The following is a 101,738-nucleotide window of genomic DNA, read 5'->3' on the forward strand; positions in this document are numbered from 1 at the left end:
GAATTCGAACAACTTTTAGTCAATGCCTAGTAGTCAAGATTATGGTCAGCTAGTGCCACAGAGGAAATATAAATGAGCGGAACCGCTTCAGCTATCGAAAAACTGCGTAATGTCGCCATTATCGCGCACGTTGACCATGGTAAAACAACTTTGGTAGACAAATTACTGCAACAGTCAGGCACTTTTGATGCCCGCGCCAAATTGCAGGAACGTGTAATGGACTCCAATGCCCAGGAATCCGAGCGCGGTATAACAATTTTGGCAAAAAATACCTCAGTACGCTGGAACGGTTATCACATCAACATTCTGGATACACCAGGTCACGCCGATTTCGGTGGTGAAGTTGAACGTGTATTGTCTATGGCTGACTCTGTATTGTTATTGGTTGACGCTGTTGAAGGCCCAATGCCACAAACGCGTTTCGTAACTCAAAAAGCTTTTGCTCATGGTTTAAAGCCTATTGTTGTTGTGAATAAAATTGACCGTCCGGGCGCACGTCCTGATTGGGTTATCGATCAAGTATTTGATCTGTTTGACAACCTGGGCGCAACTGACGAGCAGTTAGATTTCCCAGTCGTTTATGCATCAGCCATCAATGGCTGGGCGACGCTGGATTACAATGAGCCAAAAACAGATATCAACGATTTGTTCGCTGCTATTGTTGAGCACGTAGCTCCGCCAGCTGTTGAATTGAACGGTGATACTCAAATTCAGGTGTCTCAGCTGGATTATTCAAGTTACTTAGGCATCATCGGTATCGGCCGTATCAAGCGCGGTACTTTAAAGCCTAACCAGCAAGTGACAGTGATTGGTGCCGATGGCACCAAACGTAACGCTAAAGTAGGTCAGGTGTTTGGTTACTTAGGTCTGGAGCGTATTGAAGCCACTGAAGCCAACGCGGGCGATATCGTTGCTTTCACAGGTTTAGGCGAGCTGAAAATCTCTGATACCATTTGTGCTCCAAACAATCTGGATCCATTGCCAGCTCTGCAAGTAGACGAGCCAACAGTGACTATGACCTTCCAGGTCAATACATCTCCGTTTGCAGGTAAAGAAGGTAAATTTGTTACGTCACGTCAGATTTTAGATCGCTTAAATGCTGAACTGAAACACAACGTCGCTTTACGTGTTGAAGAAACTGAAGACGGTGACAAGTTCAAAGTATCAGGCCGTGGTGAATTGCACTTAGGCGTGTTAATCGAAAACATGCGTCGTGAAGGTTTTGAACTGGCAGTATCGCGTCCTGAAGTAATCATGAGAGTGGACGACGGTGTTAAAACTGAGCCAATGGAAAACGTAACCATTGACGTCGAAGAACAACACCAGGGTTCTATCATGGAAAAAATGGGTGAGCGTAAAGCTGACCTGACCAATATGCAACCAGATGGTAAAGGCCGTATCCGTATGGACTTCAACATGCCAAGCCGTGGTTTAATTGGTTTCCGTACAGAATTTATGACTCTGACGTCAGGTACTGGTTTGATGTACCACAGCTTCGACTGCTACGGTCCATACAAAGGCGGCACAATTGGCCAGCGTATGAACGGTGTGTTGATTTCTAACGCTACGGGTAAAGCAGCTGGTTATGCTATTTTCTCTCTGCAGGAACGTGGCCGTATGTTTATCAGCCATGCTGAAGAAGTGTACGAAGGTCAGGTGATCGGTATTCACAGCCGTAGCAATGACTTAACTGTAAACTGCTTAAAAGGCAAACAGTTAACCAACGTACGTGCTTCTGGTACTGACGAAGCCATCAACCTGGTTCCGCCAATCCGTTATGCATTAGAACAAGCTCTTGAGTTTATCGATGACGATGAACTGGTCGAAGTAACACCAGCATCTATTCGTATCCGTAAGCGCCACTTAACTGAAAACGACCGTAAACGCGCTGGTCGTGCTGGTTAATAAATAGTTTTAGTTGAAAAAACCGCCGCCAGGCGGTTTTTTTTCAGTGTTCAGCAAGACAAATAACAGTCGCGGTCATAGCCAGAGCCAAATAAAATCTAATGTCAGGCTTTGTAAGTCATGTATTACATCTGAACACTTCTTGGCACAATTAATCACTTCAGGCAAGGGAACCGACTGAGCTATAGTAGAGTCTGTAGAGTAAGAACTTCTGGATCATTTATTCAGAGTAACCTGCTACTGGCTTTATTGATGCCAGCTGTGGCAGGAGCCAAAACAAGAGGTGTGCTATGAGTTTTATTAAATCTGCAGTAGCTGTGTTATCCATGCTAGCGATCAGTTCCGCAATAGCTGGCGAAGTCAAAGTGGAATACAAAGACTACAAAAAGTTTACGGATATGAAACCAGCTAACGAAGCACGTGGTGCTTTTGAAAAAAGGACTATGGCCAGCTTCGATAAAATATTTGCAGACTTAGCCAAAGAATTGCCTGAGGGGTATAGCTGGCATGTGGTTGTAACAGATATAGATTTAGCTGGTGATGTGAACCATATGTTTACCCAGACTGGCCAGCAAATCAGAGTGATCAAAGATATTTTTATTCCTCGTATTAATTTTAGCTATACCCTGCTTGATCAAAATAAAGTGACAGTAGCGGAGGAGAAAGATCTTAAATTAAAAGATATGGGTTTTATGAGCAGAGGCAGTGTCAACCGTTTTGATGGCCCTTTTGAATATGAAAAGTTAATGTTGCAGCGTTGGTTTAACGACAATATCAAGATTGCAGTGGCGTCAGAGACGAAGAAAACCGCTAAATCAAATTAGCTATTTCCCGATAAATAGCAACGGCCTCTTCCCGGCTCAACTGACCGCTGGAGGCCGCTTTGCCTAGAGTGCTAGTCACACGGATAGAGTCCTGTTTTGTTTCTTCCTTTTGTGGTTGTTCTTGCGGCAGACTGGAGAGCGTCTGTTCGAGTTTGCTCTGCTGCAGTGCTGGTTGCAGCTCTTTTGAAAGTGCAGCTGCCGGTTTAGGGCGAGATTGGCTACCAAGCAAGGCTGATTGCCTTGCTTCAAGCTTGATGCTGTCTAATGACGTCGTTAAAGTGGCCATAGCGTACTCCTTCTTCTTTGTTAGAGTAGTGCAAGGGTCTTTTTTCGTTAGAATAGTTTTTTATAAACAGCTTAAAAAGTAAACTATTTTGCAATAACTTGACGGAATTCAGCCAAGGTTTTGTGTAATAACTGCATTTGTTTGACCACTCGCTGCAAGGTTGCGGTATTAAATTGCTGAGTCTGCCGCATCGCTGCCACCTGTTCAGCTGCTTCGCTTAAATAAGGCATGAACCTGTTGCTGCTGACCTGAAAACTCTTATCGTTCACAAAAATACTCTGATATTTGCCATGACCCTGTTGCTGGATATCATCTAACACTGCGTCTGCATCTAAAGCTTTGCGATACAGATCTTTTAAGTTGTGGTCCAGTTGTTCCAGTAATTGATCCATGATTTTGTCTCCAAAAAATTTTCAGCATTATGCCATAGTCAGCGACAGATGCCGATTGAGCCCTAATGCTTTCCTATCAGATTGGGAAAGATTGAGGAAGGCGGTTTGTTTTTATTTTGATTTGTTATATTATCTCACTCCCTCAAAATCGGAGTGTCGATTCGTGCTAAGTCAGGTTCGCAATACATTGGATAAAGTAGGTATAGCCATTACATCTTTGTGCGCTATCCATTGCATTATGTTACCTATATTATTGCCTTTATTGCCACTGTTAGGGTTAAGCGCCTGGCATAACCACGCCTTTGAGCAGGTCATTTTATTGATTACAATGGCGTTGGGTTTTATTACCTTGTTTGCTGGTTTCCACCGTTATCACAAAAAGATTTATCCTTTCTATTCGTTATTTTTAGGTGGCTTTATCTACTGGCAAAAAGATATTTTTGGCCATGACTACGAACATTACATTTTGATTGTCGGTGCATCTTTTGTGGTGCTGGCGCATGTCTTAAATATACGTTTATGCAATCAGTGCCACAGCTGCGATAGCCATAAACACTGACGCTCTTTTATACGCTGCTACCAGCCTCTTGCTTCCTGCGGATAATTGCAAAAAATTGCGTCTACGCCCAACTGCTGCATTTTTGCGGCAGTGACCGCATCGTTTACTGTGTAAACCCAAACTTTTAAACCGCGTTGATGGGCATCCAGTACCATGTGTTGGTTAATAAAACCTTTATCACAATTCACTGACCAGGCGCCTAGCTCTGATGCAAAGACGGCGTAATCCAGCGGTAATGAGGCTGTTAAAGCACCGAGTTTTAAATTGGGCTTCTGGGTTTTTATCTTTTTGAGCAGATGGTGATTAAAAGAAGAAATAAGCAGTTTGTCAGGGTCTGTGCCCAGTTCAGTTTCAGCTTTTGCGAGCAGTTGTAATAAAGGCTCTATAGTATCTGCGCCTTTTAGCTCAATATTCAGCAGCGTCTGATTGTTGACCAGCTGCAGCACTTGCCATAAAGTCGGAACCTGCTGACCAGAGCCTGCGTCCAGTTGCTGTAATTGCTTGAGTGTAAAATCCTGCAATAACCCTGTTCCATTGGTGGTGCGATTGACATTTTCGTCATGGATCACCACCAGAGTGTTTTCGACACAAAACACGTCAATTTCAATACCATCAGCATTTGCCAATAGAGCTTGTTCTATAGCCAGTAAGGTATTTTCCGGGTACAAACCGCTGGCACCACGGTGGGCAATAATTTGCATTTGTATTCTCCAGAAAGGTCGCAACAAGAGCCCGGCCTTGGCCAGAGGCAAAGGCGTGATATCGGCGAAATGCCAAACTGTTGCCATTTAGAAAGACCGCTATCACCCCGACAGTTACTACGTACCGCACATCCTGTACATAAAAAGCAGAGACTAAACTCTGCTTTTTATTTGATTAAGCTTTGTTGACTATCTCAGCAAAAGGCTCGCCCATACGGGTGACTGCTGTTGGATATTGCTTGTGAGTAAATTCAATCTGACCGGCCTGGAACGCCAGGATCACTGTGGATCCCAATTTAAAGCGGCCCATCTCAGCTCCTTTTTCTAAAGTCACAGCCTGAGGCCCAGCAGCAGGGTAAGTCCAGCGGAATACATCTTTACCAGTGGGTGGCGTCACAGTACCAGCCCATACAGTTTCTATGCTGGCCACTATAGTTGCACCTACTAACACCAAAGCCATAGGACCCAGTTCAGTGTCGAAAATGGTCACTACACGCTCGTTACGGGCGAATAAGTCAGGTACGTTTTCGGCCGTTAACGGGTTTACTGAAAACAGGTCGCCTGGCACGTAAATCATTTCACGTAAGGTGCCTGTGATAGGCATATGGATACGATGATAATCTTTAGGCGCCAGATAAATGGTCGCGAACTTACCGCCGGCGTAGGGAGCAGCTGTAGCTGCATCACCACCTAATAAAGCCTGCAAAGAGTAGTTGTGGTTCTTCGCCTGGATCAGCTGACCATCGACAATATCACCCAGCTGGCTAATAGCGCCGTCTACCGGCTGGCAGACCACATCAGCATCCGCAGTGATAGGGCGTAGGCCGTCTTTTAAAGGCCGGGTGAAAAATTCATTAAAGCTAGCGTAGTCGGACGCTTTTTCAAATTGGGCTTCAGCCATATTAATTTTATAAGCTTTGATAAAGAGGTTAATCAGCGCGTGACTGATAAAACCTAAACGTGCTGCCGCCAGATAGCCAACAAGACGAGACAATAAATGCTTTGGCAAAGCGTATTGCAATGCGATTTTGACTTGATCCATAGTGGATTTAAACCTCAGGGTTGAAAATAATTCGGTTTATCCTGCGCCATACTGAGCAGGATTTTATGATAATTGGCAAAGCGCTCCGGATGGATTTCACCAATGCTGACTGCATGCTGTAAAGCGCAGCCCGGATCGTTTAAGTGTTTACAATCACGGAATTTGCAGCGGCCCAGCCATTCTTTAAACTCCGGGTAACCCAAAGCTATTTGCTCAGGCTCTAAGTGCCATAAAGCAAATTCCCGTATACCTGGCGAGTCAATTAAATCGCCGCCGTCGGGTAAATGATACAAACGCGCTGTGGTGGTGGTGTGTTGGCCTAAACCAGAGTTTTCCGACACCTCACGGGTCTCCGCAGAAATATCAGGCAACAGGTTATTCACTAAAGAGGACTTACCCACACCAGATTGACCAACAAAAATACTGACGCCTTGCTTCAGGTAGGAGTCCAGCTGCGCTGTACCTTCCCCTGTTTTGGCGCTGAGTAATAAAAACTCGTAACCAATTTTTTGATAGATCGCCAGTTGCTGATCGATTTCCGCACGCTGTTCATCTGTCAGTAAATCAATTTTATTGAGTAATAATAAAGGCTTGATATGCATGGCTTCGGCCGCTATTAAATAGCGATCGACAATATTCAGCGAAAACGCAGGTAAAACGGCTGAGACAATAATCATTAAATCTATATTAGCCGCCACAGGTTTTAAACCATCATAAAAGTCGGGGCGCAGTAATACAGATTCGCGTTCAGCTACAGCTTCAACCACGCCTTCAGGGCCACCGCCCGGTACTTTAGTACGGCAGAATACCACTTTGTCCCCTGTGACTAAGGAGTTAATAGTGCGACGGATATTACAGCGGAAAATCTGGCCTGAGCTATCTTCAATATCGGCATGTTGACCAAAACGACTGATCACTAAGCCATGTTCGGCTTCAGCCAATAAGTCAGAATCCAGCTCTTTTTTGTTGGTTTTGTTCTGAGCCCTGGCTAAACGACGATCCTGATTGGCAGCTATGCGTTGATGCTGGCGTTGATTGAGGTGCTTTTTTTTGGTCACTGTGGCCTTGTGTCTTTACTGTCGCCTGACTGCGGCGGTTTTTACTTTGCTTAAGGCATAGTATGATACCGCTATTCGGGCAAGTTACAAAGCGGCAAAACTGGCCGCATATAAGCAAAGGTACTAAGCATGGCGAGCAACGACAATAATCTGGTGTGGATCGATCTGGAAATGACAGGTCTGGATCCGGAAAAAGATGTGATCCTTGAGATGGCCACTATAGTGACTGACAGCCAGTTAAATATTCTGGCTGAAGGTCCAGTATTTGCCATTAAAACACCAAAAGAAGTTTTAGATGCTATGGACGACTGGTGTACTGAAACACATGGCAAAAGTGGTTTAACTAAACGTTGTTTAGAAAGTGAAACTGATTTAGCTGCTGCTATGGCACAGACTATACTTTTCCTGTCGGACTATGTACCAGCAGGCAAATCGCCTATGTGTGGTAACAGCATAGGTCAGGACAGACGTTTTTTAGTCAAGTATGCGCCAGAATTTGAAGCCTTCTTTCATTACCGTAATCTGGATGTCAGCACAGTCAAAGAGTTGGCCAGAAGATGGTATCCTGAAGTCACTAAGCTGGTGAAAAAGTCATCAAGTCACCTGGCTCTTGATGATATTCGGGAATCTATTGCTGAATTAGCAGTTTATAAAACGCATTTTTTCAAAATTCCTGAATAAAATCTCTTGCAAAGGTCATAGAATTTTGTAAAATGCGCGCCGCTTCGAACGAAAATTCATTTGAAGCGGTTTTTTTAGTAATCTTCTTTATAACCAAACTAAAGAAGAGTAATTACAAAAAACAGGATGCGGGCATAGCTCAGTTGGTAGAGCGCGACCTTGCCAAGGTCGAGGTCACGAGTTCGAGCCTCGTTGCCCGCTCCAAATCAAATTGGTCCACCAATAACCAGTTTGAAATAAAAAATCAGTAATACCCCTAAGCGGGCATAGCTCAGTTGGTAGAGCGCGACCTTGCCAAGGTCGAGGTCACGAGTTCGAGCCTCGTTGCCCGCTCCAAATTTAAGTGTTCTTCAGCAGTTGCTTCACTCTAATCCAACAGTACCCACGCGGGCATAGTTGTGTTGGTAGAGCGCGACCTTGCCAAGGTCGAGGTCACGAGTTCGAGCCTCGTTGCCCGCTCCAAATTTCCATTTCATGTGTAAACTTCCTTTTTCACTTCTGTTCTACATTCCTACTTAATTTTTCGCCTTTAACCCAACTTGCTGGCTGATTTTATTACTGCTATCTTTGCCAGACTAAAACCTACAGGTAAGACCAGTATGAAGGCTATCAATAAACTTGGCCGCTATGTCGCCAAAATCAATAATTACTCGCCCTGGCTTCGCTCGCCTTTATTGAGTTTGTTATTTGGCAAAGCAGTGAAATTCGCGGGTACTGCATCAGTCAAAGTCGATGTATTAAATTTTCAGCAGGCGCAGTTGAGTCTGGCGAATAAAACCAAAGTACAAAACCACATAGGTTCTGTGCATGCGGCTGCTATGGCCTTACTGGGTGAGTCGGCCAGTGGCTTTTTAGTAGGTTTGCATGTGGCCGACGATCGTATTCCGCTATTAAAGTCGATGCAGCTGAATTACGTTAAGCGTGCAACGGGTAAGCTGGTGGCAACTGCGTCTTTAACTGAAGACCAAGTCAAGTTTATTCGTGACACTGAAAAAGCTGAAATCACTATGCTGGTAAAAATTACTGATGAAGTGAATGTTGAGCCAGTTATTGCCGAGTTTGTCTGGGCCTGGGTGCCTAAGCAGAGAAAATAGAGACTGTATGGAGTAGTGCAGGCAATGATCAATTCAGTCACGGAGACGGCTATGCCTGCATCGCCTTGTAATCGTATTTGTTGTTTAAACCACTCTGACGTCTGTTTAGGTTGTGGCCGTACTTTGCAGGAAATTAAAGACTGGCATAACGCCGATAGCACGCAAAAACTACAAATTTTACAAAACTCGCAACAACGTTTGGCTGCCAAACCCCAGTTTGACCTCAGGCATCCCGAGGTAACCCCTTCTGAATAGCCCGTATTAATCTGTCCGTCTGGCGACTTAATAAATTTTGCTGCAACAGGCTTTTTTTCTGCTGTTGTAGCAAAGCCCACTGAATATGCTCTGACACCAACTCATCACTCTGTGGTTGTTGTTGCTGTAAGGCTTCAATAATGGCCAAGTCAAAAGGCGCATTACCCAAGGCTACGGCAATATTCCGTTGCCAGCGTTGATAGCCGATTCGGCGAATAGCAGAACCTTCGGTGTATTTAAGAAATTCGGTTTCAGTCCAGCGCCATAAATCCAGTAAGGATTTATTCAGCCACTGTGGTCTGCGCTGGAAGTCCTGCTCTTGTGTGGTGTCTGCTGCTCTGTTGACAGGGCAAACCAACTGGCAATCATCACAACCATAAATACGGTTGCCTAATAAAGATCGGAATTCTTCTGGAATCGCGCCTTGTAATTCAATAGTCAGATAAGAGATACAGCGTCTGGCGTCCACAGTGTAAGGCGCGACTATGGCTTGAGTAGGACAAATAGTAATACAGGCGACACAAGCACCACAGTCACCGGTATGAACAGCATCAACAGGCAGGGGAATATCAACCAACAACTCGCCAAGGAAAAACCAGGAGCCCGCATCCTGGTTGAGTACCAGGCTATGTTTTCCTTGCCAGCCTAAACCAGCCTTAATCGCAAGCGGCCGCTCCAGAATAGGAGCTGAATCAACAAAAGGCCGAAAACCTAAAGCCCCTAACTCTTTTTCAATTCGTTCACCCAGTTGTTTTAAGCGGTTGCGAATGAGCTTATGGTAATCCCGGCCCAAGGCATAACGGCTGATATAGGCCATCGACGGATCGGCCAGATTAGCTGCAAATTGCGCATGTTCTGGCAGGTAATCCATTCGGGCGCTGATGACCCGGATAGTTCCGGGATGTAATTCGGCAGGGCGCGCTCTTTTCATGCCATGAGCGGCCATATATTCCATTTCACCATGAAAACCATCATCCAGCCATTGCTGCAATTTAGCCTCTTCCGATGCTAAATCTGTATCTGTAATACCTATCTGCTGAAAGCCAAGTTGTTGGCCCCAGACTTTTATTTGCTCTGCAAGATGCAGCCAATTGATGGTGCTGGTCATAGTAAGATCCGCTGATTTTCGCCACGCATTTTAGCATAAAAGCCGATCTGATTTTTGCTTTGACCTTTAAGCCGCCCCAAAGTCATTACAGTTGCAGCGAGAACTTGCAGGTCATGTCAGCCGCCATGTGCTTCAAGCTACTGAAGCGAGGGTATGTAGCCAACAACGCAACAGCTTCAAGTAGAAAGGAGAGAGAAAGAAACTGGCTGCTTTGCGCTGTTTTTGTTAGCATAGCGGCCAATTCATCTGCTGTACTTGAACAGCACGTGCGCTTATAAAATAGTTATGACTGAGATGACTCAGCTTAGGTACAGATGACAGCTAAAAGCTACATTTTTCATTTAGCGGATGAAGCCGCTACTTTGGCATTGGCCGCCTTGTTTTCACCTTATTTACGGCAAGGTGCTGTGCTCTATTTGCAAGGTGATTTAGGTGCGGGAAAAACCACCTTCAGCCGTGGTCTGTTGCAGGCTATGGGGCATCAGGGCAATGTAAAAAGCCCAACTTACACTTTGGTTGAGCCTTACAGTATTTGCGACCAGCAGGTGTTTCATTTTGATTTATACCGCTTGCGCGATCCGGAAGAGCTGGAGTTTATGGGCATTCGGGATTATTTCTCCAAAGGCAACTTGTGTTTGATTGAATGGCCAGAACGTGGCTATGGCTTGCTGGCTGAAGCAGATTTAGAACTGCAATTACAGATTGAGCAAAATCAACGTCAACTTCGAGTGACAGCCAATCAGTCACAAGCTGTGGTATGGATGGACGCTATCGATCTTCAATGGAATCAGGCTCAATGAGTCTGATAGTGCGGGTGTTTAGCCTGATGCTCTTGCTGCTCTGCAGCCACAGCTGGGCGGTGAACAGTGTCAAAGGCGTACGGATTTGGCATGCACCTGATAACACCCGACTGGTGCTGGATTTAGCGAATGCACCTTCACATAAAGTAAAACGCTTAAGTAATCCAAGCCGGTTGGAAATCGAACTGGCCGGCGTAAACAGCTTAAATATCGGCGCTGTCACTGGTGACTCTCCCTTAGTTAAACGTGTGTATGCCAGCCGCGCTCCAAGTGCTGCCACAGCCATAGTGATTGAACTGTCTTTCCCTGTCAGCGATAGCATTTTCTCTTTGCCACCTTCACCTCCATATGGCCACCGTTTAGTGGTTGATTTAAAAGCTCAGGGTGCTGCCTCGTCAGGCCATCAGGGCGCGCCAGTGACTTCAGTCACACCATCCACCCCTGCACCTGCTGTGTCTCAATCTGTTCCGTCAGCGTCACCAGGAGCAACAAATAGCAGAGCCACTGGCCGCGATATTATTATTGCTATTGATGCCGGTCATGGTGGTCAGGACCCTGGTGCTGTGGGGCCAAAAGGTACACACGAAAAAATCATTACTCAGTCTGTATCGCGGCAGTTAGCCGCCATGATCAATCAACAGCCAGGTTTAAAAGCTGTATTAACCCGTACCGGTGATTATTACATTCATCCGAACAAAAGACCTGAGATAGCAAGGCAAAAACAAGCCGATTTACTCATCTCCATTCATGCAGATGCAGTGCAAAACCGCAAAGCTCATGGTGCTTCGGTGTGGGTGTTGTCAATGCGTCGGGCTACTACTGAAGTGGGGCGGATGCTGGAGCAAACCGAACAACATTCTGAGTTGTTAGGAGGTGTCGCTGAAATTATCAAAGACTCTGCCAACGAGCGTTATCTGGCCCAAACCGTATTAGATTTATCGATGAATCATTCTATGGTCACAGGTTTTGAAGTGGCCAAAGAAGTACTACGTGAAATGTCGACCGTGGCGCATTTGCATAAAAAAGAGCCCCAGGCGGCCAGTCTTGCAGTTTTAAAAGCGCCTGATATTCCATCTATTCTGGTAGAAACCGGTTTTATCTCTAACTACAATGAAGAGCGTTTACTGAAAGACCCAAATCATCAGCATAAGCTGGCGCTGGCGATTTTCAGGGCTATTAAAGGTTATTTTGAGAAATCACCACCTGCAGATTCATTATTTGCCGCACATAAAAATAATGGTCGTTCTGTGCCTACTGTGATGCCCACTTCACAGAATAGATCAGCGACTGTGGCTAGCAATGGTCACCGCACTCATAAAGTAAAACGTGGTGAGTCTTTGTCCAGAGTGGCAAAACAGTATGGCGTCAGCATGGCCGAACTGCGTCGGCACAATAATCTGAAAAGTGACAATATTCTGATTGGTCAGGTGCTAAGGATCCCCTGATGCCTATCCAGATTTTACCTCCTCAACTGGCAAACCAAATCGCTGCAGGCGAAGTGGTAGAGCGGCCGGCTTCTGTTGTCAAAGAACTGGTCGAAAACAGCCTGGATGCTGGTGCCGATCAGATTCTGATTGAAATAGAGCGGGGTGGCAGTAAAAAAATCCTTATTCGTGACAATGGTTCAGGTATAGCTGAAGCAGAATTAGGCTTGGCTTTGAGCCGGCATGCCACCAGTAAAATTAGTTGTTTGGATGATTTGGAGCAAATTGTCAGCCTTGGATTCAGGGGCGAAGCTCTAGCCTCTATTAGTTCTGTCTCCCGCCTGACTTTAACTTCCAAGCCCGCAACTCAGGATAAAGCCTGGCAAGCCTATGCCGAAGGCCGTGATATGCAGGTGCAAATTAAACCAGCAGCTCATCCGGATGGCAGCAGTATTGAAGTACTGGATCTATTTTTTAATACTCCGGCGCGGCGTAAGTTTTTACGCAGCGATAAAACCGAGTTCGCCCATATTGATGAATTAGTTAAGCGCTTAGCCTTGAGCCGTTTTGACGTCAGCTGGACTTTAATTCATAACGGCCAGACAGTGCGGCAGTTGAAAAAAGCCGACAGTCGTGAAGCTCAGCAAAAACGAGTTGCCGCTTTGTGTGGTAAGAACTTTCTTGAGCAGGCCGCTTTTGTTGAAGTGGCATACGATGACTTAAAGCTTTGGGGCTGGGTATTGCAACCTTCAGCCTGTAAAGAGCAATTGCAATGTCAGTACAGCTATGTAAACGGCCGTATGATGAAGGATAAATTGCTCAATCATGCGATACGTCAGGCCTATGGCTCAATGCTAAGCGCTGAGCAGCAACCGGCTTTTGTGCTCTATCTGGACATCAATCCACGTCAGGTGGATGTCAATGTGCATCCTGCCAAACATGAAGTACGTTTTCATCAGGCCCGTTTAGTACACGACTTTGTTGCATCGGCTTTAACCAATGCTTTGCTGCAGTTAGAACCACAACAATGCAGTGTGCAGCTGACAGCTCCGTTGAAATCTGCGGCCTTTGTTATGCCGGAATTGCCTGCGCAGAGACAAGTGCAGCCATCAGCTCCAACACCTTCTTATGCGGCCCGACCTTCAGCTTATGCAGGTCAACCCTACAGACCAGCTGTGGCGCAACCTGTAGCACCAAGCTGGCCAGTTTTTGCTGAAAAAACTCAGCGAATGGAACAATCAGATCCTGTGGTACAACAGGAAGCTCTGATAAGCCAGAATCGTTATCTGCTGTGCTCTGTTTCAGATCAACTATGGGTCATCGATATAGCTGCCAGCGTTGCCAGATTATGGCTTGAACAAGGTGCAGCTCCTTTGCCTTTGTTAATGCCGGTGCGGTTAACGTTGCAACAGACAGAACAGCAGTTTTTGCTAAGCAAAGCGGATTTATTAAGCCAGCTGGGTTTTGATTTTTTAATCAATAACCAGACACTGATTGTCAGAGCTGTGCCTGCCTGGTTGCGTCAAAGTGCGGTAGCGCAGTGGTTACCTTTGTGGTTGCAAGGCTGGTTGCAACAGCAGGACCATCAACTGCTAAGCTTGTTACTGCAGCAGCTACTGAGTTCCGCTCTGTTGCCTGCTGAAGTTTTAATCAAAAATTTCCCACTGTTAAGCCAACAGGGGCCACATTGGCACGCCGTGCCGCTGGATTTAACAGCTTCTATTCAGGTATTACGGGACTCAGATGGATCCTAAAGTTATTTTCTTAATGGGACCTACTGCCAGCGGTAAAACTGCACTGGCTATTGATCTGTTCAACAGCATTCCGTCTGAGCTGATTAGTGTCGACAGCGCCTTAATCTATAAAGGCATGGATATAGGCACTGCTAAGCCTACAGCTGCAGAATTGCTGGATGCACCCCATCACTTAATTGATATTCTTGACCCTGCTTCCGCGTATTCGGCTGCAGATTTTCGCACTGATGCATTACGACTTATTGCTGATATTCACAGCAGGGGCAAAACTGCTATTCTGGTCGGTGGCACCATGTTGTATTTCCGTACTTTGCTTCAAGGCATATCGCCGCTGCCGGAAGCCGATCCGCAAATCCGACAGCAGATAGAAGCTGAAGCTGCAGAGCATGGCTGGGGATATTTGCATCAGCAACTGGCAGTGTTTGATCCAGTATCGGCGGCTCGTATTCACCCGAATGATCCACAACGAGTGAACAGAGCAGTGGAGGTGTACCGGCTGACAGGCAAAAGTTTAACTGAGCTGACAGAGCAAAAAGGCGAGCCTTTTCCCTATGCTGTGCAACAATTTGCTATCAATCCAACAGATCGATCTGAACTTCACCATCGTATTGCTGTCAGATTCCGGCAAATGTTAGATTCTGGCTTTGCCGATGAAGTGAAAATTTTAATGCAACGACCTGATCTGCATTTAGATTTACCGTCGATGCGTTGCGTAGGCTATCGCCAGATGTGGTTGCACCTGCAAGGGCAATTGTCTGAACAGGAAATGTTCGAACAGGGTATAGCTGCTACCCGTCAGTTGGCGAAACGGCAGCTGACCTGGTTACGTAGCTGGCCCGGGTTAAATTGGTTAAAAACTGAAGACAAACCGAGCGAAAACTTGCAAGCCGTTTTAACTTCGCTAAGCTAGTTGAAGATAATTGAAAAAAAGTTGTTATTTAACGACTTGAAAACAATATAATAATCCATACATAGAGAAACATAATTAGAAATAAGGAAAGCGAAAATGGCAAAGGGCCAATCGTTACAAGACCCGTTTTTAAATACATTAAGACGCGAGCGCATACCAGTGTCCATTTATTTGGTTAATGGTATTAAACTGCAGGGACAAATCGAGTCTTTTGATCAATTTGTGATCCTTCTGAAAAACACAGTCAGCCAAATGGTGTATAAACATGCCATTTCTACTGTAGTCCCAGCTCGAGCTGTCAATACTATGGCTAGCCATGGTACTGGTACAGGCGAGATGGACGAGATGGAATAACCAGGAATACTAAAGCTTGTTTGACAGCGATGTGGTGCCCGAGCAAGCAATCCTTGTGCATATCTATCTTTCACAAGACAGTGCCAGTGAAGATTTGCAGGAACTGGAAATGCTTGTTTCGTCGGCTGGAGTGCAATCACGTGCTGTGATGACTGCCAACCGTAGTACGATTGACGCCAAATTTTTTCTTGGTAGTGGCAAAGCGGCAGAACTAGCGCAAGCTGTCGCTGAGCTCCAAGTCGATCTGATTATTTTCAATCATTCTTTAACCCCAGCTCAAACCCGTAACCTGGAACTACTTTGTCAGTGCCGGGTTATTGATCGTACTACCCTGATACTGGATATTTTTGCCCAAAGAGCCCGCAGCTATGAAGGTAAGCTGCAGGTAGAGTTGGCACAGTTGAAGCATTTATCGTCGCGTTTAGTGCGTGGTTGGGACAATGCTGAGCGGCAAAAGGGTGGCATAGGCATGAGAGGGCCGGGTGAAACCCGGCTAGAAACTGACAGGCGTTTGCTACGTGATAAGATTACGGCACTTTTATTAAAGTTGGAAAAAGTCAGTAAGCAACGTGAGCAAGGCCGCAAAGCCCGGCAACGTGCCGAAATTCCTGTGGTGTCCTTAGTGGGCTACACCAACGCTGGCAAATCTACCTTGTTTAATCGTCTGACCAGTGCCGATGTGTATGCAGCCGATCAGTTGTTTGCAACCTTGGATCCCACCTTAAGGCAAGTAAAATTGCCTGAGTTTGGTTCTATTATTTTTGCAGATACAGTAGGTTTTATCCGGCATTTGCCTCATGACTTAGTCGCAGCCTTTAAATCTACCTTGCAGGAAAGCCGCGATGCCGACTTGCAGTTGCACGTGATTGATGTAGCCGACCAGCGTATGGCTGACAATATTAAGCAAGTGCAACTGGTGTTGCGTGAAATTGACGCTGATCAGGTGCCACAGTTATTGGTGTTTAATAAAATTGACCAGACTGAGCAGCAGGCCCGTATAGAATACAATGAACAGGCCGAACCCATAGCTGTATATATTTCTGCGAAGCAAGGTGTGGGTATCGAATTATTGCTGCAGGTGATCCGCGAGCGTTTGGCGGATGACTATATGCAACTGGAATTAAAATTGCCTGCTGATGCAGCGGCCTGGCGGGCGCGTTTACATGAATTATCAGCGGTTCAGACCGAATCTTTTACCGAGCTGGGTGAAACGCAAGTAAGAATAGCTTTATCAAAAGCAGAGTGGGCTCGGTTACTGAAACAAAGTGACGGACTGTTACAAAACTATATCGTCAGTCTTTAGTTTTTTATCGTCAGTACAGAGCTTTTTTTGATACATTAGTTTCAATATCACAATTAGAGATGGAGTGAAGCATGGCTTGGAACGAGCCGGGCAAGAACGGCAAAGACAACGACCCTTGGAAACAAGGCGGTCGTGATCAGGGCCCGCCCGATTTAGATGAAGTCTTCCGTAACTTAAGCAAAAAGTTCGGTGGTATCTTTGGTGGCAATAAAAACACCAGCAATAGTAGCAACAACAGCGGTGCTTCCGCCGCTTTGATATTAATTCTGGTCGTTGCATTACTGGTTTGGGCTTTTAGTGGTTTTTACACCATTAAAGAATCCGAGCGGGGTCTGATCCTAAGATTTGGTCAGTATCATTCTGAAGTGATGCCCGGTATTCATTGGAAACCGACGTTTATCGATACAGTGACTCCGGTTGATATCACCAGCGTGCGTTCATTACGTACTGATGGTTTTATGCTGACTCAGGATCAAAACCTGGTTCGTGTCACCTTTGAAATCCAGTATCGTGTGTTTGATGCCCGTGCTTACAAGTTCTCTGTAGTCGATGCCGACAGCAGCTTACGTGAAGCAACAGACGCAGCCTTACGTTATGTAGTGGGTCACTCCATTATGGATGACGTACTAACCAAAGGTCGTGAAGTGATCCGCCAGAATACAAGAACTGAGCTGGAGCAAATTATTTCACCTTACGCTATGGGGTTACAGTTGGTTGATGTCAACTTCCGTGATGCCCGTCCACCTGAAGAAGTGAAAGAAGCTTTTGATGATGCCATAGCGGCTCAGGAAGATGAGCAACGTTATATCCGTGAAGCTGAAGCTTATGCTCGTGAAATCGAACCTCGTGCCCGTGGTCAGGTTAACCGCATGATGCAGGAAGCCGAAGCGTATAAGCAGCAGATACTGCTAAAAGCTCAGGGTGAAGTGGCTCGTTTTGAAAAACTGTTACCTGAATACTTGGCTGCTCCACAAGTGACCCGTGACCGTATGTATTTAGAGACGATGGAACAGGTTTATCGCAACAGCTCCAAAGTATTGGTTGATGTGAAAAATGGTAATAACATTATGTATTTACCTCTGGACAAAATGATTAATAACAGCGGCGATGCTAAAGCTCCTGTGATGAATCCATTAGCGCCAAGCAGCAGAACCAACACCAACGACAGCAGAACTCCTGATCTGCGTCCTGAAACAAGCCGTGCTGACAGCACCAGAACTGGCAGAGGTTAAGTGATGAAAAATTTAGTATTAGCCTTAATTGCTATCCTGGGTATTGTTGTAGTGTCTTCTGTCTTTGTTGTCCCGGAAGGCGAACGCGGTATTGTGATCCGTTTTGGTAAAATTCAGCGTGATGATGCAGAAGCTGTCAGAGTGTTTGAACCAGGTCTGCATTTTAAAATGCCGCTGATTGAAAACGTTCGTAAGCTCGATGCTCGGATCCAGACCTTGTCTGATCCATCGTCAGATCGTTTTGTAACGGCTGAGAAAAAAGACTTGTTGGTTGACAGTTATGTGAAGTGGCGTATCTCCGACTTTGGTAAGTATTTCTTATCCACTGGCGGTAATTTGTCACAAGCTGAAGTGCTGTTAAAGCAATACATCAACAACGGTTTACGGACTGAGTTTGGTAGCCGTACCATTCAGGAAATAGTGTCGGGTGAACGTACTCAACTGATGCAACGAGCGATGGAACAGGCTGATGCCGGTGCAAAGGAGTTAGGTATTGATGTGCTTGACGTTCGGGTGAAGAAAATCAATTTACCTGACGAAATCAGTAACTCTATTTTCCAGCGTATGCGTGCTGAGCGCACTGCAGTGGCAAAAGAACACCGCAGCCGTGGTATGGAGCAGTCTGAGATTATCAAAGCAGATGTGGATGCCCGAGTGACTATTATGGTGGCTGACGCTGAGCGTAACTCCCGTACTGTGCGTGGTGAAGGCGATGCTTCTGCAGCTAAAGTTTATGCAGAGGTGTACAGCAAAAATGGTGAGTTTTATAGCTTCGTTCGTAGTTTAGAGGCATACAAAAACAGCTTCCAAAACCAAAACGACGTAATGGTAATCCAACCAGACAATGACTTCTTTAAATACATGAAGTCGGATAAAGTGCAAAACTAAACTGACAACAGTGTTGTTTTGTTTAAATAGAAAAGGCCCTGTTGGGCCTTTTCTATTTAAACTACTTTCGGTTACTCTGCCTGTGTCTTTCGTAAGGATCTTCCTATGTATCAGCAGTTTTATCAGCACTTTTTAAAAGCCAACCCGGGTAAACAACATTTTGCCTGCCACTCCCACCATTATTGGCCTGACGTGACTCGTGACGCTACCTTGGCGTACTGGGATGATAGCGCGAGATTAGTAGATGATAAATGGGAGCTGGTGTTTGGCGAAAAAGTGCCTGCGGTACAACAACATATAGCCCGTATTTTAAAGCTGCCTGACGCAGCACAAATTGTGTTTGCGCCTAATACCCACGAATTTGTTATGCGGTTATTAAGCTGCTTTGACTGGTCAAAACCTCTGACCGTGGTCACTACAGACAGTGAGTTTCATAGCTTTCATCGTCAAATCAACCGTCTATCTGAATTAAATACAGTTAATGTGATTCGGGTGCCCACTGAACCTTTTGCTACTTTGCCAGAGCGATTAGAAGCCGCAGTGGCTGCTCAGCACACAGATTTGGTGTTTTTCAGTCAGGTGTTTTTTAACTCTGGCGTCGGTATTAAAGACTTAACTGCATTAGTTCAGGCGTTGGATAAAGTCACAGATGCTATGATAGTGGTCGATGCTTACCATGGTTTTATGGCTGTGCCGACTGATTTATCTACTATAGCAGATCGGGTTTTTTATCTGGCTGGCAGTTATAAATATGCCCAAGGTGGGGAAGGTTGCTGTTTTATGGCTGTGCCAAAAAGCAGTGAACACAGACCCATCTACACAGGTTGGTTTGCTGAATTTGGTGAACTGGCGCAGGCCAAACAAGGGCAAGTGCAATACGCCAACAACGGCTATCGTTTTGCTGGTGCTACTATGGATTGCTCGGCTTTATACCGTGTATTGGCAGTCTTTGAGTTGTACCAACAGCAAGAATTGACAGTGGAAAAAGTGCAGGCCTATATCCAAAGCCTACAGCACTCTTTCCTCTCTATATTAGATGAAATACAGCATCCACAGCTAAATCGAACTCATCTGTTGGATAAACAAAACCAGCAACAAGGCCAGTTTTTAACTTTTCGTTTTGCCGCTGAGGACGTTGCCCGTATTGCTGCTGTATTAAAACAGCAGGGCATCATCACGGATTATCGGGGGGACAGACTACGTTTTGGTTTTGCTTTGTATCACAATGCTGCAGATTACAACTTAAGTTGCCTGAAGGATATTGGTTAAATGGCTGACTACTGGTGGGCTGCTTTAGGGCTGGTTCTGATCATTGAAGGTTTGGGTCCTATGTTTTTTCCGAACCGATGGCGTGCATACCTGCGGAAAATTGCAGATCAACCTACAATACAGATGCAACAGCTGGGTGGTTTTTTGGTGATAGCCGGAGTTTTACTGCTGATTTTCTTTGCGCCTTAAGCTTTTTTTGCCCCTTTAGTTGTTGAAAAAGAACCAGAAAGAAAATATCTGGTTTTTTTTTCTTAATCGCGCTGAACTTTGGTTGTTAATTTGGTAGAATCCCCGCCTAATTTTTCTCCATGATGTAGGAACCATGGCCAAAAACGTTGTCGTACTCGGAACCCAATGGGGTGACGAAGGAAAAGGAAAAATCGTTGACTTGTTAACAGACAAGGCAAGCTATGTGGTGCGCTATCAAGGCGGCCACAATGCCGGTCATACGTTAGTCATAGACGGTGAAAAAACGGTATTACATTTGATCCCATCAGGTGTTTTACGTGCAAACGTGAAATGTGTGATAGGTAACGGTGTAGTGTTATCCCCTGAAGCTTTATTAAAAGAGATGGCCATGCTGGAACAGAAAGGTGTTCCGGTGAAAGAGCGTCTATTGTTGAGCGAAGCTTGTCCGTTAATCCTGCCTTTCCATGTGGCTTTGGATAAAGCGCGCGAAGTAGCCCGTGGCGATAAGCCAATTGGTACTACAGGTCGTGGTATTGGTCCAGCCTATGAAGACAAAGTAGCGCGCCGTGGTCTGCGTGTAGGTGATTTGTTTAATCCTGAATTATTTGCTGAAAAGCTGAAAGTTCTGATGGATTTGCACAACTTCACTTTAACTCAGTACTACAAAGTGGATGCTATTGATTTCCAAACTACTTTAGACAACGCTTTAGCTATAGCTGATGTGTTAAAGCCTATGGTCGTAGATGTGACCGATTTACTGGATAAAGCCCGTAAAGCCGGTAAAGAAATCATGTTTGAAGGTGCCCAGGGTACTTTATTAGACATTGATCACGGTACTTACCCTTATGTGACTTCATCTAACACTACCGCTGGTGGCGTAGCTACTGGTGCTGGTTTTGGCCCACGTTACTTAGACTATGTGTTAGGTATTGTGAAGGCTTATACCACCCGTGTTGGTTCAGGCCCCTTCCCAACAGAACTGAGCTGTGAAGTTGGTGAACATTTAGGCGTCAAAGGCCATGAGTTTGGCGCAACCACTGGCCGTAAGCGCCGTTGTGGTTGGTTTGACGCTGTTGCTGTGAAACGTGCTGTGCAGTTAAACAGTATCTCTGGATTCTGCTTAACCAAGCTCGACGTTTTAGACGGCTTAAGTGTTGTGAAAATTTGTACTGGCTACCAGGCTGCTGATGGTTCTATCACTGATGTGCCACCAATGGCTGCTGAAGGCTATGAAATCGTCACCCCGGTATTTGAAGAAATGCCAGGCTGGACTCAAAGTACTTTTGGCGTACAAAAGCTGGAAGAATTGCCAGTTGAAGCTCGCAACTACATTACTCGTCTGGAAGAGATTACGGGTGTACCTATTGATATTATTTCAACAGGCCCGGATCGTATTCAGACCATCACGCTGCGTCACCCATTTGCCGTTTAATCTGCGGTAAGTAGAAAAAAACGCTGCCATGTGCAGCGTTTTTTGATCCTCGTCGTACTTGCTGCCGCAGCGTTGTTGACGGCACGTCTTCGCCCCAGTCACATAGGACTACTATGCTCCTGGGGACTCAAACGATTGTCGCCTAGCTGCAACAGCAATTACTTAGAGGATAGATATGTCGTACTTGCTGCCGCAGCGTTGTTGACTGCCTGATTTTACGGAAAGTGGCTCGACCCAGTCACATAGTGAACTATGCTGCTGGGGACTCGAACTATTGTCGCCTAGCTGCAACAGCAATTACATAGAGGATAGCATTCATTATGGTCCTTGTGTCGTAGGCTATTTTGCTGTGGCGAACTAAACAGGATATGCTGGTGTCAGAACACCGTCTTTTGCGATGGCCTGATTTTTGTATGTTTTTTATCTATCAGTCGTTGGCTATAACCTGGGGTAACTATGAAGTTTTGTTTTTTAGTCCTAAGTTCAGTCCTTGTGCTACTTGGTTTGCCTGTTAAAGCGCAACAAGTTTCTGTAGTACAGCTTTATACACAGGATGAGCTACTAGATTTAATTAAGCAAAATACCCATTTGCAACGGGTGCAAAAAGATGATTGCCAGTTGGTGAGCGATATTCAGGCCAGAGCAGATGTGATGAAAGTGCCAGCCTATCAATTTTTATATGGTGATATGCTGGCATTTGGCGTTTGTGTGAAAAAAGACGTTGAACGTGGTTGGGATTTAATGCAACAAGCAGCATCTCAGGGTCTACCTGAAGCATTGGAACAAGTAGGGCGTTATCATCACATTGGTCGTTTTGTTCAGCAAGACAACAGCAAAGCTGTGTTATATCTGCGTGAAGCCGCAGGCTTGGGCAACTTAAAAGCGCAAATGCGTTTTGCCCAAATGCTGATTAAAGGCGACGCCAGTCCACTGGATATGGAAGATTGTTACCGTTGGCTGCATCACTCAGTGATCGCCGACACCAAAACGCACCAAGAGGTGCAACAGCTGTTAGCTCAGCTGGCGACTAAAATGCCGGGTGCTGCGCTAACGAGGGCCAAAAGGCCATTGTAGTGAAAAATTCACCTGCGACTGCTACACTGCAGGCTGAATTAGTGAAAAAGAGAAAACATGACGGTCAAAGATCCGCATCTTGCGCGTGAGCAAGAAAAATATGAAAACCCCATCCCTAGTCGGGAATTTATCCTCGAACACTTAAAGCAGCGGCAACAACCTGCCTACTTTGAAGAGTTGGCCGCTGAATTAAAGCTGACAGACGATGAAGCGCTGTTTGCGCTAAAAAAACGTCTGCGCGCCATGGAACGTGACGGCCAGTTGCTGTTTAACAAAAGCAAACGCTATGGTCTGGTCGACGATCTGGATTTAGTCAAAGGTACTGTATTAGGTCACCGTGATGGTTTTGGCTTCTTAAAGCTGGAACAAGGTGGGCCAGACTGGTTTATTCCTAACTTTGAAATGAAACGTCTGCTGCATGGCGACGTGGTGCTGGCATCGAAAAGCGATTTTGCCAGCCGCGATAAAGTGGAAGCCCGTATAGTCCGCATTTTAGAAGCCCGTAATGAACCTATAGTAGGCCGTTACTTTAAAGATTTTGCTTTAGGTGTTGTGGTACCAGACGATCCACGTCTGAGCCAGGATATTGTAATACCACCAGGTGAAGAAGGCGCGGCGCGTCATGGTCAGGTGGTGTTGGTTGAAATCAGCCAACGTCCAAGCAAAAGAGTCAATGCAGTAGGCAAAGTCATCGAAGTACTGGGCGAACATATGGCGCCTGGTATGGAAATTGAAATCGCTATTCGTAACCACCAGCTCCCCCACGAATTTTCCAAAGCTGTTGAACAGCAAGTGGCAGGTTATGGCACTGAAGTACCAGTAGAAGCCAAAGCAGGTCGCGTTGATTTGACCCAATTGGGTTTAATCACCATAGATGGTGAAGATGCCCGTGACTTTGATGATGCAGTGTACTGTGAACGTAAAGCCGATGGCGGCTGGCATTTATGGGTTGCTATTGCGGACGTAAGTGCTTATGTACTGCCTGATACTCCGCTGGATAAAGAAGCGCTGGACCGTGGTAACTCGGTGTATTTCCCGGACCATGTGGTTCCTATGCTGCCTGAAGTGTTATCCAACGGTTTATGTTCACTGAATCCGCATACAGACCGGCTTTGTTTTGTTGCTGAAATGCACATCAGCAAACAAGGCAAACTGGATGAGTATCAGTTTTATGAAGCTGTGATGCACTCCAGTGCCCGTCTGACCTACAACAAGGTTCACGCCATTTTAGAAGGCGATCCTAAGTTACGTCAGCAGTATGAAGCTAATTTAACCAATATCGACAACCTGTATTCGCTGTATAAACAAATGGCGAAAGTACGGGCTGAACGTGGTGCTATTGAATTTGAAACGGTCGAAACCCGTTTTATATTTAACAGCCATCGTAAAATTGAACAGATAGTGCCAATTCACCGTAACGAAGCGCATAAGATCATTGAAGAATGTATGATTTTAGCCAACGTGTCGGCTGCTAAGCTGATTGAAAAACATGAGGCTTTTGCCTTGTTCCGTGTGCATGAGCGCCCGGATGGCGATCGTTTTGCTAACTTCAGACGTTTCCTTGCTGAATTAGGTATTGAAGCTAATCTGCCGGTGGAACCAACACCTCTGGATCTGATGCTGACTTTGCAAAAACTGCAGGACAGACCGGACAAAGAGCTGATTGAAACCACTATGCTGCGCTCTATGAAGCAGGCTGTGTATCAGGGCGACAACTTAGGTCACTTTGGTCTGGCGTTAGAAGCTTATGCGCACTTTACCTCGCCTATTCGTCGTTATCCGGATCTGGTATTGCACCGTGCTATTAAAGCCATTCTGCAAACTCAGGGTCAGAAAGTCACTGGGCCTAAAGGTTACACTGAAAAACAAATTCATCCTTTGGGTGAACAATGTTCGATGACGGAGCGCCGTGCAGACGATGCAACGCGTGAAGTAGCGGACTGGTTGAAATGTGAGTATATGCAGGATCACATTGGCGATAGCTTCAAAGGTGTGGTGTCGACTGTGACTAACTTTGGTTTGTTTGTCCGTATCAGCGACTTGTATATCGAAGGTTTGGTGCACGTCACTTCGCTTCAGAACGACTATTACCACTTTGATACCGAACGTCAGGTGCTGAAAGGCGAGCATAGCAATGTGCAATACCGCATGGGCGATCTGATTGAAGTTAAAGTGCTGGCTGTGAACTTGGAAGCGCGCAAAATTGATTTAGGCATAGTCGGCATGGAAAAACGCACGACCTCAAATCGTAAAATCAGTGCCAGCAAAAAAGCCGCTATGACACCAGCGGAAGAAAAAGCCTCGATGCGCAAAAAAGGCGCCCGCAAAGCCGGTGTTGAACAAACTGCTCCGGCTAAAGCGGGCAAGAAACCAGCGGGTAAAAAGCCTGCCGCGAAAAAACCAGCGGGTAGCAAGCCAGCTGCAAAGAGTCCTGTAGCGAAAAGTCCTGCGGGCCCAAGACCTGGCAAAGCACCGCGTAAGCGTAAGTAGCTAAGTAACAACAGCAAGACCTTGGTGTTTTTGCTACACTAGCGTCAAGTTTAACTGAGCCCGGTCCTGCCGGGCTCGGTCATTTTCAAAGAGGTTGCGATGAGCGCAGATTTTGTATTTGGTATTCATGCGGTAAGTGCGTTATTTGAACGTGCGCCGGAAGATGTTCTTGAACTTTTTATCTTAAAAGACAAAGACGATCAGCGTTTACAGCCTTTGCTGAAATTCGCCCGTGATTTTGGCGTGTCAGTGCAGTACTGCAACCGCAGAGCTTTGGATGAAAAGGTCAATGGTGCGCAGCATCAGGGCGTAGTGGCAAGAGCCCGGGCTCAGCAATCAGGTAATGAGCAGGATTTAGCCCGTATTATCGCTGAGCAATCCAGTCCTTTTATTCTGATTTTAGATGGCATTACCGACCCGCATAACTTAGGCGCTATTTTACGTAGTGCCGATGCAGCAGGCGTGCATGCAGTAGTGGCGGCAAAAGACAGGTCAGTCAAGGTCACGCCTGTGGTGCGTAAAGTGGCCTGTGGTGCTGCCGAAGTAGTGCCTTTTATTACGGTGACTAACTTAGCCCGCACTATTCGCGAGTTAAAAGACGCTGGTATTTGGGTGGTGGGCGCTGCAGGTGAAACTGACACTACGATTTATCAAACCAAGCTGAATGGCCCTTTGGCAATAGCTTTAGGCGCTGAAGGCGATGGTTTACGTCGTTTAACCCGCGAGCTCTGTGATTCGCTGATGAAGATCCCTATGTTTGGTTCTGTCTCGAGCTTAAACGTATCTGTTGCGACTGGTATCTGCTTATTTGAAGCCGTGCGTCAGCGCCAGTAATCTGATGGGGGTCAGGCCTGACCCCCATTGTTAACCCTGACTTAAAAGGGCTGGATCTAATAACTGTTCTAACTCAGCTCTGCTGTAACTGGTTTGCTCCACTGCGACATCAATGACTGGTCGCTTTTCTTTGTAAGCCTGCTTGGCAATATCTGCTGCTTTTAAATAACCAATCAATGGATTCAGTGCAGTCACCAGGATTGGGTTGCGCGACAAAGCCTCGTTTATCTTGTCTGTTTGCACTGTAAAACCCGCTATGGCTTTGTCACCTAAGGCAGAGCTTGCTGAATTTAACAGCTCCAGGCTTTGTAAGATGTTATGGGCTATGACGGGTAACATCACATTCAGCTCGAAGTGACCGGATTGGCCTGCCACTGTAATAGTGGCATCGTTGCCAATCACTTGGGCCGCCACCATTGCCACCGCTTCAGGGATCACAGGGTTCACTTTGCCCGGCATAATGGAGGAGCCTGGTTGCAAAGCCGGCAGGGCTATTTCGCCTAAACCTGCCAGTGGGCCTGAGTTCATCCAGCGTAAGTCATTGGCTATTTTCATTAACGCCACTGCCAGTACTTTAGTGGCACCTGACAAAGCCACAATAGAGTCTTGTGAGCCTAAACTGAAAAAGAAGTTGGAGCTGGGTTTGAATTTTAGACCTGTCTGGTCGCTTAGTTTCTGACAAAACAAGGCCGCAAAATCCGGATGGGCATTAATACCTGTACCCACAGCTGTGCCGCCCTGAGCCAACGCTAATACTTGTTGTTGAGCAAACTCCAGTTGCTGCCGTGCATGGGCAATTTGGGCCTTCCAGCCGGATAACACCTGCGCAAAAGTCACAGGCATCGCATCCATTAAATGAGTGCGGCCAGTTTTGACTATATGACCCACCTCTTGAGCTTTAGTCGCTATTACAGCTTCCAGCCTGGTCAGCGTCTCAATCAACTGATGGTTGGCAACCGCAGCACTTAAATGAATGGCGGTTGGGATCACATCATTGCTGCTTTGGCCCAGATTAATATGATCGTTGGGGCTAATAGCCAGGCCTGAATTTTTGCTGGCTAAGGTGGCCAGCACTTCGTTCACATTCATATTGGTGCTGGTGCCAGAGCCGGTCTGAAACAGGTCTATAGGGTAGTGCGCCATATCCAGTTCGAGCCGTTGTTGCTCAGCGGCCATATTGATCGCCGAAGCAATCGCTGGTTCCAGTAACTTCAGCTCAAGATTGGTAGCAGCTGCAGCTTGTTTCACCCGCAGCACGGCCTTAATAAAAGCCGGAGGCATAGTCAAAGTGCTGATTTGAAAGTTATCCAAAGCGCGTTGGGTTTGTGCCTGATATAAGGCCTCTGCCGGTAATTGCACGTCCCCCATACTGTCGCGTTCTGTTCTAAAGCTCATGACTTTATTCCTGTTTATTTCTTGCTCAGTTGGAAATGTTATGGGGGCTTTGCCGTTAAATAGCAATATCGCCAAGGAATTGCTGCCATAGCCTGATAAAAATCTGTGCTGCTGCTTGTTTTAGCAGCGAGAAACCCCTAGAATACCGCCCCTTCGGCCATCCAGAACGTTCCTTGCCTCTATGCGAGTCTGGCCGAGCTCACCCGAGGCTAACTAACCGTAAGGAGCTACAATGCGTCATTACGAAATCGTGTTTATGGTTCACCCAGATCAAAGTGAACAAGTTCCAGGAATGATCGAGCGTTACACTGGCGCGATCAAAGAAGCTGGTGGTTCAATTCACCGCTTAGAAGACTGGGGCCGTCGTCAATTAGCTTATCCAATCGAAAAGCTGCACAAAGCTCACTATGTTCTGATGAACGTAGAAGCGCCACAGGCAGTAATTGACGAGCTGGAAACTAACTTCCGCTTCAACGACGCTGTATTGCGTAACCTGATCATGCGCACTAACACTGCCGTGACTGAGCCATCACCAATGGCCAAGGTACGTGACGAACGTCGTGACCGTGCTCCTCGTGATTCAGATGAGCTGGTAGCAAACGACGAGTAATTTGCAGATGGACAATAGCCTGGTCGTGACTGGCACTATCTGCCGTCAGGTCGACCATAGCGAAAGTCCGGCCGGTATTCCTCACAGTTATTTAGTGATTGAGCACCAATCGGTGCAGCAGGAAGCCGGTTTTAACCGTCAGGCTTATGTCAGACTACAAGTAGTCTGTGCCGGAGCCGGGTTAGCGCAACAAACTCACAATTTGAAACTGGGAAACAAAGTTCGGGTGACAGGTTTTTTAAACCGCCACCAGAGCCGCAGCGGTCAGTCTAAACTGGTGCTGCATGCCCAACAGATTGAAATATTAAGTTAGGAGAAATTTCATGGCTCGTTATTTCCGTCGCCGTAAATTCTGCCGTTTCTCTGCAGAAGGCGTGATTGAGATCGATTACAAAGATACAGCTACGTTAAAGAATTATGTCACTGAAAGTGGCAAAATTGTCCCAAGCCGTATCACTGGTACCAGCGCTAAGTATCAACGTCAATTAGCTCGCGCCATCAAACGCGCACGCTACCTGGCCTTGTTACCATACAGCGATTCACATAGCTAACAGCGACTGGTTAAACCGTATACAGAGAGGGTATTACAATGGAAATTATTCTGTTGGACAAAGTCGCTAACCTTGGTGGTTTAGGCGACAACGTAACTGTTAAATCTGGTTATGCTCGTAACTTCTTATTCCCACAGGGAAAAGCAGTTCCAGCTACCAAAGCTAACATCGAAAAATTTGAACAGCGTCGTGCTGAGTTAGAAGCCAAACTGGCTGAAACTTTAGCAACTTCTCAAGCTCGTGCTGAGAAGATCGCTGCTCTGGCTGAAGTGACTTTAGCTTCTAAAGCTGGTGACGAAGGCAAATTGTTCGGTTCAGTTGGTACACGCGATATCGCTGATGCTATCACTGCTGCAGGTGTTGCAGTAACGAAAGCTGAAGTGAAGTTACCTAACGGTACTATCCGTGAAACTGGCGAATTCGACATCGCACTGCAGTTACACGCAGAAGTAACAGCTACTATCAAAGTAGTAGTGGTTGCTGAGGCTTAATAAGCCTTTTGGGCACACAGTTTTGTGTGCCCAATCCCTTCCTGTTTTACCTTAGTTTCAGACTAAAAAAATTCCGCTTAGCTGATTTTTCCACTGCTTGATACATGCTTTAATGGTAGGCTATCGCTTCCATGCAGAGCTGCTATACCTTGGGTATACAAGCCTGTCGCAATTTCTTGAACTTCTGGTGTTATGGACAATAAGCAAAGAGATAAACAAGTCGCAGCGGTAAAAATGCCGCCCCATTCTATTGAAGCCGAGCAATCCGTCTTAGGCGGCTTAATGCTGGACAATGACGCATGGGACAAAGTCTCAGAAAAAGTGGTGGAGCAGGACTTCTATTTACGTTCACACCGTTTTATTTTTTCTGCCATGTCGCGGGTAGCTGAAGCCAACCAGCCGATAGACTTAATTACTGTTTCCGAAACCTTAGAGCGTAGTCAGCAATTAGCTGACGTTGGTGGTTTTGCTTATTTAGGCGAAATTGCCAAAAACACCCCAAGTGCGGCCAATATTCTTGCTTATGCCGACATAGTGCGTGAGCGTGCCGTGGTGCGGGATATGATTTCAGTGGCACATGATATTGCCGATGCAGGTTACGACCCGCAAGGTCGCAATAGTGCTGAACTACTCGATTTCGCTGAAACCAAAGTTTTTAAAATTGCCGAACAGCGTGCTAACTCGAATGAAGGCCCTGAGCCTATCAACAGCATTCTGTCGAAAACCATAGATAAAATAGACGAGCTGTTCCGTAACCCAAGCGCTGGTGGTTTAACTGGTGTATCCACGGGTTATATGGATTTGGATAAAATGACCAACGGTATGCAGCCGTCGGATCTGATTATTGTTGCAGCCCGTCCTTCTATGGGTAAAACCACTTTTGCAATGAACCTCTGTGAACATGCTGCTATTACCAGTGACAAGCCGGTGCTTATTTTCAGCTTAGAGATGCCGTCTGAACAAATCATGATGAGGATGCTGGCGTCTTTAGGCCGTATTGATCAAACCAAAGTGCGGACAGGCCAGCTGGACGATGAAGATTGGGCGCGTTTATCCTCTGCCATCGAACTTCTGAACAGTAAAGGCAAAATGTATATCGATGATGCCTCGGGCTTAACACCAACTGAAGTTCGCTCCCGTGCCCGCCGTGTGGCGCGTGAACATGGTGGCTTGAGTATGATCATGGTCGACTACCTGCAGCTGATGACAGTGCCTGGCTTATCAGAAAATCGTACTTTAGAAATCGCTGAGATTTCGCGTTCACTCAAAGCTTTAGCCAAAGAGTTAAAAGTGCCTGTGGTCGCTTTGTCGCAGCTGAACCGTAGTTTGGAACAACGAGCCGACAAACGCCCTGTGAACTCCGACTTAAGGGAATCAGGTTCTATAGAGCAGGATGCCGACTTAATTATGTTTATCTACCGTGATGAGGTCTATCACGACGATAGCCCGGATAAAGGCACGGCTGAGGTGATTATAGGTAAACAACGTAACGGCCCTATAGGTCGTATTCGCCTGACCTTCCATGGTCGTTATTCACGTTTTGACAACTACGCAGGTTCTGCCCGTTTTGAGGACGAATATTAATGAGTCGTCGTCCACTGGCCCGCATTGATTTAGCGGCCTTATTGCATAATTTACAACAAGTCCGTGCCGCTGCGCCGAACAGCAAAGTATTAGCTGTATTAAAAGCCAATGCCTATGGCCATGGGTTACTGAAAGTGGCTGAACAGCTCAAAGACGCCAGTGCTTTTGGTGTGGCTCGCATCGATGAAGCATTAATGTTGCGTGCTGGTGGCATAGTGAAACCTATAGTGCTGCTGGAAGGTTTTTTCCATGCCGACGAATTGCCTCAGATAGTTGCCAGTAACTTACAAGTGGTGGTGCATCATCCAAGTCAGGTTGAAGCCTTAGTTGCAGCAGAGCTGGATTCTCCCATTCATGTCTGGCTGAAAATGGACAGTGGTATGCACCGCTTGGGTTTATTGCCGGAGCAGTTTTTGCAGGCTTATCAACAGCTGAGTCAAAGCCCTAATGTGACTCAGCCTATGCGTCTGATGACCCACTTTGCCAGTGCAGATGAACTGAGTTCTGAAAGCACTCAAACACAAATTGCTCTCTTTATGAAGACGGTTGAAGGCCTTGCAGGCGAGCTTTGTTTGGCTAATTCGGCCGGCACTCTGGCCTGGCCACAAAGTCATGGCCACTGGATCCGCCCAGGATTAGCTTTATACGGCGTTTCGCCGATAGAGCAGGGCAGAGCAGAGCAGCATCAGCTAAAAGCAGTCATGAGCTTTAGCAGCAGTATTATTGCGGTGCGTGATGTCAAGCAGGGCGATAAAGTAGGATATGGTGGCACCTGGACTGCGCCAGTTGACACTCGCTTGGCCGTAGTGGCAGTCGGCTATGGCGACGGCTATCCAAGAGCTGCCAGTAATGGTTGCCCTGTACTGATTAAAGGCCAACGTTATCCAATAGTGGGTCGTGTCTCTATGGACATGACCACTGTCGATATTGGCGATGCTGATGTACAAATTGGTGACGAAGTTCTGTTATGGGGCGCAGATTTACCTGTGGAAGAAATTGCAGAACAAGTACAAACCATTCCTTACGAGTTGCTGTGTAATATCACCAGCAGAGTAGAATTTCGTTATCTCGAATAGCAATAGGGTCAGGCCTTGAATGTTGAATGCGCAGCATAATTCAACATTCAAGGCTTGACCCCGTTAGCCGTTATTCGTCGAAGCTGACTTCAATAAATACTTTTCCGAAATCTGAGTCAAACGGCATCAGAATTTTTGCACCAGTCGTTTTATGAGTGATGGTGTGGCCTTTTCCTGAGACCACAACAGGAGTGGCCATACTGAATTCATGGCCTTTTTCGCCCAGAATACGCTTAGCACCACCCGTCACCATGTTAGTAATCTCACCTACCATATCCGTGACTTCTTCATTGATGCTGTCGGGCCGTTCACCCAGCATTCTGGACATGATTTCCAGCGCTAGAGATTCCTCAAAAGTGACTGAGAACGACCCTTTCGTGGTTGGGCCAATCATACCAATCAAACCTGATACTTCACCGCGAGCCTGCTCGTCTTTCTTTAATCTGGGTTGACCGGGCACAATAGTTGTATTGGCCATGGTACCTAGTACATTGACTAACGAAGAGAGAAACGGATTTACATACTCAACATTCATTTAATTAGCCTGTTCGGATTCTGGACCTGATTACATTACCAACTTCAAGATTAGGTGTCTCTTCTGCATAACACAAGTCTAGCTTATTGTTTTGGTATGAATTTTTCTAAAGTTTTTACATTTTGTTCAGTGCAGCTTAATAAAATAGCGACTGATGGCCGAAAGCGTCAAGCAGATTCAGCATTAGGCTCATGCTTGAGGCAGCTTTTGCAGCGTCCATGTGCTTCTACAGTTTGTCTCTGAATTAAAAAGCCTTTTTCTGAGGCTAATTTAACAAACTCTTGCTGCAATGGCGACGAATGTAACTCCTCTACTTGGCCACATTGGTCACAAATCAGCAATTGAGCTGGGTGGTGTTGTTCAAAGTGGTGGCAAAGTAAAAATGCATTGGTCGACTCAATCTTATGAATAAAACCTTGTTCAGTCAGAAAATCCAGAGCGCGATAAATAGTGGCAGGTTTTGCTGCTGGTTCACTGGCTTTGAGTTGTTCAAGCAGTTCATAAGCGCCTATTCCACCATGAGTGTCGGCTAATAAACGAAACACTTTTTCACGAATGCTGGTAAAGCGGGCTCCATTCACATCACAAATATGACGGGCTCTGGTAACCAAAGATTCAATCGACATAAGGTAGCTCAATCCGGAAGCAATGTTGGCAGTTTATCACAGAAGTTTGCTGGCTCCAGCCTTTGTATCGGTAATTCCTGATACAAAACAAAAGTGAAGATGGTGTGTGACCAATAAAGCGCTATTAAATCTTGCCACGTCATCTTTATAGCCTTTATTCGGTGACTGTTAGCTCAATTTTGTGTTCATAATGGCTTGTTACTTAGTTCGATTCTAGTTACTATTGCGCCCAAGATGAATTTGTTACTAATTAGTAACAAATGATTACATGCCAGCTCTGGCAAATCCATAAAATATTCAACAATTTCTTTTATCAAAATCAGACGCTATGAGCATTCCTAAAGTTATTCATTACGTATGGGTAGGCCATGCCCCAAAAAGCGAACTGGTATTGCGCTGCATAGCGAGTTGGAAAAAGTTTCTGCCAGACTACGACATTATTGAGTGGAATAATCAGGCGTTGGCGCACATTCAGCATCCTTATGTACAGCAGGCTTTTGCAGCCGAAAAGTGGGCTTTTGTTTCTGATTATTTGCGGTTATATGCGTTGTATTCGATGGGTGGTTTTTATTTTGATGCAGATCTGGAAGTGACTGCCGATCTTGAACCCTTTAGAACTCATCAGTTTGTCAGTGGCTATGAGGTTTATCGTGGGCGTCCCTCTCCTGTTACGGCTCTGATGGGTGCGCAAAAAGGTAGTTCACTTATTGCTCAGTTGTTAGATTTGTACAGGGAAAAATCTTTTGTTCAACCTGATGGCGGCTTAGATCTCACTCCAAATACCAAGCTAATTAGCCAGTTTTTTGCTACCAAGTTCGGTTTAACCAAGCCCTATCAATACGACCAGCGCTCTGAGTTATGCGAAGGTTGCTGGATTTATCCCAGCCACTACTTCTGCACTCCTGTTGCCGGTAAAGCATCTTTTAGTATTCATCATTTTAACGGTTCATGGATGGCGGAATACAGCAGAAAGGTGCTGGCTAAGATTTCTGGTTACCAATTGTTGAAGCTTAAACGTAATAAAGTTCGCTCTGGCGACCTGCCGTTGTTACAGGGGGAGCAACGTATGCTACATCTTGGGGTAACAGCCCGCTATAGTTTGTTACTGGTTAAGCTGCAAAACAGCTGATTTTATAAGGCTTTATAGGCTGAAACCTTCCCTGATATAGCTGCTTGTGTTGCAGTCTTCTTGTCCCACATATTATGTTTTCATTCATCGGATTGAGAGCCGCTGCTTAGCTGACAGACTCTGTATCAAAGAAAAACTATGGCACCAGACGAGCAGAATCGAACTGCTGAAGCAAGCGTTACACTGAAAAGCCCTACAGCCTGGTGTATACCGGCCTTACCTTTTTGTAGTCTTTATCCAAAGATGCAAAAAGCAGCAGATCAACCAGATGGCAGCCGTTTTATGACAATTTCCACTATCGCAACTTCACAGCCTGTGAGCATCGATCACCGTTTCTCCATTGCCCCTATGCTGGATTGGTGAGATTTTGGCTGCAGCCCCTATCTGGCAAGGGCTGAGCTTCTCATGGGGCAGGTATCTTAAATTTTTGCCGTTTTTGCCCGTTTTTTGTTCTGCTTTTATCTATTCACTGCAGCTTAAAGTTTGAATTCAGGTTCTGGATTTGAACTGCCGAACAGCTTGGTATGTGCCTCTGTCAGCATTTCCTTTTGAACCAGGTGAATATTCCAGCCAACGCGTTTTTGATCGCGCCATGCCGCAGGGTTTTGGCAATCAGTTCCAGAGTGTCTGGACCTTTTTTATGATGTGACAAAGCATAAAGGTAGATGCCACGAGCCGCCCTTTCCAGAATGTTCTGTCGTACCAAAGGCTCAAGTCCAGCGTGAAGGGTATGTTTGCTATCTTCAGGAAAGATTTTTTCAAGATCGCGCTGGTTAAATACATAGCGCTTTTGCTGGTCTAGCATTACTTAAATGCTGGATCGCAGTAGTCTGTTGCATAGTTTATATCTGTGCGTGAAATAGACTTATTCATAGTATAAGTTTCCATTTGTCGATATGGCTGCGAACCCTGTATCGGTGCAAAATTTATAACTGTTGCGTAACGTGGTCTTTGCCTGCCCAAACGTCTTTAATTACTACTGGTCTTGGATTTGTGGCACAGCCAGTAAGCGCCAGAGCAAAGGAAAGCTCTAATAATGATCGTTTGTACGTTGAGAGTTTCCCCAATAAAAAATTTTCAAAGGAGGTGTAACCGGTGACTCTTTGCCGCAAAGTCAATTAACCATTGGGGAACCCCCTCATGCACCGCTAGTTGGGGCCATGTTTTGACTACTTCAATGGTGTCACGAACAATTTGCTTAGCTTTAGCTTCATTTAAATTTGTAATGAGCTTGGCGACTGAAAGTATGTCTGAAAGCATAAAGTTGTCTCTTTTACCATTTACTGATAGCTGGTGCTGATCTACCCAAGGTGAGCCTGGCTTGTAGCTGAACGCCACATCATATGCTGGTGCTAACCGCCATTGAAAATCATCGTCCACCATAAAAGAGAAATTCTTGGAGTGGTCATCCTGATTTCTGGCAACAATGTTAAAAACCATTCGTTTAAATATCTGCTCTTGCTCTTCATAGCCAAAATTAAGCTTTCTCAAAACCCCCAGTAGTTGCTCATAGCTATATTGGCCTGGCTTTTTAAAGTCAGCGTGGTCAATAGCGCATAAAGTTGCAACGTGGTACTTCTGGTTAGAAATTCGGTCAAAACGTTTCGTGAGAAAATGCTTTCTGCCTGAACCCTTCTCATGTAGAAGGCTGCACTCTGCCATATCTATGCCGCATTGAGTCGCCAATTTGTAGTAAACGTACTCCATTACTCCATAACCTAGCGGATCTCCAAAAGTTTCTTTGTCCTTATTTTCAGAGGTAATACCATCAAATTTGAGCAGGTAGTGTTCAAAGCCAACTGGCACATCTGTTTGCCCCGAAAGGACCTTAGTCCGCTCTGCATTCAAGGCGATAAGTGCTTTTGGTCTGGCACCGCCAGCGGATGTTCCAACTTGAAGTAATTGAACCATGGCATGGTCATATTCAAGGCTGGCATTGAACTCTTGTCGTTTGTTAAGGACAGAATCAGCAAGCTCGACTAGACCTGCGATATCAACTTCAAATGATTCATGCTTAGTAAGCTTTGCTGCGGGATAGTATTCAAGCGCACCCATACCTCTTTTTCCGGTATAGAGTAATCGTTCAACTGGTTTGAAGTCAGCTGGGTCTAAACCTTTACCGGCTAGCCACGCGTTGATAACTGAGTTACCAAAGTCATCGGGCAAAGAATCTGCAAAAACAGCTGGTAAGCCTTTGTATGTCTCATACGACAAAGCTGGAAAAACAAACACCCCTTTTCTAAGTGGCAGATGGATAGGTGAGAGTGAAAAACCATATTGCAACCACTCAGGGGTATATTCAAATCTAGTCAGATTGTCGTCATCGCTGTAAAGCAGCGCCCCTACAGCTGTATCCCCAAACATAACTTGGCAAACATTTGCTACCACTGTACTACTCCTTCACCAGTAGTCGCTGTCTTCTTGCAAGAAGCGGGTTAGTTTCTGCTTTTGCTCCTGTGCCAATTTCCATAGGTCGTCCTAAGCGGCTATCTTGCTTGTTTTGTACTCGAAAAGGCATGAGCCTGCCCTGAACTTGGCTCTTGTTGCTATTTTTTGATGCCAAGAGCGGACTAATTTCCGGTTTACTAACCAAAAGATCCAAATTATCTAAAAGCTCAAGATGCCTAATTATGGCTATAAAAGTAGCCATTTTGGTAATTCCCTTTTCAAGACCAGCATATGACTTACGAGTAATGCCTACACGACAGGCTAGCTCTTCTTGAGTCAAGTTCAGCTCTTTGCGTCTTGACTCCAATCTTGAGAAAATCTCTGCTGCAATAGCACCATCAGACATCGAGTTTGAAATCTTCATAAAAGCCTCATGGGTAACTAATTACTCATTTATAGAGATTAATGTCAATTATGTGTAATTATTTACTCATTTCTTTGTTTTTTCAATGGGTGGGTAAATAATTATACTTTGTCGAGGTAAAATAATTGATATGGGTATTTTTTTACTCAAAAAATGATTTGAATGCCCCTATTCTGCGTTATGTCTTGGCTGGCACACCTGATCTCTATTATGAGCTAGTATAGCTCATAACATTTCCCACTTTTCCCAGTTTCCAGATCAGTTTTGGCGCTTACCCTGTTGCAACCTTTCAAACTTCGCATGCACCCGGTTTGGGAAAAAGTCGGTGTAGATTTGCCATAGGATGTTGATATTCCTATGGCCTGTGACCTAGGCGACTTCGTCAATGACAAAACCGGCTTCGAATAAACGGCAGGCGCCTTCGCGGCGTAGGTCGTGCCAGCGCAAATCTTCAATGCCAAGCTCTTTTCTGACCCGTTGAAAACCTGCTGTGACGCTTTTACCGTTGTAGGGAAAGATCAGCTCATCTGTTTTAGGCTGGCGTTGTAAGATCTCCCAGGCTTCGCCCAGTAACGGCACCAGCATATGGTTACCGGCTTTTTTCCTTGGGTCTTTGCGGTCTTCTACCATCACTGCTTTGTTTTTTTCGTCAACGCCAGACCATTTGATTTTGCAGACTTCGCTGATCCGCATGCAGCTTAAAATGGCAAAGTTGAGTATTTCGGTAAAAGGGATTTTGGCCGTGACATGTTCCTGGCGTTTTTCTAAACCCTTGATGATGCGCTCTAACTTGTCACTCACTGGCCGTCTGGTGCATTTTTGTGCCTTACCAACCAGTTTCAGATCATTGAGGGTTTTACGGCCTTCGGTAATCAGCTTGTTGTCGACAGCAATATTAAACACTGGCTTGGCTGCGGCAAACACTGAACTCAGGTAGCTAATATCATGTGCAATAGTGGCAGCTGAAGCTCCGGCCTTGCGTCTGGCCTGGCAATGGTCGACTAAATCTTTGATAGTCAGCTCATCGGCCTGAATCGCCGCCAGATCACAGTCTGCCACTCAGTTCAGGCAATAAGCTTTGGTGCGGCCTATGGTTGGAGCTATTGCCGAGTGGTTGCGGTACATCGCAATCAGCTCGCGGATAATTGGCACCGGCTCCACTGCGCCAGGGAGGCCATCACGCTCGATCATGGTCACCATCTGCATGCCCCAGCTCTTCGCGTCTGACTGTCTGCCAAAGGTCCGCGATTCGCGGTATACTACCGCCTAGCCTTTATGTTCCCGGACGGTACAGCGATAGCGTAATTCGCCTTTGCTGGTTTTGCGTTTTTCAATGGTATAACCGGCCATGACTAACCTCTTGGAATTTACCTGCCCCATGGAGTGGTGGGGCAGATATGGGGCAGGTGCAACCAATAAATGACTGGAAACGACCCAAAATGACTCAGAAACAGAACAACGAAAACTCAGTAAAAACAGGCTCTGTAGCTGATTCTCAAAGTAAAATCATCGATCACCGTTTCTCCATTGCCCCTATGCTGGATTGGACTGACAGGCATTGTCGCTATTTCCATCGCCTCTTGTCTGAACATGCGGTGCTCTATACCGAGATGGTTACGACTGGCGCGATCATTTATGGTCAGGGCGATTATCTGGCTTTTAATGAAGAAGAGCATCCTGTGGTAGTACAGTTGGGTGGTTCTGATCCTAAAGATATGGCGCACAGTGCTCAGCTTTGTCAGGAACGCGGTTACGACGCCATCAATATCAATGTTGGCTGCCCGTCAGACAGAGTGCAAAACGGTATGTTTGGTGCTTGCCTGATGTCAAAGCCTGAACTGGTGGCTGCTTGTATCCATGAAATGCGGTCTGTAGTCGATATTCCTGTCACAGTAAAAAGCCGTATTGGGATTGATGATCAGGATAGCTATCAGTTTTTAGTAGATTTTGTTGGCACTATCGCTGAATCTGGCTGTAACCAATTTATTGTGCATGCCCGTAAAGCCTGGTTAAGTGGTTTGAGCCCTAAAGAGAACCGCGAAATTCCGCCATTAGATTACGAACGGGTGTATCAGTTGAAAAAGGATTTCCCGCATTTAGATATCTCAATTAATGGTGGTGTTAAAACCCTGGCTGACTGTTTAACCCATTTGCAGCACGTGGATGGGGTTATGGTTGGACGTGAAGCTTATGCTAACCCTTTGATGCTAGCGCAAATTGATGCCGCTATTTATAACAACCCACGCGCTGTGCCAACGCCGCATCAGGTGGTTGAGCTGATGTTACCGTACATTGAGCGTCAAATGGCACAGGGTGCCCGTTTCTGGCATATAGCACGGCATATGCTTGGGTTATTTCAGGGGGTACCTGGTGCACGTTTATGGCGGCGGCATTTAAGTGAAATAGGCCACTTACCGACCAGTGGTCCGCAAGTCATGCTGGACGCGCTGAAAAAGGTGCCACAGCTTTAATGGTGTGAGTATCAAGTTTTTTCAAAAAAAGTGGTGAATTTCACCACTTTTTTGTTTTTAATATTTGCGTGGTGTTTTTAAAATCCGTTCCGTCATTGTTTAATTTTTTAAATATCAATAAGTTAATAATTTATTTTAGTCTGGCACGTACCTTGAAATAGAGATAGTGAACTTCACTACTCATTAAGGATCACGACCATGAAAACACTTGCTACCTTAGTTCTTGTTACCACTACAGCTTTTGCTACTGCACCTTCAGTTCAGGCCAATGAACTGAGCTTACCTTCTGTTAATACAGCAGCTATTAGCACTTTTACTGCGGAACTAATAAATCAGCAAATGGCTGAATTGAAAGTTGCCATTCTGGAACAAAGTCAAAAAGCTCTGGCTGAACTGGACACTAATCTAGTGACCAGCGCTGAAACTGAAAAAGAAGTTGTGGTTACAGTAGCTAAGGCGAACTAAGGATGCTGAGCTTAACATTAGGGTTATTGGGGCTGTTTTTATTACCCGTAGTTAGTGTTGGCCTGGTGTCTGTGATCTGGCATTGGTTATTACCCCCCTTTGATATTCCTGCGTCAACCCGGTCTTAAGTAGTACCGGGTTTTGTTATTTTAAGTCCTTACTCCGCTGTTTATCTGCTGCTGAAAATCTCATTTCTCTTTATTCACATACCTCTTTGCTTTGTCCTTTTAAGTTGCCCACTAACCCCGAAATCACATTTTTAAAATGGCTAAGAAGTGGTCAAAATTGCCATTTAATATTTCAAGTAAAACTCAGAGAATGATCTGAAATAAGTTTTAATTAATAAAAATTCCAATTAAATCAATATTATATAATTTATTTTTAAGTTGGCATAACAGCTGCAATGCATAGATATCAACAGATAAGCTGATGATGAATTAAACCACTAACTAAGATTGAGGAGAGTAAAAATGGAAGTAGTAGCACTGATGGTTGTATTAGCTTGGTTCGGTATTGTTGGCAGCTGGGCTGCAGACGAAGTCTGAATAACTAAGCGTTGATGAAAGTTAGCAAAAGCACAAACAACATAAACAAAGGTAAGGAAAGTCAAAATGGAAATAGTAGCACTGATGGTTGTATTAGCTTGGTTCGGCATAGTAGGCAGCTGGGCTGCAGACGAAGTCTGAATAACTAAGCGTTGATGAAAGTTAGCAAAAGCACAAACAACATAAACAAAGGTAAGGAAAGTCAAAATGGAAATAGTAGCACTGATGGTTGTATTAGCTTGGTTCGGCATATTCGGCAGCTGGGCTGCAGACGAAATCTGAATGGGTAAAGCCAGTTTAGGGAGGAACAGAACATGTCATTAATTATTATCAATATTGTCGTGGTCTGGGCTTTGGCTGGTTTGATGTGGATGTTGGATAAAGCTGTAATTTATAAGGTTGGGGAGTGATAACATGAGTATAGGCAGAGACAAAAGCGCCTGGTTTGTAAACAAGGCCAAACGTAAAATTTCAGGTGTCTGTGCAGGTTTTGCGGCTTTTTATGAGCAACCCATCTGGTTGGTCCGCGCAGTTGTAGTATTGCTGGCGTTCTGTTTTCCAGTGGCTGTAGTAGTCGCTTACATCGCTGCTGCGTTAATACTGCCAGAACGTTGGGTATACTAATGAGTTTGTTAGAGACAGGCGACCGGGCAGGTCGCCTGTATAGCAGTTAGGCTATAGATAAGGCTTTAAACTTTCTTGCGCGCTGTTAAGCGCACCCATTCTTCTTTGACTGCTACAGGGTCAAACTCAAATTCTGCCGCATAGGCATCGATCACCGACTGCGCCTGACTTTCCAGAATACCGGACAGCGCCAATAAACCACCTGGTTTGACATAAGCACTGATAATGCCTGAGAGCTGAGCTAATGGGCCGGCCAGAATATTCGCCACTACTACATCTGCTTGTAATGAAGCAGGTTGATCCTTGGGTAAATACAGCTCAATTTGTTGCTCTACGCCGTTACGGGTAGCGTTGGCGAGGCTGGATTCAATAGCTTGTGGGTCAATGTCGATACCAACCACACGTTTAGCGCCCAACTTTAATGCGGCAATACCTAAAATACCTGAGCCACAGCCAAAATCGACCACTAAACTTTGCGACAATTCCTGCGCATCCAGCCATTCCATACAAAGCGCTGTGGTTGGGTGAGTACCGGTACCAAAAGCCAAGCCAGGATCAAGCATCACGTTGACAGCCGTTGGATCCGGAATATCGCGCCAGCTTGGGCAAACCCATAATCTGTGACCAAAACGGATAGGGTGGAAGTTATCCATCCATTCTCTTTCCCAGTCTTTGTCTTCCAGTTGTTCCAGCTTGTACTGCACACCGTTTTTGAAAATAGCAGCTTTTTCCAGCTGACGAACCACTTTATCCATTTGATGTTCAGCATCAAACAAACCCACCACCACCGTATTTTCCCAATACAAGACTTCACCCGGCAGAGGTTCGTAAATAGGGGTGTCTTTGGCGTCAACAAAACTGACAGCTTGCGCACCCCAGCTCATCAGCATATCGCTGACCTGCTCGGCTTGTTTTTCAGTGCTGTTTACGCGTAATTGGATCCACGGCATGGCGTTGCTCTTCACTCTCTGGAAATGGGCGCGAATTGTAGCAGTTTGGCGGCGTAAAATCAGCGCTTAGGTGGCGCAAAAAGCAAAGCCACCGGGAAGGTGGCTTTGGCTCTGGCACGCAGTCAACAACGCTGCGGCTTCAAGTACGACGGCAAGACCAATACCCAAAGTAGTTGATGTTGCAGCTAGGCGACAAGAGCTTGAGACCCCAGGAGCATAGTTGCCTATGCGACTGGGGCGAGAGCTTGCAGTCAACAACGCTGCGGCTTCAAGTACGAAGGGTATTACTTCAGGCCGAGTTTATGTTCCAAATAGTGGATGTTAGTTCCACCTTTATTGAAGTTCTCGTCTGTCATAATCAGCTTGTGCAGTTCGATATTGGTTTTGATACCACCGACCAGCAGTTCGCTTAATGCATTACGCATACGTGCTATAGCTATATCACGGTTTTCACCGTAAGTGATCAGCTTACCAACCATTGAATCGTAGTTTGGCGGCACTGTGTAATCAGCGTAAATATGCGAATCCCAACGTACACCGTTACCACCTGGTGGGTGGAAGCGGGTGATGGTGCCTGGCGACGGAATAAAGGTCTTGGCATCTTCAGCATTGATACGGCATTCCACAGCATGACCACGGATCACAATATCTGACTGCTTAATGCTCAGCGGCATGCCAGAGGCGATGCGCAGCTGCTCTTTAATCAGATCCACACCAGTGATCATTTCTGTCACAGGGTGTTCTACCTGAATACGGGTGTTCATTTCGATGAAATAAAACTCGCCGTCTTCAAACAGGAATTCGAAAGTACCAGCACCTCGGTAGTTCAGGTCGATACAAGCCTGCACACAACGGCCACCGATAAAGTTACGCAGTTCAGGAGTAATGCCCGGAGCTGGCGCTTCTTCCACTACTTTCTGGTGACGACGTTGCATAGAGCAGTCACGTTCACCTAAGTGAATGGCATTGCCCTGACCGTCAGCCAGCACCTGAATTTCGATATGACGTGGGTTTTCCAGGAATTTTTCCATGTACACCATGTCATTACCAAAAGCAGTGCCTGCTTCGTTTTTGGTCATCGCAATAGATTCAACCAGCTCTTCTTCGCTGCGCACTACACGCATACCACGACCACCGCCGCCGCCTGCCGCTTTCACGATAATCGGATAACCGATACGTTTAGCAATAGCTTTGTTGACTTCGTCGTCGTCGCCCACAGCGCCGTCAGAACCTGGTACACAAGGTACACCAGCTTTTTTCATCGCTTCAATGGCAGAAACTTTGTCACCCATTAAACGGATAGACTCAGGGCGTGGGCCGATAAACACCAGACCACTTTCTTCCACTTGCTGCGCAAAGTCAGCACGTTCAGCTAAAAAACCATAGCCTGGGTGAATAGCCTGAGCATTGGTCACTTCAGCTGCGGCAATCAGCGCAGGAATATTTAAGTAACTTTGTGGTGATGGTGCAGGACCAATACAAATGGTCTCGTCGGCCAGCAGCACGTGTTTCAGGTTACGGTCAACTGTGGAATGCACAGCTACCGTTTTGATACCGAGTTCTTTACACGCACGTAAAATACGCAGTGCAATTTCACCCCGGTTGGCGATCAGTACTTTTTCTAGCATGAGTCTGCCTTTTAACTTATTCGATCACAAATAATGGCTGGTCAAACTCAACCGGCTCGCCGTTTTCTACCAGAATTTGCGTCACCACACCGGCCTTGTCAGACTGGATCTGGTTCATCATTTTCATCGCTTCGATAATACACAGGGTGTCGCCCACTTTAACGCTCTGGCCAACTTCAACAAAAGATTTAGAAGTAGGAGAAGCAGCGCGGTAGAAGGAACCTACCATAGGTGAACGCATCTGGTGACCAGTGACTACAGGCTTGGCAGCTTCAGCAGGAGCAGCGGCAGCAACTGGTGCTGCAGGAGCTTGTTGCATTGGCGCAGCAGCATAGTGCATTGGAGCATATTGCTGCATTGGGCCATTGCGGCTGATACGAACGGATTCTTCACCTTCAGTTATTTCAAGCTCGTTAATGCCTGACTCTTCCAGCAGTTCGATCAATTTTTTAATTTTTCTGATATCCATGACGTAGTTGCCTAATTAATTTGATGGAATGGTTGATAAGGACGACACCGCCGATTCCAGTGCGTAGTGGTAGCCTTTGGCCCCTAAACCACAAATCACACCTTTGGCGATATCGGATAAATACGAGTGACGACGAAATTCTTCCCGCGCATGTACATTGGACAAATGCACTTCAATAAAAGGGATAGCCACAGCCAGCAACGCATCACGAATGGCCACACTGGTATGGGTATAGGCGCCCGGGTTGATAATAATAAAGTCCTGTTGTCCAAGGCTTTGCTGAATGGCGTTGATAAGCTCATGTTCGGCGTTGGATTGCAGATGAGTTAAAGTGGCATTCAACTCTTTAGCATGGGCAATTAAACCATCAACAATCTGCGGTAAAGTGGCTGCGCCATAAATTTGAGGCTCGCGTTTGCCTAACATATTTAAGTTAGGGCCGTTAAGCAGCAAAATACGTAAGTTTGTCGACATAGAGCGCAAATTTCCCGTCAATTTATTCATTGTTTACTATCTTGCCGAAGCTAGAAAACAATTGCATCTTTTTTGTTCAGCGACAAGCTGTCGCTGCAGATTTGCCGCTTATTATAGTGAAATCGTTGCAAATGGCAGCAAAATACTGGTCTTATCAGCAGAACGGAACTTTTTTGCGAAGTTGAAACTGAAGTTGAGAAATTCAGGCAAAGTCAGAGCCAGTCTGACTTTGCCGTGAGTAGTGCGGAAATTTTTACTGCAGTATTGGGCCTAAATGGGCACTAAAATCTTTCGGTCCCATGAAGCCAGTGATGCGAGATTGCGTTAATTCGCTGCCGTTTTTCTCAAATAACAGCAAAGTTGGCAAACCTAAAACCTGAAAATGATCCAACAATTGCTGATCCTGTTCAGTGGCATGGGTCACATCCACCTTAATTAAGGTGAACTGCGCCATTAAACTTTTCACTTGTGCATCAGCAAAAGTGATGTGCTCAAACTCTTTACAAGCCACACACCATTCGGCGTATAAATCCACCAGCACTGGTCTACCTGCTTCGGCCGACTTTTTCACTTCCTGTTGCAGCTCATCCAGCGTTTTTACCAGTTTAAATTCGGTATTTTGTATTTGAGTGGCTTGCGTCGTTGTCACTGTAGAGCCAGGCAACCAATACCATAAGTTAGCGCCTGTGGTACCCAGTAGGATCACTAAAGCCAGCATCCAACTGATGCTTTGGCCTGTAGTGCCGGAAGATAGCTGCTGCGATAAGCGGTGTAAATACACGGCCAGCATCAACAAGACTAGAGTTGCGGCAATCACCACCACGTAAGCAGGCAGGAAACGGCTCAGTAACCAGACTGGTACTGCTAATAACAGGAAACCAAAACTGGCTTTGACCACATCCATCCAGGCGCCGGCTTTGGGTAAAAACTTACCGCCTGTGCTGCCTAGAATCAGCAAAGGCAAACCCATACCCATACTTAAGATATACAGGGTTAAAGCGCCCAAAGCTAAATCGCCGGATTGAGCCACATATAAAAGTGCTGCTGTCAGTGGTGCAGTGGTGCAAGGGGAGGCGACTAACCCTGATAACAAGCCCATCAAAGCTGCACCTTTAATGCTACCGCCTTGTTGTTTGTTGCTTAAGCTAGTTACCTTATTTTGCCACTTTTCCGGCAGGCTTAAGTTAAAGACGCCAAACATCGCCAAAGCCAAAGCGACAAATAAAATGCTGATGGCAACTAAAACTATAGGGTGCTGAAAGTAGGTCTGGAACTGTAAACCTAAGCTTGCGACCAATAAACCTAATAGTGAGTAGCTGACCGCCATACCCTGCACATAAGCCATAGACAAACTAAAAGCGCGTTTGCCGGAGAGCTGCTGGCCTTGCCCTACAATAATGCTGGTTAGAATTGGATACATAGGAAACACACAAGGCGTAAAAGCCAAACCTAAACCCAATAGAAAAAACAAAAATAGCGCTTTGAGGGTGCTGTCGCTTTGCAGTTTATCCAGCAGCTGTAGTTGTTCTGAAACCGGTGCTGTCGAAGCTGTTGCTGAATCATTTATAGCCGTATTGATACCCAAAGCTGCTGCAGTATCAGTTGAACTGGCGCTTTCCGTTGAAACTGGTGCTATCAAAGGAATATCCAGAGTTTGCACCGGGTAACATAAACCCGCTTCTGCACAGCCCTGGAAGCGCACTTTGAGCATGGCTTCAGAACCCAATTGGCTCAGTGGAATATCCAGCACCACTTGGTGAAAATACACTTCGGACTCACCGAAGTATTCGTCCGTAATCATCATGCCTTTTGGATACTGCGGATGAGAAAAGGCGGCATCTATACCCACAAACTTAAACTTGTCTTTATACAGGTAATAACCGTCTGCTATGGTAAAGCTGACTTGTAATTTTTGTTGACCACCCGAGCTGGCCTGCTGACGGAAATCCATCACGAAGGCCTGCTCTACCGGCAGAAACTGCGAACCTTGCTGCAAGGCGGCCAGCGCATTGGTGCTTTGAGCCTGGCTAAAAAAAGCAAGGCTTAATAGCAGGCTAAATAAAAAACTCTTAATCACGACTTGTTACCTCTTGAACCCACTGTAAATAGGGGGCGAATACTTGTTGCGCGGCAATGGCAATAATTTCAGGCACCTGATACGGGTGTAATGCACAAATAGCCTGTTCGACTTCGATAAAATCTTCTTTTCTGGCTTTGATTAACAATGGAATTTCAGTGCTCTGTTCCAGTTGACCTTGCCAGACATAGTGCGATTGCACAGCGGGCAAAACGTTAACACAAGCCGCCAGTTTTCGCTGCAGCAAGTGCTGTGTGATGCGCTCAGCCACTTCTGTATCGGGACAATTGCATAAAATCAGTTCCATCATCATGGCGTCATCCTCTTTATCACGGCAAACAAGACCGGTGAACTGCTGGTTTTGTTGCGCAAACCGAATTGATTGATTGAAAAGTGAACAGTTAATCTCAGTAATAAGATTTTTTAAAAAATAGCCCTTGGGTTCACAAGGAGATTACCCCATATAGCAAGCACAACAAATTTAACACCCCATGTTAAAACTCAAATCGCTTTTAGGAGATAAAAAAGCATGAATATTCGTCCATTACACGATCGCGTCATCATCAAGCGTTTAGAAGCTGAAAGCAAATCTGCTGGTGGTATTGTGCTGACTGGCGCTTCTGCTGAAAAATCTACTCGTGGTGAAGTGGTTGCAGTAGGCAACGGCCGCATTTTAGAAAACGGCACAGTCCGTCCTTTAGATGTGAAAGTCGGTGACAAAGTGATCTTTGGTGCTTACGTAGAACGCACTGAAAAAATCGAAGGCCAGGAATATGTCATCACCAAAGAAGACAACATCCTTGGCGTGATCACCGAATAATTAAACCGAACTTTCTAATTTAATTTCAAAGTATTCAGAGGAATTTTTAAAATGGCTGCAAAAGAAGTACGTTTTGGCGATGACGCCCGTAACAAGATGCTTAAAGGCGTCAATATTTTAGCAAACGCAGTGCGCGTTACTTTAGGCCCTAAAGGCCGTAACGTCATTCTGGACAAGTCATTTGGTTCGCCAATGATCACCAAAGACGGTGTATCTGTGGCCAAAGAAATCGAGCTGGAAGACAAGTTCGAAAACATGGGCGCACAAATGGTGAAAGAAGTTGCTTCTAAAGCCAATGACGAAGCTGGTGACGGTACTACTACTGCTACTGTATTAGCACAAAACATTATCAACGAAGGCGTAAAAGCTGTTGCTGCCGGTATGAATCCAATGGATTTAAAACGTGGTATCGACAAAGCGGTAATCGCTGCTGTTGCTGAACTGAAATTATTATCTCAGCCATGTGCCGACACCAAAGCTATTGCTCAGGTAGGTACTATCTCTGCAAACTCTGATGATGAAATTGGCCAAATCATTGCCAATGCCATGGACAAAGTAGGCAAAGAAGGCGTGATCACTGTTGAAGAAGGCCAGGGCTTAGCGAACGAGCTGGCTGTGGTTGAAGGTATGCAGTTTGACCGTGGTTATCTGTCTCCGTACTTCATCAACAACCCGGAAGCTGGCCAGGTAGAACTGGACAACCCGTTCATCCTGACTGTTGATAAAAAAATCAGCAACATCCGTGAATTACTGCCGGTATTAGAAGGCGTGGCCAAGTCAGGCAAACCACTGCTGATCATCGCTGAAGATTTAGAAGGCGAAGCTTTAGCTACGCTTGTTGTGAACAACATGCGCGGTATAGTGAAAGTGTCTGCGGTGAAAGCTCCAGGTTTCGGTGACCGTCGTAAAGCTATGCTGCAAGACATCGCTGTATTAACTGGTGGTGTAGTGATTTCTGAAGAAATCGGCTTAGAGCTGGAAAAAGCGACGCTGGAAGATTTAGGTACTGCTAAACGTGTTGTGATCACCAAAGACAACACCACTATCATCGATGGTGCTGGTGAGCAGGAAGCCATTGACGGTCGCGTGAAGCAAATCCGTCAACAAGTGGAAGACGCCACTTCAGATTACGATAAAGAAAAACTGCAAGAGCGCCTGGCTAAGTTAGCTGGTGGTGTTGCTGTGATTAAAGTAGGCGCTGCCACTGAAATCGAAATGAAAGAGAAAAAACACCGCGTAGAAGACGCGCTGCACGCAACTCGTGCTGCCGTTGAAGAAGGCGTAGTACCTGGCGGTGGTGTGGCTTTAGTACGTGTAGCTGCCAAGCTGGTTGACCTGCGTGGTATCAACGAAGACCAGAACCACGGTATCAAAATCGCACTGCGTGCGATGGAAGCACCTCTGCGTCAAATCGTTGATAACGCTGGTGAAGAGCCATCAGTTGTAGTGAACAACGTGAAAAACGGTTCAGGCAACTACGGTTACAACGCTGCAACTGGCGTGTACGGCGATATGCTGGAAATGGGTATCCTGGATCCAACTAAAGTAACTCGTTCTGCTCTGCAGTTCGCAGCTTCTGTTGGTTCTCTGATGATCACCACCGAAGCTATGGTCACAGAACTGCCGAAGAAAGATGCTCCTGCAATGCCAGATATGGGCGGCATGGGTGGCATGGGGGGCATGATGTAACTTAGTTACGTCATTGTTTCTTAAAGGAAAACCCGGCTTTTGCCGGGTTTTCTGTTTATGGGGATAGTGGATTTTGAAAGGGCCAAACCGCTCTCCAAACCAGCCCAACCACCACCAACTACTACGTTCGCCCGTTCGCGCCTCCCGCGCTCACTTTTGATCGCTCACTACGCAGTTGCTGGTGTTTGGAAGTTATACCCCAGAATAAAACCATTGCTCTAAAATCGAAACTGAATTAGCTTTTAGCTGATGACTTTTAAATTACGTATTTAATATCAGATGTTTGAAATCTAGCAGAGCAGAATAATTTATGAACCAGATCATGGAAATAGACCTTAGTAAGAGGTTAGAGATCAGAATTAACAATACAAAGCCGGTCGCATTAGAAGATTTATCACTATCACTGTTGGCTTTTAACCATCAATTTCATAAGTTTGTAGATTCGGAAACAAATAAAGAAACAGAAATTTGTACTGAATTACTTATTAAAGAGGTTAGAACTGGCTCAATTGTTATTGAGCTCGTCTCATATGCCGCGCCTATTCTTCCACTTTTGTGGGAAGGAGGGACACTAACGCAGTGGGCTAGTGTTGTGCAAAACACATGTAAGTGGCTTCTTGGCAAACTCGACAGACCTCCGAGAGAGCTTACGAAACAAGACCTTCAAGATTGGAATAAATTTGTTGAACCAGTCGCAAAAGATAACGCCTCACAACTTAATATTAATGTCTCCGACAATGGTAAGGTTATTAATCAGTTTTTTATTAATTCAAATGACGCCAATACAATACAAAAGCGTATCAGTGGATTAATTGAGAATTACGACACTCCTGAAGACAATATCCATCGCAGAAAGGTTATGTACTGGTATCAAACTAAGTTCGATCCTAATTCGGATACGGGTAATAAGGCTATTATTGACGGCTTATCAAAAACTGCTTTAAAGGTTATGTTTGAAAATAATGCTGTTAAAGATGCAATGCTCCATGCCGATTCGAAATTTGGTAAGCCGTGGCATGAACTAGCGTACATTGTAGATGTTGAAGTCCAGACAGTTAGGGGGATTCCGAAATTGTACAAAGTATTGAAATATTACCCAGAACATACATTTGATCCTGAAGACTAGATTTATTCGTCGCCAGAGGATAGCAAGTAAAATCAAGCTATCCGTTTGCTATTCTCAAAAATCCCAATCCCCCAGCATTTGACGACAATTACGCACTGTCAGGATTCGTACCTCGTGGTCTACGCAGTAAATGATTCTGTAGTGGCCGAAGATGATTTCACGATAATTGCTGTAGAGGAGTTCGGGTACAGATCGTCCCATTTCAGGAAGTGAACTCAACAGTGCTGTTTTATCGAATACCTCATTCACCCATCGTTCCGCTGCTACAGGATTATCCAGCGCAATAAAATCTGTTGCGTCACCCTGCTTTTCTAAAGCTAAAGGCGACCAAACCACATTCATTTTTTCAGCCGCGCTAGCAGCAAACTACGAGCGTCTTCGTTTGAAACTCCTGCACCTGACGCCAGTTGGGCTTCGGCAGTGCGTAGTTCTTCCAGCAGTTCAATTTTCTCCTGCATGGCTTCATATTCAGCAACGTCTAACAGCACAGCGACGCCTTTGCCATGCTGTGTAATTACTAAAGGACGGCGGGTTTCGTTAATTTGCCGGATATAAGAAGCAACACTGGATCTGAATTCAGAAAGAGGTTGGATGTCCTGATCAAGTCGGAGACGTGCCACAATAAAAGCCTTTTAAGTACGAAATAACGTACAAAATATAGTTTAAATTGCACTGTCAGGCAAGGTGGTTGTATTAGAAAGATCCGTTTCTCCAATGTATCAGCTTAAGGTCATGTCTGGTTACATACCAGGCCGCAATAAAGGGAACCACCAATAAAATCGCAGGCTGGACAAAAAGTTTATAGATGGACCAAAGTTCAGGGCTAAAAAGTTGGCTTGCGGCGAAGCCCAGCCAAACTAAATTGACAAAAATGACTAACAAAATCAGGTTGAACTGTCGCCACACTCGCTCTGTAAGTTGAAGCCTTTTGCCAAAAATAATGTAGGTCACGCCATTGGGCTGAACAGCGGTAACAACCAGCAAAACTAAGCTGATCACACCCCAGAACACTGATGGCCACAATCCGGTATCGCCGATGTTATTCATTAGCGCGAATTGGCTATCGAAGAATGCCAGAAGAAAAACAGATGCACTTATCGAGATCAAATATCGCCAGTAAAGTCCCCAAATCTTATTCATCCATTATTCCTTATTCTGCTTCTTCACCCACGCTAAATAGAGTTTTGTTGTTCATAGGCAAGCTCTGATAGTTGTGCCTGTTGATGGTAGCTTAATGTTGGAGTTGGCAGAATCGGCATTTATAAAAATAGCCTTGTTGCACTGTCGCTGCGCTCCGAGTGCAACCTACCTGCGCTCCGAGTGCAACCTACATTCCCACAAAGCCATTTTACCAACCCCCTGTCCCTAATTCTTTACGGATAGCTTAAATATCGATCAATCATTTAAATTGATTGAAACCACATTTTCTATTCTGTTGGTCTAGTGTTTAGCTCGGTGCAGGTTAACTTTAACCAATGGAGGGAGCGCATATGCTTCTACGGAAAACAACATTAGTCTCGGCTTTAGCAGTCGCCGTTTCGCTAGCTTTAACTACCCCTATCGCCAGTGCTGAAAGCATGAATAAGGACAATCAGTTCTGGTGGCCTGAACAATTAAACCTGGCGCCGCTGCGTCAGCATGGGGTGGAATCCAGCCCTATGGATCAAGGTTTTAATTACGCTGAAGAGTTTAAAAAGCTGGATTTAAAAGCGGTGAAAGCAGATATCACCAAACTGATGACCACGCCACAAGACTGGTGGCCGCCGGATTATGGCCATTATGGTCCGTTTTTTATTCGTATGGCCTGGCATAGTGCCGGTACTTATCGGGTGTCTGATGGTCGGGGTGGGGCTGGTGGCGGGCAGCAGCGGTTTGAGCCTTTAAACAGCTGGCCTGATAACGTCAATTTAGATAAAGCGCGGCGTTTGCTCTGGCCCATTAAGCAAAAATATGGTCGTCAAATTTCATGGGCTGATTTGATGGTATTAACAGGTAATGTGGCGCTGGAGTCTATGGGCTTTAAAACCTTTGGTTTTGCTGGTGGCCGCTCTGACGATTGGGAAGCCGATATTGTCTATTGGGGGCCTGAAACTAAATTCCTTGACGATAAGCGCTATAGCGGTGATCGCAAGCTGCAAAAACCTCTGGCTGCTGTGCAAATGGGCCTGATTTACGTCAATCCTGAAGGGCCAAATGGCAATCCTGATCCTTTGCTCGCCGCCAAAGATATTCGCGAAACCTTTGGCCGTATGGCGATGAATGACGAAGAAACGGTGGCCTTAATAGCGGGTGGCCATACCTTTGGTAAAGCCCATGGTGCACATAAACCTGAAGAATGTGTTGGTAAAGAGCCAGCCGCTGCTGGTTTGGAAGAGCAGGGCTTTGGCTGGAAAAACAAATGCGGCAAAGGCCATTCTGAAGATACTGTCACTTCAGGCTTAGAAGGGGCCTGGTCCGTGAATCCAACAGCCTGGACTACTCAGTACCTGGATAACCTGTATGCCTTTGACTGGGTGAAAACCAAAAGCCCGGCTGGTGCTACCCAGTGGATCCCGAAAGATGGTCAGGCGGCGAATTTAGTGCCGGATGCACATGATAAAACCAAACGTCATGCGCCTATTATGTTCACCACAGATCTGGCACTGAAGGAAGATCCTGAATACCGCAAGATCACCATGCGCTTTAAAGCAAACCCGAAGGAGTTTGAACTGGCCTTTGCCAAAGCCTGGTTTAAATTAACTCACCGCGATATGGGGCCCAAAGTGCGTTATTTGGGCTCTGAAGTGCCAGCAGAAACGCTGATTTGGCAGGACGCTGTGCCCGCTGTCGATCATGAATTGGTCAACGCTGAGGATATCAAAACGCTGAAAGCCAAGGTGTTGTCATCGGGTTTAACAGTGCCAGAGCTGGTGCGCACCAGTTGGGCTGCAGCGGCCAGTTTCCGTGGTACTGATTTACGCGGTGGTGCCAATGGTGGCCGTTTGGCCTTAGCACCGCAAAAAGACTGGGCGGTGAATAATCCGGCAGAAGTAGCCAAGGTACTGAAAAAACTGCAGGCTATTCAGCAGGACTTTAATAAAGCCCAAAAGGGTGGCAAAAAAGTCTCGTTGGCCGATTTAATCGTACTTGCTGGCGGTGCCGCCGTAGAGCAAGCCGCTAAAGCGGGGGGCATCACAGTGGACGTGCCATTTACACCGGGCCGCACCGACGCCAGTCAGGCGCAAACCGATGTCGAATCTTTTGCTGTATTGGAGCCTGCTGCTGACGGTTTCCGCAACTATTACGGTAAAGACGCCCGTCTGTCGCCAGCCGAAGCTTTGGTGGATAAAGCCAATCTGCTGACGTTAAGCGTGCCGGAAATGACAGTGCTGATTGGTGGTTTACGTGCGCTGGATGCCAATACAGGAGGTGCGAAACAGGGCGTTTTTACCAGTAAACCTGGCACCTTAAGCAACGACTTCTTTGTCAATTTGCTGGATATGTCGACAGCATGGCGCAAGTCGGCCACAACTGAAGGCTTGTACGAAGGTGTGGATCGCAAAACCGGCACACTGAAATGGACAGCCACCCCAGTGGATCTGGTATTTGGTTCGCACTCGGAGCTGCGTGCCATAGCTGAAGTTTATGCGGCACAGGATGGCAAAGTGAAGTTTACCAAAGACTTTGTTGCTGCCTGGACCAAAGTGATGACGCTGGACAGGTTTGATTTGAGCATGTGACCGCTCTGCTATTGAAGTAACTTGAGAAGATAAAACAGCGGCGGCCTTTGGGTCGCCGTGTTTATAACTGTATTCACTACTTACTTCTTTTATGGCTGGCTGCAGAATCCACAATTTGTGCCATTAAGCTCTTGTTCTGCATTACATAAAGTGTTTCTTGTTCGCGCTCCCAGTCGTCAGCACTGAGCATCACAAAGGCTTTACCGCAATCAAGAGTCACTTTGATTGGGTTGTGACTATCGATCACTTGATCAATATGGGTATTAATATGATCTCTGAATTGATTGATACTTAGGGTGTGCATAGTCGTCACCAGAAAGAAGCTATGATTCAGTTCTATTGCCACAAACTATGACAGCTCATCTTCGGGAATGCCAGAACCGCCCATTCTTACCTCTTCCCAACTGCATCAAGCCCAGCTAGGCTAGAGCTATCCACACTATTCCAAGAGCCATGTATGCGCCAGCAAGCCATTTTATCTATAGACCAGGGCACTTCTTCCAGCCGCGCCTTGTTATTTAACCGCGAGGGTAAAGTACTGGCTGTGGCGCAGCAGGAGCTGGATTGCGTCTATCCACAGCAGGGCTGGGTGGAGCAAGAAGCAGAGCTAATTTGGTTGTCTGTGCTGAAGGTCTGTCGGCAGGTATTGGCGCAGGCGGTGCAGCTGGGTATTGAAGTGCTGGGTGTCAGTATCAGTAATCAGCGCGAAACCACTGTGCTTTGGCATAAGGCCAAAGACCAAGTGCTGGCTCCTGCTATTGTCTGGCAAGACAGACGCACAGCTGGCTATTGCCAACAACTGAAAGATCAGGGCCATGAAGACTGGGTGCAGCAAAAAACTGGTTTATTGCTCGACCCTTATTTTTCCGCCAGCAAAATTCAGTGGTTACTTACTCACAATACCGATGTGCAGCAGGCGCTTGCCGACAATGAACTGGCTTTTGGCACTATAGATAGTTTTTTACTCTGGCGTTTAACATCGGGGCAAGTGCATGCCACAGACAGCACCAATGCCAGCCGCACTTTATTGCTGAATATTCAAAGCTTAAATTGGGATCAAGAACTGCTGCAGTTGTTTGGCGTGCCGGAGCAAATACTGCCGCAGGTTAAACAAAGTGCTGATAGTTATGGCCTTTGCGATACCCGCTTATTTGGTTTGGCCTTGCCTGTGCTGGCGCTGGTGGGCGATCAACAAGCTGCGGCTTTAGGTCAGGGCTGTATCACTGCAGGCTCGTTAAAAAGCACTTATGGCACAGGCTGCTTTGCCTTGTTAAACACAGGCTGTAGCCCGTTATTTTCCAAACACAGATTACTGACCACTGTAGCTTTTACTGTGCAGGGTCAGACTTTTTATGCGCTGGAAGGCGCCATTTTTGTCGCTGGTGCTGCAGTCAAATGGCTGCGAGATCAGCTGGGTGTTATTCGTGAAGCCAGTGAAACCGGAGCTTTGGCGCAAAGTCTGCCGGATAACGGCGGTGTGTATTTAGTACCGGCTTTTACCGGTTTAGCCGCACCACATTGGCAACCTGAAGCTCGTGCTGCTTTGGTTGGCATGACGCTGGGCACAGGCAAAGCGCATTTAGCCCGCGCTGCATTGGAAGCAGTGGTGTATCAGACCGCTGATTTACTCTCCGCCATGTTGGCTGATGGGGCACAGGTAGAGCAACTACAAATAGATGGTGGTATGGTAGCGAATAACTGGCTCTGCCAGCATCTGGCCGATGTGTTGAATCTGCCAGTACTCAAACCCAGTCAAAACGAGGCTTCAGCTTATGGTGCTGCGGTATTGGCCGGAGTAGCAATGGGCTGGTTTGAAAATCTGGCTGACGTGCAGTTTAGCTCTGACGCTCAAGAGTTTTTACCGCAAATGTCAGCAGATAAACGCCAGCAGTTGCTAAACGGCTGGCGGAAAGCTCTGGCTTCGGTGCTGGCTTAAAAGATGCCGTAGGGGCGACCTTTATAGTCACCCGTTTTGCATTTCAAATTTGAACCTGAGGTTATCAGCGTACCCTTCACACCGAACCTGTTTTATCTTTGCGTAACACCCACACCGTAAACAAACTGGCCGTGATAAACATCAGCAAGCTGTAAACACTGGGGGCTATCGACATGGCGGTGTTTTGTAAAATACCTGTAGTGATCATTAAAGCCAGCGTGCCATTTTGCAGGCCCACTTCAAGGCAGATGGTTCTGGCCTGTTTTTCCTGCTGTAGTAAAAACCGGCCTAGCCAATAACCTGTAACCATAGTTAGCAGATTTAAAGCTAAAGTGGCCGGTCCTGTTTTTGCTAAAAACAGCCAAAGATCCGCGCCCAGATCGGTCGCTATGCTGATGATTAATAACACCAGTACTATCACCGAAAAGCGGCTGATCAAGGGTTGAATGCGATGTGAGCGTTCAGGCCATTTAAAGTTAAACCACATGCCAAGCAATACAGGAAAAACACTGACAATCATCAAGGTCAGCCAGGTTTTTAATAGCGGAAGTTGCAGCGAGGTATTTTCGCCTAAAAAGTGCTCTATGGCCCAGACGGTCAGTAGTGGCAAGGTAAAGGGCGTAATAAAACCAACCAGCGCAGTTAAAGCCACAGATAAACCCAGATCGGCTTTACACAAGTAGCTATATAAATTGGAGGTAGTACCACCTGGACATAAGGCCAGAATAAATAAACCTACCGCCAGTTCACCTTGCAATTCAAACAGGTAAATCACCCCTAAGGCACAGAGAGGGAGCAGTAGTAACTGTGCCAGCGCTCCTACAAAAAATGCTTTTGGCTGGCGGGCAACTTCTGCAAAATTTGCTGGCCGCAGGCTCATACCTACACCAGTCATAATCAGTATTAATGCGATGGGTAAACCAATCTGGGTTAGCGCTTCAAACATCTTGTTCTTCTTCAAAGAGATACTGTGGTTAACCTACCTTGGAATTCCTTACTGAGCAAGAGTTGCTCCATTCTGGCTGCCGTAGTGAAGTTGTTTCACTTTAGCCTTGCAGTGAAACAACTAAAAAACTTTGCTTTCCAATCACTTAAATTTTGTTTAAAAAATAAGCTTGCACCTATACTGTGTCTTGCCTAGTATTGTGCTGTGTGTTGCACAGTATGTGAGGCACAGTATTAGTGATTTATCACAACACAGGATTTTTTTATGACTAGCTCACAGCTGGACAAAATGCGTCTGGAACTGCGTCGTGGTGTGCTGGTGCTGGCCGTGCTGGCCTCGTTGAAGCAGCCACATTATGGCTACTCGCTCAGAAAGCAGCTGCAGGACAGAGGCATAGACATAGACGAAGGGACTTTGTATCCGTTGGTGCGGCGTTTAGCTGAACAAGGTTTGCTGGACAGCGAATGGCAGCAAGCCGAAGGCCGCGAGCGGCGTTATTACTTGCTGTCGGAGCACGGCAAAGCACTGCTGCTGCAGCTGACCGACGAATGGCAACAACTGAATTCAGCTTTAACTCCTTTGCTAGCAGAAAGCGAAGCACTGAGCCAAAGCCTTGAACTGACTCAAAGCGGGGAGACAGAATAATGGAACTGGTAGAGCGTTATGTTGCTGCTGTGCAGCGCGAGTTACCTGAAGATAAAAGGCAGGAAATAGGCCGTGAGCTGAACGCTAATATTATGGACCAGCTCGATGCGCTGAAGGAGCAGCAAGGCCAGTTGTCAGAAGATGATATTGCAGCAGCTTTAAAGCAAATGGGTCGGCCAAGAGTTGTGGCTTATCAGTTTGTACCGCCTAAAGCTTTAGTCGCAGTTGAAGATATGCCTTTGTTGAAACACACTTTATATATGGTGTTGGGTGTGCTTTTTGTGTTGCAGGTGATAGGTGCCACTACGCATTGGATAGGCAGCAGTGATGGCAATTTGATTCGCTTTTTGCTGCAGTTGGCAGCAGGTTTTATGGAGGATGCCTGCTTTGCTTTCACAGCTGTAGTGCTAAGTTTTGCAGCTTTGAATGGCACAGGGCATAAGCTCGGCAATTGCCAGGGCAAAGACTGGTCGCCGAAGGATCTACCCAGAGCAGATTTGGGTTGGCAGCATATTCACCTGAGCGATATCTTTACCGATCTGGCGACTTGTATCTTTCTGCTCATTGTTATTTGGTATCCGCTATGGATGAATCCAGCAGAATTTGCTGCTCGTAGCGTCACTTTTACCGACACAGCGTTGTTGATGTTGCAATGGTTTAGCCCAGTGATTGTGTTCTCTGTGCTGTTGAGCTTATGGCAGTTGCAGCAACGCATCTGGAACCGCAGTTTGTTGCTTAGCAGCATTGCAGTTAACGCAGCTTTTACGCTGTTTTTAGTGGTGTTGGCTTTGAGTGGTCCTTTGTTACAGGCCGGTCCTGCTGAGCTAAATAGCCTGTTTAGTGTGATGCAGCTGGAAAAGAGCTTCACTTATGGTCTTTTAATCACCGCCTGTTTCCCTGGCTATGAAGTAGTCAGGGATTTAATCAGATTACGTCAGTTCAGTTAATCGCTGAGCATTTAATGCCTACAGCTCTTTTGTGGGCATTAGTAATTCTGCAATTTTTTCAACTAAAAAGCAGCTTTTAAAAACTCCGTTATACTCAAATCCTGTCCGTTAAATTGCGGTAAGCCTATGCTAAAGCTAAAGGTTTTTTCCCTCGCATTTTTATCGTTTTCATCTTTATCCTTGTATGCATCTGAAGCCATTACTCCGGGCTTTGCGCTGACGCTGGAGCATGTGCAAAATCTGGATGGCGGCGTGGACCAGGGGTCACGAAGTCTGGCCAGCGCCGATTTCACTCTGACTGCGGATACTGGCGAAGCTGGCTGGTGGCAAGGCGGAGAGCTATTTGGTTATGCGCTTGCTAACTATGGCGGCGATCCTTCTGAACTGGTTGGTGATGTACAGGGCATGTCTAATATTGCAGCTGATGATGAAACCAAACTGTACGAGTTGTGGTATCAACATAGCTTTATGGAGGGGCAGCTTAAAGCTCTTGTAGGCTTACATGATTACAATTCTGTATTTTATAGCCTCGACAGCGCTGCACTTTTTACTCACCCCTCTTTTGGTATAGGGCCTGATACCTCTCAGGCTACTCCTTCTATTTTTCCAACTACGGCTGTGGCTGCCTTACTAAGCCTTCAGGTGGAGCACTATTATGCTCATCTGGCGATTTATGACGGTGTGCCAGGTCATCCGCAAGGGCGACGTGGCACTCATATTCGTTTTGAAGAAGGCGAAGGCGTATTTCGTGCTGCTGAATTTGGCAGGGTGTCTGAGCGCTACAAAATAGGGCTTGGCGTCTGGCAGCACAACGCATTAGTAGAAAACCCGGTGAACGCTGAGCTGCATCGTGATAACAGTGGTATGTATTTGAATGCTCATTATCAGTGGCTGCAACAACTTTCACTTTTTCTGCAGGCAGGTGTGGCCGATCAGGACCACAATCAATTAGAAAACTACTATGGCGCAGGTGCTGTTTATACAGATCTGTGGCATCCAGCCGATGCTTTAGGTCTGGCCATGGCGAAAGCCAGCAATGGTTCTCCTTATATGCAACAAAATTCTGCTGTGGGTCAGAGTGAAACTACTTGGGAGCTGAGCTACGCTTTGCCTGTACTAGAGCAAATGACAGTACAAGGTAGTCTTTACTATGTGGTCAATCCATCCATGGATCCAGATTTGGATAATGCCTTTGCGCTCGGACTCCGGCTACTTTTCTCTTTGGAATAACAGGATCAACTATGAAAATTAAGATGGCTATTACATTAGGCGTCGCAAGCTTTTTACTTGTCGTGGCAATGAACAGTTATATAGGTATGCAGGCCAGCAGCAAACTTGGTGAAATGCTGGAGTACTTAAGCGGGCCTGCCTGGGATACGGCGGATGGCGCTATGGAAGGGCAAATTGGTATACAGCAGGAAATTATAATACTGCAGCAGTTTTATCATGCAGAGTTGACGCCAGCAGAGACTGAAACTCAATTGGCTGCAGCCAGTGCTATGGCCAAAGAGGCGCTGACCAGAATGGAACAAAGCGGTTTATTAAAAAGCGCAACGATCGCAGAATTTGAGCGGCTTTGGACTGGTTATCAACAACAGCGTGATCTGTTGCATCAGCAACTCAAAGCCGGACAAAATTCTAAAGACCAGTATGAAAAGTTTCAGACTTCAGTGGTCAGCTTGCTCGACTTTGTCGGCACTATGGAAGAAGAGGCTGATTCAGCGGTAGAGTCCGAAACTGCTGCAGTGGATTCGTTACAAAGTTCGGCTCGTTGGAATTTAAGTTTAGGCCTGAGTGTAAGCGTGGTGATAGCTGTACTGATTTTTATATTCGCTCAGTCCATTATTCTGGAACCTATTTCCAGATTAAAACGACATTTAACCGATTTGGGGCGTGGTTCTGGTGATTTGACGTCCAGGCTTAGTACTAAAGGAGCTGATTCAGAAGTCAAAGATTTAGCACTAGCCTTTAACCATTTTATCGCTCAATTGCAGCAACTGATGCAATCCGCTAAGGAAAGCCACGACTCGCTTAGTTCAGCTCATCACGATATTTCCGCTGCGATAGAACAAACGACCTCAGCAGTTAGCGTGCAACTTAAGGAAACAGTTGCAGTGGCTGACGCTATTGAAGAGTTGAGCAAAGCCATTGATCATATCAGTCAGGCTGTACACAAGGCGGATTCCGCATCAGGTGAGGCTGCAGGCATTACTTCGCAAGGTGCTCAGGTGGTGCAGGCGGCACGTTCCGGGGTGAATGAAGTCGCAGATGAAATCAATAACGCTTCTAAGGTGATTAGTGCTCTGGTGGAAGACAGTAAAAATATTAGCTCTATGCTCGAAGTGATCCGCAGTATTGCTGAACAGACTAACTTGCTGGCACTGAATGCTGCGATCGAAGCAGCCCGGGCTGGTGAGTCTGGCCGGGGTTTTGCTGTAGTGGCCGATGAGGTACGTAGTCTGGCGTCCCGTACTCAGGATTCCACCAAGCAAATTGAAGCTATTATCAATAATCTGACCAATGGTTCAGGCTTGGCGGTGAAAGTGATGGCTGGTGCTCAGCAAAAAGCTCTGGCTATTACCGAACGTATCGCTGATACCAGCAAAGCTTTTGCCTCTATAGTTGAAGTGGTAAACAAAATCCGCTCCGTCAGTGAAGATATCAAAGATTCGGCGCGACTAGAGCAAACAGAAATGAAGCATATACACAGTAGTATGGATTCAATAGTGCAGCAGGCGAAAACCAATGAAAGCATTGGTCAGCATGTTCGTCGGAGCAGTACTAATTTAAGTAAAGAAATGCATAATCTGGCCGGATTACTGGCTCAGTTCAGAACCTGAGGCGATTGATTGTGACAAGGTAATCATTTTAACACTGACCGCCTTGCCTTTAATTAATTGAATTCCTGCTATCTCACCCCCATAACCTTCACAGGCAATCCGCCTCTATCTGACTGAAGGTCTGTTATGGCTTTACATCTTCCCGCTATCGTCACCCTGCTGGCACTTTTATTATTTGTTTATAGTTTTCTGGCCGTGGGTATGGCGCGGAAGAAATATGGGGTGGCCGCTCCTGCTACTACGGGTCATGCCGGGTTTGAAGTGGTGTACCGGGTACAAATGAATACACTGGAACAACTGGTGCTGTTTTTGCCTGCGCTTTGGTTATTCAGTGATTATATCAGTCCTCTCTGGGCTGGGCTCTTGGGTTTCGTCTGGTTAGCAGGCCGGGTTTTGTATGCTGTCAGTTATATCAAAGATCCGAAAAGTCGGGGGCCTGGTTTTATCATTAGTTTTCTTGCCGTCATGCTGCTGATTTTTGGCACCGCAATAGGTGTAGTCATGCGTATTATGGCTGGCTTGTAACTGATGAGCAGCCAATCTGTGCTATCCAAAGCAGAGCCTGACAATGAAGTTCAGGCTCCTGCCAAAAAAATGGGGCCGCTTTTTAGCTTAGTGCCGTTTTTAACGCCTTATGCCAGCCGCTGGATGTTAACTTTTGTTGCCTTAACGGTAGCTGCTGCTGCTACTCTGACCTTGCCTGTGGCTTTTCGTTATTTGATTGACGCAGGGTTTTCGACCGATCAGGCGGGTCATATCGATCAATATTTTCTGGCGTTATTTGGTCTTTCTGTAGTTCTTGCTGTGGCTACTGCGTTGCGGTTTTATTATGTGTCCTGGCTGGGTGAACGTGTCACTGCAGATTTACGCAGCGCCGTCTATGCCCACGTGGTGAAAATGAGCCCGCAGTTTTTTGAATTGACTAAAACCGGCGAAGTCTTGTCGCGCTTAACCACTGACACCACCTTAATTCAGGCTGTGGTGGGTACTAGTTTGTCTATGGGCTTACGTAACACTTTTTTGCTGCTTGGCGGATTGGTGATGCTCTTTGTTACCAGCGCAAAGTTAGCTGCTTTTATCTTACTGACCTTGGTGCTGGTGATTTTGCCGATTTTCTTGTTTGGCAGAAAAGTCCGGAAGTTGTCACGTGACAGCCAGGATCGTATTGCCGACGCCAGCGCTGTGGCAGGTGAAGTGTTAAATGCTATTCCAACAGTGCAGTCATACCGGCAGGAACAGCGCGAAACGGTGCGTTTTACCGACTCGGTTGAAACTGCCTTTACTACAGCTTTATCCCGTATTCGTGCCCGCTCTATGCTGACTTTAGTGGCTATAGTACTGGTGTTTGGTGCTATTTCTTTTGTGCTCTGGTTAGGTGCTCAGGCGGTACTTGCCAATGAAATGACAGGCGGCGAGTTATCGCAATTTATTTTATATGCAGTGCTGACAGCTGGTGCTATCGGCGCCATTGCCGAAGTCTGGGGCGATCTGCAACGTGCTGCTGGTGCAGCTGAACGCTTAATGCAGCTGCTCAATGTGCAATCTCCTGTGGTTGAAACAACAGATCCTTTGCCTTTTGTCGTGCCTGAACATAATCTGGCGGGCACTGGTATTGAGTTTAACGGCGTTCATTTTAGTTACCCGTCGCGGCCAGACACTTTGGCCTTGCAGGATTTTTCACTGCAGATCAAACCCAGTGAACATATAGCTTTGGTTGGCCCTTCAGGCGCAGGCAAAACTACCTTGTTCCAGTTGCTGCTAAGGTTTTACGATCCACAACTAGGCCAGGTTAAATTTAATGGCATGGATTTAAAAGATCTGCGTTTAACAGATGCCCGTCAGCCCTTTGGCATAGTGCTGCAGGATACTGTAATTTTTGCAGCTTCGGTGTTGGATAATATCCGTTATGCCCGCCCTGAAGCTTCTGAAGACGAAGTAAAACAAGCTGCGCAAATGGCAGCAGCACACGACTTTATTCTGGCTTTGCCCGAAGGCTACAACACCTATTTAGGTGAGCGTGGTGTGCGGTTATCTGGTGGACAGCGCCAGCGTATATCCATTGCCAGGGCCATCTTAAGTAACCCTTCAGTGTTGTTACTGGATGAAGCCACCAGTGCTTTAGATGCAGAAAGCGAACGGCAAGTGCAGCAAGCTTTGGATAATGCGGCACAAAACCGTACTACCTTAGTGATAGCGCACCGCTTGGCTACAGTCTTGGCAGCCGATCGTATTGTAGTGCTGGAAGCGGGCCGCATTGTAGCTCAGGGCACTCATAGCGAATTGCTGCAAAACAGTGAGTTGTATGCCCGTTTGGCAGCTTTGCAGTTTAGCCATTAATACCTTTAGTAATTAAAGCCGCAGTTTTGTTGGTTGATGTTCACCAGACTGGCACAGTCTTCCTGGTAAAACAGTTGGTAGTTGGCTTAGCTCTTTTAGCTCCAGTGGCAGCTGTTTTTCACTGGGTAAGCCTGTCGGGCGGCATGTTCCCCGGCGTTTAAACTCTGAGGTTTTGAGCTAAGTACGCCATACCAAAGCGCTACAACTTCCGCCACTACAATACCAATAGTCAACATTGTTTTTCCTTTTGTCATTGCCGTTGCCTGTCCTGATGAGCGATGCAGCAGCCAAAGAAGTAACAATATGAGTAAAAGTTAAAGAGAATGCAGCATTAAATGTCAAAACAATGTGAATTAGTTAAATCTTAGTTTAGGTGCGCAAATATCTAAAGCCAGATTAGTCAGAATACTGCTAGAGTGAAGATTGCATCAGTAATCGTCTTTGTTTTTGTGGTTGTGATATATGCTGAAGTTTTTGCTCTGGGGCTCACTGTGGTTGGCTTTTTTTTTACAGGCCGCGGCAGAGCAACCATTAAAATTTTTGATGCCAGATTATCCGCCTTATAGTTACCAGATTAGCGGACAGAATCATGGCCTGGGTTACGAAGCTGTAGCAGCTATTATGGCAGATATTCAGCAGCCATTTTTTGTGCAGTTAGTACCTCACTTTGGCTATGCGATTAGCGATATGCAACGTGAGCGGGCAGACGGTTTTTTTCTTGCTACAGAGAGCGCTGAGCGTAACAAAGTTGCTGAGTTTTCTGCAGCAGTGTTGACCATTGAGTGGACCTGGGTGTGGTTAAAACAGCACTCCAATTTGGATCCTGATTCAACTCATTTTCAGCAGAATGCTCAGGTGTCAGCCCAATCCAATAGCAATATTCACAGCTGGTTAAAAGCACAGAATTATCAGGTAACGGCTGGAACTACTGATATCAGAGGCTTATTGAATTTACTGAACCGTAAAAGAGTCGATGCTATCTTATTGCCAGAATTAACTGTGAGGACTTTAATTGCTCAACAAGATATTGATGCCAACTTGTACAGTTTTCAGCAGGAGATGCGTTTACCTTTTGCCATTTATATCAATAAAAACTACTTGAAAAAACATCCCGATTTTATGAAAAAACTCAATGCGGCTATTCATCGTTATCAAATGAGGGCGGCGATAATTAGCGGCTCATAGAGCAATTGCCTCAACTAAGGTCACTGCTGAGTCTGGCTTTCGTTTTTGCAACTCATGGCTGTAGGAACAGGTAAATCTGTGCTGTTCAGCACAGATTTACCTGGGGCTGGGATACTGGCAGTTGTTTTAATCTCTGAGTCACTGAATGGTTGCAAATCGGTCGTGTTCTCCTACAATAGCGCGGCAACTGGAGAATGGTGATGAAATTTTCGGCAGTAATAATGTTCGCCTTGACAGCCAATGCGGTGATGGCGACTGAGTGGTGGCAAACAAAACAGGACCCAAATAATACGCAGGTGATAGCCTTGGGTAAAAAAGCCGTATTGTCTGTCTCCAGCTGCCCGGAAGATACCGCGCTGCGGTACTATCTAAAAACCGATAAAATTACGGCTCTGCAAAACACCTGGTATCAGCAAGCCAGTAAAGAACCTCATACGGCTTTATATCGCTGGATTTATGGCGCTACCTGGGGGGAAAGATTAAAACAGGCGATATGGCCTGGTGCTGAAGCTTTCATACAGGCAGCTCTCCCCGGTGACACTCAGCAACTCACCATGGAATTCCCTCAGTCTGAACAAGACAATTTGGTTTTTGAAGATGTGCTGGTATTTAAACTGGAGTTTGCCGGTTTTACTTCCCAGCATAAACCTGATTTACATATTAGTTTAGACAGAGATTTAAGCAGAATCGCTGGAGTCGCAGACTTGGATTTAGCGCTGAATCATCGTTTAGCCAATAATATTTGTGTGGTGCATAGCCTGAACAAACTGGCACAGGACAAGCAGGTTGAGCTGAAAATTAGAGGTAAAACAGTGCCACAGCTGAAAATCAGCTCAGAGGCTGTTGCCAGTCAGCTCTGTCTGGTTGAAATTTATCAGCAGCAAGTGGTGAAAGGTTCTCTGACATTACCTGTCACCCAGTGTTAACAGCTCAATAGCCTCTATCAGTAAGCTATTTCCAGTATTGCTCTACTGTGATTTGGCCCGGATCGCGGCGTAAATTCTTTTTCAGACCAAGGTTTTCCAGCACGGCTTTGGTTTCAGTGATCATTTGTGGATTACCGCACAATAAGACTTGAGATTGTGTGCCCAGGTTCTGGCCACAAGTTGCCTGAAGCCTGCTGCTTTGGATTAAATCCGGAATACGTTGCTGCAAAGCGCCCACTGACTTTTCTCTGGTGACTACAGGCTGATAATGCAGTTGCTCAGCGTAACGCTGCTGAAACTGCCGGATCAGCGGCTGATACACCAATTCAGCTTCAAAGCGCACACTGTGCAGCAGAATAATAGAAGAAAAACGTTGCCATGGAGTCTCTGTGCCTAACATGGACAGATAAGGCCCAATCCCAGTGCCGGTGGAAATCAGCCACAGGTTTTCGCCGTCAGGGACTTCATCCAGAATAAAAAATCCGCTGGCAGGTTGGCTAACCTGCACTGTGTCGCCTGGTTTTAATTGCTGCAGCAAAGGCGATAGTAAGCCATCCGCTACAGTGCTGATTAAAAACTCCTGTTCTTTACTGCCAGGGCTATTGAGCAGCGAATAAGCGCGCTGCGCCTTGCCATCTGCTGAATCCAAAGCCAACCGCACAAACTGACCGGCAACAAAGTCGAAGGGCTCTGTTTGCACTTTGATACTGAACAAAGTATCAGTCCAGTGCGAAGTTGCTGTTACTGTGCCGTCAAGCCACTGCGCCATAAGTTGCTTCCTGTAGGATTACTACCTGGATCAAGACTAACAAAACTATACTTATATACAAGCTACAGTGCTCGCTGGCTTTTCGCTTGGCAAAAAAAGCCCGGAAATCCGGGCTTGATGGGGTGAGGCGCTTTTAGTTTGAACTGGTTTTGTATTGCTCAAACCAGGCCAGAATATATTCCACTTTAGTGATCATCCGGCTGGGTTTATTGGCGATGCCATGAGGCGCGCCAGGAATACGAACCAGAGCTGTATCTACTTTGCGAATTTTTAAGGCCTGATAAAACTGCTCAGATTCACTGATGGGCGTGCGTCTGTCATTTTCACCTGTCATCAGCATGGTAGGTGTTGTGACATTCCCCACCAGCGATAAAGGCGAACGCTGCCAGTAATGCTCTACATTTTCCCAAGGCACACCAGGGAATTGGTGGAAGGTCTGGTACAGGTACGTATCTCCTGTCAGCACTTTACTTAGCCAGTTGATAATAGGTTTGACCACAGCCGCTGCTTTATAACGCTGAGTTAACCCAACTGCATAGGCTGTTGCTATACCACCCGCTGAACCACCAGCGATAAACAGGTTGTCTTTATCGACAAAGCCCAGCTCAATCATCGCATTCACACCTGAATCGTGATCGGCATAGTCTTCTGGCGAGCTGTATTTTCCATGCAACAACATGGCAAAACGCTCACCGTAGGATGAGCTGCCTCTGTGGTTGTTGTAGAACACTACATAACCTTCAGTAGCAAAACGTTGCATCTCAGCGCTGAAATGCGGGCCATAAGCCAGATGTGGGCCGCCGTGAATTTCCAGCATCATCGGGTATTTTTTCTTCGGGTCAAAGTCTGGCGGCGTAATGTACCAGCCTTGGATTGGCTCGCCATCAAAAGAGGATTTGTAGTTAATTTCATGCACCTGCCCCAACTTCTTATGCCCCAGCAGATCTTCGTTGAGCTGAGTTAAAGTGCGGGTTTTGCCATTCACTATCACAGCCACATCGGCCGGACGCTGGGCGTTGCCCTGAGTAAAAGCAATGACTTCGTTAGCAACACTGTATTCGCCACTTAAATAAGGCTGAGGTAAACCAGCGCCCGACAATTGATCCGTCAGCTGCTGCAGCTTACCGGATAAAGACACCGATGCCAGCGTACGTTTACCTTTGTCGTCAAACTGGATCACTAAACTACCATTATCCAGCCACTGTGGGTTTTCGACATCACGATCAAGCTCTTTCGTCAGATCTTTAATTTCACCTGAGCGCCAGTCCATCAGTTTCAGCTTGCCATTGGTGTATGGCACTTTTTCATTATTGCCCCAGACAAATGCCAGATACTTGCCATCAGGCGAAAATACCGCTGAGCTTTCTCTTCCTGCCATACTGGTCAGTTGTTTTAACTCGCTGCTGGCCAGCGTAAATTGATACAAGTCGCTGTCGCGTGGCTGATATTCCCATTCTTTGTGGGTATTAGCAGAAAAAATCAGTGCTTTACCGTCTGGTGTCCAGCTCAAATCTGAACCGTAGTTCAAATCACCGCTCGTCAGCTGACGTTCTTTGCCTCCTGTGGCAGGCAACACAAAAAGATGGCGGAACTCTGATTTTAAAAAGCCCTGACCATCAGCCTGATACTGAGCCCGTTCAATGAGAACCGCAGGTTCTGACCATTTTGCGCCTTCAGGTTTTTTTGGCATTTTGGTGGCTTTGGCAAGCTTGGTCGGTTGAGCCGGCACATTAATGGTAAAAGCCAGGTGTTCGCCATCTGGTGACCAGCTTAAGTTACCCGGGCTTTTAGGCAGTTGGCTGACTAAAGCCGTTTTGTTTTCTTTGAGATAATGCACATGGATTTGACGTGAGCCTGAGCGATCAGAAATAAAGGCAATCCGACTACCATCGTCAGACCAGCGTGGGCTGCCATAGTTAAATTGATCAACAAACAAAGGGCTTTGACGGCCGGTCTTTACATCCAGTAACCACAAACTGCTATGGGTGCCATCCGTCATAATATCGTTGCTGTTGCGCACATAGACAACCTGCTTGCCGTCTGGTGATACTTGTGGGTCGTTGGCGTATTCCAGCGCAAAAATATCTTCGGATTCAAAATAGGGGCTGGTTGCAGCAGATGCCAAAACCGGCGCTGCGCAGAGTAAAGCAGTACTGGCGATACAGGAATAAATAAAAGGCGCAAAGGCCAGGGGCTTTTTCATCGGTAAACCTCTTCTGATAAGATAGCGACTAAACTAACCTGCATTGCTCTGCCGCACAATTTAGCAGCGACCAAAACCTGAATTTAAGCGTTCAGTTTGTCGGCTGATTTAGTCTGAAGCCAGCCAGTACGGCGCTAGCGGCTGGATTTTAGCATTCACTTTGTTTACACTGGCGTCACCCGTCTTTTGTTTTGTAGTCTGTTATGTCGTTAAAAAGCTTCAGTGTTTTGGCCTTTCTTCTTATTGGTTTAACAGCCTGTAGTCAACCCGATCCGATACAACGTATTTCAGGCCCTGCTCAGGGTTCAAGCTTTACTGTCAGTTTCTGGACTGAACAGGATTTGGACAGAAGTGGTTTGGAAAAACAGCTCAAAGATGAGCTGGATCGTATCGACCTGCTGATGTCGAATTACAGACCAGACTCTGTGATTGAGGCCTTTAACGCCCAGCAAAGCCAGGATCTGATGGAAGTAGGGCAAGAACTGGTGCTGATGGTGGATATTGCCAAACAAATATCAGCTCAAAGTGAAGGTTGTTATGACTTAACGGTAAAACCCTATTTTGAGCTGTGGGGCTTTCGTGGTGACAAATTAACCAAACCCAGTGCTGAACAAATTCAAACCTTGAAACAAAGGGTCGGCTTAGACAAAGTGAGTATTGACGGTAGCCGCATGGCGAAGCAGAGTCCAGATCTAAGGGTCGATGTCTCTTCGATAGCTCAGGGCTACACAGTAGGTCAACTGGCAAAGATTCTCGATAAAGCAGGTATTGACAATTATCTGGTAGAGGTAGGGGGCGAACTGGTCAGTAAAGGCAAAAAGCCGGAAGCCAAAGCCTGGCGTGTTGCTATTGAAAAACCTTTGCCTGACTCACAAAAACTACAAAAAATTATCAGTGTGCAGCAAGACGAACCTTTATCAATCATGACATCTGGCACTTATCGCCATTTTTATGATTTGGATGGTGTACGCTACAGTCATGTACTGGATGCCCGCACTGGCTCCCCTGTAACCCACAATACGGTGTCCACTACTGTTTTGATAGCAGACCCAAGCTGGGGTGATGCCTGGTCGACCGCCTTTTTATGTATGGGCAGCGAGCAGGGACTGAAAGTAGCAGATAAACTGAAGTTACCTGTGCTATTTATCGATCAGCAAGGTGCTGATTTTATTGAAAAACCAAGTCAGGCTTTAACTGAAGCTCTGGCGTCAGGTTCGTCGTTCAGTTTTGTGGAGTAAAGCCTGATGGCTCAGGGATGGGACAAACAGAAACTGCAGCAATGGCGTTTGAAAGGCAATGATTTTTTAGTTTTGTATTTCAAACGTTGTCAGCAAGACCAAATCAATGTGATTGGTGGTTATCTGGCCTATATCTCGCTATTGTCCCTGGTACCTTTTATTGCTGTGATGTTTTCGGTGATGGGTGCTTTTCCTATGTTTGGCGAGCTGCGCGAACAGCTAGAGGCATTTTTGTATGCCAATGTAGCGCCAGCGAAAGGCGATGAATTAAGGTTATATATTGCTGGGTTTGTTGAAAATATAGGCAAAATGACAGCTGTGGGTATTGGTGCTTTGGTGCTGGTGGCCTTGATGTTGATCCACAATATAGACAAGACCATTAACAGTATATTCCGCATCAAAAAACGGCCGCGCTTAATTATTTCGTTTTCTATTTATTGGATGGTACTGACCTTTGGCCCCATCCTGCTTGGCGCCTCCATCGCAATAACCTCTTATGTTTTGTCTTTATCCAGTCTGGCCGAAGGTTATACCCCGGGGTTAAGCTCTGTATTGCTGGGTCTTACTCCTTATGTGTTTTCTATTCTGGCGTTTTTCCTGCTGTATCTGGTGGTCCCCAATGCCAAAGTGCAGTATCGCCATGCTCTGGTTGGTGCTGTAACCGCCAGCCTGATGTTTGAAGTGTTAAAAAAAGGTTTTGCCCTTTACATTACCCATTTCCCTTCTTATCAAGCCATTTATGGTGCTTTAGCTTTAGTTCCCATTTTGTTTTTATGGATTTATCTGGTGTGGCTGGTGGTGTTGTTAGGCGCTGAGTTAACGGCTTTGCTGGAAGAACGTGAACTGCAGGCTGCGTCGGAAGTCGAAAAAGCAGCAGAAAAGGACAGCACCAGATGAATACAATGGCAGTCATAGATACTTTTGCGACTCAGTGGTTAGAAACTCCTGATGGGCAACAAATTTATCTGGAACAAAGTGGCAACCCCGATGGTATTCCGGTGATTTATTGTCATGGTGGACCCGGAGGCGGAAGTTCGCCTTTTCATCGTCAGTTGTTTGACCCAAAGTTGTACCATATTATTATTTTTGACCAGCGAGGTTGTGGTTTATCCACTCCTGCTTTGCAATTGGAGAGCAACAGCACTGCGCATTTGATTGCTGATATGGAGCAAATTCGCCAGTATCTGCAGATCCAAAGCTGGGTTGTTGCTGGAGGTTCATGGGGCAGTACTTTAGCTTTAGCTTATGGCCAGGCTTACCCGGAGCATTGTTTGGGTTTTATTTTACGTGGTATTTTCCTTGGCCGACAGCAGGATATTGATTGGCTGTATCGAGCTGGGGGTGGAGCAAGTCAGGTTTTTCCTGACTATTATCAGGATTTTTTGCAGCCAGTGGCTCAATTGTCACATCTGGATATTTTAGAGGCCTATCAGTTGCAGTTGCATCATCGGGACGATAGTGTTCGGCTGGAAGCTGCGTTAGCCTGGAGCATTTGGGAATCCCGTATTGCTACTTTGTTACCTAACGAGTTTTCCTGTGGCGGCGATATGGATGCCCAATCGGCTTTGGCATTGGCCTTGATTGAACATCATTATTTTCAGCATCATTGTTTTTTTGAGCCTGATCAACTGCTTAATAATATAGATAAAATCAATCATTTACCCTGTCAGATAGTACATGGCCGTTACGATATAGTCTGCAAAGCTGAAAACGCTTTTAGTCTGGCTTCGCTGTGGCCTGGCGCAGAATTGAAATGGGTAGTGGATGCTGGTCATTCTGCTTCGGAAGTTGGGATCCGTAGTGCTTTGGTTCAGGCCAGTTTGGCGATAGCTGTGCAATTACAAGCTGGGGAGCAAAAAGCTAAATGAAAGCTCTGATCCAGCGAGTCAGCTCTGCCAGTGTCACTGTAGAACAGCAAGTGGTCGGTGCTATCCAGACAGGTTTATTAGTATTGCTTGGGGTAGAAAAAGATGACACTGAGCAGCAGCTGAAGAAGTTGGCCGATAAAGTACTGAAATACAGAGTGTTTTCTGATGAAAACGGCAAAATGAACTTAAATGTGCAACAAGCTGGTGGTGCTCTACTCGTGGTCTCGCAATTTACCTTAGCTGCTGATACCAATTCAGGTTTAAGACCCAGTTTCTCTACTGCTGCAGTGCCTGATACGGCATTGAAATTGTATCAGGACTTTGTCGTTTATTGCAGAAGTTGTGGTATTGAGGTTGCTACAGGGCAGTTTGGTGCCGATATGCAGGTGGCTTTGGTGAACAATGGCCCTGTCACTTTTCTGTTAGAGACTTAACTTCGTACAGCAGATTCAGATAGCCTTCTATGGGGTGACATTGATAGCTGCGCTCCGTCAGTAATGCTTCCAGTTGGTGCTGATAGTCAGGTTGTGACAAATTAATCAAAATAGTTCCGCTTTGCTCCAATGTTTTTTGCATCGCCTGCTGCCAGCCGTCAAAAAGAGGAAAAATATCCCAAATCACAAAACACCATTGCTCCGTATTGTGCTGCAGAAAATCCTGAGCAGGCAGGGCTATAAACTCTTCTTTGCCGTGCAGACAAAAATAACGCTGATAGGCATCAATCACAGTCTGATTCAGTTCCACTGTAACCAGCCGAGTGTTGGGTAACACAGTGCTGATAAAACGATTGATATCACCACCACCCAAACCCAGTTGTAACACAGACTGTGGTTTAAGCTGTTGTAATGATAGAAGAATGGGGTCCAAATGTCTGGAAAGTGTCGCCGCTGGTGCTAACTGATTCATCTTGCTTTGCATGATACCGTCCAGATAAAGGCATAAAAATGGACCTTCTTCAGTCAGCTCCAGCCGGGGTGGCCCCGCTTGAAACCAGACTAAGTGTTGTATAGCGTTAGGTTTTTGTTCCACAATACCCTCAAATGAACTGATTACAGGATGATGATGTGAACTGGCAGCTTAGCGCTCCACAAACGGAAGCTCAATGGTTAGCTTATTATCAATTGCGTTGGCTCATTTTAAGAGCGCCCTGGGCTCAACCCAAAGGCTCTGAGCAGGATGAGTTGGAGGCTGAGTCTTTTCATCGCATGGTGTGCACAGAAGACGGCGAGGTGGTGGCTGTTGGACGTTTGCATAAGGTAGACGAGCAGACGGCTCAGGTGCGTTATATGGCGGTGTCAGATCAATGGCAGGGTCATGGTTTAGGCGCTATGGTGCTACACCAATTAGAACAGGTTGCGCTGGAGCTGGGCATGCAGCGGATTATTTTGAATGCCCGCGATACGGCTTCAGGTTTTTATCAAAAAGTAGGGTACAGCTACCTTGAACCCGCCAACTCATTATTTGGTATTGCTCATCATCGTTATGTAAAAACTGTTAGCTTTTCTGCATCCACCGATTTGTTACAGCGATGGCAGTCTGAGTTACAGCGCACCTTTTGGCAAAAAATTCCATTGTCGGCTTCAATGCAATTGCTGGTGCAGTCGGTGGATACCCATAAAATCTGTTGCTCAATTCCTTTAGAACCAAATATTAATCTGCATCAGACTATGTTCGCCGGCAGCATCTATACACTAGGGACTTTAACAGCTTGGGGTATGGTTTGGTTGCTGTTGAAAGATCAGCAACTGGATGGTGACATTGTGTTGGCGGATGCTCATATCCGTTACTTGAAACCTGTCACAGATCAGGCTGAAGGCCGTTGCTGGCGACACCAATGTCAGTCAGATTTTTCTGCCTTGGGTCAACAACGTAAAGCCAGATTGGATATCAAAGTAGGTATTTTTTGTGATGATATACAAGTGGCTGTATTTGAAGGCCGTTTTGCTGTGTTACCCAAAAAATAACCGAAGGGGCGATTTTTTTACTGCTGCCAGTGTCGCGGTCAATTCTCGATATGAATGGGGCGAGAATACAACGCCAGCAAAACTGCAGCTTTAACTGCAAAGGTTAAACAGATATAAAGCAAATATAAGGGTTCATTCAGGTAAAAACCGCTGCCAGATTCGATACTAAACTCATCTAATCCGTCAGGAGTACCAGTAATGAATAACAAATGGTTGATCAGCTCATGTGTTGCGACAGCCGCCGGAATAATAGCTGGGGCCATTTACTTGCTATTTTCCGAGTATTCAGTTTTGTCCGGTAGTCAAAGCTGGGTATTAAGTTCGACCTGGTCTAGTGCTATGCTCTGGCTCTTTGTTGCTATGTTTTTGTTTGCTTTGATATTTAACATTCTTGCATTTCTGGAGCTGGAGCGTCAGGAAGAAGTGCTGAACCCCATGTGGTGGCCTCAAGGCCACAAGCTTGGAAAGCAGCAACAGCAGTTTAGAGAAAACACTCAAATTTTATTGCAGTTTTTTGGCCGTGAAATGGAAGAAGTCGAAGGCCATGCCTCTCATTACTTAGTTCGTCGCCAGCAGCACGCTTTATTGCTTTTTATTCAGCCTGAATTGGAGCAAGCCCTGACCGTAGCCCAGGCCCGCGCTGTTTTTCAACAGATGTTATCGCTTAATTGCCAGCGTGGTCTAATGGTCTGCTATCAGAAAGTGAACAGCCAGGTACGATTATTTGCTGCAGAAGCAGGCATAGAACTTTTTGACCAGCAACGTCTGAAAAAATACATGAATGCTGAAAATTTTGAGCAACTTGCACTGATATAAAGGGCTTATCAAACTATATAAAACTTTCGTCATGTTTTTATCGCTAAATTTGTCATGATGATCAAGTGTTTACGAATGTTAGACATGGAACGAACAAAGATAACGGATTACACACTTCCTGCCTGGCCAGACATTGTCTGGCCATTTTTTTTCACATCTTTCCGAACAATGTTACCTTTTGCCGCATTGCAACTGATTTGGTTGGCTGCTCCACTCTGATAACAAGAACTGTGTTCTGGAATTGCTATTCCCGAAAATATACTACCCTTTATAACTGCACTGCTAGAGCGTGTGACCTTTCAGGTTTTTTTGCAGGCGCAGCCCTTTGGGTTCGTCTGGTGGCGCTTTGAGCTTTGTGGCCTACATGGATCTAGCTAAGGGGCGTGAGCAGGAGCGGAAGCTTCACTCGTCGCTCATTGAGAATAACTAACCTGACCTCGGGATAATGAGTGTCGACTTTTTTCGATTTAATGAATTAAATCAACGAAGTTAAATAATTACGTTAAGCAACCAAAGTCTTTGCTGACAGAATGCACAGATTTTTCAGGATCTCAAGGCGCTTTGTCGTACGCCATAGCAAGCTATGGCTAGACGGAGCAACGCAGAGAGGCGCGAAAAGATGTCTATTCAGTGGCACGGCTTATCCCGAGTTCAGGTTAACTAGTGCCATAAGGTTATAGAAGCCAGCGCTGTCGCTCTGGCTGTTGGATGGAGAACATTGTCTTAATGTAACTTAAAACGACTTACTGCATTATCCAGTGTGCTGGCTGCTGTAGCGACCTGGGCACTCTGCTCCAGAGTGGACGTCGCTCTATCTGTACTGTGTTCAGCCAGCTCGACCATACTGTGCATGCTCTGCTCTATTGATGTTCCCAACTCTAACTGACTAGAGGTTGTGGTTGCGATGCTGTCGCTGATCTGATGCATGGCCTCAATCGCCTGATTAATTTCAGCTAAAGCCGTCATCAATTGGCTGTTTTGCGCTACACAGTTGATTGCATCGGTTTGACCTTTTTCAATAGACTTTACAGCTTGCATACTTTGTTGCTGCAAGCTGGCGATCATAGTGCGGATTTCATCTGTTGCCTGTTGACTACGCACAGCCAAAGACCGCACCTCATCTGCTACTACGGCAAAGCCCCGGCCTTGTTCACCTGCTCTGGCGGCTTCTATAGCGGCATTTAATGCCAACAGGTTAGTTTGTTCGGCTATGCCCCTGATAGTGGTCAGAATACCACCTATATTATTTGATTCTGTATTTACTGCCTGCATTGTATTACTTGTGTCGTTTAGTTGCTGCGCAAGTTGCTGAATCAGAACGTTATTAGCGGCTGAAACCTGATCAATTTGCTGGCTCTGAGCTAAAGCTTTCTGCATTTGTTGTTGTGCATGATCCGCTTGCTCGGCAATTTGATGGGTATTAGTCGCCAGCTGTTGCGTCACGCCGTTAACTTCGGCTACCTGATGGTGCTGGGTACTTAGAGCCTGATGAATAGCGCTCACTTCCTGACTGGATAGGTGCGCGCTTTGATTCAATTCAAGGACACCTTGTTGGATTTGCTCAATCAGTTGGCGCAAGGCTTTAATCAAGGTATTTACATTGGCAGACAGTTCTCCAAACTCATCATCTGAATTGATAGTAAGCTCACGGCTTAAATCACCTTTGGCGATGCGATCAAGCACTCTGTTGATACCGGATAAAGGGGTGATCATTGCTTTAATGGTCAGATAAGCAGCAGCCAGTGCCAAGCCGACCAAAACAATCAGCATAATCACAGCGCGGATAGTGCCGGAGTTTAACGCTGAAGACAGATCGTGCTGTAACGAATTAAACTGGCTGTCTGCCTGGCCAATCATTTGATCCAGCGCTGCCACAGCTTGCGTCACCTGCTGTTCTGACAGGTCCAGTTGTTGCCTTGCCTCTTGCAGTTGTTTTACCTGCAACAGTTTAATGCTGACCAGGTTATTTGTACCTTCCACTCTGGTTTTTGCTTCATCCAGTTGAATTAAAAAATCCTGCCAAAAGTCCTCTGCACCCACTTGTTTGACTATATTGGCGATGTAATCCAGATTGCCTTGCATATCACTAAAGGCAAATCCTAAGTTCTCCTGACTGGTGGTGAGTTGTTCCTGATCTGTCATAGCAGCAATTTCACGTACAGTTTTCAGCAATCCTAAGAGTTGACCATCTACCCGACCCGCAGCACCTTCCAGTAATTCCATTTGGCTGGTTTTACCCGGCGCTTCCAAAAAGGAGATATCCACTAAAGTAGCGCCAGCAGTATCAATCAGATTTTCCAGCTCTTTCAGCTCTGTTGTTGCTTTGTCACCCTGAGCTATGGCTTCTAAACGTGCTTTAAAGAGTTGTTCAACAGCTTGCTGATAAGCCTGATACGTTTGTTGAGCTTCAGCTAAAGGCTTTTGTAACACAGCTTCTTTGGCTACTAAAGGTGTAAGACTTGCCACTCTGTTGCGATACACTTCGGCAGCCTGATTAAATTCTGTTTGATAGGTTTTAATTCTGTCTGCATCTTCTGCTGTGTAACCCAGAGCTGATAATTTGGCCAGTTTAAGCAGTTGAATTTGTGCCATATTGCTTTGCTGTTGCACTGGCACTGCGGTTTCATTCATTTGGCTACTGGTTCTATTGACGACAGCAAAACTCCATAGTGAAGATAAACTGGCAACCAGTAACAGTAAGGCAATAAAGCCAAAGCCCAGATAAATTTTATGTGCGACGCGAAGTTTCATAGACAAATTCCAACTGCTGTTATGGTTTTAGTATTGGTTAGAAATGAGGCAATAGGTATATACGCAGCTGAAACTAACAAAGTTTTTTTAACTGGTCTAGCCAGAACTGTGCAAATTTAGTTTTTTCTTATAAAAAAAGAGCACCACTTTGGTGCTCTTTATTGGAAGCAGTAATTAAACTATGAAATTAAAAGCTGCTTAGCAAGTTCGCCGGCACTAAAGAATTTAAACAGCCATGGCGCAGCAGTTCGGCTGCTTTCTCTATATCAGGCGAAAAGTAACGGTCAACGTCATAGAAGCTAACTTCCCGACGTAATACAGCTTTGGCTTGTTCTACTGCAGTAGCGCCTTTCAGTGGTGCGCGGAAGTCTAAACCCTGAGCTGCCGCCAGATATTCAACCGCCAATACGCCAAGGGTGTTTTCTGCCATGTCCGCTAAACGACGGGCGGCAAAAGTGGCCATAGACACATGGTCTTCCTGGTTTGCGGACGTAGGTAAACTGTCGACAGAGGCCGGATGTGCCAGAGATTTATTCTCAGAAGCCAAAGCTGCTGCTGTGACCTGAGCAATCATAAAGCCGCTGTTTACACCGCCGTTATTGACTAAGAAGGCCGGTAATTTGCTTAAATGTGAGTCGATTAACAGTGCCATACGGCGCTCAGAAATGGAGCCAATTTCAGCGATTGCCAAAGCCAGGTTGTCCGCAGCCATAGCGACAGGTTCGGCGTGGAAGTTACCACCAGAGATAATGTCATCTTCAGCAGCAAACACCAGCGGGTTGTCGGTCACGCCATTGGCTTCGACTAATAATACTGAAGCAGCAAAGCGGATTTGGGCTAAACAGGCACCCATCACCTGAGGCTGGCAACGTAAGCTGTAGGGGTCTTGTACTTTTTCACAGTCGATATGTGATTCGGCAATCTCTGAGCTTTCACCTAATAAATGACGGTAAATCAAAGCGGCATCAATTTGGCCTTGCTGACCACGCACCGCATGAATGCGGGCATCAAAAGGCGAACGGCTACCCATAGCGGCTTCGACACTCATAGCACCAATCACAGAACCAGCGGCATATAAGTCCTCAGCGCGGAATAAACCTTCCAGGGCAAAAGCAGTAGAGGCCTGAGTACCGTTTAATAAAGCCAAACCTTCTTTCGCCGCTAAAGTAATAGGCTCTAAACCAGCAATAGCTAAGCCTTCTTTGGCAGAGTAAATCTGACCTGCGATGCATACTTCGCCTTCACCTATTAAAGGCAATACCATATGGGATAAAGGCGCTAAATCGCCTGAGGCGCCGACTGAGCCTTTTTTCGGAATACAAGGGTAGACACCGGCATTGACCAGTTTAATCAGCGCATTGATCACCAGTGGACGCACACCTGAATAACCACGGGCTAACGAATTTATTTTCAGCACCAGCATTAAACGTACTGTGCTGTCGTCCATCAGGTCGCCAAAACCGGCAGCGTGTGACAACACTATAGAGCGCTGCAGAGTTTCCAGTTTGTCCTGTTCAATTTTGGTATTCGCCAGTAAACCAAACCCAGTATTGATGCCATACACAGTGCGGTTTTCGGCGACAATTTTCGCCACAGTGGCAGCAGATGCTTCAATAGCAGGCAAAGCGGCTGGGTCTAATGTGATGGTCACTGCATGTTGTTGTACCTGACGCAGTTGCGCCAGAGTCAGTTCACCAGGAGTGATGGTTAAAGCGTAAGTCATGTTGTTATCCTTTAAATTAGTTCTGGTTAACCATCGGCAGATCAAGGCCTTGTTCGCGGGCGCAGTTTTTCGCTATGTCATAACCTGCATCGGCATGACGCATCACGCCAGTGCCCGGGTCATTCCACAATACACGGCCTAAACGGCGTGCGGCTGCTTCAGTACCGTCGGCTAAAATCACTACTCCTGAATGCTGGCTGTACCCCATACCCACACCACCGCCGTGGTGCAAGGACACCCAGGTTGCGCCGCCTGCAGTGTTCAGCAGAGCATTTAATAATGGCCAGTCAGACACTGCGTCTGATCCATCCATCATAGCTTCGGTTTCACGGTTTGGACTGGCGACAGAACCTGAATCCAAATGGTCACGACCAATAATGATCGGTGCTTTGAGTTCGCCATTTTTCACCATGTCGTTAAAAGCTAAGGCAATACGGGCACGGTCTTTTAAGCCAATCCAGCAGATACGGGCTGGTAAACCCTGGAATTTAATCCGCTCTCGCGCCATATCTAACCAGCGATGTAAATGTGGATTATCCGGGATCAGCTCTTTGACTTTGGCGTCTGTTTTGTAGATATCTTCCGGATCACCAGATAAAGCCACCCAGCGGAATGGGCCTATGCCTTCACAAAACAGCGGACGAATATAAGCAGGTACAAAGCCAGGATAATCAAAAGCGTTAGCAACACCCATATCCAGCGCCATCTGGCGGATATTGTTGCCATAATCCACGGCTACAGCGCCTTTGCTTTGCATATCTAAAGTGGCTTTGACCTGAATAGCCATAGAGGTTTTAGCGGCTTGCACTACTGCAGTTTCGCTTTCAAGGCGGCGCTCTTTGGCCTGATCCATAGTCCAGCCTTGTGGCAGGTAACCATTTAACGGGTCGTGCGCAGAAGTTTGGTCCGTCACTACATCAGGAATAATGTTGCGGGCAACTAATTCAGCGAAAATGTCAGCGGCATTGCCTAACAAACCGATAGAGGTAGGTTTACCAGCAGCTTTGGCTGCTTCCAACTGAGCTAAAGCTTGATCCAGGTTGTAGGCTTTTTGGTCGACATAACCAGTGCGTAAGCGGAAGTCGATACGTGACTCGTCGACTTCACAGGCGATCATATGAAAACCAGCCATAGTGGCTGCTAATGGCTGAGCGCCACCCATGCCACCTAAACCACCTGTCAGTACCCATTTGTCAGCTGCATCACCGGCAAAATGCTGTTTAGCAATGGCCACAAAAGTCTCGTAGGTGCCCTGAACTATGCCCTGAGTACCAATGTAGATCCAGGAACCTGCCGTCATCTGGCCGTACATCATCAGGCCTTGTTTATCCAGCTCGTTAAAGTGTTCCCAGTTGGCCCAGTTAGGTACCAGGTTAGAGTTGGCCAGCAATACGCGAGGTGCGTCTGGGTGAGTCGGGAACACACCTACAGGTTTACCACTTTGGATCAATAAGGTCTGGTCGTCGTTTAATCTGTCCAGCACTTCAACAATCTTGTCGTAACAAGCCCAATCGCGGGCTGCACGGCCTATGCCGCCGTACACCACTAAAGAGGTTGGATGCTCGGCCACTTCGGGGTCGAGGTTATTCATCAACATACGTTTGGCCGCTTCGGTTTGCCAGCTCTTGGCGGTAATTTCGCTGCCGCGGGCAGCGCGGATCACACGGCTTGGGTCTAAACGTGGATTGCTCATAGGGTTATCTCTTTAAGTTTTAGGTTGGATAGTCAGGTGGCCACCGAGGCGATAGCGGCTGCCTGCAGAGGTCAGATAAGCAAAACTGACAGCGCCGCCTCTACTGAAGGTGCGGCGTGTCAGGCGTAAACAAGGTTCTGAAGCTGGTATTTTTAAATGCTGGCGAGTCAGTTCATCCGGCAATACAGCTTCAACTATGTGCTCGGCGTCTGTCAGTGGCGCTACAGCACTTAAGTATTCGTGTGGAGTTTGCAGCACAAAATCCTGAGCTAAATAATCCGGTACCTGCTCCGGATTGACGTAACGCGCTTCCAGTTGCAAAGGCTGCTGGTTTTCATAATGCACAATCAGCGAAAAAAACACCGGTGCATTGCGGCTTAACCCTAAAGCTGTAGCGACCACAGCGGGGCAGGGCAGGCTGGTCAGCTGCACCAGTTCAGCTTTATGAAAATGACCACGGCGCTGAATTTCATCGGCAATGTTACGAATTTCCAGCAAAGACGATTGCGACTTAGGCGAAGCGACAAAACTGCCTACGCCCTGAGTGCGATACAGAACTCCTTGTTCGGTCAGTTCCTGCAAAGCACGACGTGCTGTCATGCGGCTGACAGCAAACTGAGTGGCCAGCTCGTTTTCCGATGGAATACGACTATGCTCAGGCCAGGCCGCAGTTTCGACCTGACTTAAAATATAATCTTTGATAGTGGCAAATTTCTTTTGCCCAACACTGTTATCCATGACTGTTTTAACGCCTGAGTTTGCATGCAAAGAAAAATAGCTGAATTTGGTTGTATATACAAGTTGATCGGGTAGAATTAATTTCAGCGCTGAAACATCAGGCCATAAGCCGAGCGGGGAAATGAAATGCAAGTCTTTGATGCAATTTGGATTAATGTCAATTTAGCCACTATGACCGATAATGGTCAGCCTTATGGTGCCATTACTAATGGCGCTTTGGCTGTGAAAGACGGTCGTATTGCCTGGCTGGGGCCAAAAACTGAATTGCCAGCAACCGACTTGCTAGCTACCCCTTTGCACGATGGTAAAGGCCAGTGGTTGTTACCTGGTTTGATCGATTGCCATACTCATTTGGTCTATGCCGGTAGCCGCGCTAATGAGTTTGAAATGCGTTTAAATGGTGCGACCTATCAGCAAATTGCAGAAGCGGGCGGTGGTATTAAATCCACAGTAGCGGCAACCCGTGCCGCCAGCCATGAAGAGTTATTTGTGCTGGGTAAACAGCGCTTAAATGCACTGTTGAGTCAGGGCGTGACCACCGTTGAAATCAAATCAGGTTATGGTTTGGATCTGGAGACAGAACGAAAAATCCTCGAAGTAGCAGCTGAGCTGCACCGCACTCATCCAATAGATATTCAGAAAACCTTTTTAGGCGCTCATGCTTTGCCACTGGACTACGCCGGACGGTCTGATGACTATATGCAACTTGTGGTGGATCAGATGCTGCCGCAACTGCATCAGCAAGGCTTGGTCGATGCAGTAGACGTGTTTTGTGAAGGCATAGGTTTTTCGGTAGCGCAAAGCCGTTTGTTGTTTGAAAAAGCCAAAGCCCTGGGTTTACCGATCAAAGCTCATGCTGAGCAGTTGTCGCATTTAGGTGGTGCCAGTTTAGTTGCCGAATTCAGTGGTTTATCTGCCGATCATATTGAATACCTGCAAGAGCAGGATGTGTTGGCAATGAAAGCAGCAGGTACTGTGGCTGTGCTGTTACCAGGTGCTTTTTACTTTTTACGAGAAACCAAGCTGCCACCTTTTGAGCTGCTGCGCCAGCATCAAGTGCCTATGGCGATTTCTACTGACTTAAACCCCGGCACTTCGCCTTTCTGCAATTTGCCTTTAATGTTGAATATGGCTTGTACTTTGTTCCGTTTTACGCCAGAAGAGGCTATTGCCGGCGTCACCCGGCATGCGGCTGCAGCTTTAGGCATGGCCGACAGAGGCACTTTGGCTGTCGGGCAATTAGCCGATTTTGGTCTTTATCAAATCAGTCAACCTGCAGAACTCTGTTATCAGGTGGGGGTTAGCGCTTTAACTCAGTTAGTAAAAGCAGGGGGTGACATTAATCTTCGTGGACTGAATTAACTCTGCATCTATGGGTTATCTTATCCAGGCTTTTTACCAAAGTTTGACTATTTTGTTCTAAACAATGGCGCTCTTTTGTTTAACGTTGTTTTGCGAACAAAAAAGCGCAGACAAGGGAAGTTAATATCTGACCCGCGTCGTTCATACCTGCCGCCAATCCTGCCGGATGCTGAGCTGGAGCTGCTTCTGCCAGATGTAAATATCGACTTTTTGGAAAGCTGGCCAGCAGATACACAAAATGTTCTGCCTGTTGTACTGAAAGGCCGCAGCTGTTGTAAGCACTGACAGGCATGCCCGTAATAGCGTCAGTGTCTAGTTCTATACCAAAGTCCCGCTGCGAATTTTGTTGTACCCAGAGAGTTAGCAATTCTGGCCATGGCGCTTGCTGACGAACAAAGAGTTGTTGGTAACTTAACAGATCCACACCGGCAGATTTGATCTGCGCTAAAGAGCTTGCCGAGTTCTTCAATTCATGCAAAGCCATAACCAGATAACGATCTAAATAGCCATGAGCCTTGGCATAACTAAAACCATTGCCACTGTGTCGCCCCTCTAACAATCGAAAGTCAGCATGAGGATCGAGGTTAATACAATTCACCTGTTGTTGTTCACTTTTTGATAAAGCAGCGAGTAAAGGTAAACTGTTATTATGGCCACCTCCTATGACTACAGGAGTTAAATCAGCATTAAAAATTGCCAGCAATACAGGTTCTAATTGTTGATCGATTTCTGCACAGAGGGTTCGTAAAGTTGCCAAATCAGCATTTTGGCTTTGCCGTTGTAAGTCTGTGCAGTTAAGCTCACCCAACATCAATATTTCTGAACCGTCTAAAAATTCATTTTGTTGTAAGTTTATAAATTTCCTGACAAAAGCCTGCCAGCCCAGATCCGATCCGCCCTGTCCCAGGTTAGCGCGCGGCCCAATATCCTCAGGCACACCCAAGAGTACAAAAGCGCAGCCCTGCTGTTTTGCCAGAGCTAAAGCTTCAGCTAAAGGTAAAACTGGATCTGGGTAGATCATCACCTGTCCTAAACGTGTTTCACCAGTACGCTGTTGTTGAAAGGCCGCCAAATAGGCGGCCTGATAGCGAATTAGCTTGTCGCTCATCTGCTATTCCAGATCTAAAGGCTCAGGAGACAGAATAATGCCAGTATTGTCGGCATAGAGGTGATCGCCAGGTAAAAAAGTTACGCCACCGAAATTCACTGGTATTTCATGTTCCCCAAAACCCCGATCGTCAGCACCCACAGGAATAGCGTTCACAGCCTGAATACCAATGTCAAAGTCTTCTAATGTATCCACATCACGCACACTACCGTAGCACACTATGCCTTCCCAACCGTTGGTTGCAGCCATCGAAGCTAAGTCTCCATCAATTAAAGCACGGCGGGAAGAGCCACCTCCGTCCACTAACAGTACTTTACCTACGCCAGGTTCAGCTAAGGCTTGGCGAATTAACCCGTTGTCTTCAAAACATTTAATCGTCTGGATTACGCCACCAAAAGAGCGGCGGCCACCGTAGTTGGCGAAAATGGGCTCAACCACATCGATCATGTCGGCGTACAGGTCACATAATTCCGAAGTGTTATATTCCATCTGGTGCTCCAAACTTTAAGTCTTTGATCAAAAACACAGTATACCCGTCTCAACTGAAGCTGCAAGGTCGTTGACAGCTCTCGATCGCCCCAATCACATAGTAACCTATGCTCATGGGGACTCACTCGCCTGTCGCCTCGTTGCAACTGCAGTTGCCTAGGCTAAGAACCCGTCTCAACTGAAGCTGCAAGGTCGTTGACAGCTCTCGAACGCACCAATCACCCCAATCACATAGTAACCTATACTCATGGGGACTCATTCGCCTGAGTATACTCTGAGATTAAGTCAGCTTGCTTTTTTCGGTTCTTTTAATGCTTGATTGTGTCTGTGTATTGCCAGTGCTAAGGTGACTTTGCTACCTTTATTGCACTTGTTTCGTCAGGACCCCACCCTTTGAATTCAGAGCTGTTAGCCCGGACCTTGTTACACCTGACGCAGATAGGGGTTGCGATCACCTTAAGTGCTTTGTTGTGGTACTTTTTCAAAGTATACCAACGACATTATCTAAAATCCTGGGCCATAGCTTTTTGTTGTTTTACAACTTACGCCACCTTTGTGCTAGTTGATGTGTTCTGGCGCCCTGTATTTGCTGCTGTCTGGCTTGGACAGCTGGTTAAATTGTTGTTGATTAGTTTTTGTTATGCCTTTGCTGTTTGGATACTGGTGGGAGTTTTTGAGGCAGTAAAACAGCAGCGGCTAGCCTCCAGAGCCGTAAACCAGTTGTTGTTGCTGGTTACAGGGATTTCATTTTTATCCGTGGTCCCCTTGCTGGTTTTACCGCACTATCAGGACTGGGTTGGTTATTTGCAGCTGTATCTGAGGCTGTTTCTGATTGGAGCAGCTTTGTGCGTGGCCGGATTTTGGCTATGGAGTTTAACTAAACTTATTTTTGCAACTAAAGTGGTTGCCAGCGCGATGCTGGCCTGGGGTCTGTTGTTTCTGATGAGCGCCACTAGTATTTTTTGGCAGAAGTCTGAACTTGAACACTATCAGATCGCTGTTTATCTTAAACACTTGGAATTGTTGATTCAGGTGATTTTAGGATTAGGTCTGATCATCTGGTTACAGGAAGATGAGCGCAGTACCAACAGAGAACTGACTGCTAAAACTCAGTATTTGGATAACCATGATCCGTTAACCTCGGCTTTGAACCGCGATGCACTGTTGCGGGAACTAGATCTGCTACTGCAGGCCAATACCCCTGTTACTCTGCTTATGATTGGTTTGGATAGTTTTAAGGTCGTCAATGAGTCAGTGGGACTAAAACAAGGTGATCGTATTCTACGCGAGGTGAATCGGCGCTTTGAATCGTCAATCGTCAAACCTCGGCTGATCGCCAGAACTGGGGGAGATATTTTCGCACTGGTGTTGGAGGACTGCAGTACAGACAGGCAAAAATTGTTTGCGTTACAGCACCTGGAGCAATTGATTGAAAAGCCTTTTACTACAGAGAGTGGTCTGATCAAACTGACCGCCAGCATTGGTTTAGCTCAGTCGCCACAACATGCTGTGGAAGCCGACCTTTTACTCCAAAAAGCCAATATTGCTTTCCATCACTGCAAAAGTCAGCGGCAACGTTGCACTTTTTATCAGCAGGGCATGGAAGAGGAGTCGGCACGCTTACTTAGCCTAGAAAAAGATCTGTTACTGGCGTTGGAGCAGGATCAATTTGTATTTTATTTTCAACCACAATGGGACTTGCGCGAACAACGCATTGAGGCTTTTGAGGCCTTGGTACGCTGGGAGCATCCGCAGCAAGGTTTACTTATGCCTGGTCAGTTTTTACCTTTGGTGGAGCAGGTGGGGTTAAGTAAAGAGCTGGACTTGTTGCTCTTGGAGAAAGCGGTTTGTACTTTGGCCGAGTGGAAAAAACAAGGTGTTCATATTCCTGTAGCGGTCAATATGTCGCCAGTGCATTTTCAGGCTGACGGGTTAAAAAAACGTATTCAGCAGTTGTTACTGAAGTATCAGGTTTCGCCAGCCGTATTGGAACTGGAGATCACAGAAAACACCGCTATGGGTGACATGGAGAAAGGATACAACTATATCAATGAGTTACAACAAATGGGTATTAGAGTGTCTATTGATGACTTTGGCACTGGGTATTCCTCTTTAGGCTATTTGCGCAAAATGCCAATCGACAAAATCAAGATTGATCGCAGCTTCGTAACAGATATGGCAGCAAATGACTCCGATATGATGATAGTGAAAACTATGATCACTTTAGCTCACGGTTTGGGCAAACGTATTTTAGCTGAAGGGGTAGAAACTGAGACCCAGTTACAGTTGCTTCGAACTTTAGCCTGTGACGCCATTCAAGGTTATTTATTAGCGAAGCCGCTGCCCGAAGCTGATGCTTTGGCTTTGCTCAATGGTTGTGCTTTGTCCAACTAATTGATTACTTTTTGTCATGTATATGTCACTAAGCCGTTTTAAGCTGGATAAGGTCAAAGTAAAACGACGGGTGACTTATGTGGTTACAAAGGCTCGGATTATGGGATCAGCGCTGCTTTGTTGCACTGTTCAGTAAAAGTGAACGAAAACGTATCCATCAATTTAGCTACTGGTGTTCTAAAACAGGTGATGGCCCTTTCTACTTGCTGTTGGTCGTTTTATTCTTTTTGTTAGAGCTGACTCACGCTGGTGCTTTTACTGAGTTGCTACTTTTGAGTTTGGCCATAGAATTACCCTTGTATCTGGTGTTGAAAAACTCCATTCGCCGTCAGCGGCCTTATCAGCTTATGGCCGGTATGATGCAAGCTCATATCGAAGCTTCAGATAAATTCAGTCTACCCTCTGGCCACACAGCTGCCGCTTTTGTCGTAGCTACAAGCTTGTTATGTTTTTACCCTGATTGGGCCTGGTTCGCCTTCAGTTGGGCTGGGTTAATTGGCTTGTCACGTATACTCTTAGGGGTACATTTTCCTCTGGATATACTGGCAGGCTCATCTTTGGGTGTATCCAGTAGTTTGATAGCGCAGCAAATTTTGAATTAGCGCTGCAATTTCAATTAGTTCATATTTAATTCGACTGAAATACCACTCTTCCAAATTGGCTCTATACTTGACCTGTCACCACTTATGCTGCTTGATTTAGTGAGCAGTGTAACCTTGCCTTGGTTTGCGGAGTAGCTCAGATGGCCGTTTTACGTCAGTTTTCGATACGTCAGCGTTTATTGCTCAATGCAATGACTGTTGCAGTCTCTATGTTAGTGATGTTGGGGTTGTTACTATTTCAAAGTAATCAGCTGAATACTTTATCTCAATTGCGCCTGGAAGTAGAAAGTCTGAAGCCCGCAGTACTGCAATTGCGCCGGGATGAAAAAGACTTTTTGTTACGCTCTGATATTGAGTATCAGCAAAAGTTTAATCAATCTTCAGCTGAGCTCAATAACAAAGTTAAACTGCTGACCGAAGGTCTTATGGATGCAGGTATAGATACTGCTGCATTGCAGTCTTTTAGTAAATTCACTCAGACTTATCAGCAGCTTTTTAATCAACTGGTGCAACTTTCTGTGGAGGTTGGTTTAGATCCTCAATCTGGTTTATATGGTGAGTTCCGTTCAAAAGCCCATGCATTAGGGCAAGCTTTTAAAGACATCAATGATTGGCAATTAACAGCTCTGTTATTGCAACTGCGTCGTGACGAAAAAGATTTTATGCTTCGAAAAGAACTGAAGTACCTAACAGCCTTTAATCAAGGCCTTGCAGGCTTTCGTGCGCAAATTCAGCAAAACATCTCAGACCAGGCCTTAGTATCTGAGCTACAGCAACTGGCCGATGATTATGGAGTGGCCTTCGTAAAGTTGGTGGAAGGTGAAGAAAAAATTGGATTGGCTCATGATCAAGGACTTATGGGGCAAATGCGTTCTGCTATTCATCAAACCGAAGAGAGCCTGTCTTCAATGTCAAAAGAAGCAGAAGCTTCAGTACTGCAAGCGAGCTCATCCAGTGAAACTTTGGCTATCAGCTTGTTTATTATGGTACTGGTTTTGGTGATCGCTCTGGTCCTGATGACGAGCAACAGTATTTTGCTGCCTATACAAAAAGTCTGCGCCACTATAGGTCGGGTGCGCAGAGACAATGATTTCCGCTTAAGGGTAGATGAGGAGGGGCAGGATGAAATGACCACCTTGGCCAAAGACTTTAATCATATGTTGTCTGATGTGCAGGGCTTAGTACGTAACGTGAATCAGGCGCTGGAGATGTTAGATGCTGCGACTCATGAGTTGGCGAAGTCAACTTCTGAAACCAGTAAAGGTATGGCACAGCAGCAAATGGAAAGCGATATGGTGGCAACAGCTGTTACAGAAATGGGGGCTACGGTTGACCAAATAGCGGTTAACACCGAAAACACTGCGGCTAAAGCGCAGGACGCTAATACCAACGCCATGTCAGGTTTAAAAGAAGTGGAGCAAACAGTGAAGCGGATTAATCTGTTGTCTGATGAGTTACAGCAGGCCTCTGTGGTTTTGACTGAGCTTGAGAAAGACAGTGCTACCATAGGCTCAGTGCTTGATGTGATACGAGGAATTGCTGAACAAACCAACTTGTTGGCTCTGAATGCTGCCATCGAAGCGGCAAGAGCAGGTGAGCAAGGCCGCGGTTTTGCAGTGGTAGCAGATGAGGTTCGTAGCCTGGCTCAGCGCACTCAGGAATCAACTGGTCAGATTGAGAAAATTATTTCAGGACTGCAACAACGCACTAAGAACATAGTGGCAGTGATGCAAAATTGTCAGACCCAGGGTAAGGAAAGTGCAAGTCAAGCGGGGTCCACAATAGATTTATTGCGGCAAATCACCAGTGATGTAGCGCTGATCATGGACATGACGACTCAAATTGCCACTGCTATAGAAGAGCAAAGTATAGTTGCTGCAGATGTGAATAAGAACGTAGTGCGTATTCGGGATATTTCTGAAGACTCGCTGAGTATTTCTAAACATAATGCTCAAATCAGTGAAGAGGTCGCCAGTCAGGCCAGTATGTTGCATCAGACAGTGGATAAATTTAAGGCTTAATAAAATGGGTCAGATCACATAAGTTACGCATAACCTGTGTGATCTTACCCCACTTTTAGAGTTGTTTGATGTTTAGCAGTATTTCGCGATTGCTGTTAGCTCGTTTTAATCGCTGCAGATAGTCCTTCCAGAGTTCATCCTGCTCAGTCGCCAGTTTTGCCAGATAAGCCCAGCTATACAAACCTGTTTGATGGCCATCATCAAAAACCAGTTTAACGGCGTATTGGCCCACAGGCACAATCTGGCTGATGGCCACGTCTTTTTTATGACTGACCAATTGAGGTTTGCCATGACCCCTTACTTCGGCTGAAGGTGAAAATACCCGCAAAAATTCAGCGCTAAAACTAAACAGCTGGCCGTCAGAAAAGTTAACGTCCAGTATTTTGCTTAAGCGATGATAATGCAGCACAGACACCTGAGAGGTCTTTGCAGTGGATGCAGGAACAGAAGTCTGTGCTGTCATGCTATTGCCTTTACGAAAGCGTTATAAAATAAAACGGCTTAAGTCTTCGTCCTGCACTAAAGCGTCCAGGTGCGAATCTACATAAGTAGCGTCAATCACTACTTGCTGACCACTGTGATCGGCAGCATCAAAAGACAACTCTTCCAGCAGTTTTTCCATCACTGTATATAAGCGACGGGCACCGATGTTTTCCGTGCGCTCATTTACCTGCCAGGCTGCATTGGCAATACGTTTAATGCCGTCTTCTGCAAAACTGATGTGCACACCTTCGGTCGCCAGCATCGCCACACTTTGTTCGGTCAGCGAAGCTTTAGGTTCTGTCAGAATGCGCTCAAAATCATGAGCAGATAAAGCATCAAGCTCTACCCGTATTGGCAGACGACCTTGCAATTCCGGTACTAAATCTGATGGTTTGGCCATCTGAAAGGCACCTGAAGCGATAAACAGAATATGGTCGGTTTTCACCATGCCGTGTTTAGTGGTCACAGTGCAGCCTTCTATTAATGGCAGTAAATCCCGTTGCACCCCTTCACGTGACACGTCAGGACCGCTGGTTTCGCCGCGTTTACAAATTTTGTCTATTTCATCAATAAAGACGATACCTGTTTGTTCAACCGCTTCCAGAGCTTTCAGTTTCAGCTCTTCTGGATTGACCAGACGAGCGGCTTCCTCTTCCACCAGTTGTTTAAAGGCATCTTTGATTTTCAACTTGCGACTTTTTTTCTTATCTGAACCCAAGTTCTGAAACATAGATTGCAGCTGGGAGGTCATTTCTTCCATACCTGGAGGGGCCATAATCTCCACACCCATCACAGGAGCTGCTAAATCGATTTCAATTTCTTTGTCGTCCAACTGGCCTTCACGTAATTTCTTACGGAAAATTTGCCGGGTGCTGCTATCTGATTCGTTGGTTTCAGCTTTACCCCAGGCATCACGTGCTGGCGGCAACAAAGCGTCGAGAATACGTTCTTCTGCTGCTTCTTCAGCACGGAATTTGTTTTTCGCTACTTCCTGCTCACGGAACATCTTCACTGCACTGTCGGTTAAATCGCGGATAATACTTTCCACTTCTTTACCTACATAACCTACTTCAGTGAATTTAGTGGCTTCTACTTTAATAAAAGGCGCGTTGGCCAATTTGGCCAGACGACGGGCTATTTCTGTTTTACCTACACCAGTCGGGCCTATCATCAGAATGTTTTTTGGCGTGATTTCCTGACGTAACGCCGGGTCCAGCTGCATACGGCGCCATCTGTTGCGCAGTGCAATAGCTACTGCACGTTTGGCATTGGCCTGACCAATAATATGGCGATCCAGTTCGTGGACTATCTCTCTTGGGGTCATATCAGACATTCAAATTACCCTTACAATTCTTCAATGGTCTGGTGATGGTTGGTATAGACACAAATATCACCAGCTATGGTTAAACTTTTTTCTGCAATTTCGCGTGCGCTTAATTCAGTGTTGGCTAAAAGTGCAGTAGCCGCTGCTTGGGCAAAAGGCCCACCGCTGCCTATGGCTATCAGATCATGTTCAGGCTGGATCACATCACCGTTGCCTGTGATGATCAGTGAACAATTGGCGTCAGCCACAGCCAATAAGGCTTCGAGTTTGCGTAGCATACGGTCAGTGCGCCAGTCTTTGGCTAATTCAACGGCAGCGCGCATTAAATGGCCCTGATGCATCTCGAGTTTGGCTTCAAAACGTTCAAATAAGGTAAAAGCGTCGGCTGTGCCGCCAGCAAAACCTGCCAGCACCTTGCCATGATATAAACGGCGAACTTTACGGGCATTGCCCTTCATGACGGTATTACCCAGTGAGACCTGGCCGTCACCTGCAATGGCAACATGGCCGTTGCGGCGTACAGAAACAATAGTGGTCATCAGAAGCCCTTTTGGCTAAGAAAAACAGATAAGCAGAGAGATAAGGGTGAGCATTCAGATTTTCAATGCCCTTTCGATTGAAAGCTGTGGCTTTGAGCCGAAAGGGCTAAAGATTAAAGTGTGGCTATGCGGCAGTCTGCTACTTTTTGTCGTAGCAAACGACTTCTGTCACTTTCAGCCTGGCGTTTGCTGCTGTAAGGCCCTAGCGTAACCCGGTAAAACACACCATTCTTGCCTTCAATACGTCGTACTTCCGAGGGATAACCTGCAAAGGCAACTTTAGCCTTCATTTGTTGAGCCGTGTCGTTGGCACGGTAGGTTCCACAAAACATTAAAAAAGGGCCTTTGGCTTCAAGTTCATCCACTTTGACCTGAATTTCTTTATTTTCCAGCTCTTCAATATACTGGTAAGGCTCTTTCGCAGGCTTAGCTGGCAAATCGTCTTTTTTGGCGGTGAGCACCGGAGTGACTGGATCTGCGACTGGGGTTTTCTGCGATAAATGATATAAAAACCAAATAAAACCAATAACAACAACACCAACGGAGAGCACCAAAGCCCAGGGAAAAGGTTTTACCGTTTTTGTGTTTTTTTTCGGTCTGGGCGCGGCCCGACCTGCTTTGACATAATCTTTTTGTGGCATCTTTACAACTAAGGACTACTGGCCTGATGTCCCGCATTCTACTGCAGTTTTGTTAAAAAGAAATGATTAATTCAGGTCTTGTGGGTCTACGTCCAGCTGCCATTTTACCTTGCGGCTTAAGGACCAGCGGCTGATTTCTGTCAGCACTGAGTCCAGGCTTTGGTGCAATTGTTTCCTGTCTTTGGCAAAAAGCTGAATTTGCCAGCGGTATTTACCGGCTTTACGTTCCATAGGGCAAGCCAGCGGCCCCAGCAACTGCACTTGTTGCCAGTTTTTATAATGGTCAGCCACTTGTTGCAACCATTCTTTGCAAAGCTCCAACTGATGCGCTTCTACTCTGAATAAAGCCAGGAACATAAAAGGTGGCAAAAAGGTTTGTTGCCGTTCTTTTAACGCACTGCGGGCAAAGGAGGCATAACCGTTTTGAATCACATCCTGTAATAGCGCATGACCCGGATAATGGGTTTGCAGTAATACTTTGCCGGGCTGTGAACCACGACCAGCGCGGCCCGACACTTGAGTCAACAGCTGAGCCAATTGTTCAGGGGCGCGAAAATCGTTGCTGTACAAGGCCGAATCGACATCAATAATCACCACTAAACCTACATTGGGGAAGTGATGGCCTTTGGCCAGCATCTGAGTGCCTAAAATCAGCTGAGGCTCACCTTGTAAAATCTGATCCAAAGCCTGCTGCAAACTACCTTTTCGTCTGGTGCTGTCTCTGTCCAGCCGGGTGACTCTGTGTGCCGGAAACAGCTGTTGCAGCTGTTCTTCCAGCTGTTCTGTGCCCTGGCCCACAGGTGCCAGTTGAGTGCTGCCACAACCGCCACATTGATGTGGTACGCCTTTAGTCGCACCACAATGGTGGCACACCAACTGACGGCTTTGTTTATGAAAGGTAGTAAAAGCGCTGCATCTGTGGCATTCGGTCATCCAGCCGCATTCATGGCAAATAAGAGCTGGCGCAAAACCACGGCGATTTAAAAACAGCAGCACCTGCTGGCCCAGTTTTAAATGTTGTTCAATGCGCTGCCTGGTTAAACCTGCCATGCCGTGCAGCATTTGCTGCTGTTTTAAATCGACCAGTTCTACACTGGGCATCAGTTGACCCGCGGCGCGGTCGGGCAATTCCAGATGAGCAAAGCGGCCTTGCTGTACATTGGCCAGGCTCTCTAAGCTCGGTGTTGCTGAGCCCAATAAAATAGGGCAACACTGAATAGAAGCACGTTTAATAGCTAAATCGCGGGCGTGATAACGAAAGCCGTCCTGCTGTTTAAAGGAGCTATCGTGTTCTTCATCAATGATTAATAGATCAAGCTTTAAAAAAGGCAAAAACAAAGCAGAGCGGGTGCCTATCACTATAGCTAAATCACCGGTTTGGCAGCGTTGCCAGACGGTAAACCTCTCCAGGTCTGTCATATTGGAATGCCAGACCCCAACAGGCACAGCAAAACGTTGTTCAAAACGGGCTAAAGTTTGCGGCGTTAAACCAATTTCCGGTACCAACACCAGCACCTGGCCACCTGCTTTAACCACAGGGCTGATGGCCTGTAAATAGACTTCGGTTTTGCCTGAACCTGTCACCCCTTCCAATAGAAAACAGCTGAAACTGCCCAAGGCTTGTTGCACAGCTGTTACGGCCAGAGCTTGCGCCGGATTTAAAGGTAAGGACTTTTGTTGTTCAGCAGCGGTTTGATAAGGACCATACAAGAGTGGCGTAACCAGAGCCCAGCCCTGGTCAATAAAATACTGCAGTTCTTTGCGCTGAAAATGCTCAAGCAACTGGCTTTCGGTTTGAGGCTGTTGCAACTGCTGCCACAAGGCCAGCCGTTTTTTTGCTGCTTTAAACTGCTCTGCAGTTAAATGCTGACCCGCTTCTGTCAGCTGATAGCTGTGGCCTTTAACAGGATCGGCATTTTTTCCGTCGCGTAATAAAGCGGGCAGGGCGCTGGTCAGTACATCGCCTAAAGGATGATGATAATAATCGGCGGCAAAACTTAATAACTGGCGAATAGGGGCAGCTAATACCGGAGTTTGATCCAATACTTGGGTCACAGCTTTCAATTGAGTTGCGTCATAGCTGTCGCTGGGGTTTAGTTGCCAGACAATACCTATCAGCTCGCGTTTGCCAAAAGGCACCAAAACACGACAACCTGGCTGCACTTCTGAGTCACACAGGTAATCAAAATGCACCCGAAGAGGAATAGGCAAGGCAACCCGAATCACTATCACTGCTAAATTCCACCTGTTTTATCAAGCAATTAGTGTAAAGCGCTAACATAGACAAAGCCATTAAAAATAAATTAGCCAATTTGTTGAAACTTTAAGCCTTAGCAATTAAACTACGCGCCCTAATTTAACTGAAATTGCGTATGGTGTCTGACAACAGTTGATCAGATAGCGATACGGCCTAACGAGGTAACCCATGAAACCAAGTATCCACCCGGATTACAAAGAAATCACTGCAACTTGTACTTGCGGTAACTCTTTCAAAACTCACTCTACACTGTGCAAAGACATCCACTTGGACGTTTGCTCAGCTTGCCACCCATTCTATACTGGCAAGCAAAAAGTGTTAGACGTAGGCGGCCGTGTTGACCGCTTCAAAAAACGTTTCGCAGTACTGGGCGCCAAGTAATTTCAGGCATCAGTCAAAAAAGGCACCTAGGGTGCCTTTTTTACATTTTGCTGTCCTGCAAAATGCCCTCCGGGCCAGCTAAAGCTGTTAAAAATCGTTCCAGACGATTTTTTATTGCCTGAAATTCAAGACGGGCGGGGATAAACCCCGCCCCTAGGGTTGATTATGGATTATCTTGTAGGGGCGACCTTTATGGTCGCCCGTGAAGATGTCAGATCATATCGCCATTTCTGGAGGATTTATCCCGGTCTATGGATGGGGATACACCTTATCTCTATAGGCTTTGAATTCAAGACGGGCGGGGATAAACCCCGCCCCTACGGTTGATTATGGATTGTATTGTAGCGGCGACCTTTATGGTCGCCCGTGAGGACGTCAGATCATATCGCCATTTCTGGAGGATTTATCCCGGTCTATGGATGGGGATACACCTTATCTCTATCGATTTTGAATTCGGGACGGGCGGGGATAAAACCCGCCCCTACGGTTGATTATGGATTGTATTGTAGCGGCGACCTTTATGGGCGCCCGTGAGGACGTCAGATCATATCGCCATTTCTGGAGGATTTATCCCGGTCTATGGATGGGGATACACCTTATCTCTGTAGGTTTTGACGTCAAGACGGGCGGGGATAAAACCCGCCCATACGGTTGATTATGGATTGTATTGTAGCGGCGACCTTTATGGTCGCCCGTTTTTAGCACTCTGCCACGCGGGTAACAAATCAATGNTTTTAGCACTCTGCCACGCGGGTAACAAATCAATGCTTTCATAATACGACCCATAACTATATATTAAACATATAGTTAACTTATGGCTGTGGTTATGAACGGTACTTTCTTTTTTGGCGAGTGGCAAGTAGACCCTAGTGCCAACACGCTCAGGCTTGGCAAACAGCTGATCCAGCTTGAACCTAAAGCTATGGATGTACTGGTTTTACTGTGCCAAAAAGCCGGAGAAGTACTAAGCAGCGACGAGATTGTAAGCCTGTGCTGGCCTCAAACCGAAGTGGGCGATAACCCACTGCATAAAATTATCACCCAAATTCGTAAAGCCCTGGGCGACAGCGCCACTGCCTCTACTTATATTGAAACCATACGTAAACGCGGTTACCGCACCCTGGCTCAGGTGACTTTTCCGCTGGGGCAGGAAGAAAGCGCGACACCACAAAGCTGGCAGGGCGGTTCGCCTTTTCCCGGTTTACAGGCTTACGACGCCCGTTATGCCAAAGTATTTTTTGGCCGTGGCAGCCAAATTGAAACCTTGCTGGAACGTATAGCGCAGCAAGTACAATACGGCAGAGCTTTTTGTTTGGTGTTAGGCCCAAGCGGCAGTGGTAAATCTTCCTTAATCAATGCTGGTGTGATGCCAAATCTGATGCAAAACAGCGGCTATAACGGCGTTAAGGTAGAGTCGTACAGCAGTCTGGATTTAGCCGATCTAACCCCAGGCCAATTATTAATGCAGCTTGCCAGTGCTTTGCTCGACTGGGACCTGGCAGACCAGCCTGTATTTGACGGCTGCAGTGCCGAACAATTGGCAGATAAACTACAACATCAAATGGACTGGGTGCTGCAAAGCTGCAAAAAGGCGCTGCAACACCAAAGTGAAAGCAAATCCCGTTTTGCCATTTTTATCGACCGGCTTGAAGTGCTGTTATCCTCGCCGCTATTTAGCGAAGAAGAAAGGCTGCTGTTTATCGACCGGATGGAACAACTGGCCACATCCGGTTTAGTGCTGGTATTAAGTGCCTGTCGTAACGAGTTTTATCCTTTATTAGTTACCTATCCCAGTTTAATGGCAGGCAAAGCCCGTGGCGCGCATTTTGACTTAGCACCACCAAGCCGAGCCGATTTATTGCAAATGATCCGCTTACCGGCCATAGCCGCCAATTTAAGTTGGGACTTAGACCCAAATACCGCAGTGCCTCTGGATGAGCTGCTATGCAGTGAAGCGGCCAGCAACCCCGATGCTTTACCTATGCTGCAATACACTTTGCAGGAATTGTATTTACAGCGCAGCGACAGCAATCAGCTACTGTTTTCTGTCTATAAAAACTTAGGCGGTATTGAAGGCGCTATAGGTAAAAATGCCGAGCAGGCCATAGCCATGTTAAGCGCAGCAGAAAAAGACAGCTTACCCAGGGTGCTCTCTTTACTGGTGACGTTACGCGAAGACGAACAGTCCATCACCAGCCGTACAGCACTCTGGCAACAATTACACAATGAGGCTGAGCGTACTTTGGTACAAGCCATGGTGGAACATCGTTTATTTGTCTCCCACCTGCACAATGCCGTACCTTGTTTTAGCATAGCGCACGAAGCTTTATTAAGGCGCTGGCCACGCGCCACCAACTGGATAGCAGAACACCATCAAAGTTTAAGTGTAAAAAGCCGCGTGCAGCATTTAACCAAACGCTGGCTGGCCGAAGATAAACACAGCGCCTATTTATTGGCCGACGGCAAACCTTTAGCCGAAGCCCAGCAACTGGCGCACAATGGCTTTTTTACGCTGGATGCCAACGAACAAGCTTTTATTTTGGCCTCAGGCAAAAGATCCAAATTAGTACGCACCAGCAGACGCTTAACTTTTGCCTTACTCTGTGTGCTGACTTTCACTGCAGTATTAATGAGTTTCCGAAGTTTTGAAGCCGAACAACAAGCGCAGCAAAAACGTTTAGCAGCCGAAAGTTTATTAGGTTTTATGGTGGGTGATTTTGCCGATAAATTACGCAGCATAGGCCGGATGGATTTACTCGATGGTATCAGCAATAAAGCGCTGGAGTATTTCAGCGACTTTTCTGATGCAGAAAAAGATCACTACCTAAGCACCCAAGCCCGTTTACAACATGGCCAAACGCTGGAAGCTATGGGCGAAGTGGCCTATTCACGTAACAAAATTGATGAAGCCAAAACCGCCTTATTAGCAGCCAGAGATAAGCTAGCGCCAGTACTTGCTGAGCAACCGGATAATTTAGAACTGTTAAAAACCTTAGGTGCCAATGCCTTTTGGTTAGGGCAAATTCAGTACGATGCCAAAAACTGGCTGGGCGTTAAACCAGAATTTGAGCTGTATTACAGCTATAGCCAGGCTATGTACAAAATAGCGCCCGACAGCGTAGATGCCTTAATGGAGTTATCCTACGCCACCAATTCATTGGGCTCTTTGGCGATGAAATTGCAAGAGTTTGAGCAAGCCACAGCTTTTTTTGATGAGTCGCTTAATCTTAAATTATTGGCAAAAGCTAAAGACCCAAGCAATACCGCTTTAATTGCAGACATAGCCGATACTCGTTCCTGGTTAGCCAGTGCGGCTTTAGCTAAAGGGGATGTTCATAAAGCTATAGCTGTGCATCTACAAATACAGGCTGAATTTGAACGTCTGAATAGTAAGGTCCGAGTAGATGCTTACATGCTTGAAAAAGTATTCAGTAGCTACTCGATAATGGCTTCTATCTACTCATACCAAGGAGATACTAGAAAAGCCTTGAATAACGTATATGAAGTGCAAAGTTTATTGAATCAAGCCCTGACGCAAGATCCAGATAACAAAGAATGGCAAGGAGATTTAATTCATCACAAAGTATGGTTAATGGGGTTGAATGCAAGCATACGTGATCCGCGCGTAAACTATACCCCCGAGTTGCTTAAGCAGGAGCTTGAGCAAAAGAAAACTGAATTTGATAGCGAACAGCAATACCAGCGTGTGTATAGCAACTGGTTGGTAGAGTCTGCTCGCTATAATCAGGCAAGAGGCCAGTTTTTGAAAAGCATCGATTTTACGTCTCAAGCTTTAGCTTTTTATCAGGAGTTTTATGCCGCGGAACCTGAAAACCCAAGATTAGCATTGGCTTTAGCTGAAACTGAACTATTGCAGGCAATGAATTACAAAACACAATTGCAGCATGAAAAAAGTCATCGTTCCTGTATTAGGGCAAAAAGTTTACTGGAACCTTTACAGCTAAAAGATAAAAGACCTCACTATATTCAACCTTATGCCAGAGCTTTAAGTTGCCTCAATGAGCTGGAACAACACCCTGAACTGCAACAGCTTTTGCAAAAATCGGCTATCGTACTTACTACTTTTTAATTCTCGTTATTTAACTCAAACCAAGGAAAACTAATGAACGCTACAACTTTAATTCAGGGCCCTGTTATTGAAGTCATGATCACACTGGATGCGAATCAGGAACCTAAAGTCACTTATCTGCAGGATGGCGAAGTTTGTTCTGGCAGTGTAGTGGTGACTTGTGGTGAAGATATTACTTACAGACTGGTCAATTCCACAGGTTATGCTTTTATGGGCGCAGGTTTTTTAACCCCTTATGACAATATTATTGACTCAGTGCAGGTTTCTGCTGATGGCCAGGAACTGATACTGGTGGATGAGGATAATGTACAGGGTACAACTAAGTTTCAGTTAATTTTTACTAATTCAACTAATAGCTTGCTGTTGTTAAGTCCAGACCCACAAGTTATAAACAAAGAGAATGTTCCTCCTAAGTACTAATACCGCCTCTTAGCTAATAATAATTCTTTGTCTAAAAGCCCCAGCTGGGGCTTTTTCTTTCAGTTTTAAAAAGCCACAACTCAAGTTGTCCCCGATTTTCTCTTGTGTATTCGTTGTCCCGCTATTAGTATGGAGTCAGATTTGTCCCCATCTTAACCCTTTCAATTAAAAGGAATTAGCGTGAAAAAAACGACCCTACTTTTTACTGCCTTATTAGTAGCAGCGCCATTTTTAAGCCAGGCCGCCACCCAACAAGAAATTGATCTGGCACTTGCTCCTGTAAAAACCAATGCTGATCTGCAGCAGCTATTAAATTCAGCTTCGCCTTTAGATGCACTGGAACAGCATGTATTTCAGTTTGTCAGCAGTGTGAAGTTTTCGAAAAAAGGCCAGCAAATCAGCTTCGATAAGGAGCTGCTGGAATCTAATTTGTCTGCCACTGAAATTTATAAAATTCTGGCGCTATTTGGCCAACAAAGCAGCATCAGCTAGTATCAAAATGCGATGATTGTCACAGACACCGACAAATTATTATTAACAGGCTCCAGCTTGCCATTTTGTAATGCCGCCGATCCTATAGAAACCAGTGTCACCTTAGATAAAAATAAACAGGCGATATTTGGTTATGCCCAAAGTGGCGTTGTTTGTGACGGTAATGTCGAGCTGACTGAAAATACCACTATTACCTATGTGTTGGTGCAGAGTGAACAATCGCCTAAAGGCTTACGTTTAACAGGCGCTGGTTTTACCAACCCTTTTGACGGTCATATAGAAAAAGTAACGGTAAGTAGCGACGGCCAAAGCATTCAGCTGGAGAACAATATTGAAAACTCCGGTGTCAGCAAATACCAGTTTATCCTCGAGTCAGAAGAAAATGATTTGCTGCTGGTAAGCCCGGATCCGCAGGTCATAAATAAAGGCCAGCAGCCACCTATGTAAGCCAGATAAAGCTGTTGTGTTTGGCGGTAAAAGCCGAAAAGTTGTCTTTATCAGCAAGTGTGAACAGGCTTTTTATTGCTGACACAAGCAACAGAGTTGAATTAAAAGTCCCTCGATGGGGCTTTTTAAGTTTTTAGATAAAAATTATTTTATTTAAAATCAATGCTTTAAATCAGAAGGTTGTCGGAAGGTTTGTTTTTTCCATAAGTTCTAAAGTCATGCTCAGTAAACGCATCAATTGCGTCGGTACCAGGGCTTATGGAGCACAGACCTATGACACGTTCAGCACAAGCTAAAAGATTATATTTAACCTCAGCAGCAGTAAGTGAAGCAAGTGGCAGCCCAGTTGAGCTAAGCCCTTCGCTTAATAACCACAAGGATGTAAGCAGCATAGATTTTTCTGGCTCTGGTGGTTATGCCGTGCCTCACCTTGAGTCTTTACCTGCCCTGATTGAGTATTTGTCTGAAGCTGTGTTAGTGGTCAATGCCAGTGGCAAGATTGTGTGCATTAACAGCAAAGCAGCACAGTTTTTGGGCCATACCCAGGGTGCATTACGTGGTCATTGCTGGCCGGATTTTTTAGTTAAACGTTATCAGCAGCATTACCACAACCTGGTCGATATGGGCCGTCGTGGTCTGTTGTCGGCGCAGCAGAATCCGGCTGAAATGGCCATTATTTGTGCCAATGGTGATATCAAAGATATTGAGTTGTCCTTGTCTTATTTACCTTCAGACGACCCGCTGTTGGTGGTAATGATACGCGATTTATCCAGTTACAAAGCTGAATTTTACAAATTGCACATGCTTGCCAGCACAGATCCACTGACGGCTTTGGCCAACAGACGTCACTTTGATGAACGATTGCAGCACTATTGGGAAGAGTGCAATAGAAATCAAAGCCCTGTCAGTGTGCTGATCATAGATGTTGATTACTTTAAACAATTTAACGATCAGTACGGCCATCTGCAGGGTGACGAATGTTTACGCCGTATAGCCGCTGCTATTTCATTGGCTGTGCCTCGTGGCCAGGGTTTAGCGGCCCGTTATGGCGGCGAAGAGTTTGCGCTGATTCTGCCTTACCACGACGAAGCTATGGCCAAAGCCGTGGCGGTTAAAGTGCAGCATTACATCAGCCAGCTAAAGTTCTCTGAACAAGGTTTGTCAGATGATATTTCTGTGACCGTCAGCCAGGGCATTGCCAGTGAAATCAACGGCCAGTTCCGCACCCCATTTGCGATGTTATGTGCGGCCGATACGGCTTTGTATCGCGCTAAGGCAGAAGGAAGGAATTGTATTAGCACTTGTTGCTGATTGCCCTAACGTTGTAGGGGCGGGGTTTATCCCCGCCCGTTAGATGTGCAATCACAGGCGTTGGTGTCTGGAATTGCTGGTGCGTTGCGGACGACCCTAAAGGTCGCCCCTTATATGGACTCCCCTGA

At 46.1% G+C, this 101,738-nt stretch carries 102 protein-coding genes and 3 tRNA genes; 64 read left to right on the plus strand and 41 right to left on the minus strand.

All coding sequences use genetic code 11. The features are described from left to right. Nucleotides 1–72: 72 nt before the first annotated feature. Together typA and EMM73_RS03740 are read left to right on the plus strand one after the other, a co-directional pair. The gene (gene typA, locus EMM73_RS03735) at nt 73–1,905 is read left to right on the plus strand and encodes a translational GTPase TypA (RefSeq protein WP_127685120.1); all 1,833 of its coding nucleotides are present in this window, start codon (nt 73–75) and stop codon (nt 1,903–1,905) included. 290 nt (nt 1,906–2,195) lie between these two features. After that, on the plus strand, nt 2,196–2,729 hold the full coding sequence (locus EMM73_RS03740) for a DUF3016 domain-containing protein (RefSeq protein ID WP_127685121.1): 534 nt from the start codon (nt 2,196–2,198) through the stop codon (nt 2,727–2,729). Here the strand turns inward: EMM73_RS03740 and EMM73_RS03745 are convergent. Together EMM73_RS03745 and EMM73_RS03750 are read right to left on the minus strand one after the other, a co-directional pair. Continuing rightward, nucleotides 2,716–3,015, minus strand: a complete 300-nt coding sequence (locus EMM73_RS03745) for a hypothetical protein (protein ID WP_127685122.1) — start codon at nt 3,013–3,015, stop codon at nt 2,716–2,718. The genes EMM73_RS03740 and EMM73_RS03745 overlap by 14 nt on opposite strands. 83 nt (nt 3,016–3,098) lie before the next feature. After that, a complete protein-coding gene (locus EMM73_RS03750) occupies nt 3,099–3,407 on the minus strand; it encodes a prephenate dehydrogenase (RefSeq protein WP_127685123.1) in 309 nt (102 codons plus the stop codon). Nucleotides 3,408–3,570: 163 nt separating this feature from the next. Here EMM73_RS03750 and EMM73_RS03755 point away from each other — a divergent pair, with 163 nt between their 5' ends. Further along, nucleotides 3,571–3,966: a MerC domain-containing protein gene (locus EMM73_RS03755; RefSeq protein WP_127685124.1), complete on the plus strand. Its 396-nt coding sequence runs from the start codon at nt 3,571–3,573 to the stop codon at nt 3,964–3,966. Between the two features lie 17 nt (nt 3,967–3,983). Here EMM73_RS03755 and EMM73_RS03760 read toward each other — a convergent pair whose 3' ends face one another. The 3 genes from EMM73_RS03760 to rsgA form a co-directional block, all read right to left on the minus strand. Further along, entirely contained in the window at nt 3,984–4,667 is a 684-nt protein-coding gene (locus EMM73_RS03760; protein WP_127685125.1) for a glycerophosphodiester phosphodiesterase, read from the minus strand. A 175-nt stretch (nt 4,668–4,842) separates the two neighbouring features. Continuing rightward, nucleotides 4,843–5,709 (minus strand): archaetidylserine decarboxylase, encoded by an 867-nt coding sequence (asd, locus tag EMM73_RS03765; protein ID WP_127685126.1) that lies wholly within the window; start codon nt 5,707–5,709, stop codon nt 4,843–4,845. Nucleotides 5,710–5,723: 14 nt separating this feature from the next. Further along, a complete protein-coding gene (gene rsgA / locus EMM73_RS03770) occupies nt 5,724–6,767 on the minus strand; it encodes a small ribosomal subunit biogenesis GTPase RsgA (RefSeq protein ID WP_127685127.1) in 1,044 nt (347 codons plus the stop codon). A gap of 129 nt (nt 6,768–6,896) precedes the next feature. Between rsgA and orn the strand changes: the two genes are divergently transcribed. The 6 genes from orn (at nt 6,897) to EMM73_RS03800 (ending at nt 8,797) form a co-directional block, all read left to right on the plus strand. After that, nucleotides 6,897–7,448, plus strand: coding sequence for an oligoribonuclease (gene orn, locus EMM73_RS03775; RefSeq protein ID WP_127685128.1), 552 nt, complete (start codon nt 6,897–6,899; stop codon nt 7,446–7,448). 128 nt (nt 7,449–7,576) lie between these two features. Next, nucleotides 7,577–7,652, plus strand: a tRNA-Gly gene (locus EMM73_RS03780). A gap of 56 nt (nt 7,653–7,708) precedes the next feature. Further along, nucleotides 7,709–7,784, plus strand: a tRNA-Gly gene (locus tag EMM73_RS03785). Between the two features lie 50 nt (nt 7,785–7,834). Beyond that, a tRNA-Gly gene (locus tag EMM73_RS03790) sits at nt 7,835–7,910 on the plus strand. A gap of 137 nt (nt 7,911–8,047) precedes the next feature. After that, complete coding sequence (locus EMM73_RS03795; protein WP_127685129.1) at nt 8,048–8,542, plus strand: DUF4442 domain-containing protein; 495 nt, start codon at nt 8,048–8,050, stop codon at nt 8,540–8,542. A 24-nt stretch (nt 8,543–8,566) separates the two neighbouring features. Next, on the plus strand, nt 8,567–8,797 hold the full coding sequence (locus tag EMM73_RS03800; RefSeq protein ID WP_261373318.1) for a DUF1289 domain-containing protein: 231 nt from the start codon (nt 8,567–8,569) through the stop codon (nt 8,795–8,797). Here EMM73_RS03800 and queG read toward each other — a convergent pair. Then, nucleotides 8,766–9,905 carry a tRNA epoxyqueuosine(34) reductase QueG gene (gene queG, locus EMM73_RS03805; protein WP_127685130.1) on the minus strand — a complete coding sequence of 380 codons (1,140 nt, stop codon included), beginning with the start codon at nt 9,903–9,905 and terminating at the stop codon, nt 8,766–8,768. The genes EMM73_RS03800 and queG overlap by 32 nt on opposite strands. A gap of 314 nt (nt 9,906–10,219) precedes the next feature. Between queG and tsaE the strand changes: the two genes are divergently transcribed. The 14 genes from tsaE (at nt 10,220) to rlmB (ending at nt 25,858) form a co-directional block, all read left to right on the plus strand. Next, the gene (tsaE, locus tag EMM73_RS03810) at nt 10,220–10,705 is read left to right on the plus strand and encodes a tRNA (adenosine(37)-N6)-threonylcarbamoyltransferase complex ATPase subunit type 1 TsaE (RefSeq protein ID WP_127685131.1); all 486 of its coding nucleotides are present in this window, start codon (nt 10,220–10,222) and stop codon (nt 10,703–10,705) included. Then, the gene (locus EMM73_RS03815) at nt 10,702–12,150 is read left to right on the plus strand and encodes an N-acetylmuramoyl-L-alanine amidase (protein ID WP_127685132.1); all 1,449 of its coding nucleotides are present in this window, start codon (nt 10,702–10,704) and stop codon (nt 12,148–12,150) included. Before tsaE ends, EMM73_RS03815 begins: the two co-directional genes overlap by 4 nt. Beyond that, complete coding sequence (gene mutL, locus EMM73_RS03820; RefSeq protein ID WP_127685133.1) at nt 12,150–13,883, plus strand: DNA mismatch repair endonuclease MutL; 1,734 nt, start codon at nt 12,150–12,152, stop codon at nt 13,881–13,883. The genes EMM73_RS03815 and mutL overlap by 1 nt, the downstream gene beginning before the upstream one ends. After that, nucleotides 13,873–14,793, plus strand: a complete 921-nt coding sequence (gene miaA, locus EMM73_RS03825) for a tRNA (adenosine(37)-N6)-dimethylallyltransferase MiaA (protein WP_127685134.1) — start codon at nt 13,873–13,875, stop codon at nt 14,791–14,793. Before mutL ends, miaA begins: the two co-directional genes overlap by 11 nt. 96 nt (nt 14,794–14,889) lie before the next feature. Next, nucleotides 14,890–15,147 (plus strand): RNA chaperone Hfq, encoded by a 258-nt coding sequence (hfq, locus tag EMM73_RS03830; RefSeq protein WP_053423891.1) that lies wholly within the window; start codon nt 14,890–14,892, stop codon nt 15,145–15,147. 16 nt (nt 15,148–15,163) lie between these two features. Beyond that, nucleotides 15,164–16,450, plus strand: a complete 1,287-nt coding sequence (hflX, locus tag EMM73_RS03835) for a ribosome rescue GTPase HflX (protein ID WP_127685135.1) — start codon at nt 15,164–15,166, stop codon at nt 16,448–16,450. Nucleotides 16,451–16,521: 71 nt separating this feature from the next. After that, nucleotides 16,522–17,682, plus strand: a complete 1,161-nt coding sequence (hflK, locus tag EMM73_RS03840; protein ID WP_127685136.1) for an FtsH protease activity modulator HflK — start codon at nt 16,522–16,524, stop codon at nt 17,680–17,682. Nucleotides 17,683–17,685: 3 nt separating this feature from the next. Further along, a complete protein-coding gene (gene hflC / locus EMM73_RS03845; RefSeq protein WP_127685137.1) occupies nt 17,686–18,570 on the plus strand; it encodes a protease modulator HflC in 885 nt (294 codons plus the stop codon). Between the two features lie 105 nt (nt 18,571–18,675). After that, nucleotides 18,676–19,839 carry an aminotransferase class V-fold PLP-dependent enzyme gene (locus EMM73_RS03850; RefSeq protein WP_127685138.1) on the plus strand — a complete coding sequence of 388 codons (1,164 nt, stop codon included), beginning with the start codon at nt 18,676–18,678 and terminating at the stop codon, nt 19,837–19,839. Further along, nucleotides 19,840–20,028 (plus strand): DUF2065 domain-containing protein, encoded by a 189-nt coding sequence (locus EMM73_RS03855; RefSeq protein WP_127685139.1) that lies wholly within the window; start codon nt 19,840–19,842, stop codon nt 20,026–20,028. Nucleotides 20,029–20,161: 133 nt separating this feature from the next. Then, nucleotides 20,162–21,460, plus strand: coding sequence for an adenylosuccinate synthase (locus tag EMM73_RS03860; RefSeq protein ID WP_127685140.1), 1,299 nt, complete (start codon nt 20,162–20,164; stop codon nt 21,458–21,460). Between the two features lie 456 nt (nt 21,461–21,916). Beyond that, nucleotides 21,917–22,534 (plus strand): tetratricopeptide repeat protein, encoded by a 618-nt coding sequence (locus EMM73_RS03865; RefSeq protein ID WP_127685141.1) that lies wholly within the window; start codon nt 21,917–21,919, stop codon nt 22,532–22,534. 57 nt (nt 22,535–22,591) lie between these two features. After that, on the plus strand, nt 22,592–25,024 hold the full coding sequence (gene rnr, locus EMM73_RS03870) for a ribonuclease R (protein ID WP_127685142.1): 2,433 nt from the start codon (nt 22,592–22,594) through the stop codon (nt 25,022–25,024). A 99-nt stretch (nt 25,025–25,123) separates the two neighbouring features. Then, nucleotides 25,124–25,858 carry a 23S rRNA (guanosine(2251)-2'-O)-methyltransferase RlmB gene (gene rlmB / locus EMM73_RS03875; protein ID WP_127685143.1) on the plus strand — a complete coding sequence of 245 codons (735 nt, stop codon included), beginning with the start codon at nt 25,124–25,126 and terminating at the stop codon, nt 25,856–25,858. A gap of 30 nt (nt 25,859–25,888) precedes the next feature. On the opposite strand, the gene EMM73_RS03880 is transcribed toward rlmB, so the two are convergent. Continuing rightward, the gene (locus EMM73_RS03880) at nt 25,889–27,253 is read right to left on the minus strand and encodes a class II fumarate hydratase (protein ID WP_127685144.1); all 1,365 of its coding nucleotides are present in this window, start codon (nt 27,251–27,253) and stop codon (nt 25,889–25,891) included. A 232-nt stretch (nt 27,254–27,485) separates the two neighbouring features. Here EMM73_RS03880 and rpsF point away from each other — a divergent pair, with 232 nt between their 5' ends. From rpsF to alr, 6 genes are all read left to right on the plus strand, one after another. After that, nucleotides 27,486–27,863 carry a 30S ribosomal protein S6 gene (gene rpsF, locus EMM73_RS03885; protein WP_008899550.1) on the plus strand — a complete coding sequence of 126 codons (378 nt, stop codon included), beginning with the start codon at nt 27,486–27,488 and terminating at the stop codon, nt 27,861–27,863. Between the two features lie 7 nt (nt 27,864–27,870). Beyond that, complete coding sequence (priB, locus tag EMM73_RS03890) at nt 27,871–28,176, plus strand: primosomal replication protein N (protein WP_127685145.1); 306 nt, start codon at nt 27,871–27,873, stop codon at nt 28,174–28,176. Between the two features lie 10 nt (nt 28,177–28,186). Next, complete coding sequence (gene rpsR / locus EMM73_RS03895; RefSeq protein ID WP_008899548.1) at nt 28,187–28,414, plus strand: 30S ribosomal protein S18; 228 nt, start codon at nt 28,187–28,189, stop codon at nt 28,412–28,414. Nucleotides 28,415–28,452: 38 nt separating this feature from the next. Next, entirely contained in the window at nt 28,453–28,905 is a 453-nt protein-coding gene (rplI, locus tag EMM73_RS03900; protein ID WP_127685146.1) for a 50S ribosomal protein L9, read from the plus strand. A gap of 192 nt (nt 28,906–29,097) precedes the next feature. After that, a complete protein-coding gene (gene dnaB, locus EMM73_RS03905) occupies nt 29,098–30,489 on the plus strand; it encodes a replicative DNA helicase (RefSeq protein ID WP_127685147.1) in 1,392 nt (463 codons plus the stop codon). Then, nucleotides 30,489–31,565: an alanine racemase gene (gene alr, locus EMM73_RS03910; RefSeq protein WP_127685148.1), complete on the plus strand. Its 1,077-nt coding sequence runs from the start codon at nt 30,489–30,491 to the stop codon at nt 31,563–31,565. Before dnaB ends, alr begins: the two co-directional genes overlap by 1 nt. Before the next feature lie 70 nt (nt 31,566–31,635). Here alr and EMM73_RS03915 read toward each other — a convergent pair whose 3' ends face one another. Together EMM73_RS03915 and EMM73_RS03920 are read right to left on the minus strand one after the other, a co-directional pair. Further along, the gene (locus EMM73_RS03915) at nt 31,636–32,100 is read right to left on the minus strand and encodes a chemotaxis protein CheX (protein WP_127685149.1); all 465 of its coding nucleotides are present in this window, start codon (nt 32,098–32,100) and stop codon (nt 31,636–31,638) included. A 167-nt stretch (nt 32,101–32,267) separates the two neighbouring features. Next, on the minus strand, nt 32,268–32,726 hold the full coding sequence (locus EMM73_RS03920) for a transcriptional repressor (RefSeq protein WP_127685150.1): 459 nt from the start codon (nt 32,724–32,726) through the stop codon (nt 32,268–32,270). A gap of 295 nt (nt 32,727–33,021) precedes the next feature. Here EMM73_RS03920 and EMM73_RS03925 point away from each other — a divergent pair, with 295 nt between their 5' ends. Together EMM73_RS03925 and EMM73_RS03930 are read left to right on the plus strand one after the other, a co-directional pair. After that, complete coding sequence (locus EMM73_RS03925; RefSeq protein ID WP_261373323.1) at nt 33,022–33,855, plus strand: glycosyltransferase family 32 protein; 834 nt, start codon at nt 33,022–33,024, stop codon at nt 33,853–33,855. A 138-nt stretch (nt 33,856–33,993) separates the two neighbouring features. Next, complete coding sequence (locus EMM73_RS03930; protein WP_127685152.1) at nt 33,994–34,218, plus strand: hypothetical protein; 225 nt, start codon at nt 33,994–33,996, stop codon at nt 34,216–34,218. A 172-nt stretch (nt 34,219–34,390) separates the two neighbouring features. Here EMM73_RS03930 and EMM73_RS03935 read toward each other — a convergent pair whose 3' ends face one another. The 5 genes from EMM73_RS03935 to EMM73_RS20185 form a co-directional block, all read right to left on the minus strand. Continuing rightward, complete coding sequence (locus EMM73_RS03935; protein ID WP_127685153.1) at nt 34,391–34,660, minus strand: hypothetical protein; 270 nt, start codon at nt 34,658–34,660, stop codon at nt 34,391–34,393. 272 nt (nt 34,661–34,932) lie between these two features. Beyond that, nucleotides 34,933–36,243, minus strand: a complete 1,311-nt coding sequence (locus EMM73_RS03940) for a type II toxin-antitoxin system HipA family toxin (protein ID WP_222422592.1) — start codon at nt 36,241–36,243, stop codon at nt 34,933–34,935. Nucleotides 36,244–36,247: 4 nt separating this feature from the next. Then, nucleotides 36,248–36,667: a helix-turn-helix transcriptional regulator gene (locus tag EMM73_RS03945; RefSeq protein WP_127685154.1), complete on the minus strand. Its 420-nt coding sequence runs from the start codon at nt 36,665–36,667 to the stop codon at nt 36,248–36,250. A 369-nt stretch (nt 36,668–37,036) separates the two neighbouring features. Then, on the minus strand, nt 37,037–37,726 hold the full coding sequence (locus EMM73_RS20180) for a tyrosine-type recombinase/integrase (RefSeq protein WP_222422593.1): 690 nt from the start codon (nt 37,724–37,726) through the stop codon (nt 37,037–37,039). Then, the gene (locus EMM73_RS20185) at nt 37,727–37,867 is read right to left on the minus strand and encodes a hypothetical protein (protein WP_222422594.1); all 141 of its coding nucleotides are present in this window, start codon (nt 37,865–37,867) and stop codon (nt 37,727–37,729) included. 239 nt (nt 37,868–38,106) lie between these two features. Here EMM73_RS20185 and dusA point away from each other — a divergent pair, with 239 nt between their 5' ends. The 3 genes from dusA (at nt 38,107) to EMM73_RS20285 (ending at nt 39,731) form a co-directional block, all read left to right on the plus strand. Further along, nucleotides 38,107–39,138, plus strand: a complete 1,032-nt coding sequence (dusA, locus tag EMM73_RS03955) for a tRNA dihydrouridine(20/20a) synthase DusA (protein WP_186435120.1) — start codon at nt 38,107–38,109, stop codon at nt 39,136–39,138. 198 nt (nt 39,139–39,336) lie between these two features. After that, nucleotides 39,337–39,603, plus strand: a complete 267-nt coding sequence (locus EMM73_RS03960) for a hypothetical protein (protein ID WP_127685155.1) — start codon at nt 39,337–39,339, stop codon at nt 39,601–39,603. A gap of 2 nt (nt 39,604–39,605) precedes the next feature. Continuing rightward, nucleotides 39,606–39,731: a hypothetical protein gene (locus EMM73_RS20285; RefSeq protein WP_261373321.1), complete on the plus strand. Its 126-nt coding sequence runs from the start codon at nt 39,606–39,608 to the stop codon at nt 39,729–39,731. Between the two features lie 317 nt (nt 39,732–40,048). Here the strand turns inward: EMM73_RS20285 and EMM73_RS03965 are convergent, their stop codons facing one another. Beyond that, nucleotides 40,049–40,399 (minus strand): hypothetical protein, encoded by a 351-nt coding sequence (locus tag EMM73_RS03965; protein WP_127685156.1) that lies wholly within the window; start codon nt 40,397–40,399, stop codon nt 40,049–40,051. A 163-nt stretch (nt 40,400–40,562) separates the two neighbouring features. Between EMM73_RS03965 and EMM73_RS03970 the strand changes: the two genes are divergently transcribed. Next, the gene (locus tag EMM73_RS03970; RefSeq protein ID WP_127020206.1) at nt 40,563–40,772 is read left to right on the plus strand and encodes a PspC domain-containing protein; all 210 of its coding nucleotides are present in this window, start codon (nt 40,563–40,565) and stop codon (nt 40,770–40,772) included. A 65-nt stretch (nt 40,773–40,837) separates the two neighbouring features. Here EMM73_RS03970 and prmA read toward each other — a convergent pair whose 3' ends face one another. From prmA to cutA, 6 genes are all read right to left on the minus strand, one after another. Beyond that, nucleotides 40,838–41,722, minus strand: a complete 885-nt coding sequence (gene prmA, locus EMM73_RS03975) for a 50S ribosomal protein L11 methyltransferase (protein ID WP_127685157.1) — start codon at nt 41,720–41,722, stop codon at nt 40,838–40,840. 284 nt (nt 41,723–42,006) lie between these two features. Further along, nucleotides 42,007–43,350 (minus strand): acetyl-CoA carboxylase biotin carboxylase subunit, encoded by a 1,344-nt coding sequence (gene accC / locus EMM73_RS03980; protein ID WP_127685158.1) that lies wholly within the window; start codon nt 43,348–43,350, stop codon nt 42,007–42,009. Nucleotides 43,351–43,366: 16 nt separating this feature from the next. Continuing rightward, nucleotides 43,367–43,819 carry an acetyl-CoA carboxylase biotin carboxyl carrier protein gene (gene accB, locus EMM73_RS03985; protein WP_127685159.1) on the minus strand — a complete coding sequence of 151 codons (453 nt, stop codon included), beginning with the start codon at nt 43,817–43,819 and terminating at the stop codon, nt 43,367–43,369. 15 nt (nt 43,820–43,834) lie between these two features. Beyond that, nucleotides 43,835–44,293, minus strand: coding sequence for a type II 3-dehydroquinate dehydratase (gene aroQ, locus EMM73_RS03990; protein WP_127685214.1), 459 nt, complete (start codon nt 44,291–44,293; stop codon nt 43,835–43,837). 253 nt (nt 44,294–44,546) lie between these two features. Continuing rightward, on the minus strand, nt 44,547–46,370 hold the full coding sequence (locus EMM73_RS03995; protein ID WP_127685160.1) for a protein-disulfide reductase DsbD: 1,824 nt from the start codon (nt 46,368–46,370) through the stop codon (nt 44,547–44,549). Beyond that, nucleotides 46,363–46,683 (minus strand): divalent-cation tolerance protein CutA, encoded by a 321-nt coding sequence (cutA, locus tag EMM73_RS04000; protein WP_222422595.1) that lies wholly within the window; start codon nt 46,681–46,683, stop codon nt 46,363–46,365. Before cutA ends, EMM73_RS03995 begins: the two co-directional genes overlap by 8 nt. A 216-nt stretch (nt 46,684–46,899) precedes the next feature. On the opposite strand from cutA, the gene EMM73_RS04005 reads away from it, so the two are divergent. From EMM73_RS04005 to EMM73_RS04015, 3 genes are all read left to right on the plus strand, one after another. After that, nucleotides 46,900–47,190 carry a co-chaperone GroES gene (locus EMM73_RS04005; RefSeq protein WP_053423916.1) on the plus strand — a complete coding sequence of 97 codons (291 nt, stop codon included), beginning with the start codon at nt 46,900–46,902 and terminating at the stop codon, nt 47,188–47,190. A gap of 51 nt (nt 47,191–47,241) precedes the next feature. Further along, entirely contained in the window at nt 47,242–48,879 is a 1,638-nt protein-coding gene (groL, locus tag EMM73_RS04010) for a chaperonin GroEL (RefSeq protein WP_127685161.1), read from the plus strand. Between the two features lie 310 nt (nt 48,880–49,189). Next, the gene (locus tag EMM73_RS04015; protein WP_127685162.1) at nt 49,190–50,005 is read left to right on the plus strand and encodes a hypothetical protein; all 816 of its coding nucleotides are present in this window, start codon (nt 49,190–49,192) and stop codon (nt 50,003–50,005) included. Between the two features lie 54 nt (nt 50,006–50,059). Here EMM73_RS04015 and EMM73_RS04020 read toward each other — a convergent pair whose 3' ends face one another. The 3 genes from EMM73_RS04020 to EMM73_RS04030 form a co-directional block, all read right to left on the minus strand. Continuing rightward, nucleotides 50,060–50,347 (minus strand): type II toxin-antitoxin system RelE/ParE family toxin, encoded by a 288-nt coding sequence (locus tag EMM73_RS04020; RefSeq protein ID WP_127685163.1) that lies wholly within the window; start codon nt 50,345–50,347, stop codon nt 50,060–50,062. Then, a complete protein-coding gene (locus EMM73_RS04025; RefSeq protein ID WP_127685164.1) occupies nt 50,344–50,625 on the minus strand; it encodes a type II toxin-antitoxin system Phd/YefM family antitoxin in 282 nt (93 codons plus the stop codon). The genes EMM73_RS04020 and EMM73_RS04025 overlap by 4 nt, the downstream gene beginning before the upstream one ends. A 73-nt stretch (nt 50,626–50,698) precedes the next feature. Beyond that, on the minus strand, nt 50,699–51,145 hold the full coding sequence (locus EMM73_RS04030) for a septation protein IspZ (RefSeq protein WP_127685165.1): 447 nt from the start codon (nt 51,143–51,145) through the stop codon (nt 50,699–50,701). A gap of 437 nt (nt 51,146–51,582) precedes the next feature. Between EMM73_RS04030 and katG the strand changes: the two genes are divergently transcribed. After that, a complete protein-coding gene (gene katG / locus EMM73_RS04035; RefSeq protein WP_409994298.1) occupies nt 51,583–53,724 on the plus strand; it encodes a catalase/peroxidase HPI in 2,142 nt (713 codons plus the stop codon). 76 nt (nt 53,725–53,800) lie between these two features. Here the strand turns inward: katG and EMM73_RS04040 are convergent, their stop codons facing one another. Beyond that, on the minus strand, nt 53,801–54,028 hold the full coding sequence (locus EMM73_RS04040) for a type II toxin-antitoxin system Phd/YefM family antitoxin (RefSeq protein ID WP_127685167.1): 228 nt from the start codon (nt 54,026–54,028) through the stop codon (nt 53,801–53,803). 153 nt (nt 54,029–54,181) lie between these two features. On the opposite strand from EMM73_RS04040, the gene glpK reads away from it, so the two are divergent. After that, nucleotides 54,182–55,660, plus strand: coding sequence for a glycerol kinase GlpK (gene glpK, locus EMM73_RS04045; RefSeq protein ID WP_127685168.1), 1,479 nt, complete (start codon nt 54,182–54,184; stop codon nt 55,658–55,660). Between the two features lie 76 nt (nt 55,661–55,736). On the opposite strand, the gene EMM73_RS04050 is transcribed toward glpK, so the two are convergent. Further along, on the minus strand, nt 55,737–56,606 hold the full coding sequence (locus EMM73_RS04050; RefSeq protein WP_127685169.1) for a bile acid:sodium symporter family protein: 870 nt from the start codon (nt 56,604–56,606) through the stop codon (nt 55,737–55,739). Between the two features lie 264 nt (nt 56,607–56,870). On the opposite strand from EMM73_RS04050, the gene EMM73_RS04055 reads away from it, so the two are divergent. The 6 genes from EMM73_RS04055 to EMM73_RS04080 all read left to right on the plus strand — a co-directional run bounded on the left by EMM73_RS04055 (nt 56,871) and on the right by EMM73_RS04080 (nt 63,375). Next, nucleotides 56,871–57,251: a PadR family transcriptional regulator gene (locus EMM73_RS04055; RefSeq protein WP_127685170.1), complete on the plus strand. Its 381-nt coding sequence runs from the start codon at nt 56,871–56,873 to the stop codon at nt 57,249–57,251. Then, on the plus strand, nt 57,251–58,198 hold the full coding sequence (locus tag EMM73_RS04060; RefSeq protein WP_127685171.1) for an HAAS signaling domain-containing protein: 948 nt from the start codon (nt 57,251–57,253) through the stop codon (nt 58,196–58,198). Before EMM73_RS04055 ends, EMM73_RS04060 begins: the two co-directional genes overlap by 1 nt. A gap of 126 nt (nt 58,199–58,324) precedes the next feature. Beyond that, nucleotides 58,325–59,428: a carbohydrate porin gene (locus EMM73_RS04065; protein WP_127685172.1), complete on the plus strand. Its 1,104-nt coding sequence runs from the start codon at nt 58,325–58,327 to the stop codon at nt 59,426–59,428. 11 nt (nt 59,429–59,439) lie between these two features. Next, on the plus strand, nt 59,440–61,038 hold the full coding sequence (locus tag EMM73_RS04070; RefSeq protein WP_127685173.1) for a methyl-accepting chemotaxis protein: 1,599 nt from the start codon (nt 59,440–59,442) through the stop codon (nt 61,036–61,038). Between the two features lie 126 nt (nt 61,039–61,164). Further along, the gene (locus EMM73_RS04075; RefSeq protein ID WP_127685174.1) at nt 61,165–61,563 is read left to right on the plus strand and encodes an MAPEG family protein; all 399 of its coding nucleotides are present in this window, start codon (nt 61,165–61,167) and stop codon (nt 61,561–61,563) included. 3 nt (nt 61,564–61,566) lie between these two features. Beyond that, nucleotides 61,567–63,375, plus strand: a complete 1,809-nt coding sequence (locus tag EMM73_RS04080; protein ID WP_222422596.1) for an ABC transporter transmembrane domain-containing protein — start codon at nt 61,567–61,569, stop codon at nt 63,373–63,375. A gap of 95 nt (nt 63,376–63,470) precedes the next feature. Here the strand turns inward: EMM73_RS04080 and EMM73_RS19995 are convergent, their stop codons facing one another. Continuing rightward, nucleotides 63,471–63,611, minus strand: coding sequence for a hypothetical protein (locus EMM73_RS19995; RefSeq protein WP_186435121.1), 141 nt, complete (start codon nt 63,609–63,611; stop codon nt 63,471–63,473). Nucleotides 63,612–63,837: 226 nt separating this feature from the next. Here EMM73_RS19995 and EMM73_RS04085 point away from each other — a divergent pair, with 226 nt between their 5' ends. Together EMM73_RS04085 and EMM73_RS04090 are read left to right on the plus strand one after the other, a co-directional pair. Further along, nucleotides 63,838–64,560: a substrate-binding periplasmic protein gene (locus tag EMM73_RS04085; RefSeq protein WP_127685175.1), complete on the plus strand. Its 723-nt coding sequence runs from the start codon at nt 63,838–63,840 to the stop codon at nt 64,558–64,560. 200 nt (nt 64,561–64,760) lie between these two features. After that, nucleotides 64,761–65,486, plus strand: a complete 726-nt coding sequence (locus EMM73_RS04090) for a hypothetical protein (RefSeq protein WP_127685176.1) — start codon at nt 64,761–64,763, stop codon at nt 65,484–65,486. A gap of 25 nt (nt 65,487–65,511) precedes the next feature. Here EMM73_RS04090 and EMM73_RS04095 read toward each other — a convergent pair whose 3' ends face one another. Then, nucleotides 65,512–66,255 (minus strand): ferredoxin--NADP reductase, encoded by a 744-nt coding sequence (locus EMM73_RS04095; protein WP_127685177.1) that lies wholly within the window; start codon nt 66,253–66,255, stop codon nt 65,512–65,514. Between the two features lie 133 nt (nt 66,256–66,388). Beyond that, nucleotides 66,389–68,458 (minus strand): S9 family peptidase, encoded by a 2,070-nt coding sequence (locus EMM73_RS04100; protein WP_127685178.1) that lies wholly within the window; start codon nt 68,456–68,458, stop codon nt 66,389–66,391. A 203-nt stretch (nt 68,459–68,661) separates the two neighbouring features. Between EMM73_RS04100 and EMM73_RS04105 the strand changes: the two genes are divergently transcribed. The 4 genes from EMM73_RS04105 to dtd are packed head-to-tail and all read left to right on the plus strand — an operon-like array spanning nt 68,662 to nt 71,998. Further along, on the plus strand, nt 68,662–69,696 hold the full coding sequence (locus EMM73_RS04105; RefSeq protein WP_127685179.1) for an FAD:protein FMN transferase: 1,035 nt from the start codon (nt 68,662–68,664) through the stop codon (nt 69,694–69,696). 6 nt (nt 69,697–69,702) lie between these two features. Then, on the plus strand, nt 69,703–70,593 hold the full coding sequence (locus EMM73_RS04110) for a virulence factor BrkB family protein (RefSeq protein WP_127685180.1): 891 nt from the start codon (nt 69,703–69,705) through the stop codon (nt 70,591–70,593). Then, a complete protein-coding gene (gene pip / locus EMM73_RS04115) occupies nt 70,590–71,564 on the plus strand; it encodes a prolyl aminopeptidase (RefSeq protein WP_127685181.1) in 975 nt (324 codons plus the stop codon). The genes EMM73_RS04110 and pip overlap by 4 nt, the downstream gene beginning before the upstream one ends. Further along, a complete protein-coding gene (gene dtd / locus EMM73_RS04120; protein ID WP_127685182.1) occupies nt 71,561–71,998 on the plus strand; it encodes a D-aminoacyl-tRNA deacylase in 438 nt (145 codons plus the stop codon). The genes pip and dtd overlap by 4 nt, the downstream gene beginning before the upstream one ends. On the opposite strand, the gene EMM73_RS04125 is transcribed toward dtd, so the two are convergent. After that, a complete protein-coding gene (locus tag EMM73_RS04125) occupies nt 71,976–72,593 on the minus strand; it encodes a class I SAM-dependent methyltransferase (protein ID WP_127685183.1) in 618 nt (205 codons plus the stop codon). The genes dtd and EMM73_RS04125 overlap by 23 nt on opposite strands. A 35-nt stretch (nt 72,594–72,628) precedes the next feature. On the opposite strand from EMM73_RS04125, the gene EMM73_RS04130 reads away from it, so the two are divergent. After that, nucleotides 72,629–73,528 (plus strand): bifunctional GNAT family N-acetyltransferase/hotdog fold thioesterase, encoded by a 900-nt coding sequence (locus EMM73_RS04130; protein WP_127685184.1) that lies wholly within the window; start codon nt 72,629–72,631, stop codon nt 73,526–73,528. 198 nt (nt 73,529–73,726) lie between these two features. Next, a complete protein-coding gene (locus EMM73_RS04135; protein WP_127685185.1) occupies nt 73,727–74,344 on the plus strand; it encodes a hypothetical protein in 618 nt (205 codons plus the stop codon). Nucleotides 74,345–75,067: 723 nt separating this feature from the next. Here the strand turns inward: EMM73_RS04135 and EMM73_RS04140 are convergent. The 4 genes from EMM73_RS04140 to hutC form a co-directional block, all read right to left on the minus strand. After that, on the minus strand, nt 75,068–77,095 hold the full coding sequence (locus EMM73_RS04140; RefSeq protein WP_127685186.1) for a methyl-accepting chemotaxis protein: 2,028 nt from the start codon (nt 77,093–77,095) through the stop codon (nt 75,068–75,070). Nucleotides 77,096–77,282: 187 nt separating this feature from the next. Next, nucleotides 77,283–78,818, minus strand: a complete 1,536-nt coding sequence (hutH, locus tag EMM73_RS04145) for a histidine ammonia-lyase (protein WP_127685187.1) — start codon at nt 78,816–78,818, stop codon at nt 77,283–77,285. A gap of 16 nt (nt 78,819–78,834) precedes the next feature. Further along, a complete protein-coding gene (gene hutU / locus EMM73_RS04150; RefSeq protein WP_127685188.1) occupies nt 78,835–80,511 on the minus strand; it encodes a urocanate hydratase in 1,677 nt (558 codons plus the stop codon). A gap of 12 nt (nt 80,512–80,523) precedes the next feature. Beyond that, the gene (gene hutC, locus EMM73_RS04155) at nt 80,524–81,249 is read right to left on the minus strand and encodes a histidine utilization repressor (RefSeq protein WP_127685189.1); all 726 of its coding nucleotides are present in this window, start codon (nt 81,247–81,249) and stop codon (nt 80,524–80,526) included. 126 nt (nt 81,250–81,375) lie between these two features. Here hutC and hutI point away from each other — a divergent pair, with 126 nt between their 5' ends. Beyond that, nucleotides 81,376–82,611 (plus strand): imidazolonepropionase, encoded by a 1,236-nt coding sequence (gene hutI, locus EMM73_RS04160; RefSeq protein WP_127685190.1) that lies wholly within the window; start codon nt 81,376–81,378, stop codon nt 82,609–82,611. Nucleotides 82,612–82,690: 79 nt separating this feature from the next. On the opposite strand, the gene EMM73_RS04165 is transcribed toward hutI, so the two are convergent. Both EMM73_RS04165 and rraA read right to left on the minus strand, forming a co-directional pair. Beyond that, on the minus strand, nt 82,691–83,719 hold the full coding sequence (locus EMM73_RS04165) for a formimidoylglutamase (RefSeq protein WP_127685191.1): 1,029 nt from the start codon (nt 83,717–83,719) through the stop codon (nt 82,691–82,693). Between the two features lie 3 nt (nt 83,720–83,722). After that, nucleotides 83,723–84,208 carry a ribonuclease E activity regulator RraA gene (rraA, locus tag EMM73_RS04170; protein ID WP_127685192.1) on the minus strand — a complete coding sequence of 162 codons (486 nt, stop codon included), beginning with the start codon at nt 84,206–84,208 and terminating at the stop codon, nt 83,723–83,725. Between the two features lie 393 nt (nt 84,209–84,601). On the opposite strand from rraA, the gene EMM73_RS04175 reads away from it, so the two are divergent. The 3 genes from EMM73_RS04175 (at nt 84,602) to EMM73_RS04185 (ending at nt 89,225) form a co-directional block, all read left to right on the plus strand. Continuing rightward, nucleotides 84,602–86,602 (plus strand): putative bifunctional diguanylate cyclase/phosphodiesterase, encoded by a 2,001-nt coding sequence (locus EMM73_RS04175; protein WP_127685193.1) that lies wholly within the window; start codon nt 84,602–84,604, stop codon nt 86,600–86,602. Nucleotides 86,603–86,679: 77 nt separating this feature from the next. Beyond that, nucleotides 86,680–87,204 carry a phosphatase PAP2 family protein gene (locus tag EMM73_RS04180; RefSeq protein ID WP_127685194.1) on the plus strand — a complete coding sequence of 175 codons (525 nt, stop codon included), beginning with the start codon at nt 86,680–86,682 and terminating at the stop codon, nt 87,202–87,204. A gap of 140 nt (nt 87,205–87,344) precedes the next feature. Continuing rightward, complete coding sequence (locus EMM73_RS04185) at nt 87,345–89,225, plus strand: methyl-accepting chemotaxis protein (protein WP_127685195.1); 1,881 nt, start codon at nt 87,345–87,347, stop codon at nt 89,223–89,225. 55 nt (nt 89,226–89,280) lie between these two features. On the opposite strand, the gene EMM73_RS04190 is transcribed toward EMM73_RS04185, so the two are convergent. The 5 genes from EMM73_RS04190 to priA all read right to left on the minus strand — a co-directional run bounded on the left by EMM73_RS04190 (nt 89,281) and on the right by priA (nt 94,444). Beyond that, nucleotides 89,281–89,688 (minus strand): gamma-butyrobetaine hydroxylase family protein, encoded by a 408-nt coding sequence (locus tag EMM73_RS04190; RefSeq protein ID WP_127685196.1) that lies wholly within the window; start codon nt 89,686–89,688, stop codon nt 89,281–89,283. 21 nt (nt 89,689–89,709) lie between these two features. Beyond that, on the minus strand, nt 89,710–91,041 hold the full coding sequence (gene hslU / locus EMM73_RS04195) for an HslU--HslV peptidase ATPase subunit (RefSeq protein WP_127685197.1): 1,332 nt from the start codon (nt 91,039–91,041) through the stop codon (nt 89,710–89,712). 11 nt (nt 91,042–91,052) lie between these two features. Next, nucleotides 91,053–91,571 carry an ATP-dependent protease subunit HslV gene (gene hslV, locus EMM73_RS04200; protein WP_046520987.1) on the minus strand — a complete coding sequence of 173 codons (519 nt, stop codon included), beginning with the start codon at nt 91,569–91,571 and terminating at the stop codon, nt 91,053–91,055. A 113-nt stretch (nt 91,572–91,684) separates the two neighbouring features. Continuing rightward, nucleotides 91,685–92,212, minus strand: coding sequence for an SPOR domain-containing protein (locus EMM73_RS04205; protein ID WP_127685198.1), 528 nt, complete (start codon nt 92,210–92,212; stop codon nt 91,685–91,687). Nucleotides 92,213–92,278: 66 nt separating this feature from the next. Further along, the gene (gene priA, locus EMM73_RS04210) at nt 92,279–94,444 is read right to left on the minus strand and encodes a primosomal protein N' (RefSeq protein ID WP_261373322.1); all 2,166 of its coding nucleotides are present in this window, start codon (nt 94,442–94,444) and stop codon (nt 92,279–92,281) included. A 193-nt stretch (nt 94,445–94,637) separates the two neighbouring features. Here priA and rpmE point away from each other — a divergent pair, with 193 nt between their 5' ends. The 6 genes from rpmE to EMM73_RS04240 all read left to right on the plus strand — a co-directional run bounded on the left by rpmE (nt 94,638) and on the right by EMM73_RS04240 (nt 101,610). After that, nucleotides 94,638–94,850 (plus strand): 50S ribosomal protein L31, encoded by a 213-nt coding sequence (rpmE, locus tag EMM73_RS04215; RefSeq protein ID WP_082335827.1) that lies wholly within the window; start codon nt 94,638–94,640, stop codon nt 94,848–94,850. Nucleotides 94,851–95,676: 826 nt separating this feature from the next. After that, nucleotides 95,677–98,940 carry an nSTAND1 domain-containing NTPase gene (locus EMM73_RS04220; protein ID WP_127685199.1) on the plus strand — a complete coding sequence of 1,088 codons (3,264 nt, stop codon included), beginning with the start codon at nt 95,677–95,679 and terminating at the stop codon, nt 98,938–98,940. A gap of 33 nt (nt 98,941–98,973) precedes the next feature. After that, nucleotides 98,974–99,360, plus strand: a complete 387-nt coding sequence (locus EMM73_RS04225; protein WP_127685200.1) for a DP-EP family protein — start codon at nt 98,974–98,976, stop codon at nt 99,358–99,360. Between the two features lie 180 nt (nt 99,361–99,540). After that, nucleotides 99,541–99,852, plus strand: a complete 312-nt coding sequence (locus tag EMM73_RS04230; protein ID WP_127685201.1) for a hypothetical protein — start codon at nt 99,541–99,543, stop codon at nt 99,850–99,852. Between the two features lie 12 nt (nt 99,853–99,864). Beyond that, nucleotides 99,865–100,299 (plus strand): DP-EP family protein, encoded by a 435-nt coding sequence (locus tag EMM73_RS04235; protein WP_127685202.1) that lies wholly within the window; start codon nt 99,865–99,867, stop codon nt 100,297–100,299. 273 nt (nt 100,300–100,572) lie between these two features. Further along, complete coding sequence (locus EMM73_RS04240; protein ID WP_127685203.1) at nt 100,573–101,610, plus strand: sensor domain-containing diguanylate cyclase; 1,038 nt, start codon at nt 100,573–100,575, stop codon at nt 101,608–101,610. The last annotated feature ends 128 nt before the right edge of the window (nt 101,611–101,738 follow it).

This window comes from Rheinheimera sediminis (genome assembly GCF_004005375.1).
Lineage (GTDB): Bacteria > Pseudomonadota > Gammaproteobacteria > Enterobacterales > Alteromonadaceae > Pararheinheimera.

What these genes read in the sequence shown, in the direction of transcription:
- typA (WP_127685120.1), top strand. Translation starts at nt 73, where the DNA reads ATGAGCGGAACCGCTTCAGCTATCGAAAAACTGCGTAATGTCGCCATT.
- EMM73_RS03740 (WP_127685121.1), top strand. Translation starts at nt 2,196, where the DNA reads ATGAGTTTTATTAAATCTGCAGTAGCTGTGTTATCCATGCTAGCGATC.
- EMM73_RS03745 (WP_127685122.1), bottom strand. Translation starts at nt 3,015, where the DNA reads ATGGCCACTTTAACGACGTCATTAGACAGCATCAAGCTTGAAGCAAGG.
- EMM73_RS03750 (WP_127685123.1), bottom strand. Translation starts at nt 3,407, where the DNA reads ATGGATCAATTACTGGAACAACTGGACCACAACTTAAAAGATCTGTAT.
- EMM73_RS03760 (WP_127685125.1), bottom strand. Translation starts at nt 4,667, where the DNA reads ATGCAAATTATTGCCCACCGTGGTGCCAGCGGTTTGTACCCGGAAAAT.
- asd (WP_127685126.1), bottom strand. Translation starts at nt 5,709, where the DNA reads ATGGATCAAGTCAAAATCGCATTGCAATACGCTTTGCCAAAGCATTTA.
- orn (WP_127685128.1), top strand. Translation starts at nt 6,897, where the DNA reads ATGGCGAGCAACGACAATAATCTGGTGTGGATCGATCTGGAAATGACA.
- EMM73_RS03795 (WP_127685129.1), top strand. Translation starts at nt 8,048, where the DNA reads ATGAAGGCTATCAATAAACTTGGCCGCTATGTCGCCAAAATCAATAAT.
- EMM73_RS03800 (WP_261373318.1), top strand. Translation starts at nt 8,567, where the DNA reads ATGATCAATTCAGTCACGGAGACGGCTATGCCTGCATCGCCTTGTAAT.
- queG (WP_127685130.1), bottom strand. Translation starts at nt 9,905, where the DNA reads ATGACCAGCACCATCAATTGGCTGCATCTTGCAGAGCAAATAAAAGTC.
- tsaE (WP_127685131.1), top strand. Translation starts at nt 10,220, where the DNA reads ATGACAGCTAAAAGCTACATTTTTCATTTAGCGGATGAAGCCGCTACT.
- EMM73_RS03815 (WP_127685132.1), top strand. Translation starts at nt 10,702, where the DNA reads ATGAGTCTGATAGTGCGGGTGTTTAGCCTGATGCTCTTGCTGCTCTGC.
- mutL (WP_127685133.1), top strand. Translation starts at nt 12,150, where the DNA reads ATGCCTATCCAGATTTTACCTCCTCAACTGGCAAACCAAATCGCTGCA.
- miaA (WP_127685134.1), top strand. Translation starts at nt 13,873, where the DNA reads ATGGATCCTAAAGTTATTTTCTTAATGGGACCTACTGCCAGCGGTAAA.
- hfq (WP_053423891.1), top strand. Translation starts at nt 14,890, where the DNA reads ATGGCAAAGGGCCAATCGTTACAAGACCCGTTTTTAAATACATTAAGA.
- hflK (WP_127685136.1), top strand. Translation starts at nt 16,522, where the DNA reads ATGGCTTGGAACGAGCCGGGCAAGAACGGCAAAGACAACGACCCTTGG.
- hflC (WP_127685137.1), top strand. Translation starts at nt 17,686, where the DNA reads ATGAAAAATTTAGTATTAGCCTTAATTGCTATCCTGGGTATTGTTGTA.
- EMM73_RS03850 (WP_127685138.1), top strand. Translation starts at nt 18,676, where the DNA reads ATGTATCAGCAGTTTTATCAGCACTTTTTAAAAGCCAACCCGGGTAAA.
- EMM73_RS03855 (WP_127685139.1), top strand. Translation starts at nt 19,840, where the DNA reads ATGGCTGACTACTGGTGGGCTGCTTTAGGGCTGGTTCTGATCATTGAA.
- EMM73_RS03860 (WP_127685140.1), top strand. Translation starts at nt 20,162, where the DNA reads ATGGCCAAAAACGTTGTCGTACTCGGAACCCAATGGGGTGACGAAGGA.
- EMM73_RS03865 (WP_127685141.1), top strand. Translation starts at nt 21,917, where the DNA reads ATGAAGTTTTGTTTTTTAGTCCTAAGTTCAGTCCTTGTGCTACTTGGT.
- rnr (WP_127685142.1), top strand. Translation starts at nt 22,592, where the DNA reads ATGACGGTCAAAGATCCGCATCTTGCGCGTGAGCAAGAAAAATATGAA.
- rlmB (WP_127685143.1), top strand. Translation starts at nt 25,124, where the DNA reads ATGAGCGCAGATTTTGTATTTGGTATTCATGCGGTAAGTGCGTTATTT.
- EMM73_RS03880 (WP_127685144.1), bottom strand. Translation starts at nt 27,253, where the DNA reads ATGAGCTTTAGAACAGAACGCGACAGTATGGGGGACGTGCAATTACCG.
- rpsF (WP_008899550.1), top strand. Translation starts at nt 27,486, where the DNA reads ATGCGTCATTACGAAATCGTGTTTATGGTTCACCCAGATCAAAGTGAA.
- priB (WP_127685145.1), top strand. Translation starts at nt 27,871, where the DNA reads ATGGACAATAGCCTGGTCGTGACTGGCACTATCTGCCGTCAGGTCGAC.
- rpsR (WP_008899548.1), top strand. Translation starts at nt 28,187, where the DNA reads ATGGCTCGTTATTTCCGTCGCCGTAAATTCTGCCGTTTCTCTGCAGAA.
- rplI (WP_127685146.1), top strand. Translation starts at nt 28,453, where the DNA reads ATGGAAATTATTCTGTTGGACAAAGTCGCTAACCTTGGTGGTTTAGGC.
- dnaB (WP_127685147.1), top strand. Translation starts at nt 29,098, where the DNA reads ATGGACAATAAGCAAAGAGATAAACAAGTCGCAGCGGTAAAAATGCCG.
- alr (WP_127685148.1), top strand. Translation starts at nt 30,489, where the DNA reads ATGAGTCGTCGTCCACTGGCCCGCATTGATTTAGCGGCCTTATTGCAT.
- EMM73_RS03915 (WP_127685149.1), bottom strand. Translation starts at nt 32,100, where the DNA reads ATGAATGTTGAGTATGTAAATCCGTTTCTCTCTTCGTTAGTCAATGTA.
- EMM73_RS03920 (WP_127685150.1), bottom strand. Translation starts at nt 32,726, where the DNA reads ATGTCGATTGAATCTTTGGTTACCAGAGCCCGTCATATTTGTGATGTG.
- EMM73_RS03930 (WP_127685152.1), top strand. Translation starts at nt 33,994, where the DNA reads ATGGCACCAGACGAGCAGAATCGAACTGCTGAAGCAAGCGTTACACTG.
- EMM73_RS03935 (WP_127685153.1), bottom strand. Translation starts at nt 34,660, where the DNA reads ATGCTAGACCAGCAAAAGCGCTATGTATTTAACCAGCGCGATCTTGAA.
- EMM73_RS03945 (WP_127685154.1), bottom strand. Translation starts at nt 36,667, where the DNA reads ATGAAGATTTCAAACTCGATGTCTGATGGTGCTATTGCAGCAGAGATT.
- EMM73_RS20185 (WP_222422594.1), bottom strand. Translation starts at nt 37,867, where the DNA reads ATGGTGACCATGATCGAGCGTGATGGCCTCCCTGGCGCAGTGGAGCCG.
- dusA (WP_186435120.1), top strand. Translation starts at nt 38,107, where the DNA reads ATGACTCAGAAACAGAACAACGAAAACTCAGTAAAAACAGGCTCTGTA.
- EMM73_RS03960 (WP_127685155.1), top strand. Translation starts at nt 39,337, where the DNA reads ATGAAAACACTTGCTACCTTAGTTCTTGTTACCACTACAGCTTTTGCT.
- EMM73_RS20285 (WP_261373321.1), top strand. Translation starts at nt 39,606, where the DNA reads ATGCTGAGCTTAACATTAGGGTTATTGGGGCTGTTTTTATTACCCGTA.
- EMM73_RS03965 (WP_127685156.1), bottom strand. Translation starts at nt 40,399, where the DNA reads ATGCCGAACCAAGCTAATACAACCATCAGTGCTACTATTTCCATTTTG.
- EMM73_RS03970 (WP_127020206.1), top strand. Translation starts at nt 40,563, where the DNA reads ATGAGTATAGGCAGAGACAAAAGCGCCTGGTTTGTAAACAAGGCCAAA.
- prmA (WP_127685157.1), bottom strand. Translation starts at nt 41,722, where the DNA reads ATGCCGTGGATCCAATTACGCGTAAACAGCACTGAAAAACAAGCCGAG.
- accC (WP_127685158.1), bottom strand. Translation starts at nt 43,350, where the DNA reads ATGCTAGAAAAAGTACTGATCGCCAACCGGGGTGAAATTGCACTGCGT.
- accB (WP_127685159.1), bottom strand. Translation starts at nt 43,819, where the DNA reads ATGGATATCAGAAAAATTAAAAAATTGATCGAACTGCTGGAAGAGTCA.
- aroQ (WP_127685214.1), bottom strand. Translation starts at nt 44,293, where the DNA reads ATGTCGACAAACTTACGTATTTTGCTGCTTAACGGCCCTAACTTAAAT.
- cutA (WP_222422595.1), bottom strand. Translation starts at nt 46,683, where the DNA reads ATGATGATGGAACTGATTTTATGCAATTGTCCCGATACAGAAGTGGCT.
- EMM73_RS04005 (WP_053423916.1), top strand. Translation starts at nt 46,900, where the DNA reads ATGAATATTCGTCCATTACACGATCGCGTCATCATCAAGCGTTTAGAA.
- groL (WP_127685161.1), top strand. Translation starts at nt 47,242, where the DNA reads ATGGCTGCAAAAGAAGTACGTTTTGGCGATGACGCCCGTAACAAGATG.
- EMM73_RS04015 (WP_127685162.1), top strand. Translation starts at nt 49,190, where the DNA reads ATGAACCAGATCATGGAAATAGACCTTAGTAAGAGGTTAGAGATCAGA.
- EMM73_RS04020 (WP_127685163.1), bottom strand. Translation starts at nt 50,347, where the DNA reads ATGAATGTGGTTTGGTCGCCTTTAGCTTTAGAAAAGCAGGGTGACGCA.
- EMM73_RS04030 (WP_127685165.1), bottom strand. Translation starts at nt 51,145, where the DNA reads ATGAATAAGATTTGGGGACTTTACTGGCGATATTTGATCTCGATAAGT.
- katG (WP_409994298.1), top strand. Translation starts at nt 51,583, where the DNA reads ATGAATAAGGACAATCAGTTCTGGTGGCCTGAACAATTAAACCTGGCG.
- EMM73_RS04040 (WP_127685167.1), bottom strand. Translation starts at nt 54,028, where the DNA reads ATGCACACCCTAAGTATCAATCAATTCAGAGATCATATTAATACCCAT.
- glpK (WP_127685168.1), top strand. Translation starts at nt 54,182, where the DNA reads ATGCGCCAGCAAGCCATTTTATCTATAGACCAGGGCACTTCTTCCAGC.
- EMM73_RS04050 (WP_127685169.1), bottom strand. Translation starts at nt 56,606, where the DNA reads ATGTTTGAAGCGCTAACCCAGATTGGTTTACCCATCGCATTAATACTG.
- EMM73_RS04055 (WP_127685170.1), top strand. Translation starts at nt 56,871, where the DNA reads ATGACTAGCTCACAGCTGGACAAAATGCGTCTGGAACTGCGTCGTGGT.
- EMM73_RS04060 (WP_127685171.1), top strand. Translation starts at nt 57,251, where the DNA reads ATGGAACTGGTAGAGCGTTATGTTGCTGCTGTGCAGCGCGAGTTACCT.
- EMM73_RS04065 (WP_127685172.1), top strand. Translation starts at nt 58,325, where the DNA reads ATGCTAAAGCTAAAGGTTTTTTCCCTCGCATTTTTATCGTTTTCATCT.
- EMM73_RS04070 (WP_127685173.1), top strand. Translation starts at nt 59,440, where the DNA reads ATGAAAATTAAGATGGCTATTACATTAGGCGTCGCAAGCTTTTTACTT.
- EMM73_RS04075 (WP_127685174.1), top strand. Translation starts at nt 61,165, where the DNA reads ATGGCTTTACATCTTCCCGCTATCGTCACCCTGCTGGCACTTTTATTA.
- EMM73_RS04080 (WP_222422596.1), top strand. Translation starts at nt 61,567, where the DNA reads ATGAGCAGCCAATCTGTGCTATCCAAAGCAGAGCCTGACAATGAAGTT.
- EMM73_RS19995 (WP_186435121.1), bottom strand. Translation starts at nt 63,611, where the DNA reads ATGTTGACTATTGGTATTGTAGTGGCGGAAGTTGTAGCGCTTTGGTAT.
- EMM73_RS04085 (WP_127685175.1), top strand. Translation starts at nt 63,838, where the DNA reads ATGCTGAAGTTTTTGCTCTGGGGCTCACTGTGGTTGGCTTTTTTTTTA.
- EMM73_RS04090 (WP_127685176.1), top strand. Translation starts at nt 64,761, where the DNA reads ATGAAATTTTCGGCAGTAATAATGTTCGCCTTGACAGCCAATGCGGTG.
- EMM73_RS04095 (WP_127685177.1), bottom strand. Translation starts at nt 66,255, where the DNA reads ATGGCGCAGTGGCTTGACGGCACAGTAACAGCAACTTCGCACTGGACT.
- EMM73_RS04100 (WP_127685178.1), bottom strand. Translation starts at nt 68,458, where the DNA reads ATGAAAAAGCCCCTGGCCTTTGCGCCTTTTATTTATTCCTGTATCGCC.
- EMM73_RS04105 (WP_127685179.1), top strand. Translation starts at nt 68,662, where the DNA reads ATGTCGTTAAAAAGCTTCAGTGTTTTGGCCTTTCTTCTTATTGGTTTA.
- EMM73_RS04110 (WP_127685180.1), top strand. Translation starts at nt 69,703, where the DNA reads ATGGCTCAGGGATGGGACAAACAGAAACTGCAGCAATGGCGTTTGAAA.
- pip (WP_127685181.1), top strand. Translation starts at nt 70,590, where the DNA reads ATGAATACAATGGCAGTCATAGATACTTTTGCGACTCAGTGGTTAGAA.
- dtd (WP_127685182.1), top strand. Translation starts at nt 71,561, where the DNA reads ATGAAAGCTCTGATCCAGCGAGTCAGCTCTGCCAGTGTCACTGTAGAA.
- EMM73_RS04135 (WP_127685185.1), top strand. Translation starts at nt 73,727, where the DNA reads ATGAATAACAAATGGTTGATCAGCTCATGTGTTGCGACAGCCGCCGGA.
- EMM73_RS04140 (WP_127685186.1), bottom strand. Translation starts at nt 77,095, where the DNA reads ATGAAACTTCGCGTCGCACATAAAATTTATCTGGGCTTTGGCTTTATT.
- hutH (WP_127685187.1), bottom strand. Translation starts at nt 78,818, where the DNA reads ATGACTTACGCTTTAACCATCACTCCTGGTGAACTGACTCTGGCGCAA.
- hutU (WP_127685188.1), bottom strand. Translation starts at nt 80,511, where the DNA reads ATGAGCAATCCACGTTTAGACCCAAGCCGTGTGATCCGCGCTGCCCGC.
- hutC (WP_127685189.1), bottom strand. Translation starts at nt 81,249, where the DNA reads ATGGATAACAGTGTTGGGCAAAAGAAATTTGCCACTATCAAAGATTAT.
- hutI (WP_127685190.1), top strand. Translation starts at nt 81,376, where the DNA reads ATGCAAGTCTTTGATGCAATTTGGATTAATGTCAATTTAGCCACTATG.
- EMM73_RS04165 (WP_127685191.1), bottom strand. Translation starts at nt 83,719, where the DNA reads ATGAGCGACAAGCTAATTCGCTATCAGGCCGCCTATTTGGCGGCCTTT.
- rraA (WP_127685192.1), bottom strand. Translation starts at nt 84,208, where the DNA reads ATGGAATATAACACTTCGGAATTATGTGACCTGTACGCCGACATGATC.
- EMM73_RS04180 (WP_127685194.1), top strand. Translation starts at nt 86,680, where the DNA reads ATGTGGTTACAAAGGCTCGGATTATGGGATCAGCGCTGCTTTGTTGCA.
- EMM73_RS04185 (WP_127685195.1), top strand. Translation starts at nt 87,345, where the DNA reads ATGGCCGTTTTACGTCAGTTTTCGATACGTCAGCGTTTATTGCTCAAT.
- EMM73_RS04190 (WP_127685196.1), bottom strand. Translation starts at nt 89,688, where the DNA reads ATGACAGCACAGACTTCTGTTCCTGCATCCACTGCAAAGACCTCTCAG.
- hslU (WP_127685197.1), bottom strand. Translation starts at nt 91,041, where the DNA reads ATGTCTGATATGACCCCAAGAGAGATAGTCCACGAACTGGATCGCCAT.
- hslV (WP_046520987.1), bottom strand. Translation starts at nt 91,571, where the DNA reads ATGACCACTATTGTTTCTGTACGCCGCAACGGCCATGTTGCCATTGCA.
- EMM73_RS04205 (WP_127685198.1), bottom strand. Translation starts at nt 92,212, where the DNA reads ATGCCACAAAAAGATTATGTCAAAGCAGGTCGGGCCGCGCCCAGACCG.
- rpmE (WP_082335827.1), top strand. Translation starts at nt 94,638, where the DNA reads ATGAAACCAAGTATCCACCCGGATTACAAAGAAATCACTGCAACTTGT.
- EMM73_RS04220 (WP_127685199.1), top strand. Translation starts at nt 95,677, where the DNA reads ATGAACGGTACTTTCTTTTTTGGCGAGTGGCAAGTAGACCCTAGTGCC.
- EMM73_RS04225 (WP_127685200.1), top strand. Translation starts at nt 98,974, where the DNA reads ATGAACGCTACAACTTTAATTCAGGGCCCTGTTATTGAAGTCATGATC.
- EMM73_RS04235 (WP_127685202.1), top strand. Translation starts at nt 99,865, where the DNA reads ATGATTGTCACAGACACCGACAAATTATTATTAACAGGCTCCAGCTTG.
- EMM73_RS04240 (WP_127685203.1), top strand. Translation starts at nt 100,573, where the DNA reads ATGACACGTTCAGCACAAGCTAAAAGATTATATTTAACCTCAGCAGCA.